Genomic DNA, 111,765 nt, shown 5'->3' on the forward strand with positions numbered 1-111,765 from the left:
AAATAATCATCAGAAGCGAAACAATCATGAGGCATACATTTTTCACGTATGCCTCGATTTCGTTTCTTTAGAGCAAACACACTGATTCTACCGATTCTCTTTTTAAAAAGGTAATCTAGTAAGGAAGGACAGAAAGCATGGCTAAAACAAAATCGAAATTCATGTGCCTTGAGTGCGGATATGAGTCCCCAAAGTGGATGGGGAAATGCCCGGGCTGCGGAGCATGGAATACGATGACAGAGGAAGTTGTAAAAACAGGAACGGCAAACAGGAGAGTGGCCTTTGCACACTCTGCGCAGGGAAAGACCGCAAACAAACCTTCACCTATCACAAACATTGAAACGTCTCAGGAACCGCGCATTAAAACCAACCTCAAAGAATTTAACCGTGTTCTCGGCAGCGGGATCGTAAAGGGTTCCCTTGTCCTGATAGGAGGAGACCCCGGAATTGGAAAATCAACGCTTTTGCTTCAGGTTTCCTCACAGCTTGCCGATAATGGAAACGATGTTCTCTACATATCGGGAGAGGAGTCGGTCAAGCAGACGAAAATGAGGGCTGACCGCCTCGGTGTTAAATCTGAGAAACTGCTTGTACTTGCTGAAACCGATATGGAATATATCTCTATGGCAATTGATGATACAAATCCGGCTTTTGTGATTGTCGATTCCATTCAGACGGTGTTTCAGAGTGACATTACCTCAGCGCCTGGAAGTGTCTCGCAGGTTAGGGAATGTACGGCAGAACTTATGAGACTTGCAAAAACGAAGGGCATTGCCATCTTCATTGTCGGACATGTTACAAAGGAAGGCTCAATTGCCGGTCCGAGAATTCTTGAGCACATGGTTGACACTGTTCTGTATTTTGAAGGGGAGCGCCACCATACGTACCGGATACTAAGAGCAGTGAAAAACCGTTTTGGGTCCACAAATGAAATGGGTATTTTTGAAATGAAGGAAAGCGGGCTTGAAGAGGTATTGAATCCGTCTGAGATCTTCCTTGAGGAACGTTCCAAAGGGGCTGCTGGCTCTACCGTTGTAGCTTCCATGGAAGGGACAAGACCGGTTCTTGTGGAGATTCAGGCGCTGATTTCGCCGACAAGCTTTGGCAACCCGAGAAGAATGGCAACAGGAATCGATCATAACCGGGTGCCGCTTCTGATGGCTGTGCTTGAAAAGAGAGTCGGTTTGCTGCTGCAGAATCAGGATGCCTATTTAAAAGTGGCCGGCGGAGTAAAGCTTGATGAGCCTGCGATTGATCTTGCAGTTGCTGTAAGCATCGCTTCAAGCTTTAAGGATGCGCCTTCAAAAGCAACAGATATTATTATTGGAGAAGTAGGGCTGACAGGCGAAGTAAGGCGCGTTTCGAGAATTGAGCAGCGCGTCATGGAAGCAGCCAAGCTCGGGTTCAGGCGTGCGATCATTCCAGAGGCGAATATAGGCGGTTGGACAGTTCCGCATGGCATAGAGGCAGTGGGTGTGAAAAACGTCGCAGAAGCCCTGCAAATCACACTGGGAGGGTAGCAATGTGAATGAGAAAGAGAAAAAAACAAACGAAAAGAGCATGAAGGAAATTCTGCAGTTTATTGCGCCCGGAACTCCCTTGAGAGCAGGCATTGAAAATGTTTTGCGCGCGAAAACAGGGGGGCTGATTGTCGTTGGCTTCAGCGACAAAGTAAAAGAACTCGTTGATGGCGGATTCTATATAAACTCCGCTTTCTCTCCCGCCCATTTATATGAACTGGCTAAAATGGACGGAGCCATTATTTTAAGTGATTCGGGAAATAAAATCCTTTATGCCAATGCCCAGCTCGTCCCGAATGCATTTATCAGTTCAAGTGAAACGGGCATGCGCCACCGTACGGCGGAGAGGGTGGCAAAACAGACGGGCAACCTGGTGGTGGCCATTTCCCAGAGAAGAAACGTCATCACCCTCTACTACGGGGAACTCCGATACGCACTGAGAGATATCGGTGTCATTTTAACAAAAGCGAATCAGGCGATTCAGACTCTTGAAAAGTACAGAACGGTGCTTGATCAGTCCATCATCAACCTTGGGGCGCTCGAATTTGAAGAGCTTGTCACATTTGATGAGCTATTGCAGGTGATTCACAGGATTGAGATGGTGCTGCGGATTAAAAACGAAATCCTGAATTATATTAATGAGCTTGGCACAGAAGGGCATCTTATCAGGCTGCAGCTGAATGAACTGCTTTCAGATATCGAGGAAGAGGCAGCGCTTGTCATTAAAGACTATTGCTTCGATAAAACACTGGATCCTAAATACGTGCTCGAGCAATTTCAGGTGCTGACGAATACAGAACTGATGGATGACATGGTCCTTCTGCGCCTGCTCGGCTATTCGGCCCATTTCACCAACCCTGACGACCTCGTCATGCCGAGAGGGTACAGAGTGCTTAAGAAGATCCCGAGGCTCCCGCCGGTCATTATTGAAAATTTGGTGAACAAATTCTCAAATCTGAAACTTATTACGCGCGCAACCGTAGAACAGCTTGATGAGGTGGATGGAATTGGCGAGGTAAGGGCGAAGAAGATAAAAGAAGGTCTCCGCAGACTTCAGGAGCAGCTGCTGATAGACCGTCAGATATAACGAACTTTTTATGAATCTTTCGCCCCAAACGTTTTAATCATCATGATTTAGGTTATATTATTCTTGTTTTTCATTTTTCGGAAATGATATGATTCTCATTACATTTCAATCTGTTTACAGGTTCCGGAAATTCGCGTTTTCACCGTTTTAAACGGGAGAAAGTGATTATAATAGATAAGAGAAGGAGGTGGGGGTATGTTAAAACGAATTGTGCAGATCTTTTTCCTTTTCCTTGGAGGAACGCTGGGTATTTTCTTTATGCCGCAGCTGATGAAATTGTTAAGCCTGCAGGACATACCTTTTATTAATTCACCATATGCTCTGGCCATTTTAGGAGCAATATTATTTTATATCGCCACATTCTGGCTTGTTGATTATGTCGTTAACTGGGTAAAGCTTCTGGAAGAATCATTGGTAAAGGCGCCTGTGACGGATGTTCTTTTCGGTAGTTTGGGATTGATTGTCGGACTTATAATTGCCTTTCTTATTGTTAATGTTATTCCGTTTAAAGACATTCAGTATCAGGTGTTCAGCACGATCATACCGATTTTTCTGACCCTGCTGCTTGGCTACCTTGGTTTTCAGGTTGGATTTAAGCGCAAGGACGAACTGATCAGCCTGTTTTCGATTTCCGGAAAAATCGGAAAGAAAAAAGGAGCGGGTGAAGAAGAAGCGGAAGCTGAGAGCACGAAGCTCAAAATTCTTGATACAAGCGTCATTATTGACGGAAGAATTGCGGACATCTGCCAGACCGGATTTTTGGAGGGCACGATTGTCATTCCTCATTTTGTACTGGAAGAGCTTCAGCATATCGCTGATTCTTCAGATGCCCTGAAACGGAACCGCGGCCGGAGAGGGCTTGATATTCTGAACCGCATTCAAAAAGAGCTCTCAATTAAAGTTGAGATTTACGAGGGCGATTTTGAGGAAATTCAGGAAGTGGACAGCAAACTTGTGAAGCTAGCCAAGCTGACATCAGGTGTAGTTGTCACAAATGACTTTAATTTAAACAAAGTGTGCGAACTTCAGGGAGTCGGAGTTCTGAATATCAACGACCTGGCAAATGCCGTCAAGCCGGTGGTCCTGCCTGGGGAAGAGATGAAAGTTCTTGTCATCAAGGATGGAAAAGAGCACAATCAGGGCGTAGCCTACCTGGATGACGGCACGATGATTGTTGTGGAAGAGGGCCGTAACTATATCGGCAAAAACATTGACGTCATCGTGACGAGCGTTCTTCAGACTTCTGCCGGAAGAATGATTTTCGCAAAGCCGAAGCTGCTTGAAAAAGCGTTGTAGGGGAGCGGGCACATGAACTATGAAGTGATTATTCCTGCCGCCGGACAAGGAAAACGGATGAAAGCGGGCAAAAACAAACAGTTTATTGAGCTTGAAGGAAAACCGGTCATTGTTCACACCTTGACGGTTTTTGAAAAAGATCCTGCATGCACAGGCATCCTTCTTGTCATCAATCCGGATGAACGGGCTCTTTTTGAAGAAATGGCGGCACGCTCCGGTCTTACAAAAATCAAAAAGATGGTCAGCGGAGGCAATGAGAGGCAGCACAGTGTCTATAACGGACTGAAAGCGGCGGCCTCAGATGTTGTCCTCGTGCATGATGGTGCAAGGCCATTCATTAAAAAACACGTCATTTCAAAGCTCGTAAAAGCAGCATATGAAGATGGAGCTGCAACCGTTGCAGTCCCTGTGAAGGATACGATTAAACGTGTCCTGAACAGTGAAGTGATTGAAACCGTTGAACGTTCTAGCTTGTGGGCCGTACAGACCCCACAGGCTTTTCGTCTTTCTGATATTCTTGCGGCTCATAAAGAAGCATCGGATGCAGCATTTCTTGGAACAGATGATGCAAGCCTGATGGAGAGAAGCGGCCACAAGGTTCTTGTCATTGAAGGAGACTATACAAATATCAAACTGACTACGCCGGATGATCTGCTGATGGCTAAAGCGATACTTGAGAGTGAGAGAGGGGAATAAGGAATGTTTAGAATTGGACAGGGTTTTGATGTGCACCAGCTGACAGAGGGACGCCCCCTTATCATTGGAGGCATTGAGATTCCATATGAAAAAGGCCTTCTCGGCCATTCAGATGCAGATGTGCTGCTTCACACAGTCGCAGACGCGTGCCTTGGAGCAATCGCTGCAGGCGATATCGGAAAGCATTTTCCGGACACAGACCCTGAGTTTAAGGATGCTGATTCTGCGAAGCTGCTTCAGCATGTCTGGCAGCTTGTAAAAGAAAAGGGCTATGAACTCTGCAACATTGATTGTACGATTATTGCCCAAAAACCGAAGATGGCTCCCTATATTGATCAAATGAGAGAACGGATTGCAGAACTTCTTGAAGCTGATGCAGACCAGGTGAATGTGAAGGCGACAACGACCGAACAGCTTGGCTTCACCGGCCGCGGAGAAGGGATTGCCTCACAGGCTTCTGTTCTGATTGTGAAAAAATAAAATCCCGGACAAGCTTTTGGACACCCTGTTTTTAATGATAAAATGGAACAGATGTTAGAGATTAACGGAGGTACAGATATGACAAACGAAGTAAGAGTGCGATACGCTCCAAGTCCGACTGGACATTTACATATCGGAAATGCCCGGACAGCGCTGTTTAATTACCTTTATGCGCGCAATACCGGCGGAAAGTTTATTATCCGTATTGAAGATACAGATAAAAAGCGAAACATTGCAGGCGGCGAAGAAAGCCAGCTGAGATACTTGAAATGGCTTGGCATTGACTGGGACGAAAGCGTTGATACCGGCGGAGAGTACGGCCCGTACAGACAATCAGAGCGCAACGATCTTTATAAAAAATATTACGATCAGCTGCTTGCAGAAGGAAAAGCGTACAAATGCTACTGCACAGAAGAAGAGCTTGAGCAGGAGCGGGAAGAACAGACTGAGCGCGGTGAGACGCCGCAATACTCAGGCAAATGTGCAAACCTGACACCTGAGGACCAGGCGAAGCTTGAAGCTGAAGGAAGAATGCCGAGCATCCGCTTCCGCGTGCCAAAGGGAGAAGTCATCACGTTCAATGACATCGTGAAAGAAGAGATTTCATTTGAAACAGACGGCATCGGCGATTACGTCATTGTTAAAAAAGACGGTACGCCGACTTACAACTTTGCTGTAGCGGTTGATGACCACCTTATGAAGATGACGCATATTCTCCGCGGAGAAGACCATATCTCCAATACACCGAAACAAATCATGATCTTCAATGCGTTCGGATGGGACATTCCTGTTTTCGGCCATATGACGCTGATTGTTAACGAGAACCGCAAAAAACTCAGTAAGCGGGATGAATCAATCATCCAGTTTATTGAACAGTATAAAGAACTCGGCTATCTGCCGCAGGCCCTTTTCAACTTTATCGGGCTGCTTGGCTGGTCTCCGGGCGGAGAAGAAGAAATGTTCACGAAAGATCAGTTTGCCGAGATCTTTGATCCTGCAAGACTGTCTAAATCGCCGGCTGTTTTTGATACACAGAAATTGCTGTGGATGAACAATCAGTATGTTAAACAGCTTGATGCCGATCAGCTTGTTGAATTGACTCTTCCGCATCTTGTAAAAGCAGGCAAAGTATCTGATTCTGCATCTGCAGAAGAGCTTGACTGGGCCAGCAAACTGATTTTCCTTCATCAGGATAAAATCAGCTATGGCGCAGAGATCACAGAGCTGACTGAGCTTTTCTTTAAAGAGGAAATCACCTATAACCGCGAAGCGCGCAATGTGCTGGACGAAGAGCAGGTGCCTGAAGTGCTTACGGCATTCGCAGAAGAGCTGGGTAAACTTGAAGCGTTCACGGCTGAAGGCATTAAAGCTGCAACGAAGGCTGTGCAGAAATCAACGGGCCATAAAGGCAAAAATCTGTTTATGCCGATCCGCGTGGCAACAACAGGCCAGACTCATGGGCCGGACCTGCCGCAGGCAATCGAACTTCTTGGTAAAGAAACGATTTTAGCAAGATTAAAAAGTGCGAACAGTTAACTTTTTGCATGAAATGTAATATAGTATGTGTAATACATTGAAACACGTTGAGAAGGAGAAGTAGAGACGCCGTTTCCATTCCAGAGAGAACCTCGCCCGGTGAAAGAGGTTTATGCGACAACTGTCTTGAAATGCACCTTTGAGTCTTTTATTGAACCTTCATATTGAAGCAGTAAATAAAAGCGGATGCTCCCCGTTAAAGGAGCCAAAGTTGAAACAGGCTTTTAACCGCCTGTTTAAACAGAGTGGAACCGCGCACAAAGCGTCTCTGTCTATTAGGACAGAGGCGCTTTTTTTATAGTCTGTTTCACAATTAGATTAAAGGACAAAATAAGGGGAAGGTTTGGGGGGAATAAAATGTTTAAAATGCTGAAAGAAGACATAGAAGTCGTATTTGAACAGGATCCGGCTGCAAGATCGTATCTGGAAGTGATACTTACTTATTCAGGACTGCATGCAATATGGGCTCACAGGCTCGCACATGCGTTTTTCAAACGGAACATGTTTTTTATCGCAAGAGTTATTTCACAAGTAAGCAGATTCTTCACAGGCATTGAAATTCACCCGGGTGCAAAGATCGGAAGGCGGTTTTTCATCGATCACGGCATGGGAGTTGTCATTGGCGAGACGTGCGAAATCGGCGATAACGTAACGGTTTTCCAGGGTGTTACCCTTGGCGGAACCGGAAAAGAGAAGGGTAAAAGGCATCCGACGATACTGGACAATGCTTTAATTGCGACAGGTGCTAAAGTGCTTGGCTCCATCACGGTTGGTGCTTATTCCAAAATCGGAGCGGGGTCTGTCGTGCTTCGTGATGTGCCGGATCATTCAACCGTTGTCGGCATTCCGGGCAAGGTCGTGATCCGAAACGGCAAGCGGATTAATCAGGATATGGATCACTGTAATCTTCCGGATCCTGTGGCAGACAGGTTCAAGGAACTTGAGGCAGAGCTCATAAGCCTGAAAGAAGAAATCGCACAATTGAAAGAAGGGAAGAGTCAAGATGACCATCAAGTTATTCAATACGCTAACCAGACAAAAAGAAACCTTTAAGCCCCTTGAAGAGGGAAAGGTAAAAATGTATGTGTGCGGACCAACGGTTTATAACTATATCCATATAGGAAATGCACGCCCTGCGATTGTCTATGACACTGTCCGCAAATACCTTGAATACAGCGGGTATGACGTCAATTATGTATCCAACTTTACAGACGTGGACGATAAGCTGATTAAAGCCGCAAATGAGCTTGGAGAAGAAGTCCCTGCGATTGCCGAACGGTTCATCGAGGCGTATTTTGAAGATGTGACGGCGCTTGGATGTGACCGTGCGGATGCCCACCCGCGCGTAACAGAAAGCATGGATATTATTATTGATTTTATTGAAGCGCTCGTTGAAAAAGGATTTGCCTATGAAGCTGAGGGTGATGTTTATTACCGCACGAGAGCTTTTAAAGGCTACGGAAAACTCTCCCATCAGTCTGTTGATGAGCTTCGGGTGGGTGCAAGAATTGAAGCGGGAGACAAGAAACAGGATGCCCTGGATTTTGCTCTTTGGAAAGCAGCAAAACCGGGAGAAATTTCGTGGGATAGCCCTTGGGGAAAAGGACGTCCGGGCTGGCATATCGAATGCTCTGCGATGGTCCACAACCATTTCGGGGATACCATTGACATTCATGCAGGCGGACAGGACCTTACATTCCCTCACCATGAGAATGAAATCGCTCAATCGGAAGCATTGACAGAGAAGCCGTTTGCTAACTACTGGCTTCATAATGGGTATATTAATATTAACAACGAGAAAATGTCCAAATCACTTGGCAACTTCGTTCTGGTGCACGACATTATAAAAGAACATGATCCACAGGTTTTGCGGATGTTTATGCTGTCTGTTCACTACCGCCATCCAATCAATTACTCGGTTGATCTGCTTGAAAGCACGAAGAATGCGTTTGACCGCCTGCAGACATCTTATACAAATCTGCAGCACAGATCAAAAAGCAGTTCCGAGCTGACTGATGACAACGAAAAATGGCTTGGCATTATTTCTGAGCAGCGGAATCTATTCAGAGAAGCTATGGATGACGACTTTAATACGGCAAATGCCATCTCGGTGCTGTTTGAGCTCTCAAGACAGGCGAACTACTACCTGCAGGAGAAAAACACGTCGCAGGAAGTCATTTTGGCCTTTACTTCAGCATTTGACGAGCTTGGAGCCATACTTGGCCTCAAATTTGGCAGCCAGGATCTATTGGACGCAGAGATTGAAGAATTGATCGAGCAACGGATACAGGCGAGAAAAGACAGAAACTTCAAGCTGTCTGATGAAATCCGCGATAAATTGAAAGAGATGAATATCATTCTTGAAGATACGCCTCAAGGAACGAGATGGAAAAGAGGGTAAACATGCTTCGCTTAGAGGAAGTACCAAATTCAAAACAAATGAACAGTCTGGCGCTTGCGTATATCGGTGATGCCATTTATGAAGTTTTCGTAAGGCATCACCTCCTTGCCAAAGGACAGGTGCGCCCAAACCAGCTGCATAAACTTTCAACGACCTATGTTTCTGCAAAAGCCCAGGCAGCCGTTCTGCACGAGCTTTCAAAAAAGGAAGCGTTCAGTGAAGAAGAAATGGCGATTATCCGCCGCGGAAGAAATGCAAAATCGGGCACAGTGCCAAAAAATACAGACGTTCAAACGTACAGATACAGCACAGCATTTGAAGCGCTGATCGGCTATCTTCACCTTGAGAAAAGGGAAGAGCGCCTCTCGGAAATTATTGAAGCTTCTTTTGAACTGATAGAAAACGGAGGGAGGAATTAAGGATGGCAGAAGAGTACATTATTGGCCGCAATACGGTCATTGAAGCATTAAAATCAACGCGCAATGTATACAAGATCTGGATGGCCGAGAACTCAGTAAAGGGACAGGCCCAGCAGATCGCACAGCTTGCAAAAGAAAAAGGCATCACCATCCAAACGGTTCCGAAGAAAAAAATCGACCAGATGGCAGAAGGGAACCATCAGGGAGTTGTCGCGCAGGTGGCTGCCTATGAATATGCCGAAGTCGACGATATCCTGAAGGCTGCTGCTGATAAAGGCGAAGCGCCGTTTATCTTGATTCTTGATGAAATCGAGGATCCGCATAATCTCGGCTCCATCATGAGAACGGCAGATGCAACAGGCGCTCACGGCATTATCATTCCGAAGCGGAGAGCGGTAGGCCTGACAACGACAGTAGCAAAATTATCAACAGGTGCGATTGAGTATATCCCGGTTGCAAGAGTGACAAACCTTGCGAGAACAATTGAGGAACTTAAGGAGCGGGGCGTGTGGATTGTAGGAACAGATGCGAAAGGCTCGGATGATTACCGTTCCATGGACGGCAAAATGCCGCTTGGACTCGTTATAGGCAGTGAAGGAAAAGGGATGGGAAGACTCATCAAAGAAAAATGTGATTTTCTGGTCAACTTGCCGATGGCTGGCCGGGTCACATCTCTAAATGCTTCAGTAGCAGCAGGCCTCCTGATGTATGAGGTCTACAGAAAGCGTCAGCCTTTAGGAGAATAGAAAATGGATATCCTTCTTGTTGACGGATATAACATCATCGGTGCATGGGCGAATCTTCAATCATTGAAAAAAGAGAATCTCGCAGAGGCTAGAGAGGTTCTTATTCAAAAAATGGCAGAATATCAAGCGTACACCGGATACAGAGTGATTGTAGTTTTCGATGCCCATCAAGTGAAGGGCATTGAGAAAAAACAAAAAAACCACAGAGTGGAAGTTATCTATACAAGAGAAAATGAAACAGCGGATGAGAGGATCGAAAAATTAGCCATCTCTCTGAGCAACATCAAAACACAGATCCATGTGGCAACATCAGATTTCACTGAACAATGGGCCATTTTTGGCCAGGGAGCCCTCCGCAAATCAGCAAGAGAGCTTATGAATGAAGTGGAAGCCATTGAAAAGAGAATACAAAAGCGGGTCGAGAAAATTAAAGTAAACAGTCCCCAGTCAAAAATTCCGATAACAGATGATATGTTGAAATTGTTTGAAAAATGGCGCAGAGGCGGCTTCTAGGCTGTTGACGCTTTCAAAATGCATACTGTATAATATTTCTATCTATTGTGCGGTCGGGGGGATCGGCATGAACACACATTTCAGCATGGGCAAACTCAGCAAAGAAGATTTTCATGCTCTACTGGATGAACAGGTTGTTGAGCTTGTTCATAACGGGAACAGCGATGCTCTGGATTATTTAATCACCAAGTACCGCAATTTTGTCAGAGCAAAAGCAAGATCCTATTTTTTAATAGGTGCTGACAGAGAAGATATTATCCAGGAAGGGATGATCGGATTATATAAAGCAATCCGTGATTTCAGAGAGGACAAGCTTACATCGTTCAAAGCTTTTGCAGAGCTGTGCATCACTCGCCAGATTATTACCGCAATTAAGACCGCTACCCGTCAAAAACATATTCCTCTTAACTCATACGTTTCTCTGGACAAGCCAATTTACGATGAAGAATCTGACCGGACGCTTATGGATGTCATATCAGGGGCTAAAGTCAGTGATCCGGAAGAACTGATTATTAATCAGGAAGAATTTGATGATATAGAAACGAAAATGGGAGAGCTGTTAAGCGATCTCGAACGGAAAGTACTCGTGCTTTATCTGGACGGCAAAAGCTATCAGGAGATCTCAGAGGAGCTTAACCGCCACGTGAAATCAATCGATAACGCCCTTCAGCGTGTAAAACGCAAGCTTGAGAGGTATCTGGAACTGCGCGAAATCAATTTGTAAAACCTGTCAGGCGAGATTGACGAAGGTTCCCAGCGTGTGTTACATTTTTATAGAAAAAAGCAGGACTAGCGGAAGGTGTCGAAATGCGTAAGAAAGTATCTATGGCTTGCACAGACTGTGGAAGCAGAAACTACACAACGATGAAAAACACGTCAAGCACAGAAGAGCGTTTAGAATTCAAGAAATTTTGTAAAGCTTGCAACGCACATGCGGACCACCGTGAAACAAAGTAGCACTCATCACATGATTCTATATTTCTATGACAGGCTTTCTGAATTCTCTTGGAGGTAATGTACATGCAGCGTATTGTTAATTTTTTCAAAGATGTTTCCCGTGAAATGAAAAAGGTAAGCTGGCCAAAAGGCAAAGAACTGACGCGCTATACGATTACAGTTATTGCGACAGTAGCTTTTGCAGTTGTCTTTTTTGCCATCATCGACTACGGAATTTCATCGCTGATCCGCCTTGTATCTTAAAAATAAAGCGTCTGTTTTTGATTTCGTTTTATTTTATTGAATAATAGATAGAAAATCGTGCTATAATAGAGAATATTATTTTTCCGCAAAAACCCGTTCGACGGGTTTTTTCATTGTTTAAAAATAACAGTCAGCAGAAGAAAATAACCGCAGAGTGCAATATAAGAGTCAATATGCAGGGAGGGAATGGACAAATCGTCCTATAGAAGATGGAGAAAAACTGGTATGTAGTCCACACTTATTCCGGTTACGAGAATAAGGTTAAGGCCAATCTTGAAAAGCGTGTAGAATCAATGGGCATGCAGGATAAAATCTTCCGTGTCATCGTGCCGGAAGAAGAAGAAACAGATTTCAAAAACGGCAAAAAGAAAGTCACAAAGAAAAAAGTTTTCCCTGGCTATGTGCTTGTTGAGATCGTCATGACGGACGATTCATGGTACGTTGTCCGCAACACGCCGGGTGTTACAGGTTTCGTAGGATCAGCAGGATCGGGCTCTAAGCCGACGCCGCTTCTTCCTGAAGAGGTTGTAACAATTCTTAAGCATATGGGCATGGAAGAAAAACGCATTGAAGTCGACTTTGAACTAAAAGAGTCTGTCAAAGTAATAGACGGTCCTTTTGCCAACTTTACCGGATCAATTGAAGAGATTGACAAGGATAAAGGCAAAGTGAAAGTGCTTGTCAACATGTTCGGCCGCGAAACGCCGGTTGAGCTGGAATTTTCTCAAGTTGATAAATTATAAGAAAAAAACTTGAATTCGAAAACGAAAAGTGGTAATATTTCATAAGTCAGTATGTCTCGCTTTGCGGGGCATAAAACTTGATTATTTTCTATCATTCATATAAAGAATGACGACATGAGTGGGAGGGTACAAACCCTATTACCACATCACGGACTTAAGGAGGTGTGTCTCGTGGCTAAAAAAGTAATTAAAATGGTTAAGTTGCAAATTCCTGCTGGTAAAGCTAATCCAGCGCCGCCGGTTGGTCCTGCATTGGGTCAAGCTGGTGTTAACATCATGGGATTCTGTAAGGAGTTTAACGCTCGTACAGCTGATCAGGCTGGACTTATCATTCCTGTTGAAATTACGGTATTTGAAGACCGTTCATTTACATTTATTACAAAAACTCCGCCTGCTGCAGTATTGCTTAAGAAAGCAGCTGGAATTGAGTCTGGTTCTGGTGAACCAAACCGTAATAAAGTAGCAACAGTTAAGCGTGATAAAGTACGTGAAATTGCTGAAACAAAAATGCCTGACTTAAATGCAGCTAATGTTGAATCAGCTATGCGTATGGTTGAAGGTACTGCACGCAGCATGGGTATCGTCATCGAAGACTAATTGTTGTTTTTGTTTTAGGGGGTTGCGAGTTGCTTTTCGCAACCTTTATTCGTGGGAGGTTATTCCGCTAAAACCACTAAGGAGGAAATCTATAATGGCTAAAAGAGGTAAAAAGTACGTTGAAGCTGCTAAATTAGTAGACCGTGCTCAAGCTTACGGAGTTCAAGATGCAATTGAACTTGTAAAGAAAACAAACACAGCTAAATTTGATGCAACAGTTGAAGTTGCATTCCGTTTAGGCGTTGATCCACGTAAAAACGATCAGCAAATCCGCGGTGCAGTTGTTCTTCCAAACGGAACGGGCAAAACTCAGCGCGTACTTGTATTCGCTAAAGGCGAAAAAGCGAAGGAAGCAGAAGCTGCCGGAGCTGACTATGTTGGCGATGCTGACTACATCAACAAAATCCAGCAAGGCTGGTTCGACTTTGATGTAATCGTAGCTACTCCTGACATGATGGGTGAAGTTGGTAAACTTGGACGCGTCCTTGGACCAAAAGGCTTAATGCCAAACCCTAAAACTGGAACAGTTTCTTTTGACGTTGACAAAGCGGTAAAAGAAATCAAAGCCGGTAAAGTTGAATACCGCGTTGACAAAGCTGGAAACATCCACGTGCCAATCGGTAAAGTTTCTTTCGAAGACAGCAAGCTTGTTGAGAACTTCACAACAATCTTCGAAACACTTCTAAAAGCTAAGCCAGCTGCTGCAAAAGGTACTTACATGAAGAACGTTGCTGTTGCTTCTACTATGGGACCTGGCGTAAAAGTTGATGCTTCAAGTTTCGGCATTAAATAATAGTTGACATCTCAGTCACCTTTATATATAATCAAAAATGTTGTTTAACTAAATAACTTCATTTATACCGTAGACAGCAGGTGCTATCCATGCTTAATTTCCTGCCGAGGTGTATATATGTGAACTAGTAATTAGATCGCTTGTATATATACTGCCTCCATGTCTGACGTGGAGGCATTTCTTTTGATAAGAAAGAAACCGAACGGTATAAGTGCGGAATCTTAATTCTTACAGGAGGTGTACCAATGAGCAGCGCTATCGATACAAAAAAATCCATCGTAGAAGACATTACGGCTAAGTTTCGCGAGAGCAAAACGACAATCGTTGTTGACTACCGCGGTTTAACAGTTGCAGAAGTGACAGAACTTCGTAAAACTCTTCGTGATGCTGGCATCGAGTTCAAAGTTTACAAAAACACAATGACTCGCCGCGCAGTTGAAAATGTTGAACTTACTGGTCTTAATGACGCCCTTACAGGCCCAAATGCAATTGCATTCAGTAACGACGACGTAGTTGCTCCGGCTAAGATTCTTAACGACTTTGCTAAAAAGCATGACGCGTTAGAAATCAAAGCAGGTGTAATCGAAGGAAACATTGCGACAGTAGAGCAAATTAAAGCTCTTGCAGATCTTCCATCACGCGAAGGCTTGCTTTCTATGTTGCTTAGCGTACTTCAAGCTCCAATGCGCAATCTTGCACTTGCTGCTAAAGCAGTTGCAGATCAAAAGGAAGAGCAGGGAGCTTAATCTGATCGACCCGTACCAAAACAAAAAACTAATAGGTTTATAAGGAGGAAATATACAATGACTAAAGAACAAATCATTGAAGCAGTTAAAGAAATGACTGTTTTAGAACTTAACGACTTAGTTAAAGCAATCGAAGAAGAATTTGGCGTAACTGCAGCTGCTCCTGTAGCAATGGCTGGTGGCGCTGCTGGCGGCGAAGCTGCTGCTGAGCAAACTGAATTTGACGTGGTACTTGCTAGCGCTGGTGCACAAAAAATCAAAGTTATCAAAGTTGTACGTGAAATCACTGGCCTTGGCTTGAAAGAAGCTAAAGAACTAGTTGACAACACTCCAAAAGCTATCAAAGAAGGAATCGCTAAAGAAGAAGCTGAAGAAATCAAAGGCAAACTTGAAGAAGTTGGCGCTTCTGTAGAAGTTAAGTAATTCCTGAAAAGACAAAGCTCGCTTGAAATAACAGCGGGCTTTTTTTTCACGTTTGACACCAAATGTGAACGTGCAGGTATGAATGATTGCCTGTTTAGGTATACTCCTTTAACATGGAGGGGAAAAGATGACAAATCACTACTATTCACAGCAGCCGGAAGCTTTGAGTGACCGTAAGTCATGGACATATACGTTAAGAGGGAATTCCTTTCATTTTCAAAGCGATCGCGGCGTATTTTCCAAAAACGAAGTGGACTTTGGATCAAGACTGCTGATCAATACATTTGCTCTGCCAAAAACAGATGGTGATCTGCTTGATGTCGGCTGCGGCTACGGGCCGATTGGAATTGCACTTGCGAAGGAGTTCGGCGACCGCACAGTTGATATGATTGACATCAATGAAAGAGCAGTCCAGCTTGCAAAAGAAAATGCAGAGGCGAACGGTGTCAAAAATGTCCGTATCCGCACAAGCAATCTTTTTGAAAATGTTGATCCTTCAAAAAAATACGCGGCTATCCTTACCAACCCGCCAATCCGTGCCGGGAAAAAAACAGTGCACGAGATTTTTGAAAAAAGCTATCATTCTCTTTGTCCGGGAGGAGAGCTATGGGTGGTTATTCAGAAAAAGCAAGGTGCCCCGTCTGCTATGGCCAAGCTTTCTGAAATGTTTAAAGATGTCGCTGCAGTCAAAAAGGATAAAGGCTACTATATTATCAGGGCAGAAAAAGATTGACTCGAATTTTTGCCTATGTTAACATTATAAAATGCCAATATATATATTCCAGGAGTCTCTATTTTTTTGATTGAAATGTATAAATATAGGACAAATGGAAAAGATGTTAAAATCAATAGCACGTTTGACAAAAGTGGTTTTCTAATTATAGAGACCTTTTTATTTTTGTTTTCTCCTTGTATGTGTATTGGCAGCTGCTAGATTCATTTGCGGATACATATTACAAGTTCTATTACGCTTGATTTGAGGGGTGAAGCAGTTGACAGGTCAACTAGTTCAGTATGGACGACACCGCCAACGCAGAAGTTATGCACGCATTAGTGAAGTGTTAGAATTACCAAACCTTATCGAGATTCAAACCGCTTCCTATCAGTGGTTTCTTGATGAGGGCCTCAGAGAAATGTTCACGGACATCTCTCCAATTGAGGACTTCACTGGTAACCTCTCGCTGGAATTTATCGATTACAGTTTAGGTGATCCTAAATATTCAGTAGAGGAATCCAAAGAGCGCGATGTTACCTATTCTGCACCGCTTCGTGTAAAGGTGCGTTTAATTAACAAAGAAACTGGTGAAGTGAAAGATCAGGATGTATTCATGGGTGACTTCCCATTGATGACTGAAACAGGCACGTTCGTGATTAACGGCGCCGAGCGCGTTATCGTATCACAGCTTGTTCGTTCACCAAGTGTTTATTACAGCGGAAAAGTCGATAAAAATGGTAAAAAAGGCTTTACTGCTACTGTTATTCCAAACCGTGGTGCCTGGTTAGAGTACGAAACAGATGCTAAAGATGTTGCATATGTGCGCATTGATCGCACTCGGAAACTGCCGGTAACGGTTCTTTTGCGCGCTCTCGGCTTTGGTTCTGATCAGGAAATCGTTGATCTTTTCGGAGAAAACGAATACCTTCGCAATACGCTTGATAAAGACAACACAGAGAGCACAGAGAAAGCTCTTCTTGAAATCTACGAGCGTCTGCGCCCGGGCGAGCCGCCGACTGTCGACAATGCAAAAAGCCTTCTGGATTCCCGTTTCTTTGATCCGAAGCGCTATGACCTTGCGAGTGTCGGACGCTACAAAATCAATAAAAAACTTCACATTAAAAACCGCCTTTTCAACCAGCGTCTTGCTGAAACGTTAGTAGACCCTGAAACTGGCGAAATCATTGCAGAAAAAGATACGTTAATTGATAGACGCACACTTGACCGGATCATTCCGAACCTTGAGAGCGGCGTCGGCTTTAAAACCATCACGCCATCAGGCGGAGTAGTAGAAGAAGATGTGACGCTTCAGTCCGTTAAAATCTATGCTCCAATCGATCAAGAAGGCGAAAAAGTCATTAACGTAATCAGCAATGCTTATGTTGAAGAAAATGTGAAAAATATCACGCCTGCAGATATCCTTTCTTCTATCAGCTACTTCTTCAACCTGCTGCATGGAGTTGGGGATACAGACGACATCGACCATCTTGGAAACCGCCGTCTTCGTTCTGTAGGAGAACTCCTTCAAAACCAATTCCGAATCGGACTTTCCCGTATGGAGCGTGTTGTCCGCGAGAGAATGTCGATTCAGGATACAAATACAATTACACCTCAGCAGCTTATTAACATTCGTCCTGTTATTGCATCCATTAAAGAGTTCTTCGGAAGCTCACAGCTTTCCCAGTTCATGGATCAGACGAATCCGCTTGCTGAATTAACGCATAAACGCCGTCTTTCTGCACTTGGACCCGGTGGTTTGACGCGTGAGCGCGCAGGCTTTGAAGTCCGTGACGTTCACTACTCTCACTACGGCCGCATGTGTCCGATCGAAACTCCTGAGGGACCGAACATCGGTCTGATCAACTCTCTGTCTTCGTATGCAAAAGTAAACCGTTTCGGTTTCATTGAAACGCCGTACAGACGCGTAGACCCGGAGACCGGCAAAGTAACTGCACGAATTGATTATCTGACAGCAGATGAAGAGGATAACTATGTAGTCGCACAGGCGAACGCACGCCTTGCTGATGACGGCTCTTTCCTTGATGAAGATATCGTTTCCCGTTTCCGCGGTGAAAACACGGTCATGTCACGTGACAGAATGGACTACATGGATGTATCTCCAAAGCAGGTTGTATCTGCAGCGACAGCATGTATTCCGTTCCTTGAAAACGATGACTCCAACCGTGCCCTCATGGGAGCGAACATGCAGCGTCAGGCAGTTCCGCTTATGAATCCTGAATCTCCAATTGTCGGAACAGGCATGGAGTATGTATCAGGAAAAGATTCGGGTGCTGCTGTAATCTGTAAATTCCCTGGTGTTGTTGAGAAAGTTGAAGCTAAAAACATCTGGGTGCGCCGCTATGAAGATGTGGACGGCGTTAAAACAAAAGGCAACCTTGATAAGTACAGCCTTCTGAAGTTCATCCGTTCTAACCAAGGTACGTGCTACAACCAGCGTCCGATTGTAAGTGTTGGCGATGAAGTTGTAAAAGGCGAAATCCTTGCTGACGGACCTTCAATGGAACTGGGCGAACTTGCACTTGGACGCAACGTAATGGTTGCATTCATGACATGGGACGGCTACAACTATGAAGATGCCATCATCATGAGCAGACGTCTTGTAAAAGATGATGTATACACGTCTATTCATATTGAAGAATATGAATCAGAGTCCCGTGATACAAAGCTTGGACCGGAAGAAATTACGCGCGACATCCCGAACGTAGGGGAAGATGCCCTTCGCAATCTTGATGACCGCGGTATTATCCGTGTCGGTGCAGAAGTAAAAGACGGAGACCTGCTTGTTGGTAAAGTAACACCTAAAGGGGTTACGGAACTTACAGCCGAGGAACGTCTGCTTCATGCAATCTTCGGTGAAAAAGCAAGAGAAGTCCGCGATACTTCCCTTCGTGTTCCTCACGGAGGCGGCGGAATCGTTCTTGATGTAAAAGTATTCAACCGCGAAGACGGTGATGAGCTTCCTCCTGGCGTAAACCAGCTAGTCCGCGCATATATCGTTCAGAAGCGTAAAATTTCTGAAGGCGATAAAATGGCCGGACGACATGGTAACAAAGGGGTTATCTCAAGAATCCTTCCTGAAGAAGATATGCCTTATCTTCCAGACGGAACTCCGGTTGATATCATGCTTAACCCGCTTGGTGTACCATCCCGTATGAACATCGGTCAGGTACTTGAGCTTCATCTTGGAATGGCAGCGCGCAAACTAGGCATGCATGTAGCATCCCCGGTATTTGATGGCGCCCGTGAAGAAGATGTATGGTCAACACTTGAAGAAGCCGGTATGGCGCGAGATGCCAAAACCGTCCTTTACGACGGCCGTACAGGTGAACCGTTTGATAACCGTGTATCAGTTGGAATCATGTACATGATCAAACTTGCCCACATGGTAGACGATAAATTACATGCCCGTTCAACAGGTCCATACTCACTTGTTACGCAGCAGCCTCTTGGCGGTAAAGCCCAGTTCGGCGGACAGCGTTTCGGAGAGATGGAAGTATGGGCGCTTGAAGCTTATGGCGCTGCTTATACTCTTCAGGAAATTCTTACTGTTAAGTCAGATGACGTTGTCGGACGTGTTAAAACGTATGAAGCGATTGTCAAAGGCGAAAATGTACCGGAGCCGGGAGTTCCAGAGTCATTCAAAGTATTGATCAAAGAACTTCAAAGTTTAGGTATGGACGTTAAGATTCTTTCAGGCGATGAACAGGAAATCGAAATGAGAGATCTTGAAGACGATGAAGAAGGACAGCAGTCAGAAGGTTTATCCCTGAATGATCAGCCGGATGATCTTTCATCAGCAGCAATGGAAAAAGAAAAAGACGCAGTTACGAAAGAATAGTAAGCAATAAGGGTAAAACCTGAAGACGAAAAGGGAGGTAGGCCCCTTGCTAGATGTAAATAACTTTGAGTATATGAACATCGGTCTCGCATCACCCGATAAAATCCGCTCGTGGTCATTCGGTGAAGTGAAGAAACCAGAAACGATTAACTATCGTACGTTAAAACCAGAAAAAGACGGTTTATTCTGTGAGCGCATTTTCGGTCCTACAAAGGACTGGGAATGTCATTGCGGAAAATACAAACGAGTACGCTATAAAGGCGTAGTCTGTGACCGATGCGGAGTCGAAGTGACTCGTGCAAAGGTTCGCCGTGAGCGTATGGGGCACATTGAGCTTGCTGCCCCAGTCTCACACATTTGGTATTTCAAAGGGATCCCGAGCCGCATGGGACTTGTTCTTGACATGTCACCTCGTGCTCTCGAAGAAGTTATCTATTTTGCTTCTTACGTCGTAACGGAAACCGGCGATACGCCTCTTGAAAAGAAACAGCTTCTTTCCGAGAAAGAATATCGTGCTTACCGTGACAAATACAGCTCGTCGTTCCAGGCTGCAATGGGAGCAGAAGCGATCAAAAAGCTTCTTTCAGACATTGACCTTGATAAAGAGGTAGACCAGCTTAAAGAAGAGCTTAAAACGTCACAGGGACAGCGCAGAACACGTGCCATCAAGCGACTTGAAGTGCTTGAAGCATTCCGTAATTCAGGAAATGAGCCATCATGGATGATCCTTGATGTGCTTCCGGTTATTCCTCCTGAGCTGCGCCCGATGGTTCAGCTTGACGGCGGACGTTTTGCAACGTCTGACTTGAATGACCTTTACCGCCGTGTTATTAACCGCAACAACCGCTTAAAGCGTCTATTGGACCTTGGTGCTCCGAGCATCATCGTTCAAAATGAAAAGCGCATGCTTCAGGAAGCGGTCGATGCATTAATTGATAACGGACGCCGCGGCCGTCCTGTAACCGGACCGGGTAACCGTCCGCTTAAATCACTTTCACACATGCTGAAAGGGAAACAGGGACGTTTCCGTCAGAACCTTCTTGGAAAACGTGTTGACTATTCAGGCCGTTCGGTTATCGTTGTAGGTCCGAACCTGAAAATGTACCAATGCGGACTTCCTAAAGAAATGGCACTTGAACTTTTCAAGCCTTTCGTAATGAAGGAGCTAGTTGAAAAAGGCCTTGCACACAATATTAAAAGTGCAAAGCGTAAAATAGAACGCGTATCTCCTGAAGTATGGGATGTATTAGAGTCTGTTATCCGCGAGCACCCAGTGCTGTTAAACCGCGCACCGACTCTTCACAGACTTGGTATTCAGGCATTCGAACCGACACTTGTAGAAGGACGCGCAATCCGCCTTCATCCTCTTGTATGTACAGCTTACAACGCTGACTTTGACGGTGACCAAATGGCGGTTCACGTACCGCTTTCAGCTGAAGCTCAGGCAGAGGCCCGAATCCTTATGCTTGCAGCGCAGAACATCCTGAATCCTAAGGATGGTAAGCCGGTTGTTACACCTTCTCAGGATATGGTTCTTGGAAACTACTACCTGACACTTGAGCGCGAAGGTGCTGTTGGGGAAGGTATGGTCTTTAAAGATACAAATGAAGCACTTCTTGCCTATCAGAACGGCTATGTGCATCTTCATACCCGTATTGCTGTTCAAGCAAGCTCTCTGCCGAATGAATCATTTACAGATGAGCAGCGCAAAAAGCTTCTTGTAACAACAGTCGGAAAATTGATCTTCAATGAAATTCTTCCTCCTTCATTCCCGTACATGAATGAACCGACGAAGAGCAACATTGAAGATGAAACACCGGAAAAGTTCTTTATTGATGCAAATGTGAATGTCAAAGAATTCATCCAGAGCCAGGAGGTTATTTCTCCGTTCAAAAAAGGAATTCTTGGTAAGATCATTGCTGAAATCTTTAAGAAATTCCACATTACCGAAACATCCAAAATGCTTGACCGCATGAAGGATCTTGGTTTCAGATATTCTACAAAAGCCGGTATTACGGTTGGTGTGTCTGACATCATCGTACTTCGGGAGAAAGAAGAAATCCTTAAAGAAGCTCAGGCTAAAGTTGATAATGTTCTTAAACAGTTCAAACGCGGTCTGATTACAGAAGAAGAGCGCTATGAACGCGTCATCTCTATCTGGAGTGCTTCTAAAGACGTTATTCAAGGCAAGCTGATGGCTTCCCTGGATAAACGCAACCCAATCTTTATGATGAGTGATTCCGGAGCCCGTGGTAACGCATCTAACTTTACGCAGCTTGCCGGAATGCGCGGACTGATGGCCAACCCGGCCGGACGTATTATCGAACTTCCGATCAAATCAAGTTTCCGTGAAGGCTTAACAGTTCTTGAGTACTTTATCTCTACGCATGGTGCCCGTAAAGGTCTTGCGGATACAGCCCTTAAGACAGCTGACTCAGGTTACTTGACAAGACGTCTTGTTGACGTTGCCCAGGATGTTATCATCCGTGATGAAGACTGCGGAACTGACCGCGGAATTCTGACACGTTCAATTAAAGAAGGAACAGAAATTATCGAGCATCTTGAAGAGCGCCTTATCGGACGCTATGCTCGCAAAACGCTGAAACATCCTGAAACAGGTGAAGTGATTGTTGAGGAAAATGATCTGATTACAGAAGATCTTGCTCATACAATTGTGGAACTTGGTATTGAGGAAGTCTGGATCCGTTCTGCATTTACGTGTAACACACGCCACGGCGTATGTAAAAAATGCTATGGACGCAATCTTGCTACCGGAACAGAAGTTGAAGTGGGAGAAGCAGTCGGTATCATCGCTGCCCAGTCAATCGGTGAGCCGGGAACTCAGCTTACAATGCGTACGTTCCATACAGGCGGTGTTGCCGGAGACGACATCACTCAAGGTTTGCCTCGTATTCAGGAGCTGTTCGAAGCGCGTAACCCTAAAGGTCAGGCGACAATTTCCGAAATTGACGGTGTTGTTGTTGAGATTAATGAAGTACGCGACAGACAGCAGGAAATCGTCATCAAAGGCGACGTTGAAACACGCACGTACACAGCTGCTTACAATGCAAGACTGAAAGTTGCTGAAGGTGACCAGATCAGACACGGCCAGGAGCTGACTGAAGGTTCGATTGATCCTAAAGAATTGCTCAAGGTGACAGATCTCACGTCTGTTCAGGAATACCTGCTTCGTGAAGTGCAGAAAGTATACCGCATGCAAGGGGTAGAGATCGGTGACAAACACGTAGAAGTAATGGTTCGCCAGATGCTTCGCAAAGTAAGAGTAATGGATGCTGGAGATACAGATGTATTGCCGGGCACATTGCTGGATGTTCACCAATTTACGGATGCCAACAAGAAAGTGCTTCTTGACGGCAAGCGCCCTGCTACAGGACGTCCGATCCTTCTTGGTATCACGAAAGCTTCTCTTGAAACAGATTCATTCCTGTCTGCTGCATCGTTCCAGGAAACAACTCGTGTCCTGACAGATGCTGCAATCAAAGGAAAACGTGATGAACTTCTCGGCCTGAAAGAAAATGTAATCATCGGTAAGCTTGTACCTGCCGGAACAGGAATGCAGCGCTACAGACGCGTTAATCCGATTCCGCGTACACAGCCTGAAGGTGAAACAATACCTGCAGAGTAACTAACTGAAGAAGAGATGGGTGAATCCAGAAAAATGTTTCACTGATCTGGTTGACATCCATCTCTTACGATGTTAGTATATCCTAGGTGCTTAATTAAAACCTGTTGCTTTGGAGGATGTATTTATATGTCTTATGAAAAAGTATCGCAGGCACATAAAGTAATCGTTGGTACGAAGCAAACAGTAAAAGCTCTAAAGCTTGGCCAGGTAAAGGAACTGGTTGTTGCTGAAGATGCAGATCCAAGGATTGTGAAACCAGTCATTGAACTTGCAGAACAGAAGAACATTTCCCTTCACATGGTCGACTCTATGAAAAAGCTTGGAAAAGCTTGCGGAATAGAAGTTGGAGCCGTAACTGTAGCTATTATCAATTAAAAACCGTTTTTGCCAAGAGTGACAAACTCTCTGCAAAAACTTTGTTTTTGCCCAAATATGAACCACCTGGATGTGTGGTATTAAACATTAAGAGAGGAGGACATAAACATGCCTACTATTAACCAGCTAGTTCGCAAAGGACGCGTAAGCAAAGTTGAAAAATCAACTTCTCCTGCACTGAACAAAGGTTACAACAGCTTCAAAAAAGAGCAGACTAACACTTCATCACCGCAAAAACGCGGAGTATGTACTCGTGTTGGTACAATGACACCGAAGAAACCGAACTCGGCTCTTCGTAAATACGCTCGTGTACGCCTGACTAACGGAATCGAGGTTACTGCCTACATTCCAGGTATCGGACACAACCTGCAAGAGCACAGTGTTGTACTTATCCGCGGCGGACGTGTAAAAGATTTACCGGGTGTACGTTACCACATCGTTCGCGGTGCGCTTGACACTGCAGGTGTTGACAAACGTATGCAAGGCCGCTCTAAATACGGTACAAAACGCCCAAAAGCACCAAAAAAATAATGCCTTAAGTCATATATCACTTAAGTATATCGCATGAAGGGAGGATATAACATGCCACGTAAAGGTCCTGTTACAAAAAGAGACGTATTGCCAGATCCACTTTACAACTCAAAGCTTGTTAGTCGTCTAATCAACAGAATTATGGTTGACGGTAAGAGAGGTAAAGCACAAACTATTCTTTACACTGCTTTTGACATCGTGAAAGAGCGTTCAGGTAAAGAAGCAATTGAAGTGTTCGAGCAAGCACTTAAAAACATCATGCCAGTTCTTGAGGTAAGAGCTCGTCGTGTGGGTGGTGCAAACTATCAAGTACCTGTTGAAGTTCGCCCTGACCGCCGTACAACTCTTGGTCTTCGCTGGTTAGTAAACTACGCTCGTCTTCGCGGAGAGAAAACGATGGAAGAGCGTTTAGCTAACGAGATTCTTGATGCTGCCAACAACACTGGTTCATCAGTTAAGAAGCGTGAAGACACTCACAAAATGGCTGAAGCTAACAAAGCATTCGCTCACTACCGCTGGTAGGATTCAATATAAACCAATAACTATACTAATCCTTATAAAAGGAAGGAGAAAAGACCCCAATGGCAAGAGAGTTCTCCTTAGACAAAACTCGTAATATCGGCATCATGGCTCACATCGATGCCGGTAAAACGACGACTACTGAACGTGTACTTTTCTACACTGGACGTATTCACAAAATTGGTGAGACACACGAAGGTGCGTCTCAAATGGACTGGATGGAGCAGGAGCAGGAGCGTGGAATCACGATCACTTCTGCTGCTACAACTGCTCAGTGGAAAGGCCATCGCGTAAACATCATCGATACACCTGGACACGTAGACTTCACAGTTGAAGTTGAACGTTCACTTCGTGTACTTGATGGTGCTGTAGCAGTACTTGATGCACAATCAGGTGTTGAGCCTCAAACTGAAACAGTATGGCGCCAGGCAACAACTTACGGAGTACCGCGTGTAGTATTCGTTAACAAAATGGATAAAATCGGTGCGGATTTCTTATACTCTGTAAAAACATTGCATGACCGTCTTGAAGCAAATGCTCATCCAATTCAGCTTCCAATCGGTGCTGAAGATCAATTCGAAGGAATTATCGATCTTGTAGATAACGTAGCATACTTCTACGAAGATGATCTTGGAACTCGTTCTGAGGCTAAAGAAATTCCTGAAGAGTATAAAGATCTTGCTGAAGAGTGGCGCGGCAAGCTTGTAGAAGCTGTTGCTGAACTTGACGAAGAGCTTATGATGAAATACCTTGAGGGTGAAGAGCTTACAATCGATGAATTGAAAGCTGGAATCCGTAAAGGTACAGTAAATGTAGAATTCTACCCAGTTATCTGCGGATCTGCATTTAAAAACAAAGGTGTACAGTTAATGCTTGACGCAGTTCTTGATTACCTGCCATCACCTCTTGATGTACCTGCAATCAAAGGTATCACTCCTGACACAGAAGAAGAAGTAATCCGCGAATCAAGCGATGAGGGTCCTTTCTCAGCACTTGCATTCAAAGTTATGACTGACCCTTATGTTGGGAAACTTACATTCTTCCGCGTATATTCAGGTGTTCTTAACTCTGGATCTTACGTACAAAACTCAACGAAAGGCAAGCGTGAGCGTGTAGGACGTATCCTGCAAATGCATGCTAACTCTCGTGAGGAAATCTCTACTGTATATGCTGGTGACATCGCTGCTGCTGTAGGTCTTAAAGACACTACAACTGGTGATACTCTATGTGATGAAAAGAGCCTTGTTATCTTGGAATCAATGGAATTCCCAGAGCCGGTTATCTCGCTTTCAGTTGAGCCAAAATCAAAAGCTGACCAAGACAAAATGTCTACAGCTTTATCTAAGCTTTCTGAAGAAGATCCAACTTTCAAAGCTCACACTGACACTGAAACAGGTCAAACGATCATCTCTGGTATGGGTGAACTTCACCTTGATATCATTGTTGACCGTATGAGACGTGAATTCAAAGTTGAAGCTAACGTTGGTGCTCCTCAGGTTGCATACCGTGAAACTTTCCGCGGATCTGCGAAAGTTGAAGGTAAGTTTGCACGCCAATCCGGTGGACGCGGTCAATTCGGACACGTTTGGATCGAATTCGAACCAAATGAAGAAGGAAAAGGCTTTGAGTTCCACAACAAAATCGTCGGCGGTGTTGTTCCTCGTGAATACATCCCAGCGGTTGGAGCAGGCTTAGAAGACTCCATGAAAAATGGTGTTCTTGCAGGCTACCCGCTAATCGATGTTAAAGCATCATTAGTAGACGGTTCTTACCATGATGTTGACTCAAGTGAGATGGCGTTTAAAATTGCTGCATCTATGGCACTTAAAAACGCTGTATCTAAGTGTAACCCTGTTATTCTTGAGCCTGTTATGAAGGTTGAAGTAGTTATCCCTGATGAGTACATGGGAGATATCATGGGTGATATCACTTCTCGCCGCGGTCGCGTTGAAGGCATGGAAGCTCGCGGAAACGCTCAAGTAGTACGTGCTATGGTACCACTTTCTGAAATGTTTGGATATGCAACTGCACTTCGTTCAAACACTCAAGGACGCGGAACATTCTCTATGCACTTTGATCACTACGAAGAGGTTCCAAAATCAATTTCTGAAGAAATTATCAAAAAAAATAAAGGTGAATAATTGATTTTCACTCTTTATTAAAGTATAACTACTTATGTATGTATAGAAAGTGGACAACGTTCACTTTCTGAAATCTATATAATCAATCATGACTCTAAGGAGGAATTTAGAATGGGTAAAGAAAAATTCGACCGTTCCAAAACGCATGCCAATATCGGTACAATTGGACACGTTGACCACGGTAAAACAACTCTAACAGCTGCAATTACAACTGTACTTGCAAAACGTAGCGGTAAAGGTGCTGCAATGGCATACGACATGATCGATGCTGCTCCTGAAGAGCGCGAGCGCGGAATCACAATCTCAACTGCACACGTTGAGTACGAAACTGACACTCGTCACTATGCACACGTTGACTGCCCAGGACATGCTGACTATGTTAAAAACATGATCACTGGTGCTGCACAAATGGACGGCGGAATCCTAGTTGTTTCTGCTTCTGACGGCCCAATGCCACAAACTCGTGAGCACATCCTTCTTTCTCGTCAAGTAGGTGTACCTTACCTTGTAGTATTCATGAACAAATGCGACATGGTAGACGACGAAGAGCTTCTTGAGCTAGTTGAAATGGAAGTACGCGACCTTCTTTCTGAGTATGACTTCCCTGGCGATGACATCCCAGTAATCAAAGGTTCTGCTCTTAAAGCTCTAGAAGGCGAAGCTGAGTGGGAAGAGAAAATCGTTGAGCTTATGAACGCTGTTGACGAGTACATCCCAACACCAGCTCGTGACACTGAAAAGCCATTCATGATGCCTGTTGAGGACGTATTCTCAATCACTGGCCGTGGAACAGTTGCTACTGGACGCGTTGAGCGTGGAGTAGTTAAAGTTGGAGATGTTATCGACATCATCGGCTTCACTGAAGAGCCAAAATCAACAACTGTAACAGGTGTTGAAATGTTCCGTAAGCTTCTTGACTATGCAGAAGCTGGCGACAACATCGGTGCACTTCTTCGTGGGGTTTCTCGCGACGACATCCAACGTGGACAAGTTCTTGCTAAGCCAAAAACAATCACTCCACACACTAAATTTAAATCAGAAGTTTACGTTCTTTCAAAAGAAGAGGGTGGACGTCACACTCCATTCTTCTCTAACTACCGCCCACAGTTCTACTTCCGTACTACGGACGTAACTGGTATCATCCAACTTCCAGAAGGCGTTGAGATGGTTATGCCTGGCGATAACATCGAAATGACTGTTGAACTTATCGCTCCAATCGCGATTGAAGAAGGTACTAAATTCTCAATCCGTGAAGGCGGTCGTACAGTAGGCGCTGGTGTTGTAGCTACAATCACTGAGTAATCCTGCTACTTAAGAAGACGAGCATTCGTGCTCGTCTTTTTTTGTTTCTTCTATATATAGTAGAAATGATTTGAGCTTAAAAAACGAAAACTTTTCCAGCTGCTGATCCCCCTTGTTTTTACCTGTTGATGTATGTATAATAGGAAAAGTGCGCAAGAAAGTAAAAACATAATTTTTATCTTGCATTGGGCGCAAAATTTCTATATAATAGACAATGTTGGTCTTTGACTGCGATGAAGTAGGAGGTTGCCGATACACACGGCCGCTTTGCCATGGCGAGTGTACGGAAAATTTCTACGGAGAAAGTCTATTTTAAAAGTAGGCGAAAAGGAGGGAAAATAATGGCAAAACAAAAAATTCGTATTCGTTTAAAAGCATATGATCACAGAATTCTTGATCAATCTGCTGAAAAGATCGTTGAAACAGCAAAACGTTCAGGTGCTAACGTTTCTGGTCCGATCCCGTTGCCAACTGAAAAATCGATTTACACGATTCTTCGTGCGGTACACAAATACAAAGATTCACGTGAGCAGTTCGAAATGCGCACACACAAACGTTTAATCGATATCATCAACCCAACACCACAAACTGTTGATGCATTGATGAGATTAGACCTGCCATCAGGCGTTGACATTGAAATCAAACTTTAATTTCAAAAAATAGATTTTATAACATTATAGGAGGTGTGACTAATGACCAAAGGAATCTTAGGTAAAAAAATCGGTATGACTCAAGTGTTTACTGAAAAAGGTGATCTTATCCCGGTAACAGTAATTGAGGCTGCTGAAAACGTAGTTCTTCAAATCAAGACTGTTGAAAGCGACGGCTATGCTGCTGTTCAAGTTGGTTTCTCAAACAAACGTGAAAAGCTTTCTAACAAGCCTGCAAAAGGACACGTTGCAAAAGCTAATACTGCACCTAAGCGCTTCGTAAGGGAGTTCCGCGGAGAAGCTGGTGAGTATGAAGTTGGTCAGGAAGTCAAAGTTGATATTTTCTCTGCTGGAGATACAGTAGATGTAACAGGAATCTCAAAGGGTAAAGGTTTCCAAGGCTCTATCAAGCGCCATAACCAATCTCGCGGACCTATGTCACATGGTTCTCGTTACCACCGTCGCCCAGGTTCAATGGGTCCTGTTGCTCCTAACCGAGTATTCAAAAACAAATTATTGCCAGGCCGCATGGGTGGAGAGCAAGTAACTGTTCAAAACCTTGAGATCGTGAAAGTTGACGCTGAGCGTAACCTTCTATTGATCAAAGGTAACGTACCTGGTCCTAAAAAATCACTAATCACAGTGAAAAAGGCTGTTAAATCTAACTAATTTTTCTAAGAAAGGAGGAATTCGATAATGCCGAAAGTAGCATTATTAAACCAAAGCGGATCAAACGTTGGTGAAATCGAACTAAATGATTCTGTATTTGGTATCGAACCTAATCAGCACGTTTTATTTGATGCGGTTATCATGCAAAGAGCTTCTTTGCGTCAAGGAAACCACAAAGTAAAGAATCGTTCAGAAGTTAGAGGCGGAGGTCGCAAGCCTTGGCGCCAAAAAGGTACTGGACGCGCTCGTCAAGGATCTATCCGCTCACCACAATGGCGCGGCGGTGGTATCGTATTCGGTCCAACACCACGCAGCTATGCTTACAAATTACCTAAAAAAGTTCGCCGCTTAGCGATCAAATCAGCTTTATCTACAAAGGTACAAGAGAACAACATTCTAGTATTAGAAGATCTTCTAATGAATGCTCCTAAAACAAAAGAAATGACTGCTCTACTTGCAGGACTTTCAATTGAAAAGAAAGCATTGATCGTTACTGCTGATGTGAACGAATCTGTTGCACTATCTGCACGTAACATCCCTGGCATTACAGTTCTTGAAGCTAATTCTATTAATGTACTTGATGTACTTAACCATGAAAAGCTTGTTATTACGAAAGCAGCGGTGCAAAAAGTAGAGGAGGTGCTTGCATAATGAAAGATCCTCGTGATATTATTAAGCGCCCCGTAATCACTGAACTTTCAACGGACTTAATGACTGAGAAAAAGTACACGTTTGAAGTTGACGTTCGTGCTAACAAAACTCAAGTGAAAGATGCTATTGAAGCAATCTTTGGCGTAAAAGTGGAGAAAGTTAACGTTCTTAACTACAAAGGCAAATATAAGCGTGTAGGTCGTTACACAGGTCTTACTAATAAACGCAAAAAAGCAGTTGTTAAACTAACAGCTGACAGCAAAGAAATCGAATTATTCGAAGTCTAATTCATTATTTAAGATAGGAGGGAAACGAGATGGCGATTAAAAAGTACAAACCAACCTCAAATGGTCGTCGCGGCATGACTGTTTCTGATTTCGCTGAGATTACTACAGACAAACCGGAAAAGTCATTACTTGCGCCTGTACACAGAAAAGGCGGTCGTAACAACCAAGGTAAAATTACTGTACGTCATCAAGGCGGCGGTCACAAACGTCAATACCGTATTATCGACTTCAAACGCGATAAAGATGGTATACCAGGACGCGTTGCTACAATCGAGTATGATCCGAACCGTTCTGCAAACATTGCACTTATCCACTATGCAGATGGTGAGAAAAGATATATCCTTGCTCCAAAAAACCTTGAAGTAGGTTTACAAGTTGTTTCTGGACCAGAGGCTGATATTAAAGTAGGAAATGCACTTCCACTTCAAAATATCCCTGTAGGTACAGTTATTCACAACATCGAACTTAAACCAGGCAAAGGCGGACAATTAGTACGTTCTGCTGGTACTTCTGCACAGGTTCTTGGTAAAGAAGGCAAATACGTTCTTGTTCGTTTGAATTCTGGTGAGGTTCGCATGATCCTTGCTACTTGCCGCGCTACTGTTGGTCAAGTAGGAAACGAGCAGCATGAACTTATCAACATCGGTAAAGCTGGACGCTCTCGCTGGTTAGGTATCAGACCTACAGTTCGCGGTTCTGTAATGAACCCTAACGATCACCCACACGGTGGTGGTGAAGGTCGTGCTCCAATCGGACGTAAGTCTCCAATGACTCCTTGGGGTAAACCAACTCTTGGTTACAAAACTCGCAAGAAGACAAACAAGTCCGATAAATTCATCGTACGTCGTCGTAAAAAATAACGTGATGGTTCTACGGTTCGAAGGAACCGTAGCGCAATCGCGAAGGGAGGTACAAGTATGGGCCGTAGCTTGAAAAAAGGACCATTCGTAGATGAGCATTTATTCAAGAAAGTTGAAAAGTTAAACGAGTCAGAGAAAAAACAAGTGATCAAAACTTGGTCTCGCCGTTCTACTATTTTCCCGCAATTCATCGGTCAAACGATCGCTGTATATGACGGTCGCAAGCATGTTCCTGTATACGTTACTGAAGATATGGTAGGACACAAACTCGGTGAGTTTGCTCCAACACGTACGTATAAAGGCCATGCAGCTGACGACAAAAAAACAAGACGCTAATGAGAGGAGGCTTTTAAATGCAAGCTAAAGCCGTTGCAAGAACAGTACGTATTGCTCCTCGTAAAGCTCGTTTAGTAATTGATCTTATCCGAGGAAAGCAAATCGGTGAAGCGGTAGCGATTCTTCGCCACACACCTAAAACTGCTTCTCCAATTATTGAAAAAGTTCTAAAATCTGCTGTGGCAAACGCAGAGCACAACTATGAAATGGACATTAACAACCTGGTTGTAACTGAAGCTTATGTAGGCGAAGGTCCAACTCTAAAACGTTTCCGTCCACGCGCAATGGGCCGTGCAAGTGCCATCAACAAACGCACAAGCCACATTACAATCGTTGTATCAGAAAAGAAGGAGGGATAATCCGTGGGTCAAAAGGTAAATCCAGTCGGTCTTCGCATTGGTGTTATCCGTGATTGGGAATCTAAATGGTTCGCTGGCAAAGATTATGCTAATCTTCTGCACGAAGACATCAAAGTTCGTGAATATATCAATCAGCGTTTAAGCGATGCATCTGTTTCAAAGATTGAAATCGAGCGTGCTGCTAATCGCGTGAACATTACGATCCACACTGCTAAGCCAGGTATGGTTATCGGTAAAGGCGGTACTGAAGTTGAAGCACTTCGTAAAGCTCTTAACTCACTAACTGGCAAGCGTGTACACATCAACATTCTTGAAATCAAGAGAGCTGATCTTGATGCTAAACTAGTAGCTGACAACATCGCTCGTCAACTTGAAAATCGTATTTCATTCCGTCGTGCTCAAAAGCAAACAATCCAACGTGCTATGCGCGCAGGTGCACAAGGAATCAAAACAATGGTATCTGGTCGTCTTGGCGGCGCTGATATCGCTCGTTCTGAAAGCTACAGTGAAGGAACAGTTCCACTTCACACACTTCGTGCTGATATTGACTATGGTACAGCTGAAGCTGACACTACTTATGGTAAATTAGGCGTTAAAGTTTGGATCTATCGTGGAGAGGTTCTTCCTACTAAGAAGAAAAAAGAGGAAGGAGGAAAATAATTATGTTGTTGCCAAAACGCGTTAAATATCGCAGAGAACACCGTGGAAAAATGCGCGGTCGTGCTAAAGGCGGTACAGAAGTTCACTTCGGTGAATACGGCATTCAAGCTCTAGAAGCTTCTTGGATTACAAATCGTCAAATTGAGGCAGCTCGTATTGCTATGACTCGTTACATGAAACGTGGCGGTAAAGTCTGGATCAAAATTTTCCCTTCTAAGCCTTACACGGCTAAACCTCTAGAGGTCCGCATGGGATCCGGTAAAGGTGCTCCTGAAGGCTGGGTGGCAGTTGTAAAACCAGGAAAAGTAATGTTTGAAATTGCTGGTGTATCAGAAGAAGTAGCACGCGAAGCATTGCGTCTTGCATCTCACAAATTGCCAATCAAAACAAAATTCGTTAAACGCGAGGAAATTGGTGGTGAATCAAATGAGAGCTAATGAAATTCGTGATCTTACCACTGCTGAAATTGAACAAAAAGTAAAATCACTGAAGGAAGAGCTGTTCAACCTTCGCTTTCAATTGGCGACTGGACAACTTGAAAACACTGCTCGCATTCGTGAAGTACGTAAATCGATCGCTCGTATGAAAACTGTGATCACTGAAAGAGAGATCGCTGCTAATAATCGATAATCCTGAGAGGAGGTTGCAGAATGACTGAACGCAACAACCAGCGCAAAGTCTACACTGGACGTGTAGTTTCTGATAAAATGGATAAAACGATCACTGTTCTTGTTGAAACGTATAAGAAGCATTCTTTATACGGCAAGCGTGTTAAATATTCCAAAAAGTTCAAAGCTCATGATGAAAACAACCAAGCTAAAATCGGCGATGTGGTTAAAATCATGGAAACTCGCCCATTATCAGCTACTAAACGTTTCCGTCTAGTTGAAATTGTTGAAGAAGCTGTTATTATCTAATATTGTTCGGATTATATTTCCGAAGGGAGGTAACGTAAATGATTCAACAAGAATCCCGTTTAAAAGTTGCTGACAACTCTGGTGCTCGTGAAGTTCTTACTATTAAAGTTCTTGGCGGATCTGGACGTAAAACTGCTAATATTGGTGATGTAATTGTTTGTACGGTCAAACAAGCAACACCAGGAGGCGTTGTTAAAAAAGGTGACGTTGTTAAAGCAGTAATCGTTCGCACAAAGAGCGGCGCTCGCCGTCAGGACGGATCTTACATCCGTTTCGACGAAAACGCATGTGTAATCATTAAAGATGACAAGAGCCCTCGCGGAACTCGTATCTTTGGACCAGTTGCACGTGAGTTGCGTGAAGGCAACTTCATGAAAATTGTTTCTCTTGCTCCAGAAGTATTATAAATCGAAAATAGATAGCCTTACTAAGGAGGTGCGACTAGGATGCATGTAAAAAAAGGTGATAAAGTAGTAGTGATCTCAGGTAAAGATAAAGGCAAACAGGGTACTGTACTTGCTGCTTTCCCTAAGAAAGATCGCGTGCTTGTTGAAGGCATCAACATTATGAAGAAGCATTCAAAACCTTCTCAATTAAACCCTCAGGGCGGAATTATCAGCCAGGAGGCACCTATCCATGTATCAAATGTTATGCCACTTGATCCTAAATCAGGTGAGCCAACTCGTGTTGGTTTCAAAGTGGTTGATGGCAAAAAGGTACGTGTTGCGAAAAAATCTGGTGAAACTTTAGATAAATAGTAAATAAGGAAGGGAGGTCCTCGCATGAACCGCCTTAAAGAAAAGTATCAAAAAGAAATTACACCTGCTTTAATGAGCAAGTTCAACTATAAATCAGTGATGCAAGTTCCAAAGCTTGAGAAGATCGTAATCAACATGGGTGTTGGTGACGCAGTATCTAACTCTAAAGCTCTTGATACAGCTGTAGAAGAGTTAACTACAATCTCAGGTCAAAAGCCGGTTATCACAAAAGCTAAAAAATCAATTGCAGGATTCCGTCTGCGTGAAGGTATGCCTATCGGTGCGAAAGTAACTCTTCGCGGCGAGCGCATGTATGAATTCCTAGATAAATTAGTTTCTGTATCATTACCACGTGTACGTGACTTCCGCGGTATCTCTAAAAAGTCTTTTGACGGACGCGGCAACTACACTCTTGGTGTTAAAGAACAATTAATCTTCCCTGAAATTGATTATGATAAAGTATCAAAAGTTCGTGGTATGGACATCGTTATCGTTACAACTGCTAACACTGATGAAGAATCTCGTGAGCTTCTTACTCAGTTCGGTATGCCATTCCAAAAATAATCGAAATAGGGAGGCGAAAACGTGGCTAAAAAGTCAATGATTGCGAAACAAAAACGCACTCAAAAGTTTAAAGTACAAGAGTACACTCGCTGCGAACGTTGTGGTCGTCCACATTCAGTTCTCCGCAAATTTAAACTTTGCCGTATTTGTTTCCGTGAACTCGCATATAAAGGTCAAATTCCAGGCGTTAAAAAAGCTAGCTGGTAATACCCCATAATCGGGAAGGAGGTAATTTTGATATGGTAATGACAGATCCAATTGCAGATATGCTTACTCGTATTCGCAACGCGAATATGGTTCGTCATGAAAAATTAGAAATTCCTGCATCGAAAGCGAAAAAAGAGATCGCTGAAATCCTTAAGCGTGAAGGTTTCGTTCGTGATGTTGAATATGTAGAAGATAACAAACAAGGTATCATTCGTATTTTCCTTAAATACGGATCAAACAACGAGCGTGTTATCACTGGCCTGAAACGCATCAGTAAACCAGGATTGCGCGTATACGCTAAAGCTAACGAAGTACCTCGCGTACTTAACGGTTTAGGAATCGCAATCGTATCTACTTCTCAAGGAGTCCTAACAGACAAAGAAGCCCGCGCGAAACAAGCTGGCGGAGAAGTTCTGGCATACGTTTGGTAATAACCTGAAAAAAGAATGGAGGTGTACATGAATGTCTCGTATTGGTAAAAAACCACTTGAAATCCCTGCTGGCGTAACAGTTGCGATCGACGGAAGCACAGTAACTGTTAAAGGACCTAAAGGTGAATTAACTCGTACTTTTAACTCTGATATCAACATTAAGGTTGAAGACAACGTACTTACAGTGACACGTCCTTCTGATCAAAAAGAACATCGTGCTCTTCACGGTACAACTCGCAGCCTTCTTGGAAACATGGTTGAGGGCGTTTCTAAAGGATTTGAAAAAGGTCTTGAATTAGTAGGTGTCGGTTACCGTGCTACTAAATCAGGCAACAAGCTAGTTCTTGCTGTTGGATACTCACATCCTGTAGAAATCGTTCCTGAACAAGGAATCGAAATTGAAGTGCCTTCAAATACAAAAGTAATTGTAAAAGGTACAGACAAAGAGCGTGTTGGAGCTGTTGCTTCTAACATCCGCGCTACTCGTCCTCCAGAGCCTTACAAAGGCAAAGGTATCCGCTACGAAGGTGAATATGTACGTCGTAAAGAAGGTAAAACAGCGAAGTAATATCGCTTAGATGATAAGAAAGGAGTGACCTGGATGATTACGAAACTTGACAAAAACGTTGTGCGTAAGAAAAGACACGGACGTGTCCGCGCAAAATTATCTGGTACAACTGCTCGTCCTCGTTTAAACGTATTTCGTTCTAATCAGCACATCTACGCACAAGTAATTGACGATGCTCAATCAGTGACAATTGCAAGTGCTTCAACATTAGATAAAGACCTTGCTCTTGATGCAAAAAGCAACGCTGAAGCTGCTGCTAAAGTTGGCGAATTAGTTGCTAAACGTGCAATCGAAAAAGGCGTTAAATCTGTTGTATTTGACCGCGGGGGTTACTTATACCACGGCCGTGTTAAGGCTTTGGCTGAAGCTGCTCGCGAAGCTGGTCTAGAATTTTAATAAAAAAAGGAGGGACACAGAGAATGGGTCGTATTGAACCAAACAAATTAGAGCTTGAAGAACGCGTTGTTACAGTAAACCGTGTAGCTAAAGTAGTAAAAGGTGGACGTCGTTTCCGCTTTGCTGCATTAGTAGTTGTCGGCGACAAAAACGGTCATGTAGGTTTCGGTACTGGTAAAGCACAGGAAGTTCCGGAAGCGATTCGCAAAGCGATCGAAGACGCTAAGAAAAACCTTGTTGAAGTACCTATGGTTGGTACTACTATTCCTCACCAAGTCATCGGCAGATTCGGTGCTGGAAACATCCTTTTAAAACCTGCATCTGAAGGTACTGGTGTTATCGCTGGTGGTCCTGTTCGTGCAGTACTAGAATTAGCAGGAGTTAGTGACATCCTTTCTAAATCACTAGGTTCTAACACTCCAATTAACATGATCCGTGCTACAATTTCTGGATTAACAGAACTTAAACGCGCTGATGAAGTTGCGAAGCTACGTGGCAAGTCGGTTGAAGAATTGTTAGGATAAGGAGGGAAACATGATGGCAAACAAATTAGCGATTACCCTCACTCGCAGTGTGATTGGTCGCCCAGAAGACCAACGTATTACTGTTAAAACACTAGGTCTTAAAAAAATGCACCAAACAGTAGTGCTTGATGACAATGCAGCGATCCGCGGCATGATCAACAAAGTATCTCATTTGCTAACAGTTAAAGAACAATAATATAGATCTTCTAATATCAAGGAGGTGTCCCGATGAAACTTCATGAATTAAAACCAGCAGAAGGGTCACGCAAAACACGTAACCGTGTTGGCCGTGGTACTGGTTCTGGTAACGGTAAAACAGCTGGTAAAGGTCATAAAGGACAAAACGCCCGTTCCGGCGGCGGTGTTCGCCCTGGATTCGAAGGTGGTCAAACTCCTTTATTCCAACGTCTGCCTAAACGCGGATTCACAAACATCAACCGTAAAGACTATGCGATTGTCAGCCTTGACAAACTTAATCAGTTCGAAGACGGTGCTGAAGTAACTGTTGAACTTCTAGTTGAAGCTGGAGTAATCAGCAAAGTGAAATCAGGCGTGAAAGTACTGGGCAACGGAAAGCTTGAGAAAAAGCTTACAGTTAAAGCCAATAAATTCTCTGCATCTGCTAAAGAAGCTATCGAAGCTGCTGGCGGTACAGTAGAGGTGATTTAATGTTTAAGACAATCTCCAATTTTATGCGCGTGGGTGATATCCGCAATAAGATCTTGTTCACCCTTCTAATGTTAATTATTTTTCGTATCGGTACGTTCATTCCTGTGCCTAACGTCAACGCTGACGTTTTAAAGGCTCAGGATGAAATGAATGTTTTCGGAATTCTTAACACCTTCGGAGGCGGTGCGCTGTATAACTTCTCGATCCTTGCGATGGGAATTATGCCGTACATTACAGCATCCATCATCGTGCAGTTATTGCAGATGGATGTCGTTCCGAAATTTACTGAATGGTCAAAGCAAGGTGAAGTTGGCCGTCGTAAACTAGCACAATTCACTAGATACTTTACGATTGTACTAGGTTTCATCCAAGCGTTGGGTATGTCTTACGGTTTTAATAATCTCGCTGGGGGATTATTAATTGAAAAACCGGGAATTACAACGTACCTTTTAATTGCAGTTGTCTTAACAGCAGGTACTGCTTTTTTAATGTGGTTAGGAGAGCAAATTACATCCAAGGGTGTGGGTAATGGTATTTCCATTATCATTTTTGCGGGGATTGCAGCAGGAATCCCGACAACTCTTAACCAAATCTATGTGCAGCAATTCCAGGACGCTGGAGATCAGCTTTTCTTGAACATCGTAAAAGTTGCGCTGATAGTATTAGCGGTAATCGCAATTATAGTTGGAGTTATCTTCATTCAACAGGCTCTTCGCAAGATCCCGATTCAATATGCGAAGAACTCAGCAGGCCGAGCTCCTGCGAAAGGTCAGTCTACTCACCTTCCGCTTAAAGTGAATCCTGCCGGTGTTATCCCTGTCATCTTTGCGGTTTCGTTCATTATTACACCGCCAACAATTGCTTCGTTCTTTGGATCCAATGATGTTACAAACTGGATTACAAAAACGTTTGATTATACACAGCCTATCGGCATGGTTGTATATGTTGCATTAATCATTGCTTTTACTTACTTCTATGCATTTGTTCAGGTTAATCCGGAGCAGATGTCAGAGAATCTGAAAAAGCAGGGCGGATATATCCCGGGCATTCGTCCAGGGAAAAATACGCAGGATTATTTAACAAAAACTCTATACAGACTGACGTTTGTTGGTTCACTTTTCTTAGCAGCTATCTCAGTTCTTCCTGTATTCTTTATTAAGTTCGCTAACTTGCCAGCTTCTGCACAGATTGGCGGAACGAGCTTGTTGATCGTAGTAGGGGTTGCTCTTGAAACGATGAAACAACTTGAAAGTCAGCTTGTTAAGCGTCACTATAAAGGATTTATAAAACAGTAAGGTTATGGGACTTGTGTCCCTTTCCTTCTAAATAGAGACTGAGGGGGGTAATATTCTTGAATCTAGTATTAATGGGTCTGCCGGGAGCCGGTAAAGGCACACAGGCAGAACGAATCGTTGAAAAATATGAAATCCCTCATATCTCAACAGGGGATATGTTCAGAGCTGCCATTAAAGGTGAAACTGAGCTAGGTCTTAAAGCAAAATCCTTCATGGATCAAGGTGCTCTCGTTCCTGATGAAGTAACGATCGGTATCGTCCGTGAAAGATTGGGCAAGAATGATTGTGAAAAAGGTTTCCTGCTTGACGGGTTCCCGCGCACAGTTGCTCAGGCTGAAGCTTTGGAAAACATCCTGTCTGATCTTGATAGAAAAATGGATTATGTCATTAACATTGAGGTTGATAAAGACATCCTGATGGAACGTCTTACAGGACGCCGCATCTGCAAACAATGCGGATCAACATATCATCTCGTTTTCAATCCTCCAGCTGCTGTAGGACGCTGCGACAAATGCGGCGGTGAACTTTACCAGCGTGAAGATGACAACGAAGAGACTGTTGCTAACCGGCTTGAAGTAAACCTCAAGCAGACACAACCTTTGCTGAATTTCTATGAAGAAAAAGGATATCTGCGTAACATTAATGGCCAGCAGGACATCAACAAAGTCTTCGCTGACGTTAATGAACTGCTTGGAGGATTAGGTGAATGATCATTTGTAAGACTCCACGTGAAATCGAAATTATGCGTGAGGCTGGTCGCATTGTCGCATTGACCCACCAGGAACTCCAAAAACATATACAGCCTGGAATTACAACAAAAGAACTGGATGCAATTGCCGAAAAGATTATTCGTGCAAACCATGCAATTCCTTCTTTTAAAGGTTATAATGGTTTTCGCGGAAGCATTTGTGCTTCTGTGAATGAGGAGCTCGTTCACGGAATACCTGGAGATCGAGTATTGCGTGAAGGAGACATTATCAGCATCGATATCGGTGCGAAGTATAATGGCTATCATGGTGACTCTGCTTGGACTTATCCTGTTGGAAACATCTCAGAGGAATCCAAAAAGCTTCTTGAAGTGACTGAGGAATCCCTCTACAAAGGTCTGGCTGAAGCCAAACCGGGCGAGAGACTATCCAATATATCACACGCTATTCAGACGTATGTTGAACAGCATCAATTCTCGGTCGTACGTGAATATGTTGGACACGGCGTTGGACAGGATTTACATGAAGATCCGCAGATTCCGCATTATGGTCCGCCAAACAAAGGTCCGAGGTTAAAACCTGGCATGGTCTTGGCGATTGAGCCAATGGTGAATGCAGGAAGCCGATATGTAAGAACTCTTGCTGACAACTGGACAGTTGTTACTCAGGACGGCAAAATGTGTGCTCACTTTGAACACACGATTGCCATTACAGAAACTGGCTATGAAATTTTAACTAAAGCCTAAATCCGCAGGTGATATTGTTTGAACGAAGCCGAATCGAGTCCGCGCATAGGTCAGTTTGTCTATATTACTGAAGGCAGAGAAGCTGGACAATATGCTGTCGTGGTCAGTATTTTAGATGAACGGTTCGTATTTATAGCAGACGGAGAGAAGCGACCCTTCCACTCCCCTAAAAAGAAGAATGTGAATCATCTAGAGTTTATTGATCGCGTATCTCCGGAAGTTCAGAACAGTATAAAAGAAACAGGACGTGTAACAAACGGAAAACTCCGGCATGCCCTGAAGACGTTTGTCAACGAGCAAGCTGCTGATTTGAAGAAGGGAGAATAATGAATGGCGAAAGATGATGTAATTGAAGTTGAGGGTACCGTACAGGAAACATTGCCAAATGCAATGTTCAAAGTAGAGCTTGAGAATGGTCATACGGTATTAGCGCATGTATCTGGAAAGATCCGCATGCATTTTATTCGCATTTTACCTGGAGACAAAGTTACGGTAGAATTATCACCATATGACTTGACTCGCGGCAGAATTACGTACCGTTTTAAATAAAACACTCCGCAACTAAGGAGGTAAGAGAAATCATGAAGGTAAGACCATCGGTTAAACCAATCTGCGAAAAGTGCAAAGTCATCCGCAGAAAAGGTAAAGTAATGGTAATTTGTGAGAATCCAAAACATAAACAAAAACAAGGTTAAAACTGAAGGAGGTGCAGCTTAAATGGCTCGTATTGCTGGTGTAGATATTCCTCGTGACAAACGCGTTGTAATTTCATTAACATATGTTTTCGGTATTGGACGTCCAACTGCTGGAAAAGTATTAGCTGAGGCTGGTGTTTCTGAAGATACACGTGTGCGTGACTTAACAGAAGAAGAACTAGGTAAGATTCGTGATATCGTAGACAAGTTGAAAGTTGAAGGTGACCTTCGCCGTGAAGTATCCCTAAACATCAAACGTCTGATTGAGATCGGCAGTTTCCGTGGCTTACGTCATCGCCGCAGTCTACCTGTTCGTGGTCAAAATACCAAAAATAACGCTCGTACTCGTAAAGGACCTCGTCGTACGGTTGCGAACAAGAAAAAATAAGGTAAAGGAGGTTAACCGACAATGGCTCGTAAAACGAACACTCGTAAGCGTCGCGTAAAAAAGAATATCGAGGCAGGTATTGCTCATATTCGTTCAACATTTAACAACACGATTGTTACTATTACAGACGTACATGGTAACGCTCTTTCTTGGTCAAGTGCAGGTTCACTCGGATTCAGAGGATCACGTAAATCCACTCCATTCGCTGCACAAATGGCTGCTGAAGCTGCAGCTAAAGGTTCAATTGAACACGGTATGAAAACTCTTGAAGTAACTGTAAAAGGACCAGGCGCAGGCCGTGAAGCTGCAATCCGTGCTCTTCAAGCTGCTGGTCTTGAAGTAACAGCTATCAGAGACGTTACTCCGGTTCCACATAACGGATGCCGTCCGCCAAAACGTCGTCGTGTATAATTTTTCTGTATAGATTTTGTATCCCTGTCAATAATGGGTTATGATACAGTTAAAAAGTTCTCGCAGAAAATAACTATTTGTTGTTGTGCACATTCGGGACTTTATAATGGGGAATTTCGGTTAGACACACGCCTTGGAGCTTCATAATCTGTCTAGCCGGGGTTTCGACGTTTTGAAGGAGGGTTTATAGATGATAGAAATTGAAAAACCAAAAATCGAAACGGTTGAAATCAGCGACGATGCCAAGTACGGCAAATTCGTCGTCGAACCACTCGAGCGTGGATATGGTACAACTTTGGGTAACTCCTTACGTCGTATTCTCTTATCCTCACTCCCTGGTGCCGCTGTAACATCAATCCAGATAGATAGTGTACTCCATGAATTCTCTACGATTGAAGGCGTTGTTGAAGATGTGACTACGATCATCTTAAACATTAAAAAACTTGCTCTTAAGATCTATTCAGAGGAAGAAAAAACGCTTGAGATCGATGTACAGGATGAAGGAGTTGTAACGGCTGCAGATATTACTCACGACAGTGACGTTGAAATTCTAAATCCGGACCTTCATATTGCTACATTAGCGAAGGGTGCACATTTCCGTATGAGATTGACTGCGAAACGCGGTCGCGGATATACTCCGGCTGATGCAAACAAAAGAGAAGATCAGCCAATCGGCGTTATCCCAATCGATTCTATTTACACACCTGTAGCACGCGTGTCCTATCAAGTTGAAAATACACGTGTTGGTCAAGTGTCAAACTATGATAAACTTACTTTTGATGTGTGGACTGACGGAAGCACAGGTCCGAAAGAAGCTATTGCACTTGGTGCAAAGATTCTGACGGAACACCTTAACATCTTCGTTGGGCTTACAGATGAAGCTCAAAACGCAGAGATTATGGTGGAAAAGGAAGAGGACCAAAAAGAAAAAGTTTTAGAAATGACGATCGAAGAATTGGATTTGTCAGTTCGTTCTTATAACTGTTTAAAACGTGCAGGCATTAACACTGTACAGGAGCTTGCTCATAAAACAGAAGAAGATATGATGAAAGTTCGTAACTTAGGTCGTAAATCTTTGGAAGAAGTGAAAGCGAAACTAGAAGAACTTGGCTTAGGTCTTCGTAAAGACGACTGACGACTAGTTAACAAGTTAACTAGCGTTTTCGCGTGTTTCTAAAATTAACACACAGTACTAACGAAGGAGGGAACACATAATGCCTTACAGAAAATTAGGACGTACAAGTGCTCAGCGTAAAGCGTTACTTCGTGATCTTACTACAGATCTAATCATCAGCGAGCGCATTGAAACTACTGAGGCTCGTGCGAAAGAATTGCGTTCAACTGTAGAAAAAATGATTACTTTAGGTAAACGTGGGGATCTTCATGCCCGCCGCCAAGCTGCTGCTTACATCCGTAACGAGGTAGCTAACGAAGAAGGCACGCAAAATGCACTTCAAAAACTATTCAGTGACATCGCACCGCGTTACTCAGAACGCCAAGGCGGTTACACGCGCATAATGAAACTTGGACCTCGCCGCGGCGACGGAGCACCAATGGTCATTATCGAATTAGTTTAATCATTATTTTCTTTACTCAGAGGGCGGGTCAGTTTTCCTGAAAACTGGATCTATGCCCTTTTTTTGTACACTCAGACAGCCTCTCATGGTCATGAGGGGCCCATGAGTGCCGCAGCAGAGACAGAATAGAAGAGCATGGCTTTTGCGCCTGCGCAGGAGTACAGGTGAGGGAGGCAGCGATGGAAGAGACAATTATTGAAGTGGATCAGGTTACATTTCAGTATCATGAAGACGATGCAAGACCCGCCCTTAACGCTGTTTCGTTAAGTGTGAAAAAAGGCGAATGGCTTGCTGTTGTCGGACATAATGGTTCCGGCAAATCAACCCTTGCCAGAGTCCTCAACGGTCTTATACTGCCGCAGCACGGCCGCGTCGCCGTAAACGGCATTCCATTAAATGAAGACTCGATTTGGGAAGTGCGCAAACAAGTCGGAATGGTGTTTCAAAACCCGGATAATCAATTTGTAGGAACGACGGTTAAAGATGATGTGGCTTTTGGTTTAGAAAACCACGGAGTGCCGCGGGAAGAAATGAAAAAGCGCGTCGAATGGGCTACTCAAAAAGTGAAGATGGAAGAATTTCTGGGTCAAGAGCCGCACCATCTTTCAGGAGGCCAAAAGCAGCGCGTGGCCATTGCGGGCGTCATTGCCGTTCAGCCGCAGATCATTATTTTAGACGAGGCTACATCGATGCTTGATCCGCAGGGAAGAAGCGAAGTGATGGAGACTGTGCGCGAGCTTAACAGACAGGGAATTGTAACGGTCATTTCGATTACACACGACCTTGAAGAGGCCGCGAAAGCAGACAGAATTATCGTTATGAATGGCGGAGAGAAATTTGCCGAGGGGTCACCTGAAGAGATTTTTAAACTCGACCGCAAGCTGGTTGAAATAGGACTTGATCTGCCTTTTTCTTATCAGGTCAGCATGAAACTGCGAGAAGCAGGCATTGCCCTCTCAAAGAACTACTTAGACGAAGAAAGCCTGGTGAATGAACTGTGGACATTACATTCCAAGAGCTAGAGCACAGATATCAGGCTCGTACGCCATTTGAACGCCTTGCGCTGCATGACATAAACCTTGAGATTAAAGATCGCTCCTTTGTCTCGATCATCGGGCATACGGGTTCCGGCAAATCAACCATTCTTCAGCATCTGAATGGACTGCTTAAGCCTACAAAAGGTTCTCTGACTGTTGGTGATCGTAAAATCCAGGCAGGTAAAAAGATTAAAGATCTGAAACCGGTCCGCAGGGCAGTAGCCATCGTTTTTCAATTTCCGGAGCATCAGCTTTTTGAGGAAACGGTTGAAAAGGACATCATGTTTGGTCCTATGAATTTCGGTGTCCCAGAAGAAGAAGCACGGGAAAAGGCGCGCAATGCTCTCAAACTGGTCGGGCTTCCTGAAAACGTACTTCAGAAGTCACCGTTTGATTTGAGCGGCGGTCAAATGAGACGGGTCGCTATAGCTGGAGTTCTTGCCATAGAGCCTGAAGTGCTTGTGCTTGATGAACCGACTGCAGGGCTTGATCCGAGCGGAAGGAAAGAGATCATGGATCTTTTCTACTCTCTTCATAAGAGCAGGTCACTTACAACTGTTCTTGTCACACACAGCATGGAGGATGCCGCCCGCTATTCAGACGAAATTGTTGTGATGCATAAAGGCACCGTTCAGATGAAAGGCACGCCTGAAGAGATTTTCAGCCAGTCTGAAGTGCTTGTCTCAGCAGGGCTTGATCTTCCTGAAACCGTAAAGCTTCAAAAGACGATTGAGCAGAAGCTCGGGAAAGAGTGGAAAGGGATCTCACTTTCAATCGATGACCTTGTCAGTATGGTTGTACGCGGGATCAAAGGTGATGCCATATGATGAACAGCATGATTATCGGAAAGTATGTTCCCGGCGCCTCGCTCGTTCACAGAATGGACCCCCGTTCAAAGCTCACGATGATCTTTCTGTTTGTTTTCATCGTGTTTTTTGCCAACAATGCGGTGACGTATGCCATTCTCGGATTGTTTACCCTTTTTATCGTCGGTGCGACAAAACTGCCGCCAAGATTTCTATTGAACGGCTTAAAGCCGATCATATGGATCATCCTTTTTACGTTTATTCTGCATATTCTTGTGACAAAAGAAGGTCCTGTCCTGTTTGAAGCCGGCTTTCTTGCGGTTCACAGGGAGGGAGTGATCCAGGGGATTTATATTTCCCTCAGATTTCTGTTTCTTATCCTGCTCACGACCATCCTTACGTTGACGACAACACCGATTGAAGTTACAGACGGAATGGAAAGCCTGCTGCATCCTTTTAAAAAAATCGGTCTCCCGGTCCACGAACTTGCGCTGATGATGTCGATCTCACTCCGGTTTATTCCGACGCTTATGGAGGAAACGGATAAAATCATGAAAGCGCAGATGGCAAGGGGAGCAGACTTTACTAGCGGACCGATTAAACAAAGAATCAGCGCCATCATTCCGCTGCTTGTGCCGCTGTTTATCAGCGCCTTTAAGAGGGCGGAAGAGCTTGCTGTTGCGATGGAGGCAAGAGGCTACCAGGGCGGCGAAGGAAGGACGAAGCTTCGCGAGCTGACGTGGAGAGCCCTTGATACGATCATACTCGGCCTGCTGATTGCTGTAGGCATTGTTCTATTACTACTGCGTTCATAGGAGTTTACAATGAGGGTAAAATGCACCGTTTCATATGACGGAACAGGATTCAGCGGATTTCAGATTCAGCCCGGACAGAGGACCGTTCAGGGTGAAATTGAAAGAGGCCTGAAAAAACTGCATAAAGGGCAGGAAGTGAAAGTTTTTGCATCAGGCAGAACTGATGCAGGTGTTCATGCCATCGGCCAGGTCCTGCATTTTGATACAGAGATCTACATTCCGGAGAGCAGATGGCCGAATGCCTTAAATTCGCTTCTTCCAGGAGATGTGGCTATTCAGGCTGCAGCATTTATTGAAGAAGACTTTCATGCAAGGTACCATGTCCGTGCAAAGGAATACCGCTATAAAGTAAGCCGCTCGGAAGTCAGGGACGTGTTCAGCCGGAATTATGCGTATCATTATCCGTATAAACTTGATTATGTGAAAATGCGGGAAGCGATAAAGTTTCTGATCGGCACCCATGATTTTACAAGCTTCTGTTCAGCTAAAACAGATAAAGAGGACAGAATCAGAACTTTATATGATATCGAATTTTACGAAGAAGACGATGTTCTGACATTCCGGTTTGTCGGTGACGGATTCCTCTACAATATGGTCAGAATCCTTGTCGGAACCTTGATAAATGCCGGGCGGGGAGTGCTGGATCCTTACCGGATTCCAGACATCCTGAAGGCGCGTGACCGTTCCCTGTGCGGGAAAACAGCCCCGGGTTCCGGATTATATTTATGGAAAGTTTACTATGACAACTAAACCTGGTGTAACATTATCTTGACAATGTTGCCAGGACGTTATAAACTATCATATGGTATGTATTTCAACCCCACAAATAAGCCCCGGAAGAGTTTATCTGTGTTTTGAAATAGAATGATTAAATTTAAAATGAAAGATATTGGAGGGAAAATCATGCGTACAACATATATGGCGAAAGCAACTGAAGTTGAACGTAAATGGTTCGTGGTAGATGCTGCAGGCAAAACTCTAGGTCGTCTTGCCAGCGAAATCGCATCTGTTCTTCGCGGAAAACACAAACCAACTTATACACCACACGTAGACACTGGTGATCATGTAATTATCATCAATGCAGCACAAATCGAACTGACTGGAAAGAAACTGACTGACAAGATCTACTACCGTCACAGCCAATTCCCAGGCGGACTAAAATCAAGAACTGCTCTTGAAATGCGTACAAACTACTCTGAGAAAATGCTTGAACTAGCAATTCGCGGAATGCTTCCTAAAGGTTCTCTAGGACGTCAAATGTACAAAAAGCTGCATGTATACGCAGGCAGCGAGCATCCACACCAAGCACAACAACCTGAAGTTTACGAACTTCGCGGTTAATTATTAAGGAGGTTATTAATTTGGCACAGGTTCAATATTACGGTACTGGCCGTCGTAAAAGCTCAGTAGCGCGTGTTCGTCTCGTTCCAGGCGAAGGCCGTATTGTTATCAACGATCGTGAAGTAAAAGACTATATCCCATTCGCAGCTCTAATCGAAGACATCAAACAACCGCTTAACTTAACTGAAACAGCTGGAAGCTATGATGTTTTAGTAAGTGTTAATGGCGGTGGATTCGCTGGCCAAGCTGGCGCTATCCGTCACGGCATCTCACGTGCACTTTTAGAAGCAGATCCAGAATACCGCGGCACTCTTAAGCGTGCAGGTCTTCTGACTCGTGACGCTCGTATGAAAGAACGTAAAAAATACGGTCTTAAAGGCGCTCGTCGTGCACCTCAGTTCTCAAAACGTTAATTTTTTCTTCAAAAACCACAGCGGTTCTGCTGTGGTTTTTTATTTTCCCCAAAGCAGACAATCTTTACCTCGCATGAAACCGTCCCCCGGAAAAACAATAGACTGAGGGGGCATATACATCATGGAAAAGATTACTTCACTTTCAGATAAACGAAGAGAAAAGCAAATAAACTATGAGCGCATCATCCTGAAAGAACTGACTCTCACCCAGCTGAAGGCGAAAGCCTATGAGTGTTTCGGTGTCTACATGCATTCAGGATCGATTGATTATTCCGCCATTGAAGAAGGCTGCATCGACTATTCTATAGAAGCCTTCCTGCTCGGTGCCAGCTACAGCAGATTCGGCTATTACGGCGAACCGCAGAAGTCAGTCAGCATGAGGTCAAGCCGGGAGGAAAAAGAGTTAACTGACCAACTATTTGATTACATGCTCATATGGGGAAACCACGGTGATGATTTTAAAAACGAGTCGGTTTACTATGCATGTGAGCACCTGATTCATTCATGGTGGTCTGAAGGGTTTGAAAAAGGGGCAAAGAGGCTGAAGCTCAGACTTCATTAAAACGCTAATGCCCATTCATATTTCCTGTTTGTCCGCCATATAGTGGTAAAGGACGGGCAGGAGGGTGGAAAAATGAAAAATAAGCTGAGATGGTTCGGCTTTGGCGCAGGCTTCATCTTATTACTTTTATTATTTCAGTTTCAATTTAATAACGACAGCTCTTGGAAGTCGTGGAATCTGCCGCTTACAGGTAAGGTCATCTACATAGATCCCGGACACGGCGGACCTGACGGGGGAGCGGTAGGAACGGAGCATCTGGAAAAAGACATTGCCCTTGCCATTTCAAAGCAGATCAGAGACTATCTGCAGGAACAGGGGGCACTCGTCCTTCTTACAAGAGAAAGAGATACAGACCTTGCGGATAAGAGTACGAAGGGCTATTCAAAAAGAAAAGGCGAGGATCTGAGAAAACGCCTGAAGCTGATTAACGAGTCAGAGGCAGATATGTATTTAAGCATTCATCTTAATGCAATTCCCTCGAGACAATGGAGCGGGGCACAAACGTTCTATCACTCCAAAATGGAGGAAAACCAGGTGCTTGCAAAATTTATTCAGGATGAACTAAGGCGCAACCTGGAGAACACTGACCGTAAAGCCAAACAGATGAATACAATCTACCTGATGAAACACATTGATAAGCCTGGTGCTCTGGTAGAAGTGGGTTTCTTATCTAATCCTGATGAAGCGCGCCTTCTTGGCACAGAGGAATATCAGGATAAAGTGGCGGCTTCTATCTATAATGGCATCCTGCGCTATATGACGAACGAGAAAAATCCTCCCGAGTAGGGATGGATTTTTTGTTTTTATTGCATAGTCTCAGGTATAAAGCCCGGAGTCCCAATTTTCTTTCAAATTATGATATACTGATGAAAACGAATACAACAAAGGGTGGTTAACATGCTGAATGAGCAAACAGCTCGCAAAATTGTCGGAGAACTAAATGAACCTTTTTTACATAGAAGCCTTGAAGAACTGAATGCCATAGAAGAAATTTCAATAAAAGCTGAGAAAAACCATATCAGCATGAAAATCGGTATTGCCAAGACAGGTACGTCTGAGCAGATGCAGCTTCAGCAGGAGATTGTCGCTAAACTCAAAGAAGCAGGCGCAGGCACAGTCGGTCTTCGCTTTACAGAGCTTCCCCAGGAAGTAACAGCAAAATATCAGGCGCCTAAACAAGAAGATCCTTCTTTGCTGTCATCAGCCAAGCAGCCTGTCTACATTGCAATTGCCAGCGGTAAAGGAGGCGTCGGTAAATCGACTGTTTCCGTTAATTTAGCTGTGGCTCTTGCCCGTCTCGGCAAAAAAGTCGGACTTATTGATGCGGATATCTACGGATTCAGTGTGCCGGACATGATGGGTATTACGAAACGCCCTGTTGTCAGGGGAGAGAGAATCATTCCGGTTGAGCGTTTTGGCGTCCAGGTCATCTCTATGGGCTTTTTTGTAGAGGATAATGCACCGGTCATCTGGAGAGGGCCTATGCTTGGAAAAATGCTTAATAACTTCTTTCAGGAAGTAGAGTGGGGAGACCTTGACTACCTGCTTCTCGACCTTCCTCCGGGCACTGGAGACGTAGCGCTTGATGTCCATGCGATGCTTCCTTCCTGCAAAGAAATCATTGTAACGACTCCGCATCCTACAGCTGCTTTTGTTGCAGCAAGAGCGGGTGCTATGGCGCTTAGAACAGATCATGAAGTAGTCGGTGTCGTTGAAAATATGTCTTATTTTGAAAGCAGAACAACAGGGGAGAAAGAGTATGTCTTCGGCAAAGGCGGAGGAGAAAAACTTGGACAGGAGCTTAATGTTCCGGTGCTTGGAAACATTCCGCTGCAGCAGCCTGACTGGAACGAAAAGGACTTTGCTCCTTCCGTATATGCAGCAGATCATCCTACTGGAGAGATTTACTCATCAATCGCTAAAAAGGTTGCAGAGATTGTGCCTGTAAATGTATAAACAAAAGCGCCAAAGGTTTGGCGCTTTTCTAAAGATGTATGACATGTAGAGCTTGATTGTCCAGCGACTCGGTACTCCGTCAGAACGGATCCGGCGGAAAAGTCAAATCCGGACTTTTCTTCCGGGTCCTTTTCTGCCTGTTGGACCTTGAGCAGTGCGATTTTCTCTATTGGCCGCCTTGTCCGGATTCTTCGGACTTGCCGCCTTGTCCGGAGTCTCCTTCGCTTCCGCCTGAGCCTCCACCCTGCTTGTTCATTTCTTTCGCAGCTTTCGTCAGACTTTCCTCCAGTTTGGCTTTAAACAGGGGACTTTCAATCGTCTCTGTGATGACCTCCTGAAGGTGTTTGCGGTATTCCTGGCTTTGGAGAACCTTCATCGTCTGTTTCTCCATCTCGGGATTTTCAAGGACGCCAATGAGCATTTTTTGATACTCCGGGTCTTTCATGAGCCCTTTAATAACCTTCTCGTGTTCAGTCTGAAGGCTTTTTGCAAAGCTTTCACTGAACTTTGGGTCTTCAAATGTTTTTTTCCAGAACTCCTGTCCTTTTTCAGACGTCAGGGTTTTGGAAATGGTGTCAGAGACAATTTTCTGATCCATAATCAGGTTTTGCTTCATATCATCATTTTTAAGAATTTCCTGAATGGCTTTTTTTCCGTCATCGGTTTTTAAAATATCGACAACCATTTTCTTTGTTTCTTCATAATCGAGCTGTCCTGAAGGCTGATCTTTAGGTGCGCAGCTCGCAAGGAAAAAACACATGGCTGTAAGTGTCAGAATTGAGAGCAACCTTCGCTTTTCCATCATGCAAAGCTCCTTTCCATTTAGAGTTGCTTATTTCTAATATGAATGAATCGGCCTGTTTTAATACTGGTAATTAACATGGCTTTTTACAAAAGACACTGGTAAAATTTTTGGAGTAGAATACATATTGGGGGATACAATTGTGAACAGTAGAAATTGGGTTCGGTTATTTTTATCGACTCTGCTTGTTGGCGGCATCACTACGAGTATTACTGGTTTTGCCTTAAGATGGGGAGATTATAAAGAGTTTTTCTTGTCGTTTGACATTGTTGAGATTCTTTCCATATTGCTTTGGCTTGTCGGAGTCGGATTTATTTTCAGCATCATCAGCCAAATGGGGTTTTTCGCCTATTTGACGATTCACCGGTTCGGACTTGGAATCTTTCGGACGGCTGCTTTATGGAATGCCATTCAGATTGTTCTGATCCTGTTTGTCATCTTTGATCTCGTCTATTTCCGCTATCAGCTGTTCGCAGCAGAGGGTGAATCCGTTGTTCCTTATCTTATGGTTGCCTTATTTTTGCTGTTATTCAGTGCAGCGGTCGCTTATATCAAGATGAAACAGACAAACAAAATGGCTTTCATACCGGCCCTGTTTTTTATGACAGTCGTTACAACGGTCGAGTGGGTGCCTGCATTGCGTGTAAATGAAGGTGACTGGCTGTACTTAATGCTGATTCCGCTGCTTATATGCAATGCCTATCAGCTGCTGCTCTTATCTAAATTATCTCAAGCTAAAAAAAGCTGAGCCCTGTAATTCCGGGCTCAGCTTTTTTCATAAGATTATTTCACTTCCGTTGATTTGGCTGTTCCTCCCGAAATTAAATCCGCTACCGTTACGTTATTCAGACCTTTTTGCTTCAGCCCTTCAACAATTTGCGGAAGTGCCTTCTGTGTCTGCTTGGCGGAATCAGAGGCATGAAGCAGGATAATATCTCCTCCCTGAACCGCATCGTTTACATTTTTCACAATGGTGCTGACACCTGGATTGGTCCAGTCATCTGAATCTACACTATAATGAACGACAGTGTATCCGTATCTTTCGGCTATCGTCAGAATCTCCTGATTGAAGTTGCCTGTTGGCGGCCGGAGAAGTTTTATATCTTTCAGTCCGAGTTCGCTGAATACATCCTGCGCCATGAGAATATCACGCCGTATTTCATCTGCCTCAAGCGAGGTGTAGTTTTTATAGGCATATCCCATGCTCCCGACCTGGTGTCCATCCTTTACAATTTGTTTCACTATCTCAGGGTGCCGCTCAGCCCAGGCTGCAGATAGAAAAAACGTCGCATTCGTCACACCATTTTTCTTGAGGGTATCAAGAATCGGCTTTGCCTTTTCATCCCCCCAGCTGATGTCAAACGTAAGGGAAACGCTGTTTGCTTTCTCTTCTCCCCTGAAAACAGCCTTTGGTCCGTCTGCTGTTGAGAAAACGGGAAATTGAAGGACATTTTCTATATATAGAATACCGGCAGTAAAGAGAGCGGCAATGACAATGATGAGCAGCTGTTTCACTTTTTTTATATGCAGTACATAGAAATTGTTCATTCTGATCAGCCCCGTCCCTAATGTTCTTGTCTCATATGTATGCCAAGCTGTGAAGAATATGATTAGAAAAATTCAAGTTGTGCCATAATGATAAAACTTACGCATCTTTAGAGGAGGATCACATGTCAAAAGGGTTTATCTTCAATGATAAAGAAGCTCAGGAAATGGAGCTGCTGCTTGAACAGGAACTTCAGATCATAAGCAATATTCTTATTGACGACAGTCTCACATTTGTTCAAAAAAGATCACTTCTTGAAAAAAGAGAATTGCTGGGCAACTTATACAAAATCATAAGCGGGAAAATTGATTTTCATTTTATGAAAAATAATTTATAAAATATATTGACCTTGAAGTGGAAATGATGGTATATTATTCTTCGTCGCTGAGAAACAAATGGATTTTTAAAGCCTTAAAAAACTTCAAAAAATCCTGTTGACACAGTGATGGTCACCATGTTAAATTATATAAGCCGTCACCAATGACGAGCGAAAATGATCTTTGAAAACTAAACAAAACCAAAAGCGTACCAAACGTTTTAAATTTTTTAAGTCAGCAACATTTATGAGTCACAAATTTTCTTCGGAGAGTTTGATCCTGGCTCAGGACGAACGCTGGCGGCGTGCCTAATACATGCAAGTCGAGCGGACCTCTTCGGAGGTCAGCGGCGGACGGGTGAGTAACACGTGGGCAACCTGCCTGTAAGACTGGGATAACTCCGGGAAACCGGAGCTAATACCGGATACTATGTCAAACCGCATGGTTTGACATTCAAAGACGGTTTCGGCTGTCACTTACAGATGGGCCCGCGGCGCATTAGCTAGTTGGTGAGGTAATGGCTCACCAAGGCGACGATGCGTAGCCGACCTGAGAGGGTGATCGGCCACACTGGGACTGAGACACGGCCCAGACTCCTACGGGAGGCAGCAGTAGGGAATCTTCCGCAATGGACGAAAGTCTGACGGAGCAACGCCGCGTGAGTGATGAAGGTTTTCGGATCGTAAAACTCTGTTGTCAGGGAAGAACAAGTGCCGGAGTAACTGCCGGCACCTTGACGGTACCTGACCAGAAAGCCACGGCTAACTACGTGCCAGCAGCCGCGGTAATACGTAGGTGGCAAGCGTTGTCCGGAATTATTGGGCGTAAAGCGCGCGCAGGCGGTTTCTTAAGTCTGATGTGAAAGCCCCCGGCTCAACCGGGGAGGGTCATTGGAAACTGGGAAACTTGAGTGCAGAAGAGGAGAGTGGAATTCCACGTGTAGCGGTGAAATGCGTAGAGATGTGGAGGAACACCAGTGGCGAAGGCGACTCTCTGGTCTGTAACTGACGCTGAGGCGCGAAAGCGTGGGGAGCGAACAGGATTAGATACCCTGGTAGTCCACGCCGTAAACGATGAGTGCTAAGTGTTAGAGGGTTTCCGCCCTTTAGTGCTGCAGCTAACGCATTAAGCACTCCGCCTGGGGAGTACGGTCGCAAGACTGAAACTCAAAGGAATTGACGGGGGCCCGCACAAGCGGTGGAGCATGTGGTTTAATTCGAAGCAACGCGAAGAACCTTACCAGGTCTTGACATCCTTTGCCACTTCTAGAGATAGAAGGTTCCCCTTCGGGGGACAAAGTGACAGGTGGTGCATGGTTGTCGTCAGCTCGTGTCGTGAGATGTTGGGTTAAGTCCCGCAACGAGCGCAACCCTTGATCTTAGTTGCCAGCATTCAGTTGGGCACTCTAAGGTGACTGCCGGTGACAAACCGGAGGAAGGTGGGGATGACGTCAAATCATCATGCCCCTTATGACCTGGGCTACACACGTGCTACAATGGATGGTACAAAGGGCTGCGAGACCGCGAGGTTTAGCCAATCCCATAAAACCATTCTCAGTTCGGATTGCAGGCTGCAACTCGCCTGCATGAAGCTGGAATCGCTAGTAATCGCGGATCAGCATGCCGCGGTGAATACGTTCCCGGGCCTTGTACACACCGCCCGTCACACCACGAGAGTTTGCAACACCCGAAGTCGGTGGGGTAACCGCAAGGAGCCAGCCGCCTAAGGTGGGGTAGATGATTGGGGTGAAGTCGTAACAAGGTAGCCGTATCGGAAGGTGCGGCTGGATCACCTCCTTTCTAAGGATATGAGGTCGCTTTTGGTTTTTGTTTAGTTTTGAGAGATCATTCTCTCTATATGAAAGAAGGCGATCATTTCTGATCTGCCGGTTGTTCTTTGAAAACTGGATAACGTAATTGATAACAAGTAATTCACTGAGATTTACGCTTACCATAGTGATTTTCTTAGACTTTACAGTCTAAACAAACGATTGACCAATTTTGGTTAAGTTATGAAGGGCGCACGGTGGATGCCTTGGCACTAGGAGCCGATGAAGGACGGGACTAACACCGATATGCTTTGGGGAGCTGTAAGTAAGCTTTGATCCAGAGATTTCCGAATGGGGAAACCCACTGTTCGTAATGGAACAGTATCTTTACCTGAATACATAGGGTACTGAAGGCAGACCCGGGGAACTGAAACATCTAAGTACCCGGAGGAAGAGAAAGCAAATGCGATTTCCCAAGTAGCGGCGAGCGAAACGGAATCAGCCCAAACCAAGAGGCTTGCCTCTTGGGGTTGTAGGACACTCTATACGGAGTTACAAAGGAACGGGGTAGATGAAGCGGCCTGGAAAGGCCTGTCATAGAAGGTAAAAACCCTGTAGTCGAAACTTCGTTCCCTCCAGAGTGGATCCTGAGTACGGCGGGACACGTGAAATCCCGTCGGAATCCGGGAGGACCATCTCCCAAGGCTAAATACTACCTAGTGACCGATAGTGAACCAGTACCGTGAGGGAAAGGTGAAAAGCACCCCGGAAGGGGAGTGAAAAGATCCTGAAACCGTGTGCTTACAAGTAGTCAGAGCCCGTTAACGGGTGATGGCGTGCCTTTTGTAGAATGAACCGGCGAGTTACGATCCCGTGCAAGGTTAAGTTGATGAGACGGAGCCGCAGCGAAAGCGAGTCTGAATAGGGCGAATTAGTACGTGGTCGTAGACCCGAAACCAGGTGATCTACCCATGTCCAGGGTGAAGTTCAGGTAACACTGAATGGAGGCCCGAACCCACGCACGTTGAAAAGTGCGGGGATGAGGTGTGGGTAGCGGAGAAATTCCAATCGAACTTGGAGATAGCTGGTTCTCTCCGAAATAGCTTTAGGGCTAGCCTCGAGTATGAGAGTCTTGGAGGTAGAGCACTGATTGGACTAGGGGCCCTCATCGGGTTACCGAATTCAGTCAAACTCCGAATGCCAAAGACTTGCTCCTCGGGAGTCAGACTGCGAGTGATAAGATCCGTAGTCAAGAGGGAAACAGCCCAGACCGCCAGCTAAGGTCCCAAAGTATACGTTAAGTGGAAAAGGATGTGGAGTTGCTTAGACAACCAGGATGTTGGCTTAGAAGCAGCCACCATTTAAAGAGTGCGTAATAGCTCACTGGTCGAGTGACTCTGCGCCGAAAATGTACCGGGGCTAAACGTATCACCGAAGCTGCGGACTGTTCTTACGAACAGTGGTAGGAGAGCGTTCTAAGGGCGTCGAAGCCAGACCGGAAGGACTGGTGGAGCGCTTAGAAGTGAGAATGCCGGTATGAGTAGCGAAAGAGGGGTGAGAATCCCCTCCACCGAATGCCTAAGGTTTCCTGAGGAAGGCTCGTCCGCTCAGGGTTAGTCGGGACCTAAGCCGAGGCCGAAAGGCGTAGGCGATGGACAACAGGTTGATATTCCTGTACCACCTCCTCACCATTTGAGCAATGGGGGGACGCAGGAGGATAGGGCAAGCGCGCTGTTGGATATGCGCGTCCAAGCAGTTAGGCCGGGAAGTAGGCAAATCCGCTTCCCATATAAGGCTGAGCTGTGATGGCGAGGGAAATTTAGTACCGAAGTTCCTGATTCCACACTGCCAAGAAAAGCCTCTAGCGAGGTGAGAGGTGCCCGTACCGCAAACCGACACAGGTAGGCGAGGAGAGAATCCTAAGGTGAGCGAGAGAACTCTCGTTAAGGAACTCGGCAAAATGACCCCGTAACTTCGGGAGAAGGGGTGCTTTTTAGGGTGAATAGCCCTGAAAAGCCGCAGTGAATAGGCCCAGGCGACTGTTTAGCAAAAACACAGGTCTCTGCGAAGCCGCAAGGCGAAGTATAGGGGCTGACGCCTGCCCGGTGCTGGAAGGTTAAGGGGAGAGGTTAGCGCAAGCGAAGCTTTGAACCGAAGCCCCAGTAAACGGCGGCCGTAACTATAACGGTCCTAAGGTAGCGAAATTCCTTGTCGGGTAAGTTCCGACCCGCACGAAAGGCGTAACGATCTGGGCACTGTCTCAACGAGAGACTCGGTGAAATTATAGTACCTGTGAAGATGCAGGTTACCCGCGACAGGACGGAAAGACCCCGTGGAGCTTTACTGCAGCCTGATATTGAATTTTGGTACAGCTTGTACAGGATAGGTAGGAGCCTTGGAAGCCGGAGCGCAAGCTTCGGTGGAGGCATTGGTGGGATACTACCCTTGCTGTATTGAAATTCTAACCCGCAGCCCTTACCGGGCTGGGAGACAGTGTCAGGCGGGCAGTTTGACTGGGGCGGTCGCCTCCTAAAATGTAACGGAGGCGCCCAAAGGTTCCCTCAGAATGGTTGGAAATCATTCGCAGAGTGTAAAGGCACAAGGGAGCTTGACTGCGAGACCTACAAGTCGAGCAGGGACGAAAGTCGGGCTTAGTGATCCGGTGGTTCCGCATGGAAGGGCCATCGCTCAACGGATAAAAGCTACCCCGGGGATAACAGGCTTATCTCCCCCAAGAGTCCACATCGACGGGGAGGTTTGGCACCTCGATGTCGGCTCATCGCATCCTGGGGCTGTAGTCGGTCCCAAGGGTTGGGCTGTTCGCCCATTAAAGCGGTACGCGAGCTGGGTTCAGAACGTCGTGAGACAGTTCGGTCCCTATCCGTCGTGGGCGCAGGAAATTTGAGAGGAGCTGTCCTTAGTACGAGAGGACCGGGATGGACGCACCGCTGGTGTACCAGTTGTCTTGCCAAAGGCATCGCTGGGTAGCTATGTGCGGAAGGGATAAGTGCTGAAAGCATCTAAGCATGAAGCCCCCCTCAAGATGAGATTTCCCATCACATTTGTGAGTAAGAACCCTGAAAGATGATCAGGTTGATAGGTCTGAGGTGGAAGCGCGGTGACGTGTGGAGCTGACAGATACTAATCGTTCGAGGACTTAACCACAGTCTAACTAAGCGTAAGTTGCACGTGAATCTTGTTATCAAACGTTATTCAGTTTTGAAAGAATAACTTCTTTCAAAAAAAGCTTGAAATCTTCGGATTTCATAGTATAATAATTTTTGTCACTATGTCTGGTGATGATGGCAAAGAGGTCACACCCGTTCCCATGCCGAACACGGAAGTTAAGCTCTTTAGCGCCGATGGTAGTTGGGGGTTTCCCCCTGTGAGAGTAGGACGTTGCCAGGCTTGTGAACAAATCATTATATTATTCCGCAGTAGCTCAGTGGTAGAGCTATCGGCTGTTAACCGATCGGTCGTAGGTTCGAGTCCTACCTGCGGAGCCATGCTTCCATAGCTCAGTCGGTAGAGCACTTCCATGGTAAGGAAGAGGTCATCGGTTCAAGCCCGGTTGGGAGCTTACATTACAACTTCAACTGGCCCGTTGGTCAAGCGGTTAAGACACCGCCCTTTCACGGCGGTAACACGGGTTCGAATCCCGTACGGGTCACCATTGTTTTTTTATGTGAAATACTAAACATTCTTTTCTTCTGGAGGATTAGCTCAGCTGGGAGAGCATCTGCCTTACAAGCAGAGGGTCGGCGGTTCGAGCCCGTCATCCTCCACCATAAGAATTAAATAATCTTACTTCAAATGCCGGTGTAGCTCAATTGGTAGAGCAACTGACTTGTAATCAGTAGGTTGGGGGTTCAAGTCCTCTCGCCGGCACCACTGAAATGTGGAGGGGTAGCGAAGTGGCTAAACGCGGCGGACTGTAAATCCGCTCCCTCCGGGTTCGGCGGTTCGAATCCGTCCCCCTCCACCATTTTATTTAGACAAGCTGGAATTGAATAGTTTTTGTCTGGACTGTAAATAATAAGGTTAGTTAACATAAACCTTTTTACGGTCAATTCCAATTTTATAAATTACATACTTTCATTGGGCTATAGCCAAGCGGTAAGGCAACGGACTTTGACTCCGTCATGCGCTGGTTCGAATCCAGCTAGCCCAGCCATTTTCTTTTGAACTGTGTGTCTGCGCAGGATCTTAAGACTGAATTCATTTATGTGCCATTAGCTCAGTCGGTAGAGCATCTGACTTTTAATCAGAGGGTCGAAGGTTCGAGTCCTTCATGGCACACCATTTTTCCTTAATATGCGGGTGTGGCGGAATTGGCAGACGCGCTAGACTTAGGATCTAGTGTCTTTGACGTGGGGGTTCGAGTCCCTTCACCCGCATGATGTTGCGGAAGTAGTTCAGTGGTAGAACACCACCTTGCCAAGGTGGGGGTCGCGGGTTCGAATCCCGTCTTCCGCTCCATATTCGGGGCCTTAGCTCAGCTGGGAGAGCGCCTGCCTTGCACGCAGGAGGTCAGCGGTTCGATCCCGCTAGGCTCCATCTTTAAACCTAAGACTATATGGTCTTAGGTTTTTTTGTTTTCCAAAAATGGTTCGGAGGAGTTATTGAGTCATTTATTTAACAGAAAACTCTGTATATATATACATAATTTTGTCGAGTTGAGTCATCTCCCTTTTTGAACGTACAATAGAGGCACAGGCTTCTAATAAGGGGGATGATTGAGATGAAAGAAAGAATATCAATTATTGGAGTACCAATGGATCTTGGACAAATGCGCCGCGGTGTCGATATGGGGCCGAGTGCGATTCGATATGCCGGTGTTGTTGAGAGATTAGAAGGGCTCAGCTATAAGATTGAAGATAAGGGCGATATTGAGATTGGTCGTGCGAACAGAGAAGAAGAAGCAGCCAATAACCTGAGAAATTTGAAAGCGGTGTCAGAGGCCAGTGTGAAGCTTTCAGATCAGGTGGATGAAGCGATCAAATCGGGTTCTTTTCCACTTGTTTTCGGCGGAGACCACAGCATTGCAATCGGGACGCTTGCAGGGGTGTCAAAGCACTATGAGAATCTCGGAGTCATCTGGTACGATGCCCATGGCGATTTAAACACTGGAGAAACGTCACCATCAGGCAATATTCATGGTATGCCTCTTGCTGTCAGCATTGGAATCGGTGATGAGGCACTCACGAGAATTGGAGGCTACACACCTAAAGTAAAGCCTGAGAACATTGTGATTATAGGTGCCAGGTCGCTTGATCAGGGTGAGAAAGAGCTGATTAAGGAAAAGGGAATCAAAGTATATACCATGCATGAAATTGACCGCCTTGGTATGACGAAGGTGATGGAGGAAACCATCGAGTATTTGAAGGAACGTACGGATGGAGTTCATCTATCATTGGATCTTGACGGACTTGACCCTCATGATGCACCTGGTGTCGGAACACCTGTTATTGGCGGCATCAGCTACAGGGAAAGCCATCTTGCCATGGAAATGCTTGCAGAATCAGAGATTATCACATCAGCAGAGTTTGTTGAAGTAAATCCGATTCTTGATGAAAAAAATAAAACCGCAACAGTTGCTGTTGCTTTAATGGGCTCTTTATTCGGAGAGAAGCTCAAATAATAACGGGTACAAAAGGCATAGCCGATTGAGGCTATGCCCTTTCCATTTTTACGGGATTCTTTTAAGATAGATTTAAGATAAACCTCCTCAAAAGCCATCTACAGGACACCTAAAATTTGTTAAACTATTTTTATGTGAAAAAAAATGAAACCTTTTATTCGGCTTATACGTAATAAGGGGAATCCGCGATTTGTGCGGAGGTAAGGGGTATCATGGAGACGATCGTAAAAAACAGAATTAAACAAGTGAAAAAAGGCGACCAGAATGCATTTGCCGAAATTGTAGATCTGTACAAGGACAAGATTTATCAGCTTTGCTACCGCATGCTTGGGAATTCTCATGAGGCTGAGGATATTGCTCAGGAAGCGTTTATACGGGCATACGTCAATATTCACAGCTACGATATGGATAAAAAGTTTTCAACATGGCTGTACCGCATAGCAACGAACCTGACAATTGACCGGATCAGAAAGAAAAAGCCCGATTACTATCTGGATGCAGAGGTCGCCGGAACAGAGGGGCTCACTATGTATTCCCAGGTTGCAGCGGATGTTGCGCTGCCTGAGGATCAGGTTGCGACAATGGAACTTCAGCAAATGATTCAGAAAGAAATTTTAAAGCTCCCTGATAAATATCGGTCGGTCATCGTATTAAAGTATATAGATGAGCTTTCTTTAATTGAAATCAGTGAAATTCTCAATATGCCGATCGGGACGGTAAAAACAAGAATTCACAGAGGACGGGAAGCTCTCAGAAAGCAATTAAGGCATTTATAAGTAGAGGTGATGTTAAGTGAAATGTTCAGAGGAAATGATCGAGCGGATTCATCAGTATCTTGATCATGATATTAAGCAGGCGGATGAAAGGATCCTCAGAGAACATCTTCAGTCATGCACTGAATGTGCACAGCACCTGCATGAACTGGAGAAATCCATCGCCCTGGTGCAAAGCACCTCACATATTGAAGCTCCGTCTAATTTCACGCAGGCAGTTATGAACAGCCTTCCTGAAGAAAAGAAGCGAGTAGGCGTTGGCAGGTGGCTTAAAGGTCATCCGATGCTTGCGGCTGCCTCCCTGTTTGTGCTGCTGATGACAGGAAGCCTGTTTTCTTCCTGGTCGGGAGATTCAGACTTCAGTGTATCCAAACAGCCGAATCTGGTTGTTGAAAATAATACGGTTATCGTTCCTGAAGGCGAAACGGTTCAGGGAGATGTAACAGTCAAGGGCGGTACATTGAAGATCGAGGGAAAAGTAGAGGGAGATGTGACTGTCATTAACGGTGAGCGGTATATGGCTTCAGCCGGCCAGGTGACAGGCAAAGTTGAAGAAATTGATGAAGCCTTTGAGTGGATCTGGTTTCAAATGAAGTCTCTTGCAAAAGAGGTCGTCGATATTTTTCAGTAATGGGCCCCGGCGGCCTTTTTTTATTGTCTGAAAGGGGTGCCGTGATATATGGACTCTGGAGCGCAGGCTGTCCGTCCTTAAATGACTACAATACGGTTTAATTGCAGATTATATGATATAATATCGTAGTTATAGTCCTGTGCAAATGACTAAAACTGATGGAGGAAGAGAATATGGCACTTGAGGATTTTCCATTCTTGCACTACCTCGGCATCGCCGTTGATATTCTCCTGGTTTGGTTCGTTATATATAAGTTGATTATGGTGATACGGGGCACGAAGGCCGTTCAGCTTTTAAAAGGCATTATCGTGATTATCCTCGTTCGGACACTCAGCCAGTATTTAGGGCTGCAAACATTGCAATGGCTCATGGACCAAGCGTTAACATGGGGTTTTCTTGCGATTATTATTATTTTCCAGCCTGAGCTGCGGAGAGCACTGGAGCAGCTGGGACGGGGAAAACTTTTCTCAAGAAGCGGGGCCCCAGAGGAGGAAGAACAGCAAAAAATTATTGATGCCATCCTGAAAGCAACGGATTACATGGCAAAACGCCGTATCGGCGCACTCGTAACAATTGAAAAAGAAACAGGGATGAGCGATTACATAGAAACGGGCATACCGCTTCACTCAGCTTTATCTTCTGAGCTTTTAATCAATATTTTTATCCCGAACACTCCGCTTCATGACGGAGCTGTCATTCTTCAGAAAAACCAGATTGCAGCAGCAGCCTGCTACCTGCCTCTTTCTGAAAGTCCGTTTATTTCAAAAGAGCTTGGAACGAGGCACCGCGCAGCAGTCGGCATCAGTGAAGTAACAGACAGTATTACAATCGTTGTATCGGAGGAAACCGGAAGTATTTCGGTAACGAGAAACGGCGAGCTTCACAGAAATTTGACGGTTGAAGCTTTGAGTGAGATACTCGTTTCGGAATTTGGAAAACAGGCGAAAGCCGCTTCTTCAAACCTGTGGCAGTGGAGGGGGAAGAAGAATGGATAAGATGATAAACAATCATTGGGTCATGAGAATCATCGCGCTGCTTATGGCGCTTATGCTCTATATATCTGTCAACATCGAATCTCCTGCACCAAAGAAGCAGACGACAGGACCTGTTACATCTGTCTTCCCTTCTGCACCTTCTCAATCATCTAAAGGGACAGAGACCATTCAGGATGTAGAAGTAAAGACGTATCAGGACCAGGACAATGTGGTGATAACAGGTGTTCCGGAGACCGTCGATGTCACATTAAGCGGGCCGACCAACTCCCTTTTGAAAGCAAAGCAGCTGAAGGACTTTGAAATTTATGCCGAGCTGTCTGACCTTTCAATCGGCTCACACAGAATTGAACTGAAGCATAAAAATATAGCGGATAACCTGGAAGTGAATTTAAATCCTTCGGTCATTACGGTGAATGTAGAAGAAAAAGTAACACGTGATTTCCCGGTTGAAGTGGATTTTATTAATAAAAACCAGATAGCAGCCGGATATACGGCACAGGATCCGATTGTAAAGCCAAGTGTTGTCAGGGTAACAGGATCCAAAACCCTTATTGACAGCATTGCGCTGATCAAAACAAGAGTGAACCTGCAAAATGCGAATGAAACATTGGAGCAGGAATCAAAGGTGACGGTGTACGACGAAGACGGCAATATCCTTCCTGTTGAAGCCTATCCGTCCGTTGTAGACGTGACGGTGCCGATTACAAGCCCGAGCAAAAAGCTGCCTTTAAACATTAAAAATGAGGGCGAGCTTGGTGAAGGAATCAGCATAGCGAGCATTGAGGCTGTGCCGAATGAAGTGACCGTCTATGGTCCGCAGGATGTTCTGAATCCTCTTGAATTTATTGACGGGGTGACAGTGGACCTGAGCAAGATCAAAGATGACACCGTACTGGATGTTGATATCCCCGTTCCTGACGGTGCGACTAAAGTAAGCCCGGAAAAAATACAAATTAAAGTTGACGTTGATAAGGAAGAAGAGCGCGTATTTGAGAATCTGCCTGTCCGGATCAGAGGACTTGGTGAAGGGAAAATCCTTCAGTTTACAGATCCTGAATCAAGGGAGCTTGATCTGAGTGTAACAGCAGCGCCGAACGTCCTTGAGAAGATGAAGGCTTCCGACCTCGAGCTTTTCATCAATGTGAATGACCTGTCGGACGGTGAACACGACGTGAAAGTTGAAGTGAACGGACCTCAGGACATTAAGTGGAGCCTGCCGCAAGAGCAAGTGAACGTAAAGATTTCTTCTAAGCAATCATGATGATTGAAACAGTCAAAAGGAGCGATACTAGAATGGGAAAGTATTTTGGAACTGATGGTGTAAGAGGCGTTGCAAACAGTGAGCTGACACCTGAACTGGCATTTAAAATCGGACGCTTTGGAGGATATGTTCTGACAAAGGATGCAACACGTCCAAAAGTGCTGATTGGAAGAGATACACGCATTTCGGGACACATGCTTGAAGGTGCCCTTGTAGCGGGACTTCTTTCAATCGGAGCAGAAGTTATGCGTTTGGGAGTCATTTCAACTCCAGGCGTTTCATATTTGACAAAAGCACTTGGAGCCCAGGCTGGCGTGATGATTTCAGCATCCCACAATCCTGTTCAGGATAACGGCATTAAATTCTTTGGCCCGGACGGATTTAAATTGTCAGATGACCAGGAGTTTGAAATCGAAGGACTGATGGATCAGGCAGAAGATACACTTCCAAGACCTGTAGGATCAGATTTGGGACAGGTAAACGACTATTTTGAAGGCGGCCAGAAATATCTGCAGTTCCTGAAGCAGACAGTTGATGAGGATTTTACAGGTCTTCACGTTGCGCTTGACTGTGCACACGGAGCGACTTCATCCCTTGCAACGCACCTTTTTGCAGACCTTGATGCAGATGTTTCCACAATGGGAACAACGCCGAACGGCCTGAATATCAATGACGGTGTAGGATCTACTCACCCTGAAGCACTTGCAGCCTTCCTGAAAGAAAAAGGAGCGGATGTTGGACTTGCATTCGACGGAGACGGCGACCGCCTTATTGCCGTTGATGAAAAAGGTGATATCGTCGATGGCGATCAAATCATGTTCATCTGTGCAAAATTCCTTAACGAACATGGCAGATTGAAAAAAGAAACGGTTGTATCAACGATTATGAGTAACCTTGGTTTCTACAAAGCAGTTGAGGCGAACAACATGAAGAGCGCTCAAACAGCTGTTGGTGACCGCTACGTTGTAGAAGAAATGAAAAAAGGCGATTATAACCTGGGCGGAGAGCAGTCAGGGCATATCATTTTCCTTGACCATAATACAACCGGCGACGGCCTTCTTACAGCAATCCAGCTTGTAAATATCATGAAAGTAACCGGAAAATCTCTATCTGAGCTTGCTTCAGAAATGGCGAAATTCCCGCAGCTTCTGATTAATGTGAAAGTGACAGATAAGCATGCAGTTACAGACAACATGAAAGTAAAACAGGTCATTGCTGAAGTGGAACAGGAAATGAACGGAGACGGCCGCATCCTGGTGCGTCCTTCCGGTACAGAGCCACTGGTCCGCGTGATGGCTGAAGCTCCGACTGCAGAGCTTTGCGAGCAATATGTGTCACGCATCGTGGCTGTAGTAAAAGCTGAAATGGGAACAGAATAAGCACGTAAATGGAAAAGACCTGCCGGCACTGGCAGGTCTTTTTTAACTAAAATTCACAGACATAATCGATACATTTGCTGCCCCATACTAAATATACCTCATTGTCTCCTCCCGACAGGTTTGAAAAACCGGATGAACAGGGTATGAAAGCGGGGGAACAATCTTTTTCGTAATTCATATACTAAAGGGTGCATCTTTCTTAATCACAAAACGAATTGACGATTTGATTGTCGTATAGTAAGATTACTTTTGTGTTTTGATTTTAGACAGAGAAAGGAGCATAGTTAGTACGTTTTACGAAAAGCGCCTGAACTAAGCAGAACGAAAAAAGCTTAGTTGACGAGGATGGAGGATTATCGAAAGTTCGGCGGATGCCTCCCGGTTGACGATTACAGCCGCAAGCTCTCTCCTGAAAACAAAGAGGCAACTTTTTGCACAAAGGGAAGAACGTAATCACCTAAAAATATAGACATGTGTGAGGGGACAGATTAACAGGTCCCCGAGACTTGGCCTGTCCCCCGCCTAATGGGAGGATACTTTAGTATGTGCGGAATCGTTGGTTATATTGGACAAAAGGATACAAAGGAAATTTTGCTTCGCGGTCTTGAAAAGCTTGAGTACCGCGGTTATGATTCAGCTGGTATTGCTGTAATAAATGAAGACGGAGTTCATGTGTTTAAAGAAAAAGGCCGCATCGCCATTCTTCGCGAAGAAGTAGATGCGAATGTTCTTTCTACAGCTGGAATCGGTCACACCCGCTGGGCGACTCATGGTGCCCCTAGCAAACGCAACTCACATCCCCATCAAAGTGCTTCAAGCCGTTTTACGCTTGTTCACAATGGTGTCATTGAAAACTATTCAAGCCTTAAACGTGAATACCTTCAGGACGTAGCTCTTGCAAGTGACACAGACACAGAAGTTGTGGTACAGGTTATTGAGAAGTTTGTAAACCAGGGTGCAGATGTTGAAGAAGCGTTCAGCAAAACACTGTCGATCTTAAAAGGCTCTTACGCCATTGCCCTTTTAGATGAGCAAAATCCGGAAACAATCTTTGTTGCAAAAAACAAAAGCCCGCTTCTAGTCGGTCTTGGTGACGGCTTCAATGTTGTTGCATCAGATGCAATGGCTATGCTGCAGGTTACAGACCAATTTGTAGAGCTAATGGATAAAGAAATCGTCCTTGTAAAACGCGAAGCTGTTACGATTAAGAACCTTCAGGGTGAAGTTATTGAGCGTGCTCCATATACAGCTGAGCTTGACGCAAGCGATATCGAAAAAGGAACATACCCTCACTACATGCTTAAAGAAATCGATGAGCAGCCGCTTGTTATGCGGAAGATCATTCAAAAATATCAGGACGACCAAGGCAAGCTGTCGATGGACCCGGCTATTGTCGATGCAGTGAATGCTGCTGACCGCCTTTACATCGTGGCGTGCGGAACAAGCTATCATGCCGGACTTGTCGGTAAACAGTTCATTGAAAAATGGGCAAAGAAACCTGTTGAGGTTCATGTTGCAAGTGAATTCTCTTACAACATGCCGATTCTTTCTGAAAAACCGCTGTTTATCTTTATTTCACAAAGCGGTGAAACAGCAGACAGCCGTGCTGTACTTGTTCAAATTAAAGAGCTTGGCTACCAGGCACTAACGATCACTAACGTACCTGGTTCTACGCTTTCACGTGAAGCAAACCACACGCTTTTGCTTCATGCAGGACCTGAAATTGCCGTTGCTTCTACAAAAGCATATACTGCGCAATTAGGCGTACTTGCGATCCTTGCAGCAGTTACAGCTGAAGCAAGAGGCATTGACCTAAGCTTTGATATCGTAAAAGAAATGGGTATTGTCGCAAACGCAATGGAAGTCCTTTGCGATCAAAAAGAAGAAATGGAATACATTGCACGCGAATACCTTTCTACAACACGCAACTGCTTCTTCATCGGCCGTTCAGTCGACTACTATGTAGGACTTGAAGGCGCCCTGAAGCTGAAAGAAATCTCCTACATTCAGGCAGAAGGTTTTGCCGGAGGAGAGCTTAAGCACGGAACGATCGCACTAATTGAAAACGGCACGCCGGTTATCGCGCTTGCAACACAGGAGCATGTTAACCTAAGCATCCGCGGAAACGTGAAAGAAGTAGCAGCACGCGGAGCCAACCCATGCATTATCGCCCTTAAAGGCTTAGAAGAAGAAGACGACCGTTTCGTTCTTCCTGCTGTACACGAAGAACTGACGCCGCTTGCTTCTGTCATTCCGCTGCAATTGATCTCTTACTACGCAGCTCTTCACAGAGGCTGTGACGTGGATAAACCGCGTAACCTTGCTAAGAGTGTGACGGTTGAGTAAATCAGACAGATAAATAAAAAAAACGGAGAAGGTCATTAAGATCTTCTCCGTTTTTTTTGTTTAGTGGAACTTCTGTCACATATTTTCGTCTAAGTGAGTAAGGGGGAGTTGTTATGAGATTACATAAGTTTATCTTCATTTTGACAATAGGGGTTTTATTTTTTCTAACAGGATGTGCAGAGGATCCTGACTATGAAGAACAATATATTGAAGTTGAAAAATGGGCAGGCGTTGATAACATTTATAAAGTTGATAGAGAAATTACCAGCACTAAAGAGGTTGATAAGGTCAGGAAAACTGTGAATCAAGCTGATTGGTCAAAAGCAAAAGCAAGCATGGCGCGTCCTGCTGATTACAGGTTTACCTTTCAACCTAAGGATCGCAGAATCATAACAAAAGCTGCTCTATATGAGCTTTGGATAAGTCCGAATAAAGACAGAGTGGAACTCGTCATAGACGTTGAGAGCAAGTATGCTCAATTAAATAAGAAAGATTCCGCTGTGGTGATTGAGATCGTGACTGGAGATGAATAAGAAACTTTCTTCAAATATACAAAAAAGGAGCGGGGCTTGAATGAAACCCCTGCTCCTTTTTTCTATTAATAAACCTTATCCCCATTAAAGATCGAATTTTTCACAACGACGTAATCCACCGTGCGGATGGCATCAAGTTTCGTTCCGCCTGCATAGGAGATTGATGACTGCAGATCCTGCTCCATTTCAGTGAGCGTGTCCTTCAATGAGCCCTTGTGTTCAACGTACATTTTTTTGCCTTCGACGTTTTTCTTTTCGCCTTTTTGGAATTCAGAAGCTGATCCGAAGTATTCTTTGAAAAGCTTTCCGTCCATTTCGATGGTTTCACCAGGAGACTCCTCGTGTCCTGCGAACAGGGAGCCGATCATGACCATGGATGCTCCGAATCGAACAGACTTCGCAATGTCACCATGTGTGCGGATGCCGCCGTCTGCGATGATTGGCTTAGTTGCCGCCTTTGCACACCAGCGAAGTGCAGCAAGCTGCCAGCCGCCTGTTCCAAACCCTGTCTTGATTTTCGTGATGCACACTTTGCCCGGTCCGATTCCAACTTTTGTAGCGTCAGCGCCGGCGTGCTCAAGCTCTCTCACTGCTTCAGGAGTTCCAACGTTGCCTGCGATGACAAAGCTTCCAGGAAGATGTTTCTTAATATGTTTGATCATTTCGATGACCGCGTTTGAATGACCGTGGGCGATATCAATTGTAATATAATCAGGCACCAGATTCTCAGCCGCAAGTTCTTCAATAAAGCCGTACTCTTCCTCTTTAACACCGACGCTGATTGAAGCAATCAGGCCGCGTGATTTCATATCCTGGATGAACGCGCTTCTTTTCTCAGGCTGAAAACGGTGCATGATGTAGAAGTAGCCGTTTTCTGCAAGGTTTACAGCAATTGTTTCATCAATAATCGTCTGCATATTGGCAGGTACGACAGGAAGTTTGAATGTATGGTTTCCAAGAGCAATGGTTGTGTCACACTCAGAACGGCTGTTCACAACACATTTTGCAGGTATTAATTGAATATCTTCATAATCGAATACATTTTCCATGTAAAATACACCCCTAAATACGAATGTTATTGTTAAGTTAACTTTTAATTGTTCGTCCATTTGGTACTTTACATCATTTGTATGGTTATGTCAAAGATTTTTAGAGAAAAAAACGAAGATTAATAGGGTGAATTTCAAAGTTAAGTAAACCTTTTCAATGGGAAAAAGGAGGTGTTTGCGTACATTAAGTGCTGTGACATGCGGTAAGCCGAAAGTGTTCTAAACCCGAGTTAGCAGCACATACCGGGTATCCGGAACAGGAGAAAGTGCGGTAAACCCGAGTTAACAGCACAAACCAGGTATCCGGAACAGGAGAAAGTGCGGTAAACCCGAGTTAACAGCATAAAGCGGGTATCCGGAACAGGAGAAAGTGCGGTAAACCCGAGTTAGCAACACAAACCAGGTATCCGGTGCAGCCGAAAGTGCGGTAAACCCGAGTTAACAGCACAAACCGGGTATCCGGTGCAGTCGAAAGTGTTCTAAACCCGAGTTAACAACACAAACCGGTTATCCGGTGCAGCCGAAAGTGCGGTAAACCCGAGTTAACAGCACAAACCAGGTATCCGGAACAGGAGAAAGTGCGGTAAACCCGAGTTAACAGCATAAAGCGGGTATCCGGAACAGGAGAAAGTGCGGTAAACCCGAGTTAGCAACACAAACCAGGTATCCGGTGCAGCCGAAAGTGTTCTAAACCCGAGTTAACAACACAAACCGGTTATCCGGTACAGCTGAAAGTGTTCTAAACCCGAGTTAACAGCACAAACCGGGTATCCGGAACAGCTGAAAGTGCGCTAACGATTTGCAGGCAGGACCTCGGCGGATTCGGTTACTGCTTCGATCGCCGATGTGATGCACTTCATTCCTCCTGCTGACTGACTAATCAAGTGCCGCTAGTCAACCCCTTTTTTTCGGTAAAAACTACCGCTATTCTTGCAAACTAGTATTCGTATAAAATAAAGCTATGAAAACACTTAAATCTTTTTCTCTTATGTTGTTGGTTGTCGCTCTAGCCTTTGGATTCAGCAGTCAAGCAAGTGCTGCAAGTACATACACAGTTAAAAGCGGGGATACGATGTGGAAAATCGCATCGAAGTATCAGGTTGGCGTTTCTGAATTGATTAAAGCCAATCCAAATGTTAAGAATGCTAATATGATCTATCCAGGACAGTCTCTTAACATTCCTTCTGGAAGCGCTTATCAAAGCATGGAAAGCGAAGTGGTTACGCTTGTAAATAAAGAGCGTGCCAAATACGGTTTAAAGCCGCTTGCCGCCAACTGGGAGGTTGCCCGTGTTGCACGGTACAAATCAGAAGATATGCGTGACAAAAACTACTTCAGTCACACATCGCCTACATACGGCTCTCCATTTGATATGATGAAGAGCTTCGGCATTCAGTACAGTTATGCAGGTGAGAACATTGCTGCCGGACAGTCTACAGCTCAAAGTGTTGTAACTGCCTGGATGAACAGTGAAGGACACCGCAAAAACATTCTGTCTTCTAATTTCAAGGAAATCGGTGTCGGGTACGCCAAAGGCGGATCTTACGGCCACTATTGGACGCAGATGTTTATCAGCAAATAATGGACAAGGAGGAGACAGGGCAATCCGTTTACGGGTTGCCCTTTTTTATGCAGGAAAAGATTCTTATCATAAGCGGGAGTTCTGTTTTCATTTTTTTAAAAAACCCACTATAATAAGCTTAGATGAAATTTCGAGTGCATAGAGAGAAATGGAGGACACTCATGAAGCAGGCAAGCCCGAGAGTAGGTACGTTTAAGAGGTTTATCCTTAACAATAGATTTGTTCTGTTTCTTCTGATTCTGCTTTTGATTGGATTAAACATTCTTGTTTTTATGCAGGTATCGTTTATCTTTACACCGATTGAAGTGCTGATTAAAACCATTCTTCTGCCCATCATCATGGCAGCGATTGTCTATTATCTGCTGAATCCCGTGGTGGATTTTTTTGAACGGAAAGGCGTACGGAGAATTTATTCTATTTTGCTCCTGTTTGTTGTGATTGCAGGGCTGCTGACCATCCTGATTGTGTCGGTCATTCCGTTTTTAAAAGCGCAGGTTCTGAGTTTGATTGAAAGTTTTCCTCAATATACAAAAGATGTAGAGCTGCTTGTCATGCAGGTGGTCGGCAGCGATTTTGTTGATCAGGCACAGAAAACGCTGAATATTAATGTAGCGGATCTGTCAAAGCAGATGTCTGAGCAGGCTTCCACAATCATCAACAATATGTTTGCGGGAATCGGGAATATTGTAGGGATTGTGAAAGACTTCATCCTGGCGATTGTCACACTGCCGTTCATTTTGTTTTATTTGTTAAAGGACGGAAAAAAACTTGGGCCATATGTTCTTAAATTTTTGCCCGTTAACCTCAGAAGTTCTACATTTAAAGTGATGCATGAAATGAATCAGCAGATCAGTTCATATATCCGCGGACAGATTATTGTCAGCTTCTGCATTGGCGCGCTTATGTATGTTGGCTTTTTAACGATCGGTCTTGAGTATGCTTCCCTGCTTGCCCTGATTGCTGCATTTACAAGCGTTGTGCCGTATCTTGGGCCGGCGATTGCGATTACGCCAGCGTTTATTATTGCCCTTGTCACATCGCCGTTTATGGTTTTGAAGCTGATCATCGTATGGACCATTGTTCAATTGATTGAAGGGAAGTTTATTTCTCCGCAGATTATGGGACGTAATCTTCATATCCATCCGATTACGATTATTTTCGTGATATTGACGGCTGGAAATCTATTTGGGGTAGTAGGAATTATTCTGGCAGTGCCGGGATATGCCGTGCTCAAGGTTATTGTGACCCACCTGTTTGAATGGATGAAAATCCGCAGTAATATGTATGAACAGAAAGGGATTGAATGAAGCATTTCTTCTTTAGAAGAGATGCTTTTTTTGCATACTCAAACGAATAAACTTTTCAATAAAGGGTATATAAAAAAGAGCAAGAAAGTTTGAATATGAAAGGGAGTATGGAACATGTCAGAAGCGTTATTCACTACATCAGTTACAGCAGTAGGCGGACGTGAAGGGAAAGTACATTCATCCGATGATGTCATCAACATGGATATTGCGATGCCGGGCTCTCCGAGAGCAGACAGAGTGCCGAATGCAACAAATCCTGAGCAGCTGTTTGCAGCGGGATATGCGGCCTGCTTTGACGGCGCCCTTCAGCATATGGCAAGAAAAGAAAAAGTGAAGTTTGATTCTGAGGTAACGGCCAATGTCAGCTTTCTGAAGGACGAGTCAGACGGGGGCTTCAAGCTCGCGGTAAAACTTGATGTAAAGGGAACAGGAATTGAAAAGGACAAGCTTGAAGATCTTGTGCATAAAGCTCATGAATTCTGCCCTTATTCAAAGGCGACAAGAGGAAATATTGAAGTGACGCTTGAAGCTCAGGCTTAATTTCTTATAAAGATGGTGCCTACTCATTTGAGTAGGCGCCATTTTTTGTAGCCTTGCTTCACTTGTTAATCATTTAGGACAATGTTGACATTCAGCTGAGAATACCTTAAAATTATCTTGAATTCGAGATATTAACTCATGTTTATATAGATAAAGGAAAGAGAAACTATTTTTAAAGGAGAGATGTTTCAATGAAAACAGCGGGTATTCACCACATTACGGCCATTGTCGGCCATCCGCAGGAAAACGCTGATTTTTATGCAGGGATTCTTGGGCTTAGATTAGTGAAACAAACGGTTAACTTTGATGATCCTGGAACGTACCATCTTTATTTCGGAGATGAAGGGGGACATCCTGGAACGATTATTACTTTTTTCCCTTGGCCGGATGCGTATCAGGGCACGATTGGAGACGGCCAGGTCGGTGTAACGTCTTATGCTGTTCCAAAAGGAGCTCTGCCGTTTTGGGAAGAAAGACTTGGGAGATACGGCGTGCCGTTTGAAAAGATGGAACGGTTTGGCGAGTCATTCCTTGTGTTTGACGATCCTCATGGACTGCATCTTGAGCTTGTTGAGAGGGAAGAAGGAAAACAGAACGCATGGGAGTTTGGCGGTGTAACAGCCAATGTTGGGATAAAAGGTTTCGCAGGTGCAACTCTCCTGTCCTCACGTCCTGAAAAAACGGCAGAACTTCTTGAAAAGGTGATGGGATATGAAAAAGTGGCCGAAGAGCGGGACTTTATCCGTTTTCGTTCAACGGCTGATATCGGAAACATCATTGATTTGAAGATGACTCCGATTGGTCGGGGGAGAATGGGAGTAGGCACGGTTCATCACATTGCTTTCCGGGCAGAAGACGACAGCAATCAGCTTCAATGGCAGCAGCATGTCGCAAGGAGCGGCTATCAGGTGACGCCTGTGCAGGACCGCCAGTATTTTAATGCGATCTACTTCAGGGAGCACGGTGAGATCCTGTTTGAAATCGCAACAGATCCTCCAGGCTTTGCGCATGATGAAGAGATGCTTGGTGAAAAACTTATGCTGCCGGAGCGGTATGAGCCTCAGAGGGACAAGATTGAGAAGGTGCTTGCACCGTTTGAAATAAGAGAAGTGTAAAACCAGAAAAACCCTGACTCCGCATGAGTCGGGGTTTTACACATTTTTAAAGAAACAGCACCATATGCTCTTCATCAAAATAGATGCCGTTCGCTTTCAGGGCTCTTTTTTCATAGCCATATACTGAAAAGCCAAGAGAGGAGTAGAGATGGCGTGCAGACTGGTTGCTGCTGACAACAGAAAGCTGTAGCTGCTCTGTGTCTTCAAGCTGACCGGCATGGTTAATAGCCGACGTCATAAGCTTCCTTCCGATTCCCTTTCCCCGGTAAGCAGGAGAGACAAACATCGCGAAGATAGAGGCTTTATGTTTGAGTTTCGCTTTCGTTTCAGGGACAAGCGTAACAACCCCTGCAAGTGCATCCCCGTCAAAAGCGCCAAACGTAAATGTATGCTCAGCATCAAGTCTTGCTTTAAAGAAGTCGATTGTATAAAGCAGCTCTTCTTCATAGCTTGAACCAAACGCTTCGGGGCTCGATTTCAGGCCTTCAAGGCGGATGCCGCGGTATGCGGCGGCATCATGTCCGTTTAGAATCCGGATATTCATAGGTTCCTCCAATAATGATTTTAAGTAAGATTGCAGTGCCTGAACGAATTCATTCAGCCATACTTTTTCTGATGCTCTTTTTTCAATTTCAAATAGTCTTCATCTTCTCTGATCTTTATCCATTTCTCCTTGAAGATAGAAGCGGATTCCGCTTTTTCGTCGTCAATGTCACGCTCGTGAAGGTCGCCGTCTTCCTTGTACTTTCGCCCGCCCTTATAATTGGCGTATCGTCTGGCGCGGGTGTAGCCCATCTGGATGAACTTTCGCGCCATATCCATTCCGACAAAATCGCCGTTTTCTTTGTATTCTTCATACATCGCGTAAATCGTTTCTGAAGATTCCCTCGCAATTTCAGGCGTTTTAAACCGCCAGTGGGGAAGGATTTCTCCTTTATAAGGTTCAACAAGCAAAACGCCCTGCTCGCCTCTGCCGACCCGGTATTTTTCGGGATTCTTGCGAAAATCCGTATGTTCGAAGTCCTCATCATAATTAAATGCCATGTCCATCACCTCTGTACTCTTTACCCGAAAACAAAGAATGTTATCTGAAAATGGCAGCAAACAAACCGGTTAGGACGAGTGCGGCAAACATGGCGGCTGCGACAGCCTTCCCCCTGCTGATTTCAGGTTTTGCTTTCTTATAGCCAAGCCTCCGGCTGACAAGCTTCCCGGCTGTGAAACTGGTGATGTAATAGGGAACAAGAATCACGATCACATACAGCCATAAAAGCGGATTGAACACAATGAAGAAAAAAAGGAACACCGGCCAGAAAAGAATTCCGGCTTTTCTTCTGATGAAAGAATGAGTCTGCAGGATACGAAGCAAAAACCTGTACAGAGCATAGTCCGTTTTCAGCATCTCGAGGTATTGCTCTCTGTAATCCTGATCATCAGGGTCAATTGCAGCAGCGCTGCGGCTCAGCTCCCTTGCCTGCTTGAAATCGCCGCGGTTGAAGGCGGTATTGGCCAGAGTATAGTACACGTAGGGATTATCTTCATTGCTTTTCAAAGCCATCTGCTCGTATTCTTTCGATTTTTTCTTTTTCCCGAAAAGCAGGAGGAGATTGCTGTAGGCTGCAAGGTATGTGGCATCTTCGGTTTCATGAACAAGCGCAATCTCCATGAGCCCCAAAGCTTTCTTCCCTTTATTTTTCTGCAGGGCTCTCATTGCTTTGAGGTAATAGAGGTGAGCTGTGTCCGGATAGAGATGGAGAGCACTTTCTGCAGCCGCATCAAATGCTTTCCATTCACCAAGATTGAAGAGAGCCATGACAAGGATGAGGTGACCGGTGAAGTCTTCCGGATCTTTACGGAGGGCTTCTTTTGAAAAATGGACAGCTGCAGGAAAATCCTCTTTATCTGCATAGATCCTGGCAAGAAGCGAATACGAACGGGCATCCTCAGGATCAGAGGCAATCAGGGCATGTGCTTCCTCAATCGCCTGGCGGTAATTTTTCCACTCTGTCAGTTTGCGGATCCTCTCATCATAGATGCTGAACATCAGCGGATGCCATGTGCTTTCATATAGTCCAGAACGTGCTGATAATCCTTATTTGTATCGCTGAACGTTGCATAGTTCTTGGCGGTTGAAAACCATTCAAGCGTCGTAGGGTTACGGTTCTTTGCAGCTTTTAGGACATCTGCATGCGACATTGGCTGCAGGGAACCTTGTTCCAGTGAGCGTTCAATGGCTTTTGATACGGCATCATCCACAACCTGAGTCAGATCAGCTCCTGAAAAGTGAGAGGTTGCCTTAGCCACTTTCGTTAAATCAAGCTTCTCCTGAGGCTTATCTTTCGTTTTGAGCGTCAAAATCAGCTCGCGCTCCTCCTGTGAGGGAGGCGGGATGAAAATGAGAGAGTTGAACCTTCCCGGCCTCCGCAGCGCCGGATCAAGATACCAGGGTGTATTCGTCGCCCCGATGATGTACACCTGATCGTTGAACGACTGCAGTCCATCAAGCTCCAAAAGAAGCTGATTGACGATCATCCGGTCGTGGTGCTGGCTCATGCGGTGCCGGTTTCCCCCAAGGGCGTCAAGCTCATCAATAAACAGCACACAAGGCTTCTGCTCCCGTGCTTTCTCAAAAACATCATGCAGATTGTGCTCGCTCTGGCCGACATACATGGATAGAATGGCCTGCAGCTCAAGGTGGATAAAACTTGCATTGATCTCACCTGCAATCGCTTTTGCCAGAAATGTTTTCCCGCATCCCGGAGGCCCGTACAGCAGAAGGCTGCCGCCGCTCTTTTTACCAAAGGCCTGAAAAAACTCAGGCGACTGGATCGGCATAATAAAATCCATGCGAATCCGCTTTTTTACATCCTCAAGTCCGCCGACATCATCAAATGTCTCCTTCGGCTGAACCGTCTCAACCAGGCTGTTTTTATCCTTATCAAACTGAATCACTTTCAAATTTCTGCGCTTTTTATCATCATCTGAGCTCACAACCATACCTCCTGTACTGAACAATCATTCTTCTTTGATACTAGCAAAATATGAAAGTATTTCCAAGATGAAGAATACCTGGTTGGGGAGGGAGTTAAAACGACCGGGAATGCAGGATTTACATCCAACTATTGCAGATTTACAGCCAACATCCTATCAAATCCCAAATCATTGACATCTGCCTGCAGCGGGTGTATAGTATACCTATAATATCTCGAATTCAAGATAATTTTATGGAGGGATTTACATGCTGCCGTTAAAAGGGATTCACCATGTATCAGCCATTACAGCAAAAGCACCTCAAAACTATGAGTTTTATACGAAAACACTTGGTCTTCGCTTAATTAAGAAAACAGTCAATCAGGACGATGTATCTGTGTATCATTTGTTTTATGGGGATGAAAAAGGAAACCCGGGCACAGAGCTGACGTTTTTTGAAATCGCCAATGCTGGCAGAGTCCATGAAGGAGTCAACAGCATTTCGGCTACGTCGCTCCGCGTGAAAAGCGATGCGGCACTCTCCTACTGGAAAGAGCGCTTTGAGAAGCACAGTGTGGAGCACGGGGAGATTGCTGAAGCATTTGGCCGCCTGACTCTTTCTTTCAGGGATTTTGAAGGACAGCGTCTGATTCTGGTATCTGATGAGAACAACGCGGGAGTTGCCGCCGGAACGCCTTGGGAGAAGAGCCCGATTCCGGCTGAATATGCGATCACCGGACTTGGTCCAGTCAAGCTGACAGTGGCTGTTCCTGAAAGAACGATTGAAATTCTGACAGACATTCTTGGTTTCCGGGCGAAAGGCAGCTATCCGTCTGACGTACCCGGCCAGCCGGACATTCAGGTGTTTGAAACGGGAGAAGGCGGCACAGGAGCAGAGGTTCATATTGAAGAGCGCCTCGACCTGCAGCAGGAGCGTCTTGGACGCGGAGGGGTTCACCACGTGGCCTTCCGAGTTGAAAATGAAGAAGAAATGCACAAGTGGATTCAGAAACTGAAAGCTGAACGTATACCGAGTTCGGGATTTGTAGACCGTTTCTACTTCCGTTCCCTGTACTTCCGCGAGCCGAACGGCATCCTGTTCGAGCTTGCAACAGATGGCCCGGGATTTGATACGGATGAGGAGCTTGAGCATCTCGGCGAAGCACTCGCTCTTCCTCCATTCCTCGAGCCGCGGCGTGCTGAAATTGAAGCAAAGCTGAAGCCCCTGGATACATCACTCAGCTGACACAGTAAAACCCCGGTCTGATTTTAGGACCGGGGTTTTAGGTTTATTCATTAACTGTACAATAAAAACTTAAAGGACAAGGTCTTAATTAAACGTTTGTTTAATATTTATTTAATGGATTAAAGCACTTGATTGCAGGGTATGGAAAGATAGACAAGATGCTGTTCACAATCTTTTAAGGAGTGAAACGATGATCACGGTGCCTAAATTTTTGCTTGAAAAAGAAGATATGACCAATCCTGAAATCGTTCCCGAATGGGTCATCAGGGAATATCAGAATTTCAGAAGTGTCGTCACAAATAAAACCTTTCCGTGCTACTTCGGCATGGCAGCCGAAAAAAAAGGAGAGCTGAGATATGCGTACATATCAAAAGAAGACTGGTCCAATCTGCCGGAAGCCCTGATTGCGTTTAAAAAGCTGTTTGATGAAGCCGAGAAGCTCATTCGCCATGGTCTGTTCGTGTTCGTTGAACCGGAGGAGGACGAGAAATCGATTCCGTACTACCGGGAGTATTTCTGGAATGTGCTTCAGTACCTTCATGATATCGACAAAGAGCCTTGGCCGAAGGATTACCCGCAGGATCCGGATCATCACCTTTGGGCCTTTTCGTTTGCCGATGAGCCGTACTTCGTCTTTGGAAATGCCCCTGCATACAAGCAGCGGAAAACAAGAGATCTTGGGGCAAGCTTAGTGCTTGGTTTCCAGCCGCGCCGCATTTTTGAAGGGCTCGAAGGCACGTCAGAGGGAGGCAGCATGTCCCGCGAAAAAGTAAGAGAGCGGGTTGAAAAGTGGGATCAGCTTCCAAAGCACCCGAACATCAGCCACTACGGGGATCCCGATCACAGAGAGTGGAAGCAGTACTTTATCGGAGATGACATTGAGCCGATTAAGGGGAAATGCCCATTTCATCATAAGTAAGAAGAAGCTGCCTGGATTGCCCGGCAGCTTTTTTTCTGTGTGTACTATCTGTACTCCCTCAAATCCTTCAGCCTGAACCACCCGATCAGACCGATGACAGTAAGAAGGAAACCGCAAATGAGAAGCACTTGGCCGCCGCCAAAGATATCGGTGAAAAACGAAGCTGCGGCCAGACCGGCAGGAGGGAGGACACTTGTAAGAGCACCAATCGTCCCGAACACTCTTCCCTGCATGCTGCTCGTTACCTGAAGCCTGAGTATGACATTTATGAGCAGGGTACTGAACGAAAATAAAAATCCGATCAGCAAAATGACAGGAATCCCAATCATAGCCGAATCCACTTTTCCAAGGATGACATAGAGCGGTCCAAGCGCGATTGTACTGCCAAGAATGATCATGCCTCTGTGAACCAGTTTCTTTTCAAAAGCCATAATCAGTCCTGCCCCGGCCATATAGCCAAGCGGGATGCTTGCTTCAATCAGGCCGAATTCTGCAGGGCCCGCTTTCCACTCTCTTATGGCAATCACCTGAATGATCATCAGGGATGTGGTGAAAAACAGAATGAGAACAGGTGATAGAATCGTGATCGCCCGTGCGAACGGTTCTTGCCATATATATGAGAATCCAGTGAGGAAATCCTGCTTAAACGTTGTTTTCTCTGCAAAGGTCTGCCTGTGCTCGGGAAAATGTTTCACCGCGAGAACGAGAATCACAGATACAAAGAACATAAGCGCATCAATTAAAATGGCCGCAACCCCGCCAAAAGCCGCCACAAAGATTCCTCCTGCAGCAAATCCGAGTGTTCTTGCAATGTTGTCTGCAAGACTCATAGCACCTGTTGCTGCCTGGATTTTCTCTTTGCCGACCACATCAATGAGCGAGGCGTTAAATGCAGGACCTTTAAACAGCCCGGATAGCGCAGTGCCTGCAGTAAGCAGGATGATGACCCAGAACGGGGTTTCCACAGCAATTGCTGCGGCGAGGCAAACCACAAGCAGACCCCTGATCAAGTCTGATATCCACATCATTTTTTTCCGGTTCATCCTGTCTGCCGCTGTGCCTGCTATGGAGGCAAAACACGTGGTCACAAGCATATGAGTGATTAGGACCGCAGACATAAGGGCTGCACTGTCATAAGTTTTGAGCACCCAGATATTCAGGGCAATCGTGTGAAACGTTCCTCCGAAAATGGAAAGAGTATACGCGGTGAAGAGCGACAAAAAGGTTTTATTTGTCCATAAGCTTTGCTGCTTCAGCGAGACGTGAACAGACTGAGGTTCACCCATTATAGTCATCCCCTTTACTTAATCGTTTAAGTTATGCTGGTTCACTATCTATTTAAAAAGTAAAAGCAAAGAACTGACTTAAACGTTTAAGTTAAGAATATGCAGTTTCACCTCAGCTGTCAATCTCTCTTTTTTGAGGCGGGGATTGTTTACAATCATCCAATCGGTGATAAAGATAAGAAAAAGACGGAAATAGAGGTGCGGGACATGTTTTCAGCATTCACAAAAAATTTCAGCAGGCCAAAAGGATTTTTAGGAATTGTGGCAGGAAAGATCATGGCACTTGAGAATACGGCGATTAATAAATGGACGATAGGCAAACTGAGAATCAGGCCGGGAAACCGCATTTTAGAAATTGGATTCGGGCCGGGCTACAGTATCGGTTTCATGCTGAAGCATTATCGCAGAGTCATTATAGACGGGGTGGATGTCTCTGAAACGATGAAGGAGCAGGCGGAAAAGCAGTTCAGCACCTATGTGAAAAATGGACGCGTGAAATTAATGAAGGCCGATGCCGAAACAGTCGAGCTGCCTGCGAACACATACGACAAGCTGCTTTCAGTCAACAATTACACGATTTGGAATGACCCGAGAGCAGGGCTTGAAAATCTCACGAGATCCTTGAAGCCCGGAGGAATGGCGGCAATCACGATGCAGCCGAGGGAAGAGGATGCTTCAGCGGAAAAAACGAAAATGTTCGGCAGGCAGATCCGCGATGATATGCTCGCCTGCGGATATGAAGATGTTAGGGTATCCTTTAAAAAAGTGCGTCCTGAACTGACTGTCTGCGTGACAGGCATTAAAAAAGGAGGAAGATGAATGAACGTCCAGCATGAGCTGTTTGAAGGAGACGGAACCATTCCGAACAATACAGAGCTTCCGCTGCTCGTCTACAAAACCGCTTTTTCTGCTAAAGAAGAATTTGAACATGCTTTGAAAAAGAACAGCTGGAACGGAGCCTGGGTCAACGGAGTCTACACTTATCATCATTTTCACAGTTCGGCGCATGAAGTACTCGGCGTACTCAGCGGAAGGGCTGAGGTTCTTTTTGGAGGAGACGATGGACGCAAGCTTCTATTGGAAAAAGGGGATGTAGCCATCATTCCGGCCGGAGTCGGCCATAAATGCCTGCAAAAAGATGCGGACTTCCAAGTCATGGGGGCCTATCCTGACAATCAGGAAATGGATATGTGCACCGGAAAACCGGAAGAATACGAGGAAGCCATCAGCCGGATTAAGCAAGTGCCGCTGCCTTCAAATGATCCTTTTTTCGGGAAGAATGGACCGCTGTTTGAGTATTGGGAAGGTTGATTCTTGTAGGTGCTGAGGGAGTGGCGCAAAAAGCTTGTTGCGTTATAAGGGAAAGTGACACAACTCCCTAGAATGACGCCACAAAGCTGTTCGTATTATAAGTGAAAGTGGCGCAACTCACTGGAGTGACACCACAATACTGTCCGCATTATAAGGAAAAGTGGCGCAACTCCCCAGAGTGACGCCACAACCCTGAACGCATCGTAAGGGATAGTGGCGTAATTCACCGGAGTAGCGCCAAAAAGCTGTCTGCAATATAAGGAAAAGTGGCGCAACTCGCCGGAGTGACGCCACAACCCTGATTGCATCATAAGTGAAAGTGGCGCAACTCCCCGAAATGACGCCACAACCCTGTCCGTACCCTAAGAAAAGTGGCGTCACCGGCCGGACTGCCGTTTCAACTTACCTGTTTGAATGAATCCAGGTGTCAAAGGTTTGACACGATCACTTCATATCATGTACTATACGTTTATGAGATTAAACATATAAACACTTTAAAGGCGGTAATAATAATATGGACAACATACAATCCATTCTTGCGGCCCAAAGAGAGTATTTTTTAAAAGGACATACAAGAAAACTCGAAGACCGCAAAAAAAACCTGGTTCGTCTCCGCAAGTCGATAAAAAGAAACGAGCAGGCCATTATAGATGCACTGAATAAAGACTTAAACAAATCTGAGTTTGAGGCTTATACAACGGAAATCGGGATCCTTCTTGAAGAGATCTCTTTTGCCGGCAAACATTTAAAAAAGTGGGCAGCTCCTGAAAAAGTAAAAACGGCGGTTACCCATATCGGCACGAGAGGAAGAATTGTTCCTGAACCTTATGGAACCGCGCTGATTATCGCCCCGTGGAACTATCCCTTCCAGCTTGCTTTATCGCCGCTTGTCGGTGCCATATCGGCAGGGAATACGGCCGTATTAAAACCTTCTGAATTCGCTCCTGCTGTATCCGGCCTGCTGAAACGTATGATTGAAGAGACGTTTCCAAAGGAGTACATCGCCGTTATTGAAGGCGGTATTGAAACCAATCAGCAGCTGCTGGCAGAGAAATTCGATACGATTTTCTTTACCGGGAGCGTGCCGGTAGGCAAAATTGTCATGGAGGCCGCATCGAAGCATCTGACACCAGTTACCCTTGAGCTTGGGGGGAAAAGTCCATGTATTGTTCATAAGGACGCTGACCTTAAGCTTTCAGCGCGCAGAATTGCTTTCGGAAAGTTTACAAATGCAGGCCAGACCTGTATTGCACCTGATTATTTAATGGTTCATGAAGACATAAAAGAGGAATTTTTGACACTTCTGAAGTCAGAAGTTGAGCAGATGTTCGGCAAGGATCCTCTCCAGAACGAAAAGTACAGCCGAATGATCAGCGAAAAACATTTTGACCGTCTCACTGGGTTCATTAAAGAAGGGACGATTCTTCATGGAGGAGGGTCAAAGAAAGAGACGCTTACCATTGCTCCGACTATCCTTGGGGATGTGAACACAGATTCTCCTGTCATGCAGGAGGAGATCTTCGGACCGGTTTTCCCTGTGCTCAAGTACAGTGAGCTTAATGAAGCCGTCGCTTTTATCCAGGCACGTCCTAAACCGCTTGCGCTTTATTTATTCACATCAAGCAAGGAGACAGAAGAGCAGGTGGTCAGCAGGGTTTCTTTCGGAGGAGGCTGCATCAATGATACACTCATGCATATCGCAACTCCGCATCTGCCGTTTGGAGGAGTAGGTGAAAGCGGAATGGGCAATTATCACGGCAAGTTCAGCTTCGATGCTTTTTCTCACTATAAGAGCGTTCTGAATCAAACAACCAAATTTGACTTAAGCTTCCGTTATCCGAATGCGAAAAACGGGTTGAAGATTGTGAAGCGGCTATTGAAATAGAGGCGAACCTTTTTTAAGGTTTGCTTTTTTCTGCAAAAAATAAGTGATTACTCACTTTGCAAATCGTTCTCTGCGTCATATATTATAAGTGAGTAATCACTCACATTTAAGGATCGGAGGGGAAACGATGAGTGAACCAGCTATCGTACTTCAGTCTGTTTCAAAGTCATTTGGAAAGAAAGAAGTCATTCAAGATGTCACATTTAAAGTAGATAAAGGGGAGATATTTGGACTGCTCGGACCATCCGGTTCGGGAAAAACAACAATCATCAAAATGATTGTGGGGATTGAAGAGGCAACCAGGGGAAAGGCATACGTACTTGGAGTCGGGATGCCTGATTTGAATATGCTTAAGAATATAGGATTTATGGCGCAGTCAGATGCTTTGTATTCTGAGCTTACCGGAAAAGAGAATGTGTCCTTCTTTGCTTCGTTAAGCGGACTGAGAGGAAAGAAGAAAAAGGAAAGAATTCAGTATGTTCTTGATCTTGTCAATCTTACGGAGCATGCCGGAAAGCGAACCGGAGACTACTCGGGAGGAATGAAGCGCCGGTTATCGCTTGCAATTGCCATGCTGAATGAACCGCAGGTTTTAGTTCTTGATGAACCGACCGTTGGAATTGATCCGATTCTAAGGCAGTCCATATGGGAGGAGCTCGAGCGGATCAGGCATTCCGGTACGGCTATTGTCGTGACTACGCATGTGATGGATGAAGCAGAAAAATGCGGCAGAATCGGTTTTGTGAGAGATGGAAAGCTTATTGCAGCGGGTACGCCAGAAGAACTGAAAAGCGAAGCAAAAACGGCGACCATAGAAGGGGCATTTTTAGCATACGGAGGTGAGCGCAAATGAGAGTGATGGCCATTGTGATCAGAATCATTCAGCAGTTTTTCCGCGATAAGCGGACACTTGCGCTTATGCTTGTGGCGCCCCTGTTTATCTTGACGCTGATGCACTTTATTTTTGACAGTGAAGCCTATACGCCGAAAATCGGAGTGCATGGAGCTCCTGAACAGCTTGTCGCTGCTTTGGAGAAAAATGGCGCAGAGGTGGAGGAGTTCAGCAAAAATGCAGGCAAAGACTACATCGAAGAGAAAGATCTTGATGCATTTCTTGGTGTTGATCAAGGGAAACAGGAGATATTGGTTGAGGGATCAGATCCAAGCGTCAGTAAGTCTGTACTCGGGCTGATACAAAAAAGCGCACAGCCCGGACAGCAAGGGAAGGCAGACATTTCATACGTGCATGGATCAGAGGAAATGTCTTCTTTTGATTACATTGGTCCGGTTCTAATTGGTGTCTTTATTTTCTTCTTTGTCTTTTTAATTTCAGGTGTTTCGTTTCTGCGCGAACGCACAAGCGGGACACTCGACCGGATTATGGCAACGCCGCTTAAACGCTATGAGCTTGTCCTTGGTTATGTGATAGGGTTTGGTATCTTTACAACCTTTCAGGCGATCCTGATTTCCGCTTTCTCGATCAGTGTTCTGGATATGATGATGGAAGGCTCCTACTATTACGTGCTTCTCATAACCTTCTTGCTTGCGATGACATCTCTGACGCTCGGCACTCTCCTTTCTGCGTTTGCCGGCAATGAGCTGCAGATGTTTCAGTTCATTCCGCTGATCATCGTCCCGCAGGTGTTCTTTTCAGGTCTGTTTAAGCTGGAAACGATGGCGGAGTGGCTTCAGGCTATCAGTTATGCTATGCCTCTGAAGTATGGCGCTGATGCTCTGCAGGATATCATGATCAGGGGGAATGGCTGGGAGCAAATTGCGAATGATGTATATGTGCTGCTTGGATTTGCCGTTTTATTTCTTGTTCTGAACATCTTTGCTTTGAAAAAAGTGAGAAGACTGTAGTGACTGCTCATTTTCAGATATAATAAAAGTATTGATGAATGAGGAGTTTTTTAAATGAGTGAACACTTTTCCATTGAAGAGCTATTGAGGCTGACCGATGAAGATGTGAAAATGAGCGAAAAACAGAAAAAGGTCGTGGAAGCGGCCATTGAAATATTTGCTGATAAAGGATTTGCAGCTGCATCAACAAGTGAAATTGCGAAGAAAGCCGGTGTCGCAGAGGGCACAATCTTCAGACATTATCAGACGAAAAAGGATCTGCTGTTTGCAATCGTAAAGCCAACGATCACCAAATTTGCAGCTCCGTTCCTCGTGAAAAACTTTATTGGGGAGATTTCTAAGCAAAAACATGAAGATCCCGAACAGCTCATGCGTTTTATCCTGGAGAACCGGTATGAATTTGTGAAAAAAAATCAGCCTGTCGTAAAAATTCTTCTTCAGGAAGTATTCTTTCACGAAGAATTTAGAGGGGAAATCAGGAAAGTTATTGAAACACACGCCATGGAAAAGCTGAAGGAGCTTATCGTTTTCTTTCAGGAAAAAGAGGAAATGGTTGTAATGCCGCCTGAAACGGTGCTGAGGATGATTGTGACAAGCATCATGGGCTTTTTGTTTGCAAGGTTTATTCTTCTTCCGGATTTGGATTGGGATGATGAGGAAGAAAAAGAATATACCATTCAGTTTCTGCTGCATGGATTAATGAAAAAATAATAAGAGCCTGGGACAAAACCCTCCTCTGAACTGAAAAAGCCGGTGACATTTTACGAGGAGTAAAATGTCACCGGCTTTTATACTTTTTAAATTAAAATATGAAAATTCACTGCCAACCACTAAGGCAGCAGGGTGAATTCCTGAATAACACAGAAAAAGGTGAATTATTCGAAGCCCAGCCTCTTTTATATTTGACCATATGGTGTTACCAATTCGATTATCTTTTTTACATTAAGAAGAAAAAATCACCATTCAATATTGATTGTATTTTCTGGAAATAACCGGACTGGATACTATTTTGTATACCTAAAACAATGAAAGCCCTACCTCTCTTTCATCCTTACGGCTCCTTGTCCGCGCCAGTGTGAGTCAGGATTGCAAAAATAACTATTTTATCGAGTTTTTTGATGAAACTTCAAACGTTCGTAAAAGAAATTAAAAAATAGAAATGGATTAGATTGCAGAAATAACAAAAGAGGTGAATGCTCTAATAGTGAGCTGAAGAAGTGGGCTGTTTTTGAAAAGATTTGCTTTTAATAATAATCATATTCCCGTAAGATTCAGGAAGTTGTAAGACATTATCTATAATCAGCCTTAACAGAAACTATTTATTTGATGATCAGTGATCCCTTTAATGACTCCCAGTTCACTAATCAAAAATTCATGTGCGCTATCCAGCATTTTTTTTTCGCTTGTATTAAGTGCTTTTTCTTTCTTCATACGCATTAAATCACGTATAACTTCAGCACCTTCTTGTATGTTACCGGTTTTAATTTTGTCCGTGTTCACTTTATACCTTTGTTTCCACGACAGTAATCTATCTGATTCTCCATGCTGAAAAATGTGTATGATGTGCTTTAATGCAAGTATGTCAGTAACTGGGCGTATACGTGAACTTAGTATTTTATCCGTAGGAATCATGACTTGCATATTGCCTATTAACATATTTATGACATAATATTGTTGATTTTTTCCTGATATTTCCTTATCTTCTATAGCTTTAATGATACCGACTCCGTGCATTGGATAAACAATGTTATCGCCAATTTGAAACAAATAATCCACCTCCATATATGGTAACCTTCTAAAGCTTAACATATAGATTATTTTTTATCAAATTTTTTAATAATATCATAAATTTATTTTGTGTGTCAACTACTTTTTTCTTTGAAGATCAAAAAAAGAAAATGCAACAGGAAACGTGTCGGATTACCAATAAAGGGAAGGTGGATTTTCCTGCGAATATCAAAAAAAAGCATACTAATTTCTATGCAAATTAGTATGCTGATTGATATATGATTTACCGTGTTATTTAGGACGCTGTTTTTTCTTACGCTGCTTTTCTTTTAAACCGCGGAAACTGTATCAAAATCGCCACAATACCACATAGAGCAATCAGTATCGGATAAAACGAGTACGGCAGAATGCTTGTCGGGGAGATGGAAGCAAATTCAGCCGCTGAAAGCATCTGCGCACCGTATGGGATCAGTCCCTGGATGCTGCATGAGAAGATATCGAGAAGACTTGCTGATTTTCGTTTATCGATTTCATACTTGTCCGCCATATCTTTGGCAAGAGGGCCCGTTGCAATAATCGAGATTGTGTTGTTTGCCGTTGCAAGGTTCGTAGAGCTGACAAGGCCCGCAATCGCAAATTCTGCCCCTCTTTTAGAAGAAATACGCTTCGTCATGGTTTCAAGAATGAAGTGAATGCCGCCGTTTCGCTTGATCAGCTCTACCATACCGCCAATCAGGAGCGAAAGAATGACAAGCTCAGCCATTCCCATGATGCCGTCTGTTATTTTCTGCAGAAACGCTGTTAGTGTGTAGCTTCCGTCTGCCATTCCAATAACTCCGCCGAGGATAATGCCTCCTGCTAAAACAGCAATGACATTTACTCCAAGCAGTGCTGCTGCAAGAACCCCGATGTAGGGAAGCATTTTTACCCAGCTGTAAGCTTCAGGTGTAACGGGTGCCTGTCCGCCCAGTGTGATGACGACAAGCACAATGCACGTAATAATGGCTGCGGGCAGCACGATAAAGAAATTTGCTTTGAATTTGTCCCGCATTTCTGTTTGCTGTGTTCTGACAGCTGCAATGGTTGTATCCGAGATGAACGATAAGTTATCTCCGAACATGGCACCGCCAATAATGGCACCCATTGCAAGTGCAACTGAAATGTCTGCCTCTGCACTTATTCCGACTCCAATTGGCGCAAGAGCCGCAATCGTTCCTGTAGAGGTACCCATCGCAAGTGAGATAAACGCGCCGATGATGAACAGCCCTGCAATAAGCAGGCTTTGAGGCAGGAAGGACAGCGCCAGGTTAACCGTCGACTCAACGGCTCCCATTCCTTTTGCCACTTCCGAAAAAGCACCCGCAAGAATAAAGATAAAGACCATGATCATTAAGTCAGGGTGTCCCGCTCCTTTTGAGAAACTCTCCACTTTTGATGTGAAGCTTTCTTTTCGGTTCATGATAAGGGCTGCTGCTGCGGCAATAAGGATTGCCACAAGAATCGGCATTTTATAGAAGTCTCCTGTGATGATGCCCGATCCCACAAATAGTCCGATGAAAATAACGAGGGGCAACAGCGCCCAGCCGTTAGCTTTTGTGTCCATAATAACCACCTTCCGTTTCTTCCGTAATCATAGTGTTCCGCTCTCTGCAGATAAAATTGCCTGCATAAAAAAAGATCTCTTCTTGAAGACAAGAAGAGATCCTATATCCGGAATGGAAATAAGCTCTTCTCATTTTTCAAGCGCACGGCTTGCTGGAATTGGCACAGCACTCTAAATGCGAGTCCGCTGCCGAGGCATCACAGGGCCAGTCCCTCTGCCTCTCTTAATAAGAAGATGATATGTGTGTTTTAAAAAATACCTTTACTACATTAAGGGGTTGCGGTGCAAAAGTCAAATGGCAGTTTTTACTCAATTTATAATCAAAATTGTTTGAATTTTTCACTGTGTATGGAATAATATGGACTATATAGTCGGTTTTATAAAAAGGAAGGGCGGGCTGCATGTGGCTCCAATTGTATCAGAGGAATATAAGGAGAAGAAGAAGCGGCATATTCTGGACAGCTCTCTGAAGGCATTCGGGGAAAAAGGATTTCAGCTGGCCACCATCGATGACATTGTAGCTGAATCCGGATTGAGCAAAGGAGCCATCTATAACTATTTCAAAAGCAAGGAAGACATTTATCTGCAGCTGATGCAAAGGAAGACGGAAGAGAATATAGCAGGGCTAAAAGAACGTTTCCGTAAAAAGGAAACGGCCGAAGAGAAACTCAGACAGTTCTTCAAAAACTATCTGGAGATCAAGCTTTCACCGGACTGGCAGCGGATGATCGGGGTTCACCTTGAGTTTTGGATTCATTCAGGACGGGATGAAGAGCTGAAACGGGTGATGACCGCACGGTATGAAGAGGTTTACCGGACGCTGCTGATGGAGGTTTTGCAGGAAGGAATTGATCAGCTGGAATTCCGGCCGGATGCGGATCCCGCTATTATCTCGTCATTGGTATGGGGAACAATTGACGGCACCTGCCTTCATTATTCTGTCATCGGAAACGATTATCCGTTCCGGGAACAGATGAAGACACTTGAAGAAATGGTGTTTATGTACGTAAGAAAAGGGGAGAGAGAATGATTACATGTAAACGGCTGTCCCAATGTACACTTCAAGATGCATTGATTGCATGGAACAAGGGGTTTGAAGGCTATGATTTTGATATGACTCTCACACTTGAAGCCTTTCTGAACAGACTTGTATTTGAGAATCTTTCACCCGCGCTGTCCATTGTGGCTTTTGACGGAACCGAACCCGTCGGACTGATCTTAAACGGCGTCAGGTCCATTGACGGCAAAAACATCTCCTGGAACGGAGGCACCGGAGTGGCCCCTGCATACCGGAGCAAAGGCGTAGGGAAAAGAATGATGGAAGAAGTCCTGTCCATCTATGAAAAAGAAGGAGTCCACACGGCTACACTTGAAGCACTTTCGCATAATAACCGGGCAATCAAGCTGTACGAGAAGATGGGATATCAGACGGCAGATCAGCTTGTTCACCTCGGATATTCGGCTCCATTGACACTCGATCCGCCCGCTCTAACGCATGATATTCACTGGGAAAAGCCGCATAATTTAGCGGAGCACTCTTTTTGCAGCAGGCTAATTCCATGGCAGGTGCAGTGGCAGAACATTCGTGACGGTGAAGCGCTGCTTGCGGTTGAGAACGGAAAAACGATTGGCTATGCCCTTTCAAAACGCAAATACGATGAAGAAGGAAAGCTTTCCGGGATTCTCCTGTTTCAGTGCGAAGCTCACCCTGAGCATGAAAACAAAGAAGATGTCCTTAAATCTTTGCTGCACGAAGCATTTGCGTTTTCAAATAAAGCTGACATCAGCAGGACAGCCGTGAATTTCCCGAGAGCTCATTCTGTCTGCGGCATTCTTGAAGACGAGGGATTCATCGTAAAAGCAGAGCAGGTCTTTATGGTAAAAGAGATGACTGCATAAAGTTCAGTCCTCTGCAGACCCTATGAGAAAAAGAAAGCGGGTGCTGCACATGAACCGGATCCTTATTCTTCTGCTTCTATGTCTTCCGGCCGTTCTTGTTCAGGAACAGACTCAAGCCTCGGCTGAAGCTCACGTTCAGTCGTACGAAGAGTACGGAAGAGTAGCTATGAAAAAAACGATGGAAAAATACCCCGGTGCACAGATCACCGATTATCTTCATGTCGGGAAGAAGACAAAAGGCATCATCTCAACAGAAACCTTCAAGCTTGTTCTTAAGGAGCGGGGCAAAACGTTTGAGATTTTCGTCTATGTGGAGTACAGCGAAAAGACGAAAAAGGTAACGAACGTAACATTCAAAGACGCATAAAAGAAACGGATGGCAAATGCCTCCGTTTCTTTTTTTTGCCTATATTTATTGAAAAAGTTTACAAATAAGTTTGACAATGATTGCCAATAGGATATATAGTTAATTACATAAGTAACTAACCAATGAACAGACAGGAAGAGGGGTCAGTCACATGAATCCATTTTTAGACACTGACAGGCCGATATTTCAGCAGATTGCAGAACAGGTTGAAGACGATATCATCAATGGCTTAGTGCAGGAAGGAGAAAGGGTGCCGTCAACGAATGAATTTGCAGCGCACTATCAGATCAATCCTGCAACTGCAGCAAAAGGAATTAATCAGCTGGTTGAAAAGGGCATTCTTTTTAAGAAAAGGGGAATTGGGATGTTTGTAGCAGACGGGGCAAAGAGCAAGCTGGTTCATCAGCGCAAGGAGCAGTTTTTTGAAGCCTATATCCTGCCGCTGAAATCCGAGGCGCAAAAGCTGAATATCAGTGTGAGCGATTTGAAAGAAATGCTTGAAAAAGGGGGCGGAGCAAATGAACGTTAGCATCACGGGGTTAACAAAAGAATATGGGAAAAAGAAAGCATTGGACGCCATTACAATGCAACTTGAAGGGAATAAAATCTACGGCCTTCTCGGCAGAAATGGAGCAGGCAAAACCACGCTGATGCAAATTCTTGCAGGGCAGGTCATGCCTGATGGCGGCGAGGTTCTGATCGGCGGCCAGAAGCCGTTTGAAAATCAGGCAATTACAGAATCGATCTGCCTTATCAATGAAAGCGAAAATTTTAAAAAGGGAATGAAAATCGGCGACATCTTCAAGTTTGCCGGGTACTTTTACCCGAACTGGAGCCTTGAAACAGCTGAAAAACTCCTTGAGGAATTTTCACTGGATAAGAAAATGAAAGTTAAATCCCTGTCAAAAGGAATGGAGTCTGCGCTCGGAATCACAGTAGGACTCGCAAGCCGCTCGCCTATCACCATCTTCGATGAACCGTATATCGGCCTTGATGCTGCAGCCAGAAGCCGGTTTTATGATCTTCTGCTGGAGGAATATGAGGTCCAGGAAAGAACGTTCATCCTTTCCACACACCTTATCGATGAAGTCAGCAGGCTGCTTGAAGAAGTGCTGATTGTTTCGGACGGAAAGCTTTTGATGCAGAAAAATGCCGATGAGCTGCGTGAGGAGTCGTTTATCGTAAACGGCCCAAGATCAGATGTATCCGCATTTACAGCAGGAAAGAATGTCATTCACCGCAAAGCATTCGGCAGCATGGAACAGGCGGTGCTGTACGGGGAAAGCAAATCAGAGGCACAAAAAGCAGGACTCAAAGTAGAGCATGTGCCTGTGCAGGAATTGATGGTTTACTTGACAGAAAAAACGAAAGGCGGGGTATCAGCATGATCAGACAGTGCCGCGGCATACTGTTGTTTGAAGTATTGGACATCCGTAATTCCCTTACGATCTTCTGGAGTATTCTCATTGCATGTATGGCTTTATCCTACGGAATTCAGTTATCAGCTGGAGGCAATTTGACGGTTTCAAGCGGAATGGCCGTTTACATTTTCAGCTCGATTGCCGGTTTCCTGACAGTAAAAGAAACGTATCCGTTCAGCATCAAAATGGGTGCGACAAGACGGAATTATTATGTGACGACAAGCTTGTTCCTGCTGATGCTTGCATTGTTTATGGCTGCTTCCCATACGGTATTGATTATGGTGCTCGAAGCGATGGAAGCCTTTGGACCAGGCGAGCTGAAATTGTTCTACCTATCGATGATCCTTGAAAGTGAGTTCCCGTATTTGACGAATTTTTATGTGGATACTGCCATTTGCTTCTTTCTTCAGGCCATGTTCTTTGTGCTTGGAAGTATTTTTTACCGCTTTGGCCTCCTTGGCGGATATGCTGCTATTGGTCTTGCTGCAGTCCTTCTGTTTATTCCGGCCGTTCGGGATGAATTTATCGCAGTAATATTCAAATTTGGAGGAGAACAGGCGCTTGCATACCACGGAGGCCTGATGGGGGTTGGAGCACTTCTATTAGTGTTAGGATGGTTTATTCTCATAGGTGCCGCTGCCAAATCGGTGATGACAAGATAAAGAGAAAGCAGACCGTTTCCGGTTTGCTTTTTTCAGTTTTTAAGAGATTAGAGGAAGAGGAACAAGCATATATATGTGTGAAAGGCTTGGCCGCACAGGCTGCTGAAATATGAAGAGAAAAGGAGCCATTATGAAGGAGCTAATTTACTCACTGCTTGAGACGCTTGCAGATCTTGGTTATTACGGGATTGCGCTCGGTTTGATGATTGAAATCATTCCGAGTGAAATTGTGCTTGGCTACGGAGGATATTTGATTTCACTCGGCCGGGTAGACTTTACAGGAGCTGTCATCGCCGGAGTTGTCGGCGGAACCTTAGCGCAGCTTTTTCTTTATTGGATGGGGTATTACGGAGGAAGACCTTTTCTTGAGAAGTTTGGAAAATATCTTTTCATCAGCAGCCACCATCTGGATCTATCTGAAAAATGGTTTGAAAAATACGGAGCGGGCGTTATTTTCACGGCAAGATTTATCCCAGTTGTGAGGCATGCCATCTCCATTCCTGCCGGGATTGGGAAAATGCCGCTATGGAGATTCACCGTATACACGGCTGCAGCCATGATTCCCTGGACTGTTTTCTTTTTATATATGGGCATTCAGCTTGGCACAAACTGGACACAGATCAAAGAAAATGCAGAGCCGTACGTGCTGCCGATGATTCTCATTATGACGCTTGCAGGCATTGGCTATTATTTAATGAAAAAAAATGAAGCAGGAGAAAAGAGAATCTAAGCGAATTAAACAAACGTTTGATTAAATGTATGTTGGATGCGTTTAGGGCTATTAATAATAGTAGAATGCGCGGCAAGGGGGATATGAATGTTCAGCCAGTACAGCAAGCTAGCAACAGAAGTATATGATTTAGACAAGCCGGTGGGCCATTCCTTTGGCGATCTTGAGTTTTACCGGGAACGTCTGCGTGAAGTGAAGGGGAGAATCCTTGAGCCGGGTGCGGGGTCCGGAAGAGTGTACATTCCTTTGCTCGAGGATGGATTCGCCATTGAAGGCTTAGATAACTCTGCGTATATGCTTGATTCATGCCGGAAGCGATGTGAGGAAAGGGGACTTCGTCCAGTGCTCACAGAAGCAAGCATGAGTGAATTTAAGCTTCCGGGCAAATTCGAGGCGATTATTTTGCCTGCAGGCACATTTCTGCTGATTGAAGACCGGAGGGAATCTGTTCATGCGCTGAAGAATTTTTATGAGCATTTAACAGAGGGCGGCAGACTTATTCTGGATCTTGACCTGCAGCCGGAAAAGCAGCTGAATCAGGTGTTCACCAGCATGTGGGAAACGCCCGATCAGCACATCATCACAATGGAGGCAAAGCAGGTTGAGTACAGCGTGCTTGAGCAGTATTCCGTGACCTATCTGAAGTATGAAAAGTGGAAAGACGGAAAGCTTTCAGAAACCGAGCTGCAGAGGTTTGCCATGAGGTGGTACGGAGTGAAGGAATTTAAGCTGGTACTAGAACGCCTCGGCTTTACAGACATTGTAATTTCTGCGGACTATACATATGGAGCAGCACCGGAGCATGACCGGCAGACGATTACGTTTGAAGCTGTAAAACCGGAATGATGAAAAGGGAAGAGGGCTGAAGGGCGGTACTGGTTAAAGTCCCGGAAAATTGGTGCCTCGGTGGTTTTTGCTGACAGTTGATTGATTACAGTTTTTAGCCAATACATCCAGAAAATAAAGTGGACTGAATCGGAAGGCACTTGACTCCTTGTCCAGCTGCAGCGCTCAGGCTCCTCTGTCAGAACAAAATCCCCCAAAAAGTCAAAACCGGACTTTTCGGGTGATTTCTTATCTGACTGCCGGAGCAAAACGGGCGCTTCCGCTTTTCTGGGGATGAAGAGGGCGCTGGAGACCCCGCAAGCGCAGCGAGGAGGCTCCAGGCACTCCCCGCGGAAAGCAAGTGACTGGAGCGCAAGGGAACGGGTACGTTAAGTGCTAAATTGAAAATAACGCACAAAACGCTTGGCAAATAAGATCCAAGCGTTTTTCTGCGTCAATCAATCAAGTTAACGATGAAAACGTGCTTTCTTTCCGTTTCTTTTCCACAAGCGGCATGACCTGTAATGAAAAGCGCTCCATTTCTTCAAGCTGCGGCGAGAACTGGAGGAGGAGTAAATCAAGTCCTGCCTCTTCATACTCAAGGATCTTGTCAGCAATCTGCTCAGGAGTGCCAATCAAATTTGGACGAAGCCCGCGGTTTGAAACCGAATAGTCATAGAGCTCAAGCTTTTGTTCAAGCTGGGATTTCGTCGTGAAGTCTTTGTAACCTGCATAGGCGGAAGATTCTTTAACATCTGTTATCCGCTTCAGCTCCTGCTGCACTTCTTCTTCGGTATCCCGGCAGATGATGTAGGCAGCCATTCCGAACGATTGAAAGGGCTCTTTTCCGCGTGCTGCCCGCAGCTGCTTCATGCCGTCAATCTTCGTTTTGATTTCGTCTGCCGTTCCCCCGTGCATCACATAAGCATCGCAATGCTCAGCGATCGTTTCTTTTCCGCGCGGACTTTCTCCTCCTGCATAGAGAATTGGATTAGGCTTTTGCACCGGCTTCGGTGAAAGGCGGGCATTCATCAGGTCATAAAACCTTCCCTGATACGTAAACGTTTCTTTTTCCCAAAGCCCCTTCAGGACTTCAATAAATTCTTCGGTCCGGTCGTAGCGCGCGTCGTGCTCTGTAAAAATGCCGCCGTACTGCCGTGCCTCTTCTTCCCACCAGGCGGAAACAACGTTCAGGGTAAACCGCCCATTGCTGATGTGGTCAATGTTTGCTGCCATCTTTGCCGTGACAGCAGGGTTGTGGAAGCCGGGTCTGACTGCTGTCATAATTTCAATTTTCTCTGTGACGGCGGCAAGAGCGGCAGCAGTCGTCCAGGCTTCAAGCGAATCATGCTCAGGTCCCTTAATATCATTTAAGTAAAGCTCGGCGATAAGGGTGGTGTCGTAGCCCCACTCCTCTGCTTTTTGGATAACTTCCTTTGCGTAGGCGTAAGTAGGAGGCATTTTTTCATCTTCTACATTTCTGAGCCATCCCCCGAAGATTGGCAGCCAAAAACCGTATTTCATTGCGGAATCCCCTCTCTAATCTGCATAAAAAAGCCCCTCTTGTTAGACAAGAGAGGCTGGTTCTGCTGTGCAAGTTCTAGCTCTCATCTTTCAAACAAACTGTTTGCTGGAATTGGCACGGTTTCTGCTGTCAGATCCGTTGCCGAGGCTTCAAAGGGCCATATCCCTCCACCTCTCTTGATAAGAAACGTATGAAATTAGTTGTATCATAAAATAATTTGATTAGTATGTCAATTCTAAAAAATCAGCCCAGCTTCTCCTGAAGGAACTCCGTCACCTGGTCGGGAGTCTTTGCATTCGCACTGTGAAGGTGTCCGAGCTTCTCGCCGTTTTTAAAAATCAGGATGCTCGGAATCCCCATAACCTGGTACTTCTCTGCAATTTCAGGGAACTCATCTTTATTGATTTCATACCATTCATATGAGGAATAGGATTCCATAATTTCGCCGATAAACATATTCATTCTTGTACAGTCAGGGCACCAGTCTGCGAAAAATTTGATTAGCACCTCTTGATCTTGGGTAATTAATGTTTGGAACTGTTCTTCTGATGTAATTGGTTTCATGAATCAGACCTCCTTGCCCTTATTTTAATACAAAACAGGTGTTTTGCATGCAGGAAATGCCTGATGCATGAAAAAGTGCGCAATGATTGCCGGCAAAAAACAGGATAAAGACAAACGCGCTTACATCGCCTGCCTTACTGAAATTGGAAACGCCTTTAAAGGACGCAAATTGTGCCTTTGCCCGAATGTTATAAAGAAATCCATGATGGGCTATAACAATTTGGGCCGAAAGTGATAATATAGTAGAGATGAACTTTTCTTAGGGGGATATCCGCATGAAAATTAAAGTTGGATTATTATATGGAGGCAAGTCCGCAGAGCATCAGGTTTCCCTGCAGACGGCACTTGCTGTTATAAAAGCACTTGATACGAATAAATTTGATATACATCCGATCTACATTTCCGAAAAAGGCGAATGGTTCCGCGGACCCAAGCTTACTGAGCCGGCAGCTTCACCTGCTGAGCTTCAGTTCAGCCAAAATGGCACAGCGGTTTCTCCGGTTGCGCTCAATCAGGATCTTTTCCCTGCAAAAGCAGATGAAACGAACGAACAAATTGATGTAGTATTCCCGCTTCTTCACGGACCGAACGGTGAAGACGGCACTGTTCAGGGCATGCTTGAGCTTCTGAACCTTCCGTATGTCGGAAACGGTGTCCTTGCGTCTGCAGCAGGAATGGATAAAGTGATCATGAAAAACTTGTTTGCCCAGGCAGGACTTGAGCAGGCTAACTATGTTTCCTACATTAAGAGCGAGTGGAAAAAGGCGCCTGAAGAAGCTTACGATAAAGTGGAGCAGGAGCTTGGTTATCCTTGCTTTGTTAAGCCTGCCAATCTGGGCTCAAGTGTCGGCATCAGCAAATGCAAAGACCGTGCGTCACTTGAAAAAGCATTCGCAGAGGCATTTGATTATGACCGTAAGATCATCATTGAAGAAGGCATCATCGGACGCGAGATTGAAATCGGCGTCATCGGAAATGATGAGCCGATCTGTTCGGTTGTCGGTGAAGTTGCTCCTAAAAAAGAATTCTATGATTATAAAGCGAAATACGAAGACGGCGACACGGACATGATGATTCCTGCGCAGGTTACGGAAGAAGAATATGAACTGATTAAAGAGCTTGCCATTAAATCCTTTAAGGCAATCGACGGATCAGGACTTGTACGCGCAGACTTTTTCCTGACAGAAGACGGAAAAGCGCTGATCAACGAAGTGAACACAATGCCGGGATTCACGCCATACAGCATGTTCCCGCTTCTTTGGAAGCATACAGGCGTTGAGTACCCTGAGCTTATCGGGCGTCTTGTCGAGCTTGCCCTTGAACGCCACGAAGGCAAGCAGCAAATTAAACACACGTTTTAAGGAAAGCCTGGAAACACTATTCATTAAAGAATAGTGTTTCTTATTCATTGTCCAGAAGGCTTGAACAAAGTTTACATAAAAGAAGGGAGATTACAGCGCATGATTAAACGTTCTTTACGCGACATTCAGACAATGGCGGGAGGATCAGGCCTTGCGCCCCAACATGAAAACACCATGATCCACGGCATTACAACGGATTCCAGAAAGATTGAAGCAGGCACGCTGTTTGTGCCGATAGCCGGAGAAAACTTCGACGGCCATCATTTCGCCGAAAAGGCTCTTGCTGATGGAGCGGCGGCCACTCTTTGGAACCGTTCAAAACCGAACCCTCCTTCAGGTGCCGTCATTCTGGTTGAAGACACATTGGAAGCTCTTCAAACCCTTGCAAGCAGCTACCTTGACCAGCTGAACCTGAAAGTTGTAGGCGTGACAGGAAGCAATGGAAAGACAACCACTAAAGATATGGTGGCAGCACTGCTTTCAACAACGTACCGTGTCCACAAAACGCAGGGGAATTTCAACAACCATATCGGCATGCCTCTTACGATTCTCAGCATGACGGAAGATACTGAGGTAGCTGTGCTTGAAATGGGCATGAGCAACTTCGGGGAAATTGAACTGCTTTCAAATCTTGCAAAGCCGGATGCTGCGATCATTACCAACATAGGGGAATCCCACATGATGAATCTGGGCTCAAGAGAAGGAATCGCAAAAGCGAAGCTTGAAATTGTCAGCGGCCTCAAACCCCAAGGTGTGCTGATCTATGACGGGGAAGAGCCTCTGCTTGAAGAGCGTGTTCAGAACGCTTCATATAAAAAGGTTTCATTCGGAGCTTCTGCTGAAAACACGTATTCTCCCGAGGGAATCAGACACACAGAAAAAGGCACGTTTTTTACCATTCGCGGACGCGGGGAAGAACTGTTCCTGCCTGTGCTTGGAAAGCATAATGTCGGGAATGCTCTCGCTGCCATTGCTGCAGCTGAATTCCTTGGCGTGACAGAGGAGAAAATCAGCGAAGGGCTGAAGAATATTCAAATGACGGGCATGCGCCTTGAATTGACGAAAACAGAAGGCGGCCTTGCCGTTATCAATGATGCCTATAATGCAAGCCCGACATCTATGAAAGCTGCCATCAGGCTTGCGGGCGACTTGGACGGATACAGCCGGAAAATTCTTGTTCTTGGAGATATTCTCGAGCTTGGGGATGACATGCAGGTTCAATTTCACCGTGAAGTTGGCGAAACAATCGATGCAGCCGAAACGCAGCATCTTTTCACATACGGTAATCTTGGGGCAGAAATAGCCGAAGGGGCAAGAAAGAATCTTGATGACGGAGTGATTCACGTCTACCAGGATAAGCAGGAGCTCATTAAAAGTCTGAAGCAGACGGCGAAAGCGGGAGATCTTGTTCTTGTAAAAGCCTCGCGCGGAATGAAGCTTGAAGAGGTTGTTCAAGCTCTTCTCTAATTATGAAATAAAGCAGCCGGTCCTTCTTTTGTCTGTCAGAGAAACACGAAAAGAAAGAGGGAAGGACCTTGGTCCATGACGTTCAGAAAATAAATGGAGAGATAACGAGTACGACAAGTCCGACACCGATGGAATACGGCGTAAGCTCACTTACAACTTCATATGCACTGTTTTTTAATACGGTCATGATGAACGCTCCTTTTTGTTTTGAAATATAGTAACCCAGGGTACTTTTTATATACCCGGGTTCTTTTTTTTCAATCCTCTTATTTTTAAAACCCGGTATAAAAATATGTTCATTCGGGAGAGAGTGATATGAAAGGATGCCTTTGTATACACGGTTTTACTGGAGCTCCTTATGAAGTGGAGCCTCTCGTCAGCTATTTGCAGGAACGGACGGACTGGGTGCTGAAGACGCCGACGCTTCCGGGTCACGGAGAAACGCCGAGCCTGAAGGGGATCGAATTCAGCGAATGGATTGCGCACGCTGAAAATGAGCTCAGGGATTTGCTTGAAGAATGTTCCGAGGTCTATATCATAGGCTTTTCAATGGGCGGCTTGATTGCAGCGTATTTGGCCTCGAGGTATCCGGTTGAAAAGCTTGTGCTGCTTAGTGCAGCTGCACATTACTTAAATCCTCGCCAGATGCTGCTTGATGTGAAAGGGCTGCTTGCAGATGCCATCCGGGGAGAAGGCGCAAAGAATGAACTTTTTATCAGATACAGAAAAAAAGTGATGGAAACGCCGATTGCTGCAGCTCTGCAATTCAGGAAGCTCGTCAGGTATATTCGTCCATTATTGGAGAAAATAACTATACCTGTACTGATTGTTCAGGGAGAATGTGACGGAATGGTGCCTGTCAAAAGCGCTGTTTATATTTATGAAAAAGTCCGTTCAAGGCAGAAGGAGCTTTGCTTTATGCCGTGTTCGAAGCATCTGATCTGCCACGGGGAAGAGTTTCCGGAGCTTGCAGAAGTGATAGAAAATTTCTTAATGGCACAGACTAAGACAAGTGTGAAATAATACGCCTTGTTGTAAAAGTATATAAAAAGTGATATGATTGAATTTAAGTGTTTACGGGCTTTTATAAGCTAACGTTTTGCCCGATGGGGCGTTTTTTGTTTCACCATACATGAAAGTCTGTGAAGCTATAAGGATTAAAAGGAGTAGAACAAATTGACAATTACGTTTCAAGAACTAGGTATCAGCCCATTATTAATGGACGCCATTAACCGCATGGGATTTGAAGAAGCTACACCAATTCAGGCACAAACGATTCCGCTTGGGCTTCAAAATAAAGATGTAATCGGCCAGGCGCAAACAGGTACAGGGAAAACAGCTGCATTCGGTATTCCTCTTATCGAAAAGATCGACGTTAAACAAGATAAGATCCAGGGAATCATCATTGCACCGACCCGTGAACTTGCTATCCAGGTATCAGAAGAGCTTTACAAAATCGGTTCATCAAAACGCGTACGTGTACTTCCGATCTACGGTGGACAGGACATTAACCGCCAGATCCGCTCATTAAAGAAATTCCCTCACATCATCGTTGGAACTCCAGGCCGTCTAATTGACCATATTAACCGTAAAACATTGAAATTATCTGATGTTCAGACTGTTGTTATGGACGAAGCGGACGAAATGCTGAACATGGGATTCATCGAAGACATTGAGAACATTCTTTCAAATGTGCCATCAGAGCACCAAACTTTGCTTTTCTCAGCTACAATGCCTGATCCGATCAGACGCATTGCTGAAAAGTTCATGACGAACCCTGAGATCGTAAAAGTAAAAGCGAAAGAAATGACCGTTACAAATATTCAGCAATTCTTCATCGAAGTACAGGAGAAGAAAAAGTTTGATGTGCTTACACGTCTTCTTGACATCCAGTCACCTGAACTTGCGATTGTTTTCGGACGCACAAAGCGCAGAGTAGATGAGCTTTCTGAAGCACTAATGCTAAGAGGCTATGCTGCTGAAGGAATTCACGGCGACCTTACTCAAGCTAAGCGTATGTCTGCACTTCGCAAATTCAAAGAAGGTGCGATTGAAGTGCTTGTAGCGACAGACGTTGCTGCCCGCGGACTTGACATCTCTGGTGTTACTCACGTTTACAACTTCGATGTTCCTCAAGATCCTGAAAGCTATGTACACCGTATCGGCCGTACTGGACGTGCAGGTAAAACAGGAGCTGCGATGACATTCGTAACGCCAAGAGAACAGGATATGCTGAAAATCATCGAGCGCACAACGAAGCGCAAAATGGACCGCATGAAGGCTCCGACTCTTGATGAGGCTCTTGAAGGCCAGCAATCTGTATCTGTTGATAAAATCCGTCAAGCTATCGCTGACAACAACTTATCATTCTACAAGCGCACAGCTGAAGCTTTGCTTGAAGAGTTCGATCAAGTTTCTGTTCTTGCAGCAGCGATCAAGCTTATGACGAAAGAGCCGAACCAGACTCCGGTTAACCTGACAGAAGAATCTCCGCTTTACAAGCGCGGAGGCGGCAAACGCTCATCATCTTCTTCAAGCAACCGCAGCGGCGGCGGCAGAAGAGACGGCCAGCGTCCTTACAATAAGAACAACAAGCGTTCTTACGGACAGCAGGGCGGAAAGCCGAACAATAACAGCGGAAAACGCCGTTATTCAAACTCTTCATCATCATCTAACTAATACAAAGTTAAACGCACTGTGCTTCCTGCACAGTGCGTTTTTTGCATTCAAAAAAGTAATCGCATCCGGAAATGGGAACCCTAAACCAAAACAGGAAAAGAAGGTGTTCTTTTTGACCATTGTCCGGCTTGGCTATGTAGCCATGAGTGTGAATTTAACCAATTGCTCCCCGTCGCAAACAATGACGTTCGCTCAATTTCAGCGACTGCAGGACAGAGAAGCGGCCATCGAAAAGCTGGCCAGAATTTCCGCCTCAAACCTTGCAAATTGCCTTAGAATTCTCAAGCACAATACGGGGAATGATATCCGCTTTTTCAGATTCAGCTCAAAGCTCATTCCGCTTGCCAATCACCCTGAAGTGAAGGATTTTCATTATTTGCGGGACTTGAAGGAGCCGCTTCAGGAGCTTGGCAGCTGGATCCAAAAAACAGGGATGAGGGTTGATTTTCACCCTGATCATTTTGTTCTTCTTAATTCGCCTAAACCTGAGATTATGAATACGTCACTCAGAACACTGAGCATGCATGAGGCTCTTCTAAGAGGGATGGGTGTCCCGCATGAGCACAGATGTGTCATTCATGTGGGAGGGGCATACAGCAACAAGGAAAAAGCGCTCGAGCAGTTCATTCATAACTGGGGGTATGTGCCTGTAAAGCTCCAGGAAATGCTGATACTTGAAAATGATGATACCGTTTTCACTCTGCAGGATACATTGTATTTATGCGAAAAGCTTGCCATTCCGCTCGTGTTTGACTATCACCACCATCTCGCAAATCAAGAAAAGGATTCAGACTGGAGGAGTCACTGGGACAGGGTGACAGCGAGCTGGGAGCAGTCGCCTCTCCCGGTTAAAATGCATATCTCAAGCCCTCGCAGCGAAAGTGAGTTCAATGCCCATGCGGAATACGTTGACCCCGAGCTGTTCATGGCGTTTTTGTCTGAAATCAAAGGGAGCGTGCCCCAGATTGACTGTATGATTGAAGCAAAGAAGAAGGATGATGCTCTTTTTGCATTGATGGACAAGATGTGCGCCTATCCGAATGTGGAAAAGATTGACGGAGCTTCTTTTTATATCCGCTAGTGCTGTTTCTGTTCAAGTTCCCCGCATCCCGCTATAATAAATATGGAATCATTTAGTAATAAGTGAAACATATCTATTTCATAAACGTATAAAAAGAGAGATTTATTTAGGGGGAACACAGATGAGAGACGCACCTAAGCACAGGATCAGTGAACGGGCTTTAAAAGTATGGAAGCTTTCTGCCCTTATTCAGTCAATTATATTTCTGGCAGCAGCCGGGGGACTTGCCTATGCGGTTTATGCATTCGATTTTCCAATCTGGATCACGATTGCTGCATTCGGACTTTGGCTGGTGTTTTCAATTGTTTTTATTTTTATCACTCCGAAAATTCAGCACCGTACATGGCGGTATGAAGTGCATGAGAACGAAATTGATATTCAGTCGGGGCTGTTTATCGTTACACGCGTGATTGTACCGATGGTAAGAGTGCAGCACGTGAACACAAAGCAGGGACCTCTGCTCAGGAAGCATGACCTTGCAACTGTGACGGTGAGCACGGCAGCGACCGTTCATGAAATACCCGCACTTGATGTGGCGGAGGCGGACCAGCTCCGCGACTTCATCTCAAAGCTTGCGAGGGTGACAGAAGATGATGTCTGAACCGAAAAGACTGCATCCCGCAGCAGCCATTCTGACATTCTTTAAACAGCTTAAAGACGGTCTGTTTCCGTTCGTTGTTCTTTTCTTTGTGAATGACTATAAGCTATATTTCTTCATCGGCCTTGCTGTCGTTCTGTCGGTCATGGTCATATTCAGCATCATCAGCTGGACGAAATACACCTACAGATTTGAAGAGAATGAGCTTCGGATTGAATACGGTCTTTTTGTGAAAAAGAAAAAATACATACCGGTTGAGCGGATTCAGTCCACCAACGAAAGTGCCGGCATTGTCCAGCAGCTGTTCGGCCTTGTTAAACTCCAGCTCGAGACAGCAGGTGGAGGGATTGAAGCGGAGGCTGTGCTGACTGCCGTGACGCGAAAAGAAGCACGCCGCATAAATGAGGCTCTGGCAGAGCGGAAAAAAGAAGCTGGAACTGAAGCGGAGATGGAAAATCCGGTTGAAGAGCGCGGATCTATTTATAAAATCGGCATGAAAGAGCTCCTTGTGGCAGCTTCAACCTCAAGCGGCATTGGTGTTGTGCTCTCAGCCGCTTTTGCATTCATCTCCCAGTTCGACGAGCTGATTCCGTTTGATAAGCTGATAAACCGCGTGTCGTTTTTAACGGATGCCAGCATCACGGTTTACGCCATTATCGTATTTCTCGCTTTTTTGATCGCCTGGGTTCTGAGTATTATCGGGGTGTGCCTGAAGTTTGCGAACTTTACGGTCGTTAAAAAAGATGAGGACCTGATCATATCCAGAGGTTTATTTGAAAAGCACCAGCTTACAATCCCGCTTGAGCGGATACAGGCTGTGAAAATCAGCGAAAATCCAATCAGGGAGAAGCTTGGCTACGCTACTGTCCATCTTTTGAGTGCGGGGGGCAGCTTAAGCAATCAAAACATGTCGGCCGTCTTATTCCCGCTGATCAAAAAAGCAAAAATAGCAGAGATGTTAAAGGAGTTTGCGCCTGACTATACAATGGAGGAACAGCTGACTCCGCTGTCTAAAAGAGCGAAGAGGGGCTATCTTCTTATCTACACCATCCCGTTCGTCATTCTCTCCTGCATCATCGGCTATTTCTTTGAGCCATGGGGCTATCTCGCCTTTTTAACCATTCCTGCCGCATTGGCAGCAGGCCTTGCTGCGTTTCGCTCCGGCGGCTGGAATATAAGGGGAGACCAGCTCACGCTTGTCTCCCGGACCGTGGTCAAAACCACTTATTTGGCTAAAAGAAAGAGAATCCAGGTCCTGGAATGCAAACAGTCGTATTTTCAAAAGCGGCTTGAGCTTGCTTCCATGCAGGCGTCCACTACGTCTGGTTTCGGCGGCACTCATTTTCACGTGAAAGGCGTGGACCTGAGAGATGCCGGGGAAATGTTTGAATGGTATTCTTATGAAAAAAGCGCAAGAAAAGACGCCGTCCTTTAATGGGACGGCGTCTTGCTGTAAACAACGGATACGGCTAACGCCCCGGCCTCTTCAAAAAAAGAGGGGCAATCAGGGCGCCGCCTACTGCACCGAAAATATGGGCAATAATGTTAATGTTCGTATTGATGAAGGTCATCACAATGCCAATAGCTAAAATCGTGATGATCAGCTGTGAGTTTGATGAATCTATCAGGTCTTTGCGGAAGACAACGATGTACAGGTAAATCCCGAACAGGCCGAAAATAGCGCCTGACGCGCCAACATGGGTATAGCTTAAGTCTTCAATGACAAAAAAGGTGGCAAGGTTTGCGATCATTCCGGTTGCAAGATACGCGATAAGAAACCTTGCTTTTCCAAGCATCCGCTCAAGGGCAGGCGCGAAGAGAATGATGGACACACTGTTAAACAGAATGTGGGCGAAGTTTGCATGCAGGAAGATTGGTGTAATCAGCCGCCACCATTCGCCATTGGCAACGCCCCCGTTGTACCCTACAATAGAGGCAAAGAAGAACGTCATTTCAGGAAATGGCAGTAAAAACAGCAGCCAGATCAGCACCTGGATACAGACAATGGCTGTTACAACAGGATACAGACGAATGAACGTCCGGAAATCTTCAGATCTTGTAAACATAGAACATGTCTCCTATTCTATAGGCTTCTTCTATATTACCACGGTTATGAGCATAGACGGCATATTAGTACACTGCGGCAAACACATCAGAAAGAAAGAAGGCGGTTTAATGATCAAAGGAATCGGCCTTGATATTGCGGAAATAGACCGGATCGGAAAAATGATTCTCAGGCAGCCGAAGTTTATTGACAGGATCCTGACAGACCGGGAAAAGGATGCCTATCACTCTTACTCCGGAAGAAGAAAAACAGAGTACGCAGCAGGAAGATTTGCTGCCAAAGAAGCATTTTCAAAAGCAATGGGCACCGGCATAGGCGGTGCACTCAGCTTTCAGGATATTGAAATTATAAGAGATGAATTTGGCAGGCCAATGATTGTAAAGCCTGATATGAAAGGATTTTACGTGCACCTGTCCATAACCCACACAAGGGAGTATGCGGCAGCTCAAGTAATAATTGAAAGCTCGTCAAGCTAGTCTGCATATTCACGCCCTGACCCTCATATATTTGTACAGCGGTAGGAGAGACAAGTCGTTTGATCGACCCGTGCCGGAGCACGGTGCTTTCAAGGAGCGTTTCTTCCTTTTTACGTCATATGAGACAAAGGGGCTGAATAGGTGAAAAAGCACTTTTTATTGCTGGTGGTGGGGATCATTGCCGTCCTGATGCTTGCAGCGTGCGGCGAGAAATCCAAAACGGATGTTGTGGAGAATCTGGACAAAAAGGTAGAAGAGCTGTCGGGGTATAAAGCAAAGGCGCAGATGACCCTGCAGACAGGAAGCGAGCCTCAGATCTACGAGGTGGAAATCTGGCATAAACAGCCGTCCTTCTACAGAGTGAATCTGAAAAACGCAGAGAAAGACCAGAGCCAGATGATTTTAAGAAACAATGAAGGCGTATTTGTGTTAACGCCGGCTCTGAAGAAAAGCTTCCGCTTCCAAAGCGAGTGGCCGCAGAACAGCAGTCAGGCATACTTGTTTGAATCGCTTGTAAAAGACATTAAGAGTGATGCAGATTCAATCTTCAAATCAACGAAAAATGAGTATGTGTTTGAAACGAAAACCAATTACCAGAACAGCCAGATGCTTCCGCTCCAGGAAATAACTTTTAACAAAAAGGACCTGAAGCCGTCTGTTGTAAAAGTGATGGATACAGACAGAAACCCTCTGGTTGTCGTAGAATTCACGGATTTTGACTTCGGTGCGAAGTTCGATAAAAATTCATTCGACATGGAGAAGAATATGTCATTTGCGAGTGTGGATGTTGAAACGTCTGCAGCTGTTGACTCTAAACCATTCTCGGTGAAATATCCGCTTGAGGAAATTGAAGGCGTGAAGCTTACCGAGGAAAAAGAAATGACAACAGAAAACGGCAAGCGGGTCGTACAAACGTATGACGGAGAAAAATCGTATACGTTTATCCAGGAAAAAGCCGTTGCGGCAACTGTCGCTACTTCTTCCTCCGTAAACGGCGAGCCGGTGGACCTTGGAGTTGCGGTTGGAGCGCTCACAGAACAGTCGCTGACTTGGTCGTACGACGGAGTAGAATACATGATTGCTTCAAAGGATCTCTCTCAGGAAGAAATGATCCGGGTCGCACAATCCGTTCAGGGGCAGGCAATCAAGTAAAAAATCGGATGGCGCATGAGCCATCCGATTTTTTTATGGCCAAAACAAATCCCTTTTTGATTTGACAACGAGCCATAAAACCTCTCATAATCAGCAATAGATAAAGACTACCACGAGGAAGTGTAGACATGGAAATGGCTTTTTACAGAGATACTTGGGCGGAGATTGATCTGGATGCCGTCATGAGCAATGTTCGCAACATGAAAGCACATATCGGAGAGGGCAGGAAGCTGATTGCTGTTGTGAAAGCGAATGCATACGGCCACGGTGATGCAGAAGTGGCAAAAGCGGCGCTTGAAGCAGGAGCGGACATGCTTGCGGTAGCATTTCTGGATGAAGCAATTGCCCTTCGCAATGCCGGATTCCAAACGGAAATACTTGTGATGGGGGCATCCCGGCCAACAGATGTGCAGCTTGCAGCCGACATGAACATCATCCTGACGGCACCATCTTTCGAGTGGCTGGAGGAAGCAGGCCGCAATGTTCATACCGGGACATTAGCCGTTCATTTAAAGCTCGATACCGGCATGGGACGCCTTGGGATCCGGACAGAAGAGGAACTTCACAAGGTTTTTTCTTTTTCAGAAGGAAAACAGTGCTTGAACATAGAAGGTGTTTTTACGCATTTCGCTACAGCGGATGAACTTGATACGGCCTATTTTGATGAACAATACAAGGCTTTTGAAACATTGGCAAAAGCAGCTGCATCCTATGGGGAAGTGATGATTCACTGCGGCAACAGCGCAACGGGCCTGAGATTTCCGGATAAGCTTGTCCATGCAGTCAGACTTGGGATCTCGATGTACGGTCTAAGCCCTTCAAGTGAAATGAAACCGCTGCTTCCATTCAAGCTAAAAGAAGCGTTTTCTCTTCATTCAAAGCTAGTTCATGTAAAAAAGATAAATAAAGGCGACAAAATCAGCTACGGAGCTACCTACACGGCAGAGGAAGATGAATGGATCGGCACGATTCCCATCGGATATGCAGATGGCTGGGTGCGCCGTCTGAGGGATTCGGACGTGCTTGTGGACGGAGAAAGAGTGCCAATTGTTGGAAGGATCTGCATGGATCAATGCATGATCAAGCTGCCTTCGGAAAAAGAAATCGGAACGAAAATTACGCTTATCGGCAGTCAGAAACATGAGATGATTCCGGTGGATGAAGTGGCGGAAAAACTCGGAACCATCAACTATGAAGTCACTTGTACAATAACTTCTCGCGTTCCCCGTATGTTTTTGAGAAATAAGAGTATAATTGAAATGAGAAACACTCTATTGGACGGAAGAAAAAAAGGGTAAGACGATTTTTAAAAGGGGTCTCATTGAATAAAAGAGCCTGTCCTAAAAAGTCAGCAGGACCGAATTATTAGAAAATAACTTTGCTTCTTGCATTGATAGTGTTATTATTGTATGTGGAATGGAATAATAGGTGTGTAAGTTTGGTGGAGGTGTATGTTTGTGTCTGAATCCAGCGCAACAACAGAAATCTTAATTCGACTGCCGCAAGCATTGGTCTCGGAGTTAGACGGTCTTGTGAAACAGGAAAATGGGAATCGGAGCGAGTTAATTTATCAAGCAACGAAAATGTATATCCGCGAACGCAAAAAGCGTCAGATTCGCGAGTCTATGAGACGCGGTTACATGGAAATGGCCAAGATTAACTTAAACATTGCTTCCGAAGCATTTCAGGCTGAATCAGAGGCTGACCACACCGTTGAACGCTTAGTAAGCGGGGGTTAATCCTTTGATTGTCAAACGCGGCGACGTTTATTTTGCTGATTTATCACCTGTTGTCGGCTCTGAGCAAGGCGGGGTCCGTCCGGTACTGATCATTCAGAATGATATCGGAAACAGGTTCAGTCCTACGGTCATCATAGCAGCCATCACTGCTCAAATTCAGAAAGCGAAGCTTCCAACCCATGTGGAAATTGATTCAAAGCGATATGGATTTGAACGTGACTCTGTTATCCTGCTGGAACAGATCCGAACAATTGATAAACAGAGATTGACTGATAAGATTACACACTTAGATGATGAAATGATGGATAAAGTGGACGAAGCTTTGCAAATAAGCTTGGGACTCATTGATTTTTAACGAATAAAAAGGTTCTTTTTAAGGAAGTTGCTGCCAGAAAGCAACTTTTTTTTATTTTATTGACATAAATCGGTATAATGTAAGGTGGAATACTTGTTACCTTTTTTGCCCATTTACTAAGAGGGGGATCACGGACACATGACAGAAAAGTCCAATCAATTATTTGAATATGTAATGGCTCATCAGAATGAGATTCTAAAAGAATGGAAAGACCGTCTGAAAGAGCTTGGAGATCAAAAGTACTCCAGTCTTCTGTCAGACCAGGCTTATGATAATGCGTGCAATGAATACCTTCAGATTTTAATCAGCCATATGCACAGTCCGGGAACCGATTTTTCAGAGAGAGTGTCTGATTTTGCCCATAAAGCAGTTCAGCTCGGCTGGAGCCTGAAGTTTATTTCAGAAGGCTTGAAACAGCTGTCTCTAATTATTTTCACGAGACTGACAGAGGACTTGTCTGAAGAGCAAAAAATGCAGGTTGTATGGGAGTTTGACAGACTGCTGTCCCCAATTAACAATGAACTGATTCATCAATATGCCGCTTCATGGGAAAGAACGGTATCCTTGCAGAAGATTGCGCTGCAGGAACTGTCCGCTCCGCTGATTCCTGTCTTTGAAAACATTACAATTATGCCGCTTGTTGGTACAATTGATACAGAACGTGCAAAACAGATTATGGAAAACCTGCTCACAGGCGTTGTTAAGCACCGCGCCCAGGTTGTGCTGATCGACATTACCGGTGTGCCGGTGGTCGACACAATGGTGGCGCATCACATCATCCAGGCTTCTGAAGCTGTGCGTCTGGTAGGGGCTAAATGCCTTCTTGTCGGCCTAAGACCGGAGATTGCCCAGACGATCGTAAACCTTGGCATCGATCTAAGCCAGGTCATTACTAAAAACAGCCTTCAAAAGGGAATGGAAGCCGCTCTTGAAATGACCAAAAAACAAATTGTTGAAATGGGGGATCCGGAATGAGAACTCCACGAATACCTATACTAAAGCTTCATAATTGCCTGCTTGTATCCATTCAGTGGGAGCTTGATGATCAGACTGCCCTGCAGTTTCAGGAAGATCTGCTTCACAAGATTCATGAAACAGGAGCAAGCGGCGTTGTTATAGACCTGACTTCTGTTGATGTCATCGATTCGTTCATCGCCAAGGTGCTTGGTGATGTGATCGGCATGTCGAAGCTTATGGGAGCAAAGGTGGTTTTAACAGGCATACAGCCTGCTGTTGCCATAACACTTATCGAACTTGGAATCCATCTGGCAGATGTACAGACCGCGCTGGATCTTGAAAAAGGGCTTGAAACTCTACAACAGGAGCTGGGGGAATAAGCATGGATAACCAATCCTGTGTAAAAATCATTACGGAGTGGGACATTGTGGCTGCCCGCCAGCTTGGCCGCAATGTTGCTAAAGAGCTCGGGTTTGGTACGGTCGACCAAGCGAGGATTACGACAGCTATCTCCGAACTTGCGCGTAATATATATTTGTATGCTGGACAAGGCCAGATTTGCATTGAGCAAATTTCCGAATTCAGCAAAAAAGGATTGAAAATAATAGCCATTGATAACGGGCCTGGTATACCGGATGTGCGAAAAGTAATGGAAGACGGCTTTTCAACTTCCGGAGGACTTGGAGCCGGTTTGCCTGGAGTTAAACGCCTGATGGATGAGTTTAGTATCGATACCGTCTTAGGAGAGGGAACGGATATCCAAGCTGTTAAATGGCTTCGCTAGGAGGAAGCTGCATGGATTTTAAGGATGTCATTGAGTCAAAATATCAGGAACTGCTCAGCCATTACCTGAATGAACTGACTGAAACGGCTTTGTATCAGGGACAGAAGTTCAGCAGGAAAGCAA

The 111,765-nt window shown here is 44.9% G+C and carries 127 protein-coding genes, 11 tRNA genes, 3 rRNA genes, 2 riboswitches and 2 other annotated features (2 of these 145 only partly in view); of the genes, 128 read left to right on the forward strand and 13 right to left on the reverse strand.

The window, feature by feature from the left end:
• The 68 genes from clpC to ACK1LH_RS00940 form a co-directional block, all read left to right on the forward strand.
• On the forward strand, positions 1-6 hold the final stretch of the coding sequence (clpC, locus tag ACK1LH_RS00605; protein WP_029566224.1) for an ATP-dependent protease ATP-binding subunit ClpC. Its footprint begins 2,445 nt before the window's first position; the window shows 6 of its 2,451 coding nt (coding positions 2,446-2,451); its start codon lies off the left edge, out of view; it ends in the stop codon at positions 4-6.
• Positions 7-137: 131 nt separating this feature from the next.
• Positions 138-1,520 carry a DNA repair protein RadA gene (gene radA, locus ACK1LH_RS00610; protein WP_411334271.1) on the forward strand — a complete coding sequence of 461 codons (1,383 nt, stop codon included), beginning with the start codon at positions 138-140 and terminating at the stop codon, positions 1,518-1,520.
• 4 nt (positions 1,521-1,524) lie between these two features.
• Complete coding sequence (disA, locus tag ACK1LH_RS00615; protein ID WP_267881661.1) at positions 1,525-2,607, forward strand: DNA integrity scanning diadenylate cyclase DisA; 1,083 nt, start codon at positions 1,525-1,527, stop codon at positions 2,605-2,607.
• Positions 2,608-2,802: 195 nt separating this feature from the next.
• A complete protein-coding gene (locus ACK1LH_RS00620; RefSeq protein ID WP_029282881.1) occupies positions 2,803-3,903 on the forward strand; it encodes a PIN/TRAM domain-containing protein in 1,101 nt (366 codons plus the stop codon).
• Positions 3,904-3,915: 12 nt separating this feature from the next.
• On the forward strand, positions 3,916-4,599 hold the full coding sequence (gene ispD / locus ACK1LH_RS00625; RefSeq protein ID WP_411334272.1) for a 2-C-methyl-D-erythritol 4-phosphate cytidylyltransferase: 684 nt from the start codon (positions 3,916-3,918) through the stop codon (positions 4,597-4,599).
• A gap of 3 nt (positions 4,600-4,602) precedes the next feature.
• On the forward strand, positions 4,603-5,079 hold the full coding sequence (gene ispF, locus ACK1LH_RS00630; protein ID WP_411334273.1) for a 2-C-methyl-D-erythritol 2,4-cyclodiphosphate synthase: 477 nt from the start codon (positions 4,603-4,605) through the stop codon (positions 5,077-5,079).
• 78 nt (positions 5,080-5,157) lie between these two features.
• On the forward strand, positions 5,158-6,615 hold the full coding sequence (gene gltX, locus ACK1LH_RS00635; RefSeq protein WP_411334274.1) for a glutamate--tRNA ligase: 1,458 nt from the start codon (positions 5,158-5,160) through the stop codon (positions 6,613-6,615).
• Positions 6,616-6,653: 38 nt separating this feature from the next.
• Positions 6,654-6,888, forward strand: a binding site (T-box leader).
• A gap of 84 nt (positions 6,889-6,972) precedes the next feature.
• Positions 6,973-7,668, forward strand: coding sequence for a serine O-acetyltransferase (gene cysE / locus ACK1LH_RS00640; RefSeq protein WP_369736001.1), 696 nt, complete (start codon positions 6,973-6,975; stop codon positions 7,666-7,668).
• Positions 7,619-9,016 carry a cysteine--tRNA ligase gene (cysS, locus tag ACK1LH_RS00645; protein ID WP_411334275.1) on the forward strand — a complete coding sequence of 466 codons (1,398 nt, stop codon included), beginning with the start codon at positions 7,619-7,621 and terminating at the stop codon, positions 9,014-9,016. Before cysE ends, cysS begins: the two co-directional genes overlap by 50 nt.
• Positions 9,017-9,018: 2 nt before the next feature.
• On the forward strand, positions 9,019-9,435 hold the full coding sequence (locus tag ACK1LH_RS00650; RefSeq protein WP_029282869.1) for a Mini-ribonuclease 3: 417 nt from the start codon (positions 9,019-9,021) through the stop codon (positions 9,433-9,435).
• Between the two features lie 2 nt (positions 9,436-9,437).
• The gene (gene rlmB / locus ACK1LH_RS00655; protein ID WP_029282867.1) at positions 9,438-10,181 is read left to right on the forward strand and encodes a 23S rRNA (guanosine(2251)-2'-O)-methyltransferase RlmB; all 744 of its coding nucleotides are present in this window, start codon (positions 9,438-9,440) and stop codon (positions 10,179-10,181) included.
• 3 nt (positions 10,182-10,184) lie between these two features.
• A complete protein-coding gene (locus ACK1LH_RS00660; RefSeq protein ID WP_411334276.1) occupies positions 10,185-10,694 on the forward strand; it encodes an NYN domain-containing protein in 510 nt (169 codons plus the stop codon).
• Between the two features lie 67 nt (positions 10,695-10,761).
• Complete coding sequence (gene sigH, locus ACK1LH_RS00665) at positions 10,762-11,418, forward strand: RNA polymerase sporulation sigma factor SigH (protein WP_029282863.1); 657 nt, start codon at positions 10,762-10,764, stop codon at positions 11,416-11,418.
• 83 nt (positions 11,419-11,501) lie between these two features.
• A complete protein-coding gene (gene rpmG / locus ACK1LH_RS00670; protein WP_411334277.1) occupies positions 11,502-11,651 on the forward strand; it encodes a 50S ribosomal protein L33 in 150 nt (49 codons plus the stop codon).
• A 63-nt stretch (positions 11,652-11,714) separates the two neighbouring features.
• Positions 11,715-11,894 carry a preprotein translocase subunit SecE gene (gene secE / locus ACK1LH_RS00675; protein WP_029282861.1) on the forward strand — a complete coding sequence of 60 codons (180 nt, stop codon included), beginning with the start codon at positions 11,715-11,717 and terminating at the stop codon, positions 11,892-11,894.
• 209 nt (positions 11,895-12,103) lie between these two features.
• Positions 12,104-12,637, forward strand: a complete 534-nt coding sequence (nusG, locus tag ACK1LH_RS00680) for a transcription termination/antitermination protein NusG (protein ID WP_029282859.1) — start codon at positions 12,104-12,106, stop codon at positions 12,635-12,637.
• A 171-nt stretch (positions 12,638-12,808) separates the two neighbouring features.
• Positions 12,809-13,234: a 50S ribosomal protein L11 gene (gene rplK, locus ACK1LH_RS00685; protein WP_029282857.1), complete on the forward strand. Its 426-nt coding sequence runs from the start codon at positions 12,809-12,811 to the stop codon at positions 13,232-13,234.
• 94 nt (positions 13,235-13,328) lie between these two features.
• Complete coding sequence (rplA, locus tag ACK1LH_RS00690; RefSeq protein ID WP_029282855.1) at positions 13,329-14,027, forward strand: 50S ribosomal protein L1; 699 nt, start codon at positions 13,329-13,331, stop codon at positions 14,025-14,027.
• Between the two features lie 49 nt (positions 14,028-14,076).
• Positions 14,077-14,219 (forward strand) — a sequence feature (ribosomal protein L10 leader region).
• Positions 14,220-14,272: 53 nt separating this feature from the next.
• Complete coding sequence (gene rplJ / locus ACK1LH_RS00695) at positions 14,273-14,773, forward strand: 50S ribosomal protein L10 (RefSeq protein ID WP_029282853.1); 501 nt, start codon at positions 14,273-14,275, stop codon at positions 14,771-14,773.
• Positions 14,774-14,830: 57 nt separating this feature from the next.
• Positions 14,831-15,196 carry a 50S ribosomal protein L7/L12 gene (gene rplL / locus ACK1LH_RS00700; RefSeq protein ID WP_029282851.1) on the forward strand — a complete coding sequence of 122 codons (366 nt, stop codon included), beginning with the start codon at positions 14,831-14,833 and terminating at the stop codon, positions 15,194-15,196.
• 127 nt (positions 15,197-15,323) lie between these two features.
• Positions 15,324-15,929, forward strand: a complete 606-nt coding sequence (locus ACK1LH_RS00705) for a class I SAM-dependent methyltransferase (RefSeq protein WP_029282849.1) — start codon at positions 15,324-15,326, stop codon at positions 15,927-15,929.
• 259 nt (positions 15,930-16,188) lie between these two features.
• Positions 16,189-19,770, forward strand: coding sequence for a DNA-directed RNA polymerase subunit beta (rpoB, locus tag ACK1LH_RS00710; protein ID WP_029282847.1), 3,582 nt, complete (start codon positions 16,189-16,191; stop codon positions 19,768-19,770).
• 46 nt (positions 19,771-19,816) lie between these two features.
• A complete protein-coding gene (gene rpoC, locus ACK1LH_RS00715; RefSeq protein ID WP_029282845.1) occupies positions 19,817-23,416 on the forward strand; it encodes a DNA-directed RNA polymerase subunit beta' in 3,600 nt (1,199 codons plus the stop codon).
• A gap of 126 nt (positions 23,417-23,542) precedes the next feature.
• Positions 23,543-23,791, forward strand: coding sequence for a 50S ribosomal protein L7ae-like protein (locus tag ACK1LH_RS00720; protein ID WP_029282843.1), 249 nt, complete (start codon positions 23,543-23,545; stop codon positions 23,789-23,791).
• A 108-nt stretch (positions 23,792-23,899) separates the two neighbouring features.
• The gene (gene rpsL, locus ACK1LH_RS00725) at positions 23,900-24,322 is read left to right on the forward strand and encodes a 30S ribosomal protein S12 (RefSeq protein ID WP_029282841.1); all 423 of its coding nucleotides are present in this window, start codon (positions 23,900-23,902) and stop codon (positions 24,320-24,322) included.
• A gap of 51 nt (positions 24,323-24,373) precedes the next feature.
• Positions 24,374-24,844: a 30S ribosomal protein S7 gene (gene rpsG / locus ACK1LH_RS00730; RefSeq protein WP_029282839.1), complete on the forward strand. Its 471-nt coding sequence runs from the start codon at positions 24,374-24,376 to the stop codon at positions 24,842-24,844.
• A gap of 59 nt (positions 24,845-24,903) precedes the next feature.
• A complete protein-coding gene (fusA, locus tag ACK1LH_RS00735; RefSeq protein ID WP_029282837.1) occupies positions 24,904-26,982 on the forward strand; it encodes an elongation factor G in 2,079 nt (692 codons plus the stop codon).
• A 111-nt stretch (positions 26,983-27,093) separates the two neighbouring features.
• Entirely contained in the window at positions 27,094-28,284 is a 1,191-nt protein-coding gene (gene tuf, locus ACK1LH_RS00740; RefSeq protein ID WP_029282835.1) for an elongation factor Tu, read from the forward strand.
• A 341-nt stretch (positions 28,285-28,625) separates the two neighbouring features.
• Positions 28,626-28,934 (forward strand): 30S ribosomal protein S10, encoded by a 309-nt coding sequence (gene rpsJ / locus ACK1LH_RS00745; RefSeq protein WP_029282834.1) that lies wholly within the window; start codon positions 28,626-28,628, stop codon positions 28,932-28,934.
• A gap of 42 nt (positions 28,935-28,976) precedes the next feature.
• A complete protein-coding gene (gene rplC, locus ACK1LH_RS00750; protein WP_029282832.1) occupies positions 28,977-29,603 on the forward strand; it encodes a 50S ribosomal protein L3 in 627 nt (208 codons plus the stop codon).
• Positions 29,604-29,630: 27 nt separating this feature from the next.
• A complete protein-coding gene (gene rplD / locus ACK1LH_RS00755; RefSeq protein WP_029282830.1) occupies positions 29,631-30,254 on the forward strand; it encodes a 50S ribosomal protein L4 in 624 nt (207 codons plus the stop codon).
• The gene (gene rplW / locus ACK1LH_RS00760) at positions 30,254-30,541 is read left to right on the forward strand and encodes a 50S ribosomal protein L23 (protein WP_029282828.1); all 288 of its coding nucleotides are present in this window, start codon (positions 30,254-30,256) and stop codon (positions 30,539-30,541) included. The genes rplD and rplW overlap by 1 nt, the downstream gene beginning before the upstream one ends.
• A gap of 29 nt (positions 30,542-30,570) precedes the next feature.
• Entirely contained in the window at positions 30,571-31,401 is an 831-nt protein-coding gene (gene rplB / locus ACK1LH_RS00765; RefSeq protein WP_029282826.1) for a 50S ribosomal protein L2, read from the forward strand.
• A 57-nt stretch (positions 31,402-31,458) separates the two neighbouring features.
• Positions 31,459-31,737, forward strand: a complete 279-nt coding sequence (gene rpsS / locus ACK1LH_RS00770) for a 30S ribosomal protein S19 (RefSeq protein WP_029282824.1) — start codon at positions 31,459-31,461, stop codon at positions 31,735-31,737.
• Positions 31,738-31,754: 17 nt separating this feature from the next.
• On the forward strand, positions 31,755-32,096 hold the full coding sequence (rplV, locus tag ACK1LH_RS00775; protein ID WP_029282822.1) for a 50S ribosomal protein L22: 342 nt from the start codon (positions 31,755-31,757) through the stop codon (positions 32,094-32,096).
• 3 nt (positions 32,097-32,099) lie between these two features.
• Positions 32,100-32,756, forward strand: coding sequence for a 30S ribosomal protein S3 (rpsC, locus tag ACK1LH_RS00780; RefSeq protein ID WP_029282820.1), 657 nt, complete (start codon positions 32,100-32,102; stop codon positions 32,754-32,756).
• A gap of 2 nt (positions 32,757-32,758) precedes the next feature.
• Positions 32,759-33,193 (forward strand): 50S ribosomal protein L16, encoded by a 435-nt coding sequence (rplP, locus tag ACK1LH_RS00785; RefSeq protein ID WP_029282818.1) that lies wholly within the window; start codon positions 32,759-32,761, stop codon positions 33,191-33,193.
• Positions 33,183-33,386, forward strand: coding sequence for a 50S ribosomal protein L29 (gene rpmC, locus ACK1LH_RS00790; RefSeq protein ID WP_029282816.1), 204 nt, complete (start codon positions 33,183-33,185; stop codon positions 33,384-33,386). The genes rplP and rpmC overlap by 11 nt, the downstream gene beginning before the upstream one ends.
• A 20-nt stretch (positions 33,387-33,406) precedes the next feature.
• Positions 33,407-33,673 carry a 30S ribosomal protein S17 gene (gene rpsQ, locus ACK1LH_RS00795; RefSeq protein WP_029282815.1) on the forward strand — a complete coding sequence of 89 codons (267 nt, stop codon included), beginning with the start codon at positions 33,407-33,409 and terminating at the stop codon, positions 33,671-33,673.
• A gap of 38 nt (positions 33,674-33,711) precedes the next feature.
• Positions 33,712-34,080, forward strand: coding sequence for a 50S ribosomal protein L14 (rplN, locus tag ACK1LH_RS00800; RefSeq protein ID WP_029282813.1), 369 nt, complete (start codon positions 33,712-33,714; stop codon positions 34,078-34,080).
• Positions 34,081-34,119: 39 nt separating this feature from the next.
• Positions 34,120-34,431, forward strand: a complete 312-nt coding sequence (rplX, locus tag ACK1LH_RS00805) for a 50S ribosomal protein L24 (RefSeq protein ID WP_029282810.1) — start codon at positions 34,120-34,122, stop codon at positions 34,429-34,431.
• Between the two features lie 24 nt (positions 34,432-34,455).
• Positions 34,456-34,995, forward strand: a complete 540-nt coding sequence (gene rplE / locus ACK1LH_RS00810; RefSeq protein ID WP_029282808.1) for a 50S ribosomal protein L5 — start codon at positions 34,456-34,458, stop codon at positions 34,993-34,995.
• A 21-nt stretch (positions 34,996-35,016) separates the two neighbouring features.
• Positions 35,017-35,202, forward strand: a complete 186-nt coding sequence (gene rpsN, locus ACK1LH_RS00815; RefSeq protein WP_010285078.1) for a 30S ribosomal protein S14 — start codon at positions 35,017-35,019, stop codon at positions 35,200-35,202.
• A gap of 32 nt (positions 35,203-35,234) precedes the next feature.
• Positions 35,235-35,633, forward strand: coding sequence for a 30S ribosomal protein S8 (rpsH, locus tag ACK1LH_RS00820; RefSeq protein WP_029282804.1), 399 nt, complete (start codon positions 35,235-35,237; stop codon positions 35,631-35,633).
• A 31-nt stretch (positions 35,634-35,664) separates the two neighbouring features.
• Positions 35,665-36,201, forward strand: coding sequence for a 50S ribosomal protein L6 (gene rplF / locus ACK1LH_RS00825; RefSeq protein ID WP_029282802.1), 537 nt, complete (start codon positions 35,665-35,667; stop codon positions 36,199-36,201).
• Positions 36,202-36,234: 33 nt separating this feature from the next.
• A complete protein-coding gene (gene rplR, locus ACK1LH_RS00830; RefSeq protein ID WP_029282800.1) occupies positions 36,235-36,597 on the forward strand; it encodes a 50S ribosomal protein L18 in 363 nt (120 codons plus the stop codon).
• A 23-nt stretch (positions 36,598-36,620) separates the two neighbouring features.
• The gene (rpsE, locus tag ACK1LH_RS00835; protein ID WP_029282798.1) at positions 36,621-37,121 is read left to right on the forward strand and encodes a 30S ribosomal protein S5; all 501 of its coding nucleotides are present in this window, start codon (positions 36,621-36,623) and stop codon (positions 37,119-37,121) included.
• A gap of 13 nt (positions 37,122-37,134) precedes the next feature.
• A complete protein-coding gene (gene rpmD, locus ACK1LH_RS00840) occupies positions 37,135-37,317 on the forward strand; it encodes a 50S ribosomal protein L30 (RefSeq protein WP_029282796.1) in 183 nt (60 codons plus the stop codon).
• Between the two features lie 32 nt (positions 37,318-37,349).
• Complete coding sequence (gene rplO / locus ACK1LH_RS00845) at positions 37,350-37,790, forward strand: 50S ribosomal protein L15 (RefSeq protein WP_203289336.1); 441 nt, start codon at positions 37,350-37,352, stop codon at positions 37,788-37,790.
• A complete protein-coding gene (secY, locus tag ACK1LH_RS00850) occupies positions 37,790-39,085 on the forward strand; it encodes a preprotein translocase subunit SecY (protein WP_029282792.1) in 1,296 nt (431 codons plus the stop codon). The genes rplO and secY overlap by 1 nt, the downstream gene beginning before the upstream one ends.
• A gap of 56 nt (positions 39,086-39,141) precedes the next feature.
• Positions 39,142-39,795, forward strand: coding sequence for an adenylate kinase (locus tag ACK1LH_RS00855; RefSeq protein WP_411334278.1), 654 nt, complete (start codon positions 39,142-39,144; stop codon positions 39,793-39,795).
• Positions 39,792-40,538, forward strand: coding sequence for a type I methionyl aminopeptidase (gene map, locus ACK1LH_RS00860; RefSeq protein ID WP_029282789.1), 747 nt, complete (start codon positions 39,792-39,794; stop codon positions 40,536-40,538). Before ACK1LH_RS00855 ends, map begins: the two co-directional genes overlap by 4 nt.
• Positions 40,539-40,556: 18 nt before the next feature.
• The gene (locus ACK1LH_RS00865; RefSeq protein WP_029282787.1) at positions 40,557-40,865 is read left to right on the forward strand and encodes a KOW domain-containing RNA-binding protein; all 309 of its coding nucleotides are present in this window, start codon (positions 40,557-40,559) and stop codon (positions 40,863-40,865) included.
• Between the two features lie 3 nt (positions 40,866-40,868).
• Positions 40,869-41,087: a translation initiation factor IF-1 gene (gene infA, locus ACK1LH_RS00870; RefSeq protein ID WP_028390440.1), complete on the forward strand. Its 219-nt coding sequence runs from the start codon at positions 40,869-40,871 to the stop codon at positions 41,085-41,087.
• 32 nt (positions 41,088-41,119) lie between these two features.
• Positions 41,120-41,233 (forward strand): 50S ribosomal protein L36, encoded by a 114-nt coding sequence (rpmJ, locus tag ACK1LH_RS00875; RefSeq protein ID WP_003156543.1) that lies wholly within the window; start codon positions 41,120-41,122, stop codon positions 41,231-41,233.
• Positions 41,234-41,255: 22 nt separating this feature from the next.
• Positions 41,256-41,621, forward strand: coding sequence for a 30S ribosomal protein S13 (rpsM, locus tag ACK1LH_RS00880; RefSeq protein WP_029282779.1), 366 nt, complete (start codon positions 41,256-41,258; stop codon positions 41,619-41,621).
• Positions 41,622-41,642: 21 nt separating this feature from the next.
• On the forward strand, positions 41,643-42,032 hold the full coding sequence (gene rpsK / locus ACK1LH_RS00885; RefSeq protein WP_029282777.1) for a 30S ribosomal protein S11: 390 nt from the start codon (positions 41,643-41,645) through the stop codon (positions 42,030-42,032).
• Positions 42,033-42,222: 190 nt separating this feature from the next.
• Positions 42,223-43,167, forward strand: a complete 945-nt coding sequence (locus tag ACK1LH_RS00890; RefSeq protein ID WP_029282775.1) for a DNA-directed RNA polymerase subunit alpha — start codon at positions 42,223-42,225, stop codon at positions 43,165-43,167.
• 79 nt (positions 43,168-43,246) lie between these two features.
• Complete coding sequence (rplQ, locus tag ACK1LH_RS00895; protein WP_029282773.1) at positions 43,247-43,609, forward strand: 50S ribosomal protein L17; 363 nt, start codon at positions 43,247-43,249, stop codon at positions 43,607-43,609.
• A 179-nt stretch (positions 43,610-43,788) separates the two neighbouring features.
• Entirely contained in the window at positions 43,789-44,631 is an 843-nt protein-coding gene (locus ACK1LH_RS00900; RefSeq protein ID WP_029282771.1) for an energy-coupling factor ABC transporter ATP-binding protein, read from the forward strand.
• Entirely contained in the window at positions 44,607-45,473 is an 867-nt protein-coding gene (locus ACK1LH_RS00905; protein ID WP_029282769.1) for an energy-coupling factor ABC transporter ATP-binding protein, read from the forward strand. Before ACK1LH_RS00900 ends, ACK1LH_RS00905 begins: the two co-directional genes overlap by 25 nt.
• Entirely contained in the window at positions 45,470-46,267 is a 798-nt protein-coding gene (locus ACK1LH_RS00910) for an energy-coupling factor transporter transmembrane component T family protein (RefSeq protein ID WP_029282767.1), read from the forward strand. Before ACK1LH_RS00905 ends, ACK1LH_RS00910 begins: the two co-directional genes overlap by 4 nt.
• Before the next feature lie 9 nt (positions 46,268-46,276).
• A complete protein-coding gene (gene truA, locus ACK1LH_RS00915; RefSeq protein WP_029282765.1) occupies positions 46,277-47,017 on the forward strand; it encodes a tRNA pseudouridine(38-40) synthase TruA in 741 nt (246 codons plus the stop codon).
• 153 nt (positions 47,018-47,170) lie between these two features.
• Positions 47,171-47,608 carry a 50S ribosomal protein L13 gene (rplM, locus tag ACK1LH_RS00920; RefSeq protein WP_029282762.1) on the forward strand — a complete coding sequence of 146 codons (438 nt, stop codon included), beginning with the start codon at positions 47,171-47,173 and terminating at the stop codon, positions 47,606-47,608.
• 20 nt (positions 47,609-47,628) lie between these two features.
• Positions 47,629-48,021, forward strand: a complete 393-nt coding sequence (gene rpsI, locus ACK1LH_RS00925) for a 30S ribosomal protein S9 (protein ID WP_029282760.1) — start codon at positions 47,629-47,631, stop codon at positions 48,019-48,021.
• 121 nt (positions 48,022-48,142) lie between these two features.
• Complete coding sequence (locus ACK1LH_RS00930) at positions 48,143-48,583, forward strand: DUF2521 family protein (protein WP_029566217.1); 441 nt, start codon at positions 48,143-48,145, stop codon at positions 48,581-48,583.
• A gap of 72 nt (positions 48,584-48,655) precedes the next feature.
• Positions 48,656-49,369 carry an N-acetylmuramoyl-L-alanine amidase CwlD gene (gene cwlD, locus ACK1LH_RS00935; RefSeq protein WP_029566216.1) on the forward strand — a complete coding sequence of 238 codons (714 nt, stop codon included), beginning with the start codon at positions 48,656-48,658 and terminating at the stop codon, positions 49,367-49,369.
• A gap of 111 nt (positions 49,370-49,480) precedes the next feature.
• Positions 49,481-50,539, forward strand: a complete 1,059-nt coding sequence (locus ACK1LH_RS00940) for an Mrp/NBP35 family ATP-binding protein (protein ID WP_029282754.1) — start codon at positions 49,481-49,483, stop codon at positions 50,537-50,539.
• A 166-nt stretch (positions 50,540-50,705) separates the two neighbouring features.
• On the opposite strand, the gene gerD is transcribed toward ACK1LH_RS00940, so the two are convergent.
• The gene (gene gerD / locus ACK1LH_RS00945; RefSeq protein ID WP_411334279.1) at positions 50,706-51,341 is read right to left on the reverse strand and encodes a spore germination lipoprotein GerD; all 636 of its coding nucleotides are present in this window, start codon (positions 51,339-51,341) and stop codon (positions 50,706-50,708) included.
• 142 nt (positions 51,342-51,483) lie between these two features.
• Between gerD and ACK1LH_RS00950 the strand changes: the two genes are divergently transcribed.
• The gene (locus ACK1LH_RS00950) at positions 51,484-52,089 is read left to right on the forward strand and encodes a KinB-signaling pathway activation protein (RefSeq protein ID WP_029282750.1); all 606 of its coding nucleotides are present in this window, start codon (positions 51,484-51,486) and stop codon (positions 52,087-52,089) included.
• Between the two features lie 35 nt (positions 52,090-52,124).
• Here the strand turns inward: ACK1LH_RS00950 and pdaB are convergent, their stop codons facing one another.
• Positions 52,125-52,889 carry a polysaccharide deacetylase family sporulation protein PdaB gene (gene pdaB / locus ACK1LH_RS00955; protein WP_029282748.1) on the reverse strand — a complete coding sequence of 255 codons (765 nt, stop codon included), beginning with the start codon at positions 52,887-52,889 and terminating at the stop codon, positions 52,125-52,127.
• Between the two features lie 122 nt (positions 52,890-53,011).
• On the opposite strand from pdaB, the gene ACK1LH_RS00960 reads away from it, so the two are divergent.
• From ACK1LH_RS00960 to ACK1LH_RS01070, 23 genes are all read left to right on the forward strand, one after another.
• Positions 53,012-53,224, forward strand: coding sequence for a hypothetical protein (locus ACK1LH_RS00960; RefSeq protein ID WP_029566213.1), 213 nt, complete (start codon positions 53,012-53,014; stop codon positions 53,222-53,224).
• A gap of 241 nt (positions 53,225-53,465) precedes the next feature.
• Positions 53,466-55,003, forward strand: a 16S ribosomal RNA gene (locus ACK1LH_RS00965).
• Positions 55,004-55,206: 203 nt separating this feature from the next.
• Positions 55,207-58,137 (forward strand): 23S ribosomal RNA (locus ACK1LH_RS00970).
• 127 nt (positions 58,138-58,264) lie between these two features.
• Positions 58,265-58,380: ribosomal RNA gene (rrf, locus tag ACK1LH_RS00975) — 5S ribosomal RNA — on the forward strand.
• The 16S, 23S and 5S rRNA genes sit together here with 11 tRNA genes alongside, the layout of an rRNA operon.
• A gap of 23 nt (positions 58,381-58,403) precedes the next feature.
• Positions 58,404-58,478 (forward strand) — tRNA-Asn (locus ACK1LH_RS00980).
• Position 58,479: 1 nt separating this feature from the next.
• Positions 58,480-58,552, forward strand: a tRNA-Thr gene (locus ACK1LH_RS00985).
• Between the two features lie 18 nt (positions 58,553-58,570).
• Positions 58,571-58,645: transfer RNA gene (locus ACK1LH_RS00990), tRNA-Glu, on the forward strand.
• Between the two features lie 39 nt (positions 58,646-58,684).
• A tRNA-Val gene (locus tag ACK1LH_RS00995) sits at positions 58,685-58,760 on the forward strand.
• 27 nt (positions 58,761-58,787) lie between these two features.
• Positions 58,788-58,863 (forward strand) — tRNA-Thr (locus tag ACK1LH_RS01000).
• A 9-nt stretch (positions 58,864-58,872) separates the two neighbouring features.
• Positions 58,873-58,957 (forward strand) — tRNA-Tyr (locus tag ACK1LH_RS01005).
• A gap of 114 nt (positions 58,958-59,071) precedes the next feature.
• A tRNA-Gln gene (locus tag ACK1LH_RS01010) sits at positions 59,072-59,146 on the forward strand.
• 52 nt (positions 59,147-59,198) lie between these two features.
• Positions 59,199-59,274 (forward strand) — tRNA-Lys (locus ACK1LH_RS01015).
• Between the two features lie 14 nt (positions 59,275-59,288).
• Positions 59,289-59,369, forward strand: a tRNA-Leu gene (locus ACK1LH_RS01020).
• Between the two features lie 7 nt (positions 59,370-59,376).
• A tRNA-Gly gene (locus tag ACK1LH_RS01025) sits at positions 59,377-59,451 on the forward strand.
• Between the two features lie 5 nt (positions 59,452-59,456).
• Positions 59,457-59,529 (forward strand) — tRNA-Ala (locus ACK1LH_RS01030).
• A 184-nt stretch (positions 59,530-59,713) separates the two neighbouring features.
• Positions 59,714-60,613, forward strand: a complete 900-nt coding sequence (gene rocF / locus ACK1LH_RS01035; protein WP_029286226.1) for an arginase — start codon at positions 59,714-59,716, stop codon at positions 60,611-60,613.
• A gap of 212 nt (positions 60,614-60,825) precedes the next feature.
• Positions 60,826-61,389 carry an RNA polymerase sigma factor SigW gene (gene sigW, locus ACK1LH_RS01040; RefSeq protein WP_029286228.1) on the forward strand — a complete coding sequence of 188 codons (564 nt, stop codon included), beginning with the start codon at positions 60,826-60,828 and terminating at the stop codon, positions 61,387-61,389.
• A gap of 16 nt (positions 61,390-61,405) precedes the next feature.
• Complete coding sequence (locus tag ACK1LH_RS01045; protein ID WP_029286231.1) at positions 61,406-62,017, forward strand: anti-sigma factor family protein; 612 nt, start codon at positions 61,406-61,408, stop codon at positions 62,015-62,017.
• 173 nt (positions 62,018-62,190) lie between these two features.
• On the forward strand, positions 62,191-63,012 hold the full coding sequence (gene cdaA, locus ACK1LH_RS01050; RefSeq protein ID WP_029286233.1) for a diadenylate cyclase CdaA: 822 nt from the start codon (positions 62,191-62,193) through the stop codon (positions 63,010-63,012).
• Positions 63,005-64,273, forward strand: coding sequence for a YbbR-like domain-containing protein (locus ACK1LH_RS01055; protein ID WP_029566303.1), 1,269 nt, complete (start codon positions 63,005-63,007; stop codon positions 64,271-64,273). The genes cdaA and ACK1LH_RS01055 overlap by 8 nt, the downstream gene beginning before the upstream one ends.
• 32 nt (positions 64,274-64,305) lie before the next feature.
• Positions 64,306-65,652, forward strand: coding sequence for a phosphoglucosamine mutase (glmM, locus tag ACK1LH_RS01060; protein WP_029566304.1), 1,347 nt, complete (start codon positions 64,306-64,308; stop codon positions 65,650-65,652).
• 543 nt (positions 65,653-66,195) lie between these two features.
• Complete coding sequence (gene glmS / locus ACK1LH_RS01065) at positions 66,196-67,998, forward strand: glutamine--fructose-6-phosphate transaminase (isomerizing) (RefSeq protein ID WP_029566305.1); 1,803 nt, start codon at positions 66,196-66,198, stop codon at positions 67,996-67,998.
• 113 nt (positions 67,999-68,111) lie between these two features.
• Positions 68,112-68,531, forward strand: coding sequence for a hypothetical protein (locus ACK1LH_RS01070; protein WP_029566306.1), 420 nt, complete (start codon positions 68,112-68,114; stop codon positions 68,529-68,531).
• 65 nt (positions 68,532-68,596) lie between these two features.
• Here ACK1LH_RS01070 and guaC read toward each other — a convergent pair whose 3' ends face one another.
• Entirely contained in the window at positions 68,597-69,580 is a 984-nt protein-coding gene (gene guaC, locus ACK1LH_RS01075; RefSeq protein ID WP_029286243.1) for a GMP reductase, read from the reverse strand.
• 961 nt (positions 69,581-70,541) lie between these two features.
• Between guaC and safA the strand changes: the two genes are divergently transcribed.
• The 4 genes from safA to ACK1LH_RS01095 all read left to right on the forward strand — a co-directional run bounded on the left by safA (position 70,542) and on the right by ACK1LH_RS01095 (position 74,124).
• Positions 70,542-71,162, forward strand: coding sequence for a SafA/ExsA family spore coat assembly protein (safA, locus tag ACK1LH_RS01080; RefSeq protein WP_081414245.1), 621 nt, complete (start codon positions 70,542-70,544; stop codon positions 71,160-71,162).
• A gap of 161 nt (positions 71,163-71,323) precedes the next feature.
• Positions 71,324-72,469: an AI-2E family transporter gene (locus tag ACK1LH_RS01085; protein ID WP_029566308.1), complete on the forward strand. Its 1,146-nt coding sequence runs from the start codon at positions 71,324-71,326 to the stop codon at positions 72,467-72,469.
• A 114-nt stretch (positions 72,470-72,583) separates the two neighbouring features.
• Positions 72,584-73,009 carry an organic hydroperoxide resistance protein gene (locus ACK1LH_RS01090; protein WP_282035076.1) on the forward strand — a complete coding sequence of 142 codons (426 nt, stop codon included), beginning with the start codon at positions 72,584-72,586 and terminating at the stop codon, positions 73,007-73,009.
• Positions 73,010-73,200: 191 nt separating this feature from the next.
• Complete coding sequence (locus ACK1LH_RS01095) at positions 73,201-74,124, forward strand: ring-cleaving dioxygenase (protein ID WP_411334280.1); 924 nt, start codon at positions 73,201-73,203, stop codon at positions 74,122-74,124.
• A gap of 46 nt (positions 74,125-74,170) precedes the next feature.
• On the opposite strand, the gene ACK1LH_RS01100 is transcribed toward ACK1LH_RS01095, so the two are convergent.
• From ACK1LH_RS01100 to ACK1LH_RS01115, 4 genes are read right to left on the reverse strand one after another with little or no spacing between them, the layout of a single operon-like run.
• Positions 74,171-74,668 carry a GNAT family N-acetyltransferase gene (locus ACK1LH_RS01100; protein ID WP_411334281.1) on the reverse strand — a complete coding sequence of 166 codons (498 nt, stop codon included), beginning with the start codon at positions 74,666-74,668 and terminating at the stop codon, positions 74,171-74,173.
• Between the two features lie 53 nt (positions 74,669-74,721).
• Positions 74,722-75,168 (reverse strand): DUF4385 domain-containing protein, encoded by a 447-nt coding sequence (locus tag ACK1LH_RS01105; RefSeq protein ID WP_411334282.1) that lies wholly within the window; start codon positions 75,166-75,168, stop codon positions 74,722-74,724.
• 40 nt (positions 75,169-75,208) lie between these two features.
• On the reverse strand, positions 75,209-76,168 hold the full coding sequence (locus ACK1LH_RS01110; protein ID WP_411334283.1) for a tetratricopeptide repeat protein: 960 nt from the start codon (positions 76,166-76,168) through the stop codon (positions 75,209-75,211).
• The gene (locus ACK1LH_RS01115) at positions 76,168-77,121 is read right to left on the reverse strand and encodes an ATP-binding protein (protein WP_411334284.1); all 954 of its coding nucleotides are present in this window, start codon (positions 77,119-77,121) and stop codon (positions 76,168-76,170) included. The genes ACK1LH_RS01110 and ACK1LH_RS01115 overlap by 1 nt, the downstream gene beginning before the upstream one ends.
• A gap of 244 nt (positions 77,122-77,365) precedes the next feature.
• On the opposite strand from ACK1LH_RS01115, the gene ACK1LH_RS01120 reads away from it, so the two are divergent.
• Together ACK1LH_RS01120 and ACK1LH_RS01125 are read left to right on the forward strand one after the other, a co-directional pair.
• Complete coding sequence (locus ACK1LH_RS01120) at positions 77,366-78,340, forward strand: ring-cleaving dioxygenase (RefSeq protein WP_035207649.1); 975 nt, start codon at positions 77,366-77,368, stop codon at positions 78,338-78,340.
• Positions 78,341-78,530: 190 nt separating this feature from the next.
• Positions 78,531-79,259 (forward strand): YqcI/YcgG family protein, encoded by a 729-nt coding sequence (locus ACK1LH_RS01125; protein ID WP_029566316.1) that lies wholly within the window; start codon positions 78,531-78,533, stop codon positions 79,257-79,259.
• Positions 79,260-79,303: 44 nt separating this feature from the next.
• Here the strand turns inward: ACK1LH_RS01125 and ACK1LH_RS01130 are convergent, their stop codons facing one another.
• Positions 79,304-80,545, reverse strand: a complete 1,242-nt coding sequence (locus ACK1LH_RS01130) for an MFS transporter (protein ID WP_411334285.1) — start codon at positions 80,543-80,545, stop codon at positions 79,304-79,306.
• Positions 80,546-80,752: 207 nt separating this feature from the next.
• Here ACK1LH_RS01130 and ACK1LH_RS01135 point away from each other — a divergent pair, with 207 nt between their 5' ends.
• The 6 genes from ACK1LH_RS01135 (at position 80,753) to ACK1LH_RS01160 (ending at position 86,315) form a co-directional block, all read left to right on the forward strand.
• Complete coding sequence (locus ACK1LH_RS01135) at positions 80,753-81,364, forward strand: class I SAM-dependent methyltransferase (protein ID WP_029566318.1); 612 nt, start codon at positions 80,753-80,755, stop codon at positions 81,362-81,364.
• A complete protein-coding gene (locus ACK1LH_RS01140; RefSeq protein WP_411334286.1) occupies positions 81,365-81,856 on the forward strand; it encodes a cupin domain-containing protein in 492 nt (163 codons plus the stop codon). It abuts the gene before it with no gap.
• 514 nt (positions 81,857-82,370) lie between these two features.
• The gene (locus ACK1LH_RS01145; RefSeq protein ID WP_411334287.1) at positions 82,371-83,741 is read left to right on the forward strand and encodes an aldehyde dehydrogenase; all 1,371 of its coding nucleotides are present in this window, start codon (positions 82,371-82,373) and stop codon (positions 83,739-83,741) included.
• Between the two features lie 127 nt (positions 83,742-83,868).
• Entirely contained in the window at positions 83,869-84,594 is a 726-nt protein-coding gene (locus ACK1LH_RS01150) for an ABC transporter ATP-binding protein (RefSeq protein WP_411334288.1), read from the forward strand.
• Positions 84,591-85,604 carry an ABC transporter permease gene (locus ACK1LH_RS01155; protein ID WP_029566322.1) on the forward strand — a complete coding sequence of 338 codons (1,014 nt, stop codon included), beginning with the start codon at positions 84,591-84,593 and terminating at the stop codon, positions 85,602-85,604. The genes ACK1LH_RS01150 and ACK1LH_RS01155 overlap by 4 nt, the downstream gene beginning before the upstream one ends.
• Positions 85,605-85,658: 54 nt before the next feature.
• Positions 85,659-86,315, forward strand: coding sequence for a TetR/AcrR family transcriptional regulator (locus tag ACK1LH_RS01160; protein ID WP_411334289.1), 657 nt, complete (start codon positions 85,659-85,661; stop codon positions 86,313-86,315).
• 594 nt (positions 86,316-86,909) lie between these two features.
• Here ACK1LH_RS01160 and ACK1LH_RS01165 read toward each other — a convergent pair.
• On the reverse strand, positions 86,910-87,386 hold the full coding sequence (locus tag ACK1LH_RS01165; RefSeq protein ID WP_203289349.1) for a CarD family transcriptional regulator: 477 nt from the start codon (positions 87,384-87,386) through the stop codon (positions 86,910-86,912).
• 259 nt (positions 87,387-87,645) lie between these two features.
• Positions 87,646-88,938, reverse strand: coding sequence for a Na+/H+ antiporter NhaC family protein (locus tag ACK1LH_RS01170; RefSeq protein ID WP_411335052.1), 1,293 nt, complete (start codon positions 88,936-88,938; stop codon positions 87,646-87,648).
• A 123-nt stretch (positions 88,939-89,061) separates the two neighbouring features.
• A riboswitch (SAM riboswitch) is annotated at positions 89,062-89,168 on the reverse strand.
• A 170-nt stretch (positions 89,169-89,338) separates the two neighbouring features.
• Here ACK1LH_RS01170 and ACK1LH_RS01175 point away from each other — a divergent pair.
• The 8 genes from ACK1LH_RS01175 (at position 89,339) to ACK1LH_RS01210 (ending at position 94,860) form a co-directional block, all read left to right on the forward strand.
• A complete protein-coding gene (locus ACK1LH_RS01175) occupies positions 89,339-89,965 on the forward strand; it encodes a TetR/AcrR family transcriptional regulator (RefSeq protein ID WP_029566326.1) in 627 nt (208 codons plus the stop codon).
• Positions 89,962-90,834 carry a GNAT family N-acetyltransferase gene (locus ACK1LH_RS01180; RefSeq protein ID WP_411334290.1) on the forward strand — a complete coding sequence of 291 codons (873 nt, stop codon included), beginning with the start codon at positions 89,962-89,964 and terminating at the stop codon, positions 90,832-90,834. Before ACK1LH_RS01175 ends, ACK1LH_RS01180 begins: the two co-directional genes overlap by 4 nt.
• A 49-nt stretch (positions 90,835-90,883) precedes the next feature.
• Entirely contained in the window at positions 90,884-91,201 is a 318-nt protein-coding gene (locus ACK1LH_RS01185; RefSeq protein ID WP_029286286.1) for a DUF3889 domain-containing protein, read from the forward strand.
• A 151-nt stretch (positions 91,202-91,352) separates the two neighbouring features.
• The gene (locus ACK1LH_RS01190) at positions 91,353-91,730 is read left to right on the forward strand and encodes a GntR family transcriptional regulator (protein ID WP_029286288.1); all 378 of its coding nucleotides are present in this window, start codon (positions 91,353-91,355) and stop codon (positions 91,728-91,730) included.
• Positions 91,720-92,589 carry an ABC transporter ATP-binding protein gene (locus tag ACK1LH_RS01195; protein WP_411334291.1) on the forward strand — a complete coding sequence of 290 codons (870 nt, stop codon included), beginning with the start codon at positions 91,720-91,722 and terminating at the stop codon, positions 92,587-92,589. The genes ACK1LH_RS01190 and ACK1LH_RS01195 overlap by 11 nt, the downstream gene beginning before the upstream one ends.
• Positions 92,586-93,284, forward strand: a complete 699-nt coding sequence (locus ACK1LH_RS01200; protein WP_411334292.1) for a hypothetical protein — start codon at positions 92,586-92,588, stop codon at positions 93,282-93,284. The genes ACK1LH_RS01195 and ACK1LH_RS01200 overlap by 4 nt, the downstream gene beginning before the upstream one ends.
• A 130-nt stretch (positions 93,285-93,414) precedes the next feature.
• Positions 93,415-94,014 carry a DedA family protein gene (locus ACK1LH_RS01205; RefSeq protein ID WP_029566331.1) on the forward strand — a complete coding sequence of 200 codons (600 nt, stop codon included), beginning with the start codon at positions 93,415-93,417 and terminating at the stop codon, positions 94,012-94,014.
• An 87-nt stretch (positions 94,015-94,101) separates the two neighbouring features.
• Positions 94,102-94,860, forward strand: coding sequence for a class I SAM-dependent methyltransferase (locus ACK1LH_RS01210; protein ID WP_411334293.1), 759 nt, complete (start codon positions 94,102-94,104; stop codon positions 94,858-94,860).
• A gap of 441 nt (positions 94,861-95,301) precedes the next feature.
• Here the strand turns inward: ACK1LH_RS01210 and ACK1LH_RS01215 are convergent, their stop codons facing one another.
• Both ACK1LH_RS01215 and ACK1LH_RS01220 read right to left on the reverse strand, forming a co-directional pair.
• Complete coding sequence (locus ACK1LH_RS01215; protein WP_411334294.1) at positions 95,302-96,363, reverse strand: LLM class flavin-dependent oxidoreductase; 1,062 nt, start codon at positions 96,361-96,363, stop codon at positions 95,302-95,304.
• Between the two features lie 80 nt (positions 96,364-96,443).
• Positions 96,444-96,550, reverse strand: a riboswitch (SAM riboswitch).
• Between the two features lie 57 nt (positions 96,551-96,607).
• A complete protein-coding gene (locus ACK1LH_RS01220) occupies positions 96,608-96,928 on the reverse strand; it encodes a thioredoxin family protein (RefSeq protein WP_029286402.1) in 321 nt (106 codons plus the stop codon).
• 275 nt (positions 96,929-97,203) lie between these two features.
• Here ACK1LH_RS01220 and ACK1LH_RS01225 point away from each other — a divergent pair, with 275 nt between their 5' ends.
• The 7 genes from ACK1LH_RS01225 to ACK1LH_RS01255 all read left to right on the forward strand — a co-directional run bounded on the left by ACK1LH_RS01225 (position 97,204) and on the right by ACK1LH_RS01255 (position 105,549).
• The gene (locus tag ACK1LH_RS01225) at positions 97,204-98,289 is read left to right on the forward strand and encodes a D-alanine--D-alanine ligase (protein WP_203289356.1); all 1,086 of its coding nucleotides are present in this window, start codon (positions 97,204-97,206) and stop codon (positions 98,287-98,289) included.
• 99 nt (positions 98,290-98,388) lie between these two features.
• Entirely contained in the window at positions 98,389-99,756 is a 1,368-nt protein-coding gene (locus ACK1LH_RS01230) for a UDP-N-acetylmuramoyl-tripeptide--D-alanyl-D-alanine ligase (RefSeq protein WP_411334295.1), read from the forward strand.
• 315 nt (positions 99,757-100,071) lie between these two features.
• Positions 100,072-100,779: an alpha/beta hydrolase gene (locus ACK1LH_RS01235; protein WP_029286396.1), complete on the forward strand. Its 708-nt coding sequence runs from the start codon at positions 100,072-100,074 to the stop codon at positions 100,777-100,779.
• A gap of 153 nt (positions 100,780-100,932) precedes the next feature.
• Complete coding sequence (gene cshA / locus ACK1LH_RS01240) at positions 100,933-102,435, forward strand: degradosome RNA helicase CshA (RefSeq protein WP_029286394.1); 1,503 nt, start codon at positions 100,933-100,935, stop codon at positions 102,433-102,435.
• 112 nt (positions 102,436-102,547) lie between these two features.
• The gene (gene uvsE, locus ACK1LH_RS01245; protein WP_203289358.1) at positions 102,548-103,516 is read left to right on the forward strand and encodes a UV DNA damage repair endonuclease UvsE; all 969 of its coding nucleotides are present in this window, start codon (positions 102,548-102,550) and stop codon (positions 103,514-103,516) included.
• Between the two features lie 121 nt (positions 103,517-103,637).
• Positions 103,638-104,117, forward strand: a complete 480-nt coding sequence (locus ACK1LH_RS01250) for a PH domain-containing protein (RefSeq protein ID WP_029286390.1) — start codon at positions 103,638-103,640, stop codon at positions 104,115-104,117.
• Positions 104,107-105,549 carry a PH domain-containing protein gene (locus ACK1LH_RS01255; RefSeq protein WP_203289359.1) on the forward strand — a complete coding sequence of 481 codons (1,443 nt, stop codon included), beginning with the start codon at positions 104,107-104,109 and terminating at the stop codon, positions 105,547-105,549. The genes ACK1LH_RS01250 and ACK1LH_RS01255 overlap by 11 nt, the downstream gene beginning before the upstream one ends.
• A gap of 34 nt (positions 105,550-105,583) precedes the next feature.
• Here ACK1LH_RS01255 and ACK1LH_RS01260 read toward each other — a convergent pair whose 3' ends face one another.
• Positions 105,584-106,180, reverse strand: a complete 597-nt coding sequence (locus ACK1LH_RS01260) for a rhomboid family intramembrane serine protease (RefSeq protein WP_203289360.1) — start codon at positions 106,178-106,180, stop codon at positions 105,584-105,586.
• 109 nt (positions 106,181-106,289) lie between these two features.
• Here ACK1LH_RS01260 and acpS point away from each other — a divergent pair, with 109 nt between their 5' ends.
• From acpS to ACK1LH_RS01305, 9 genes are all read left to right on the forward strand, one after another.
• Entirely contained in the window at positions 106,290-106,655 is a 366-nt protein-coding gene (acpS, locus tag ACK1LH_RS01265; RefSeq protein WP_029286384.1) for a holo-ACP synthase, read from the forward strand.
• 141 nt (positions 106,656-106,796) lie between these two features.
• The gene (locus ACK1LH_RS01270; RefSeq protein WP_203289361.1) at positions 106,797-107,807 is read left to right on the forward strand and encodes a LolA family protein; all 1,011 of its coding nucleotides are present in this window, start codon (positions 106,797-106,799) and stop codon (positions 107,805-107,807) included.
• A 128-nt stretch (positions 107,808-107,935) separates the two neighbouring features.
• Entirely contained in the window at positions 107,936-109,105 is a 1,170-nt protein-coding gene (gene alr, locus ACK1LH_RS01275) for an alanine racemase (protein WP_203289362.1), read from the forward strand.
• Between the two features lie 159 nt (positions 109,106-109,264).
• Positions 109,265-109,546: a CopG family ribbon-helix-helix protein gene (locus tag ACK1LH_RS01280; RefSeq protein ID WP_029286378.1), complete on the forward strand. Its 282-nt coding sequence runs from the start codon at positions 109,265-109,267 to the stop codon at positions 109,544-109,546.
• 4 nt (positions 109,547-109,550) lie between these two features.
• Positions 109,551-109,901, forward strand: coding sequence for a type II toxin-antitoxin system endoribonuclease NdoA (ndoA, locus tag ACK1LH_RS01285; protein WP_029286376.1), 351 nt, complete (start codon positions 109,551-109,553; stop codon positions 109,899-109,901).
• A 138-nt stretch (positions 109,902-110,039) separates the two neighbouring features.
• Positions 110,040-110,876 (forward strand): STAS domain-containing protein, encoded by an 837-nt coding sequence (locus tag ACK1LH_RS01290; protein WP_029286374.1) that lies wholly within the window; start codon positions 110,040-110,042, stop codon positions 110,874-110,876.
• On the forward strand, positions 110,873-111,238 hold the full coding sequence (locus ACK1LH_RS01295; RefSeq protein ID WP_029286372.1) for an STAS domain-containing protein: 366 nt from the start codon (positions 110,873-110,875) through the stop codon (positions 111,236-111,238). Before ACK1LH_RS01290 ends, ACK1LH_RS01295 begins: the two co-directional genes overlap by 4 nt.
• A 2-nt stretch (positions 111,239-111,240) precedes the next feature.
• Positions 111,241-111,642, forward strand: a complete 402-nt coding sequence (locus ACK1LH_RS01300) for an anti-sigma regulatory factor (protein WP_029286370.1) — start codon at positions 111,241-111,243, stop codon at positions 111,640-111,642.
• Positions 111,643-111,653: 11 nt separating this feature from the next.
• Positions 111,654-111,765 carry the 5' portion of a PP2C family protein-serine/threonine phosphatase gene (locus tag ACK1LH_RS01305; protein ID WP_203289363.1) on the forward strand. It continues 896 nt past the right edge of the window, so the window shows 112 of its 1,008 coding nt (coding positions 1-112); it begins with the start codon at positions 111,654-111,656; the stop codon falls past the right edge of the window.

Source organism: Metabacillus indicus (assembly GCF_046603695.1).
Classification (GTDB): Bacteria; Bacillota; Bacilli; order Bacillales; family Bacillaceae; genus Bacillus_P; species Bacillus_P indicus.

Excerpts from the sequence above, each read along its gene's own strand:
- radA (WP_411334271.1), top strand. The coding sequence starts at position 138 with ATGGCTAAAACAAAATCGAAATTCATGTGCCTTGAGTGCGGATATGAG.
- ACK1LH_RS00620 (WP_029282881.1), top strand. The coding sequence starts at position 2,803 with ATGTTAAAACGAATTGTGCAGATCTTTTTCCTTTTCCTTGGAGGAACG.
- ispD (WP_411334272.1), top strand. The coding sequence starts at position 3,916 with ATGAACTATGAAGTGATTATTCCTGCCGCCGGACAAGGAAAACGGATG.
- ispF (WP_411334273.1), top strand. The coding sequence starts at position 4,603 with ATGTTTAGAATTGGACAGGGTTTTGATGTGCACCAGCTGACAGAGGGA.
- gltX (WP_411334274.1), top strand. The coding sequence starts at position 5,158 with ATGACAAACGAAGTAAGAGTGCGATACGCTCCAAGTCCGACTGGACAT.
- cysE (WP_369736001.1), top strand. The coding sequence starts at position 6,973 with ATGTTTAAAATGCTGAAAGAAGACATAGAAGTCGTATTTGAACAGGAT.
- cysS (WP_411334275.1), top strand. The coding sequence starts at position 7,619 with ATGACCATCAAGTTATTCAATACGCTAACCAGACAAAAAGAAACCTTT.
- ACK1LH_RS00650 (WP_029282869.1), top strand. The coding sequence starts at position 9,019 with ATGCTTCGCTTAGAGGAAGTACCAAATTCAAAACAAATGAACAGTCTG.
- rlmB (WP_029282867.1), top strand. The coding sequence starts at position 9,438 with ATGGCAGAAGAGTACATTATTGGCCGCAATACGGTCATTGAAGCATTA.
- ACK1LH_RS00660 (WP_411334276.1), top strand. The coding sequence starts at position 10,185 with ATGGATATCCTTCTTGTTGACGGATATAACATCATCGGTGCATGGGCG.
- sigH (WP_029282863.1), top strand. The coding sequence starts at position 10,762 with ATGAACACACATTTCAGCATGGGCAAACTCAGCAAAGAAGATTTTCAT.
- rpmG (WP_411334277.1), top strand. The coding sequence starts at position 11,502 with ATGCGTAAGAAAGTATCTATGGCTTGCACAGACTGTGGAAGCAGAAAC.
- secE (WP_029282861.1), top strand. The coding sequence starts at position 11,715 with ATGCAGCGTATTGTTAATTTTTTCAAAGATGTTTCCCGTGAAATGAAA.
- nusG (WP_029282859.1), top strand. The coding sequence starts at position 12,104 with ATGGAGAAAAACTGGTATGTAGTCCACACTTATTCCGGTTACGAGAAT.
- rplA (WP_029282855.1), top strand. The coding sequence starts at position 13,329 with ATGGCTAAAAGAGGTAAAAAGTACGTTGAAGCTGCTAAATTAGTAGAC.
- rplJ (WP_029282853.1), top strand. The coding sequence starts at position 14,273 with ATGAGCAGCGCTATCGATACAAAAAAATCCATCGTAGAAGACATTACG.
- rplL (WP_029282851.1), top strand. The coding sequence starts at position 14,831 with ATGACTAAAGAACAAATCATTGAAGCAGTTAAAGAAATGACTGTTTTA.
- ACK1LH_RS00705 (WP_029282849.1), top strand. The coding sequence starts at position 15,324 with ATGACAAATCACTACTATTCACAGCAGCCGGAAGCTTTGAGTGACCGT.
- ACK1LH_RS00720 (WP_029282843.1), top strand. The coding sequence starts at position 23,543 with ATGTCTTATGAAAAAGTATCGCAGGCACATAAAGTAATCGTTGGTACG.
- rpsL (WP_029282841.1), top strand. The coding sequence starts at position 23,900 with ATGCCTACTATTAACCAGCTAGTTCGCAAAGGACGCGTAAGCAAAGTT.
- rpsG (WP_029282839.1), top strand. The coding sequence starts at position 24,374 with ATGCCACGTAAAGGTCCTGTTACAAAAAGAGACGTATTGCCAGATCCA.
- fusA (WP_029282837.1), top strand. The coding sequence starts at position 24,904 with ATGGCAAGAGAGTTCTCCTTAGACAAAACTCGTAATATCGGCATCATG.
- tuf (WP_029282835.1), top strand. The coding sequence starts at position 27,094 with ATGGGTAAAGAAAAATTCGACCGTTCCAAAACGCATGCCAATATCGGT.
- rpsJ (WP_029282834.1), top strand. The coding sequence starts at position 28,626 with ATGGCAAAACAAAAAATTCGTATTCGTTTAAAAGCATATGATCACAGA.
- rplC (WP_029282832.1), top strand. The coding sequence starts at position 28,977 with ATGACCAAAGGAATCTTAGGTAAAAAAATCGGTATGACTCAAGTGTTT.
- rplD (WP_029282830.1), top strand. The coding sequence starts at position 29,631 with ATGCCGAAAGTAGCATTATTAAACCAAAGCGGATCAAACGTTGGTGAA.
- rplW (WP_029282828.1), top strand. The coding sequence starts at position 30,254 with ATGAAAGATCCTCGTGATATTATTAAGCGCCCCGTAATCACTGAACTT.
- rplB (WP_029282826.1), top strand. The coding sequence starts at position 30,571 with ATGGCGATTAAAAAGTACAAACCAACCTCAAATGGTCGTCGCGGCATG.
- rpsS (WP_029282824.1), top strand. The coding sequence starts at position 31,459 with ATGGGCCGTAGCTTGAAAAAAGGACCATTCGTAGATGAGCATTTATTC.
- rplV (WP_029282822.1), top strand. The coding sequence starts at position 31,755 with ATGCAAGCTAAAGCCGTTGCAAGAACAGTACGTATTGCTCCTCGTAAA.
- rplP (WP_029282818.1), top strand. The coding sequence starts at position 32,759 with ATGTTGTTGCCAAAACGCGTTAAATATCGCAGAGAACACCGTGGAAAA.
- rpmC (WP_029282816.1), top strand. The coding sequence starts at position 33,183 with ATGAGAGCTAATGAAATTCGTGATCTTACCACTGCTGAAATTGAACAA.
- rpsQ (WP_029282815.1), top strand. The coding sequence starts at position 33,407 with ATGACTGAACGCAACAACCAGCGCAAAGTCTACACTGGACGTGTAGTT.
- rplN (WP_029282813.1), top strand. The coding sequence starts at position 33,712 with ATGATTCAACAAGAATCCCGTTTAAAAGTTGCTGACAACTCTGGTGCT.
- rplX (WP_029282810.1), top strand. The coding sequence starts at position 34,120 with ATGCATGTAAAAAAAGGTGATAAAGTAGTAGTGATCTCAGGTAAAGAT.
- rplE (WP_029282808.1), top strand. The coding sequence starts at position 34,456 with ATGAACCGCCTTAAAGAAAAGTATCAAAAAGAAATTACACCTGCTTTA.
- rpsH (WP_029282804.1), top strand. The coding sequence starts at position 35,235 with ATGGTAATGACAGATCCAATTGCAGATATGCTTACTCGTATTCGCAAC.
- rplF (WP_029282802.1), top strand. The coding sequence starts at position 35,665 with ATGTCTCGTATTGGTAAAAAACCACTTGAAATCCCTGCTGGCGTAACA.
- rplR (WP_029282800.1), top strand. The coding sequence starts at position 36,235 with ATGATTACGAAACTTGACAAAAACGTTGTGCGTAAGAAAAGACACGGA.
- rpsE (WP_029282798.1), top strand. The coding sequence starts at position 36,621 with ATGGGTCGTATTGAACCAAACAAATTAGAGCTTGAAGAACGCGTTGTT.
- rpmD (WP_029282796.1), top strand. The coding sequence starts at position 37,135 with ATGGCAAACAAATTAGCGATTACCCTCACTCGCAGTGTGATTGGTCGC.
- rplO (WP_203289336.1), top strand. The coding sequence starts at position 37,350 with ATGAAACTTCATGAATTAAAACCAGCAGAAGGGTCACGCAAAACACGT.
- secY (WP_029282792.1), top strand. The coding sequence starts at position 37,790 with ATGTTTAAGACAATCTCCAATTTTATGCGCGTGGGTGATATCCGCAAT.
- map (WP_029282789.1), top strand. The coding sequence starts at position 39,792 with ATGATCATTTGTAAGACTCCACGTGAAATCGAAATTATGCGTGAGGCT.
- infA (WP_028390440.1), top strand. The coding sequence starts at position 40,869 with ATGGCGAAAGATGATGTAATTGAAGTTGAGGGTACCGTACAGGAAACA.
- rpmJ (WP_003156543.1), top strand. The coding sequence starts at position 41,120 with ATGAAGGTAAGACCATCGGTTAAACCAATCTGCGAAAAGTGCAAAGTC.
- rpsM (WP_029282779.1), top strand. The coding sequence starts at position 41,256 with ATGGCTCGTATTGCTGGTGTAGATATTCCTCGTGACAAACGCGTTGTA.
- rpsK (WP_029282777.1), top strand. The coding sequence starts at position 41,643 with ATGGCTCGTAAAACGAACACTCGTAAGCGTCGCGTAAAAAAGAATATC.
- ACK1LH_RS00890 (WP_029282775.1), top strand. The coding sequence starts at position 42,223 with ATGATAGAAATTGAAAAACCAAAAATCGAAACGGTTGAAATCAGCGAC.
- rplQ (WP_029282773.1), top strand. The coding sequence starts at position 43,247 with ATGCCTTACAGAAAATTAGGACGTACAAGTGCTCAGCGTAAAGCGTTA.
- ACK1LH_RS00900 (WP_029282771.1), top strand. The coding sequence starts at position 43,789 with ATGGAAGAGACAATTATTGAAGTGGATCAGGTTACATTTCAGTATCAT.
- ACK1LH_RS00910 (WP_029282767.1), top strand. The coding sequence starts at position 45,470 with ATGATGAACAGCATGATTATCGGAAAGTATGTTCCCGGCGCCTCGCTC.
- truA (WP_029282765.1), top strand. The coding sequence starts at position 46,277 with ATGAGGGTAAAATGCACCGTTTCATATGACGGAACAGGATTCAGCGGA.
- rplM (WP_029282762.1), top strand. The coding sequence starts at position 47,171 with ATGCGTACAACATATATGGCGAAAGCAACTGAAGTTGAACGTAAATGG.
- ACK1LH_RS00930 (WP_029566217.1), top strand. The coding sequence starts at position 48,143 with ATGGAAAAGATTACTTCACTTTCAGATAAACGAAGAGAAAAGCAAATA.
- cwlD (WP_029566216.1), top strand. The coding sequence starts at position 48,656 with ATGAAAAATAAGCTGAGATGGTTCGGCTTTGGCGCAGGCTTCATCTTA.
- ACK1LH_RS00940 (WP_029282754.1), top strand. The coding sequence starts at position 49,481 with ATGCTGAATGAGCAAACAGCTCGCAAAATTGTCGGAGAACTAAATGAA.
- gerD (WP_411334279.1), bottom strand. The coding sequence starts at position 51,341 with ATGGAAAAGCGAAGGTTGCTCTCAATTCTGACACTTACAGCCATGTGT.
- pdaB (WP_029282748.1), bottom strand. The coding sequence starts at position 52,889 with ATGAACAATTTCTATGTACTGCATATAAAAAAAGTGAAACAGCTGCTC.
- ACK1LH_RS00960 (WP_029566213.1), top strand. The coding sequence starts at position 53,012 with ATGTCAAAAGGGTTTATCTTCAATGATAAAGAAGCTCAGGAAATGGAG.
- rocF (WP_029286226.1), top strand. The coding sequence starts at position 59,714 with ATGAAAGAAAGAATATCAATTATTGGAGTACCAATGGATCTTGGACAA.
- sigW (WP_029286228.1), top strand. The coding sequence starts at position 60,826 with ATGGAGACGATCGTAAAAAACAGAATTAAACAAGTGAAAAAAGGCGAC.
- cdaA (WP_029286233.1), top strand. The coding sequence starts at position 62,191 with ATGGCACTTGAGGATTTTCCATTCTTGCACTACCTCGGCATCGCCGTT.
- ACK1LH_RS01055 (WP_029566303.1), top strand. The coding sequence starts at position 63,005 with ATGGATAAGATGATAAACAATCATTGGGTCATGAGAATCATCGCGCTG.
- glmM (WP_029566304.1), top strand. The coding sequence starts at position 64,306 with ATGGGAAAGTATTTTGGAACTGATGGTGTAAGAGGCGTTGCAAACAGT.
- glmS (WP_029566305.1), top strand. The coding sequence starts at position 66,196 with ATGTGCGGAATCGTTGGTTATATTGGACAAAAGGATACAAAGGAAATT.
- ACK1LH_RS01070 (WP_029566306.1), top strand. The coding sequence starts at position 68,112 with ATGAGATTACATAAGTTTATCTTCATTTTGACAATAGGGGTTTTATTT.
- guaC (WP_029286243.1), bottom strand. The coding sequence starts at position 69,580 with ATGGAAAATGTATTCGATTATGAAGATATTCAATTAATACCTGCAAAA.
- safA (WP_081414245.1), top strand. The coding sequence starts at position 70,542 with ATGAAAACACTTAAATCTTTTTCTCTTATGTTGTTGGTTGTCGCTCTA.
- ACK1LH_RS01085 (WP_029566308.1), top strand. The coding sequence starts at position 71,324 with ATGAAGCAGGCAAGCCCGAGAGTAGGTACGTTTAAGAGGTTTATCCTT.
- ACK1LH_RS01090 (WP_282035076.1), top strand. The coding sequence starts at position 72,584 with ATGTCAGAAGCGTTATTCACTACATCAGTTACAGCAGTAGGCGGACGT.
- ACK1LH_RS01095 (WP_411334280.1), top strand. The coding sequence starts at position 73,201 with ATGAAAACAGCGGGTATTCACCACATTACGGCCATTGTCGGCCATCCG.
- ACK1LH_RS01100 (WP_411334281.1), bottom strand. The coding sequence starts at position 74,668 with ATGAATATCCGGATTCTAAACGGACATGATGCCGCCGCATACCGCGGC.
- ACK1LH_RS01105 (WP_411334282.1), bottom strand. The coding sequence starts at position 75,168 with ATGGCATTTAATTATGATGAGGACTTCGAACATACGGATTTTCGCAAG.
- ACK1LH_RS01110 (WP_411334283.1), bottom strand. The coding sequence starts at position 76,168 with ATGTTCAGCATCTATGATGAGAGGATCCGCAAACTGACAGAGTGGAAA.
- ACK1LH_RS01115 (WP_411334284.1), bottom strand. The coding sequence starts at position 77,121 with ATGGTTGTGAGCTCAGATGATGATAAAAAGCGCAGAAATTTGAAAGTG.
- ACK1LH_RS01125 (WP_029566316.1), top strand. The coding sequence starts at position 78,531 with ATGATCACGGTGCCTAAATTTTTGCTTGAAAAAGAAGATATGACCAAT.
- ACK1LH_RS01130 (WP_411334285.1), bottom strand. The coding sequence starts at position 80,545 with ATGGGTGAACCTCAGTCTGTTCACGTCTCGCTGAAGCAGCAAAGCTTA.
- ACK1LH_RS01135 (WP_029566318.1), top strand. The coding sequence starts at position 80,753 with ATGTTTTCAGCATTCACAAAAAATTTCAGCAGGCCAAAAGGATTTTTA.
- ACK1LH_RS01140 (WP_411334286.1), top strand. The coding sequence starts at position 81,365 with ATGAACGTCCAGCATGAGCTGTTTGAAGGAGACGGAACCATTCCGAAC.
- ACK1LH_RS01145 (WP_411334287.1), top strand. The coding sequence starts at position 82,371 with ATGGACAACATACAATCCATTCTTGCGGCCCAAAGAGAGTATTTTTTA.
- ACK1LH_RS01150 (WP_411334288.1), top strand. The coding sequence starts at position 83,869 with ATGAGTGAACCAGCTATCGTACTTCAGTCTGTTTCAAAGTCATTTGGA.
- ACK1LH_RS01155 (WP_029566322.1), top strand. The coding sequence starts at position 84,591 with ATGAGAGTGATGGCCATTGTGATCAGAATCATTCAGCAGTTTTTCCGC.
- ACK1LH_RS01160 (WP_411334289.1), top strand. The coding sequence starts at position 85,659 with ATGAGTGAACACTTTTCCATTGAAGAGCTATTGAGGCTGACCGATGAA.
- ACK1LH_RS01165 (WP_203289349.1), bottom strand. The coding sequence starts at position 87,386 with ATGGAGGTGGATTATTTGTTTCAAATTGGCGATAACATTGTTTATCCA.
- ACK1LH_RS01180 (WP_411334290.1), top strand. The coding sequence starts at position 89,962 with ATGATTACATGTAAACGGCTGTCCCAATGTACACTTCAAGATGCATTG.
- ACK1LH_RS01185 (WP_029286286.1), top strand. The coding sequence starts at position 90,884 with ATGAACCGGATCCTTATTCTTCTGCTTCTATGTCTTCCGGCCGTTCTT.
- ACK1LH_RS01190 (WP_029286288.1), top strand. The coding sequence starts at position 91,353 with ATGAATCCATTTTTAGACACTGACAGGCCGATATTTCAGCAGATTGCA.
- ACK1LH_RS01195 (WP_411334291.1), top strand. The coding sequence starts at position 91,720 with ATGAACGTTAGCATCACGGGGTTAACAAAAGAATATGGGAAAAAGAAA.
- ACK1LH_RS01200 (WP_411334292.1), top strand. The coding sequence starts at position 92,586 with ATGATCAGACAGTGCCGCGGCATACTGTTGTTTGAAGTATTGGACATC.
- ACK1LH_RS01205 (WP_029566331.1), top strand. The coding sequence starts at position 93,415 with ATGAAGGAGCTAATTTACTCACTGCTTGAGACGCTTGCAGATCTTGGT.
- ACK1LH_RS01210 (WP_411334293.1), top strand. The coding sequence starts at position 94,102 with ATGTTCAGCCAGTACAGCAAGCTAGCAACAGAAGTATATGATTTAGAC.
- ACK1LH_RS01215 (WP_411334294.1), bottom strand. The coding sequence starts at position 96,363 with ATGAAATACGGTTTTTGGCTGCCAATCTTCGGGGGATGGCTCAGAAAT.
- ACK1LH_RS01220 (WP_029286402.1), bottom strand. The coding sequence starts at position 96,928 with ATGAAACCAATTACATCAGAAGAACAGTTCCAAACATTAATTACCCAA.
- ACK1LH_RS01225 (WP_203289356.1), top strand. The coding sequence starts at position 97,204 with ATGAAAATTAAAGTTGGATTATTATATGGAGGCAAGTCCGCAGAGCAT.
- ACK1LH_RS01230 (WP_411334295.1), top strand. The coding sequence starts at position 98,389 with ATGATTAAACGTTCTTTACGCGACATTCAGACAATGGCGGGAGGATCA.
- ACK1LH_RS01235 (WP_029286396.1), top strand. The coding sequence starts at position 100,072 with ATGAAAGGATGCCTTTGTATACACGGTTTTACTGGAGCTCCTTATGAA.
- ACK1LH_RS01250 (WP_029286390.1), top strand. The coding sequence starts at position 103,638 with ATGAGAGACGCACCTAAGCACAGGATCAGTGAACGGGCTTTAAAAGTA.
- ACK1LH_RS01255 (WP_203289359.1), top strand. The coding sequence starts at position 104,107 with ATGATGTCTGAACCGAAAAGACTGCATCCCGCAGCAGCCATTCTGACA.
- ACK1LH_RS01260 (WP_203289360.1), bottom strand. The coding sequence starts at position 106,180 with ATGTTTACAAGATCTGAAGATTTCCGGACGTTCATTCGTCTGTATCCT.
- acpS (WP_029286384.1), top strand. The coding sequence starts at position 106,290 with ATGATCAAAGGAATCGGCCTTGATATTGCGGAAATAGACCGGATCGGA.
- alr (WP_203289362.1), top strand. The coding sequence starts at position 107,936 with ATGGAAATGGCTTTTTACAGAGATACTTGGGCGGAGATTGATCTGGAT.
- ACK1LH_RS01290 (WP_029286374.1), top strand. The coding sequence starts at position 110,040 with ATGACAGAAAAGTCCAATCAATTATTTGAATATGTAATGGCTCATCAG.
- ACK1LH_RS01295 (WP_029286372.1), top strand. The coding sequence starts at position 110,873 with ATGAGAACTCCACGAATACCTATACTAAAGCTTCATAATTGCCTGCTT.
- ACK1LH_RS01300 (WP_029286370.1), top strand. The coding sequence starts at position 111,241 with ATGGATAACCAATCCTGTGTAAAAATCATTACGGAGTGGGACATTGTG.